Source organism: Azospirillum soli (assembly GCF_017876165.1).
Classification (GTDB): domain Bacteria; phylum Pseudomonadota; class Alphaproteobacteria; order Azospirillales; family Azospirillaceae; genus Azospirillum; species Azospirillum soli.
Genome location: NZ_JAGINQ010000015.1, coordinates 1 through 114,039, shown reverse-complemented (window position 1 = coordinate 114,039; position 114,039 = coordinate 1). Strand labels below are relative to the sequence as shown.

General features: G+C 67.0%; 103 protein-coding genes and 1 pseudogene (1 of these 104 only partly in view). 49 read left to right on the top strand and 55 right to left on the bottom strand.

Annotated features, from left to right (window positions below):
* From J2852_RS21725 to J2852_RS21710, 4 genes are all read right to left on the bottom strand, one after another.
* A protein-coding gene (locus tag J2852_RS21725) for a sodium:proton antiporter (RefSeq protein ID WP_209879622.1) crosses the window boundary here: on the bottom strand, positions 1 to 245 show its 5' end (the start). It extends 1,207 nt beyond the left edge of the window; only the first 245 of its 1,452 coding nucleotides appear in the window; its start codon is at positions 243 to 245; the stop codon falls past the left edge of the window.
* 86 nt (positions 246 to 331) lie between these two features.
* Positions 332 to 712, bottom strand: a complete 381-nt coding sequence (locus J2852_RS21720; RefSeq protein ID WP_209879619.1) for a DUF1850 domain-containing protein — start codon at positions 710 to 712, stop codon at positions 332 to 334.
* A 25-nt stretch (positions 713 to 737) separates the two neighbouring features.
* Entirely contained in the window at positions 738 to 2,834 is a 2,097-nt protein-coding gene (locus tag J2852_RS21715) for a TRAP transporter permease (protein WP_209879616.1), read from the bottom strand.
* 25 nt (positions 2,835 to 2,859) lie between these two features.
* A complete protein-coding gene (locus J2852_RS21710; protein ID WP_209879613.1) occupies positions 2,860 to 3,798 on the bottom strand; it encodes a TAXI family TRAP transporter solute-binding subunit in 939 nt (312 codons plus the stop codon).
* Between the two features lie 345 nt (positions 3,799 to 4,143).
* On the opposite strand from J2852_RS21710, the gene J2852_RS21705 reads away from it, so the two are divergent.
* The 8 genes from J2852_RS21705 (at position 4,144) to J2852_RS21670 (ending at position 12,856) form a co-directional block, all read left to right on the top strand.
* On the top strand, positions 4,144 to 4,641 hold the full coding sequence (locus J2852_RS21705; RefSeq protein ID WP_209879609.1) for a (2Fe-2S)-binding protein: 498 nt from the start codon (positions 4,144 to 4,146) through the stop codon (positions 4,639 to 4,641).
* 82 nt (positions 4,642 to 4,723) lie between these two features.
* On the top strand, positions 4,724 to 7,117 hold the full coding sequence (locus tag J2852_RS21700; protein WP_209879607.1) for a xanthine dehydrogenase family protein molybdopterin-binding subunit: 2,394 nt from the start codon (positions 4,724 to 4,726) through the stop codon (positions 7,115 to 7,117).
* A gap of 24 nt (positions 7,118 to 7,141) precedes the next feature.
* Complete coding sequence (locus J2852_RS21695) at positions 7,142 to 7,936, top strand: FAD binding domain-containing protein (RefSeq protein WP_209879604.1); 795 nt, start codon at positions 7,142 to 7,144, stop codon at positions 7,934 to 7,936.
* 161 nt (positions 7,937 to 8,097) lie between these two features.
* Positions 8,098 to 9,021 (top strand): AAA family ATPase, encoded by a 924-nt coding sequence (locus J2852_RS21690; RefSeq protein WP_209879601.1) that lies wholly within the window; start codon positions 8,098 to 8,100, stop codon positions 9,019 to 9,021.
* The gene (locus J2852_RS21685) at positions 9,018 to 10,226 is read left to right on the top strand and encodes a vWA domain-containing protein (RefSeq protein WP_209879598.1); all 1,209 of its coding nucleotides are present in this window, start codon (positions 9,018 to 9,020) and stop codon (positions 10,224 to 10,226) included. Before J2852_RS21690 ends, J2852_RS21685 begins: the two co-directional genes overlap by 4 nt.
* Positions 10,223 to 10,537, top strand: coding sequence for an XdhC family protein (locus J2852_RS21680; RefSeq protein ID WP_209879596.1), 315 nt, complete (start codon positions 10,223 to 10,225; stop codon positions 10,535 to 10,537). Before J2852_RS21685 ends, J2852_RS21680 begins: the two co-directional genes overlap by 4 nt.
* Positions 10,534 to 11,247, top strand: coding sequence for an XdhC family protein (locus J2852_RS21675; protein WP_209879593.1), 714 nt, complete (start codon positions 10,534 to 10,536; stop codon positions 11,245 to 11,247). Before J2852_RS21680 ends, J2852_RS21675 begins: the two co-directional genes overlap by 4 nt.
* Positions 11,248 to 11,257: 10 nt before the next feature.
* Positions 11,258 to 12,856: an NTP transferase domain-containing protein gene (locus J2852_RS21670; RefSeq protein WP_209879590.1), complete on the top strand. Its 1,599-nt coding sequence runs from the start codon at positions 11,258 to 11,260 to the stop codon at positions 12,854 to 12,856.
* A gap of 48 nt (positions 12,857 to 12,904) precedes the next feature.
* On the opposite strand, the gene ald is transcribed toward J2852_RS21670, so the two are convergent.
* On the bottom strand, positions 12,905 to 14,023 hold the full coding sequence (gene ald / locus J2852_RS21665; protein WP_209879587.1) for an alanine dehydrogenase: 1,119 nt from the start codon (positions 14,021 to 14,023) through the stop codon (positions 12,905 to 12,907).
* A 328-nt stretch (positions 14,024 to 14,351) separates the two neighbouring features.
* Here ald and J2852_RS21660 point away from each other — a divergent pair, with 328 nt between their 5' ends.
* Complete coding sequence (locus tag J2852_RS21660; RefSeq protein WP_209879584.1) at positions 14,352 to 14,993, top strand: phasin family protein; 642 nt, start codon at positions 14,352 to 14,354, stop codon at positions 14,991 to 14,993.
* Between the two features lie 70 nt (positions 14,994 to 15,063).
* Here the strand turns inward: J2852_RS21660 and J2852_RS21655 are convergent, their stop codons facing one another.
* Positions 15,064 to 16,581, bottom strand: a complete 1,518-nt coding sequence (locus J2852_RS21655; protein ID WP_209879581.1) for a bifunctional metallophosphatase/5'-nucleotidase — start codon at positions 16,579 to 16,581, stop codon at positions 15,064 to 15,066.
* 120 nt (positions 16,582 to 16,701) lie between these two features.
* Here J2852_RS21655 and J2852_RS21650 point away from each other — a divergent pair, with 120 nt between their 5' ends.
* Positions 16,702 to 17,415, top strand: coding sequence for a type 1 glutamine amidotransferase (locus J2852_RS21650; protein ID WP_209879578.1), 714 nt, complete (start codon positions 16,702 to 16,704; stop codon positions 17,413 to 17,415).
* A gap of 16 nt (positions 17,416 to 17,431) precedes the next feature.
* On the opposite strand, the gene J2852_RS21645 is transcribed toward J2852_RS21650, so the two are convergent.
* The 8 genes from J2852_RS21645 to J2852_RS21610 all read right to left on the bottom strand — a co-directional run bounded on the left by J2852_RS21645 (position 17,432) and on the right by J2852_RS21610 (position 25,840).
* Entirely contained in the window at positions 17,432 to 18,334 is a 903-nt protein-coding gene (locus J2852_RS21645; RefSeq protein ID WP_425514400.1) for a branched-chain amino acid ABC transporter permease, read from the bottom strand.
* Between the two features lie 78 nt (positions 18,335 to 18,412).
* Entirely contained in the window at positions 18,413 to 19,300 is an 888-nt protein-coding gene (locus J2852_RS21640) for a branched-chain amino acid ABC transporter permease (RefSeq protein ID WP_209879572.1), read from the bottom strand.
* An 87-nt stretch (positions 19,301 to 19,387) separates the two neighbouring features.
* Positions 19,388 to 20,617 (bottom strand): ABC transporter substrate-binding protein, encoded by a 1,230-nt coding sequence (locus J2852_RS21635; RefSeq protein ID WP_209879569.1) that lies wholly within the window; start codon positions 20,615 to 20,617, stop codon positions 19,388 to 19,390.
* 36 nt (positions 20,618 to 20,653) lie between these two features.
* Complete coding sequence (locus J2852_RS21630; protein WP_246499895.1) at positions 20,654 to 21,361, bottom strand: ABC transporter ATP-binding protein; 708 nt, start codon at positions 21,359 to 21,361, stop codon at positions 20,654 to 20,656.
* Positions 21,354 to 22,109 (bottom strand): ABC transporter ATP-binding protein, encoded by a 756-nt coding sequence (locus tag J2852_RS21625; RefSeq protein ID WP_209879566.1) that lies wholly within the window; start codon positions 22,107 to 22,109, stop codon positions 21,354 to 21,356. Before J2852_RS21625 ends, J2852_RS21630 begins: the two co-directional genes overlap by 8 nt.
* Before the next feature lie 105 nt (positions 22,110 to 22,214).
* The gene (locus J2852_RS21620; protein ID WP_209879562.1) at positions 22,215 to 23,492 is read right to left on the bottom strand and encodes a cation:proton antiporter; all 1,278 of its coding nucleotides are present in this window, start codon (positions 23,490 to 23,492) and stop codon (positions 22,215 to 22,217) included.
* 250 nt (positions 23,493 to 23,742) lie between these two features.
* Positions 23,743 to 24,216: a MarR family winged helix-turn-helix transcriptional regulator gene (locus J2852_RS21615; protein ID WP_014240398.1), complete on the bottom strand. Its 474-nt coding sequence runs from the start codon at positions 24,214 to 24,216 to the stop codon at positions 23,743 to 23,745.
* Between the two features lie 544 nt (positions 24,217 to 24,760).
* The gene (locus J2852_RS21610; protein WP_209879559.1) at positions 24,761 to 25,840 is read right to left on the bottom strand and encodes an enoyl-CoA hydratase/isomerase family protein; all 1,080 of its coding nucleotides are present in this window, start codon (positions 25,838 to 25,840) and stop codon (positions 24,761 to 24,763) included.
* A 222-nt stretch (positions 25,841 to 26,062) separates the two neighbouring features.
* On the opposite strand from J2852_RS21610, the gene J2852_RS21605 reads away from it, so the two are divergent.
* From J2852_RS21605 to hemB, 3 genes are all read left to right on the top strand, one after another.
* The gene (locus J2852_RS21605; protein ID WP_209879557.1) at positions 26,063 to 26,983 is read left to right on the top strand and encodes a diacylglycerol/lipid kinase family protein; all 921 of its coding nucleotides are present in this window, start codon (positions 26,063 to 26,065) and stop codon (positions 26,981 to 26,983) included.
* A 16-nt stretch (positions 26,984 to 26,999) separates the two neighbouring features.
* Positions 27,000 to 27,902 (top strand): metallophosphoesterase family protein, encoded by a 903-nt coding sequence (locus J2852_RS21600; protein WP_343206797.1) that lies wholly within the window; start codon positions 27,000 to 27,002, stop codon positions 27,900 to 27,902.
* Between the two features lie 140 nt (positions 27,903 to 28,042).
* On the top strand, positions 28,043 to 29,056 hold the full coding sequence (hemB, locus tag J2852_RS21595; RefSeq protein WP_209879554.1) for a porphobilinogen synthase: 1,014 nt from the start codon (positions 28,043 to 28,045) through the stop codon (positions 29,054 to 29,056).
* Positions 29,057 to 29,073: 17 nt separating this feature from the next.
* Here hemB and J2852_RS21590 read toward each other — a convergent pair whose 3' ends face one another.
* From J2852_RS21590 to dapA, 3 genes are all read right to left on the bottom strand, one after another.
* A complete protein-coding gene (locus J2852_RS21590) occupies positions 29,074 to 30,102 on the bottom strand; it encodes a class I SAM-dependent methyltransferase (protein WP_209879552.1) in 1,029 nt (342 codons plus the stop codon).
* A gap of 64 nt (positions 30,103 to 30,166) precedes the next feature.
* Entirely contained in the window at positions 30,167 to 30,643 is a 477-nt protein-coding gene (smpB, locus tag J2852_RS21585; RefSeq protein WP_209879550.1) for an SsrA-binding protein SmpB, read from the bottom strand.
* Positions 30,644 to 30,677: 34 nt separating this feature from the next.
* Positions 30,678 to 31,553, bottom strand: coding sequence for a 4-hydroxy-tetrahydrodipicolinate synthase (gene dapA, locus J2852_RS21580; RefSeq protein ID WP_209879548.1), 876 nt, complete (start codon positions 31,551 to 31,553; stop codon positions 30,678 to 30,680).
* Positions 31,554 to 31,583: 30 nt separating this feature from the next.
* On the opposite strand from dapA, the gene J2852_RS21575 reads away from it, so the two are divergent.
* Both J2852_RS21575 and J2852_RS21570 read left to right on the top strand, forming a co-directional pair.
* Positions 31,584 to 33,578 carry a lytic transglycosylase domain-containing protein gene (locus tag J2852_RS21575; RefSeq protein WP_209879546.1) on the top strand — a complete coding sequence of 665 codons (1,995 nt, stop codon included), beginning with the start codon at positions 31,584 to 31,586 and terminating at the stop codon, positions 33,576 to 33,578.
* A gap of 266 nt (positions 33,579 to 33,844) precedes the next feature.
* The gene (locus J2852_RS21570) at positions 33,845 to 34,072 is read left to right on the top strand and encodes a hypothetical protein (protein ID WP_209879544.1); all 228 of its coding nucleotides are present in this window, start codon (positions 33,845 to 33,847) and stop codon (positions 34,070 to 34,072) included.
* Here J2852_RS21570 and mltG read toward each other — a convergent pair.
* The 5 genes from mltG to fabD form a co-directional block, all read right to left on the bottom strand.
* Positions 34,069 to 35,055, bottom strand: a complete 987-nt coding sequence (mltG, locus tag J2852_RS21565) for an endolytic transglycosylase MltG (protein ID WP_209879539.1) — start codon at positions 35,053 to 35,055, stop codon at positions 34,069 to 34,071. The genes J2852_RS21570 and mltG overlap by 4 nt on opposite strands.
* A 27-nt stretch (positions 35,056 to 35,082) precedes the next feature.
* Positions 35,083 to 36,345 carry a beta-ketoacyl-ACP synthase II gene (gene fabF / locus J2852_RS21560; protein ID WP_209879536.1) on the bottom strand — a complete coding sequence of 421 codons (1,263 nt, stop codon included), beginning with the start codon at positions 36,343 to 36,345 and terminating at the stop codon, positions 35,083 to 35,085.
* Between the two features lie 92 nt (positions 36,346 to 36,437).
* Positions 36,438 to 36,677: an acyl carrier protein gene (locus J2852_RS21555; protein ID WP_209879533.1), complete on the bottom strand. Its 240-nt coding sequence runs from the start codon at positions 36,675 to 36,677 to the stop codon at positions 36,438 to 36,440.
* Between the two features lie 170 nt (positions 36,678 to 36,847).
* A complete protein-coding gene (fabG, locus tag J2852_RS21550) occupies positions 36,848 to 37,585 on the bottom strand; it encodes a 3-oxoacyl-[acyl-carrier-protein] reductase (RefSeq protein WP_209879530.1) in 738 nt (245 codons plus the stop codon).
* Positions 37,586 to 37,593: 8 nt separating this feature from the next.
* Positions 37,594 to 38,535 (bottom strand): ACP S-malonyltransferase, encoded by a 942-nt coding sequence (fabD, locus tag J2852_RS21545; RefSeq protein ID WP_209879528.1) that lies wholly within the window; start codon positions 38,533 to 38,535, stop codon positions 37,594 to 37,596.
* A 293-nt stretch (positions 38,536 to 38,828) separates the two neighbouring features.
* Here fabD and rpsF point away from each other — a divergent pair, with 293 nt between their 5' ends.
* The 9 genes from rpsF to J2852_RS21500 all read left to right on the top strand — a co-directional run bounded on the left by rpsF (position 38,829) and on the right by J2852_RS21500 (position 46,871).
* Positions 38,829 to 39,266, top strand: coding sequence for a 30S ribosomal protein S6 (gene rpsF, locus J2852_RS21540; protein ID WP_209879525.1), 438 nt, complete (start codon positions 38,829 to 38,831; stop codon positions 39,264 to 39,266).
* Positions 39,267 to 39,539: a 30S ribosomal protein S18 gene (gene rpsR, locus J2852_RS21535; protein WP_209879522.1), complete on the top strand. Its 273-nt coding sequence runs from the start codon at positions 39,267 to 39,269 to the stop codon at positions 39,537 to 39,539.
* Between the two features lie 38 nt (positions 39,540 to 39,577).
* Positions 39,578 to 40,534 (top strand): DUF2232 domain-containing protein, encoded by a 957-nt coding sequence (locus tag J2852_RS21530; RefSeq protein WP_209879519.1) that lies wholly within the window; start codon positions 39,578 to 39,580, stop codon positions 40,532 to 40,534.
* The gene (gene rplI, locus J2852_RS21525; RefSeq protein ID WP_209879517.1) at positions 40,534 to 41,100 is read left to right on the top strand and encodes a 50S ribosomal protein L9; all 567 of its coding nucleotides are present in this window, start codon (positions 40,534 to 40,536) and stop codon (positions 41,098 to 41,100) included. Before J2852_RS21530 ends, rplI begins: the two co-directional genes overlap by 1 nt.
* Before the next feature lie 186 nt (positions 41,101 to 41,286).
* On the top strand, positions 41,287 to 42,507 hold the full coding sequence (locus tag J2852_RS21520) for a cyclopropane fatty acid synthase (protein WP_209879514.1): 1,221 nt from the start codon (positions 41,287 to 41,289) through the stop codon (positions 42,505 to 42,507).
* Positions 42,508 to 42,655: 148 nt separating this feature from the next.
* A complete protein-coding gene (locus tag J2852_RS21515; protein ID WP_209879511.1) occupies positions 42,656 to 44,185 on the top strand; it encodes a replicative DNA helicase in 1,530 nt (509 codons plus the stop codon).
* Between the two features lie 8 nt (positions 44,186 to 44,193).
* Entirely contained in the window at positions 44,194 to 45,300 is a 1,107-nt protein-coding gene (gene alr, locus J2852_RS21510; protein ID WP_209879508.1) for an alanine racemase, read from the top strand.
* 9 nt (positions 45,301 to 45,309) lie between these two features.
* The gene (locus J2852_RS21505; protein WP_209879505.1) at positions 45,310 to 46,086 is read left to right on the top strand and encodes an MlaE family ABC transporter permease; all 777 of its coding nucleotides are present in this window, start codon (positions 45,310 to 45,312) and stop codon (positions 46,084 to 46,086) included.
* Positions 46,087 to 46,094: 8 nt separating this feature from the next.
* Positions 46,095 to 46,871, top strand: a complete 777-nt coding sequence (locus J2852_RS21500) for an ABC transporter ATP-binding protein (protein WP_209879502.1) — start codon at positions 46,095 to 46,097, stop codon at positions 46,869 to 46,871.
* 178 nt (positions 46,872 to 47,049) lie between these two features.
* On the opposite strand, the gene dmpI is transcribed toward J2852_RS21500, so the two are convergent.
* The 4 genes from dmpI to map form a co-directional block, all read right to left on the bottom strand.
* Complete coding sequence (gene dmpI / locus J2852_RS21495; RefSeq protein WP_209879499.1) at positions 47,050 to 47,259, bottom strand: 4-oxalocrotonate tautomerase DmpI; 210 nt, start codon at positions 47,257 to 47,259, stop codon at positions 47,050 to 47,052.
* A 21-nt stretch (positions 47,260 to 47,280) separates the two neighbouring features.
* Positions 47,281 to 48,195, bottom strand: a complete 915-nt coding sequence (locus tag J2852_RS21490; protein ID WP_209879496.1) for an alpha/beta fold hydrolase — start codon at positions 48,193 to 48,195, stop codon at positions 47,281 to 47,283.
* 167 nt (positions 48,196 to 48,362) lie between these two features.
* Positions 48,363 to 48,947 carry an NUDIX hydrolase gene (locus tag J2852_RS21485; protein ID WP_209879493.1) on the bottom strand — a complete coding sequence of 195 codons (585 nt, stop codon included), beginning with the start codon at positions 48,945 to 48,947 and terminating at the stop codon, positions 48,363 to 48,365.
* The gene (gene map, locus J2852_RS21480; protein ID WP_209879491.1) at positions 48,944 to 49,780 is read right to left on the bottom strand and encodes a type I methionyl aminopeptidase; all 837 of its coding nucleotides are present in this window, start codon (positions 49,778 to 49,780) and stop codon (positions 48,944 to 48,946) included. Before map ends, J2852_RS21485 begins: the two co-directional genes overlap by 4 nt.
* 173 nt (positions 49,781 to 49,953) lie before the next feature.
* Here map and radA point away from each other — a divergent pair, with 173 nt between their 5' ends.
* The 4 genes from radA to J2852_RS21460 all read left to right on the top strand — a co-directional run bounded on the left by radA (position 49,954) and on the right by J2852_RS21460 (position 54,447).
* A complete protein-coding gene (gene radA / locus J2852_RS21475) occupies positions 49,954 to 51,336 on the top strand; it encodes a DNA repair protein RadA (RefSeq protein ID WP_209879488.1) in 1,383 nt (460 codons plus the stop codon).
* Positions 51,337 to 51,370: 34 nt separating this feature from the next.
* Complete coding sequence (locus J2852_RS21470) at positions 51,371 to 52,057, top strand: CvpA family protein (protein ID WP_209879486.1); 687 nt, start codon at positions 51,371 to 51,373, stop codon at positions 52,055 to 52,057.
* Positions 52,058 to 52,116: 59 nt separating this feature from the next.
* A complete protein-coding gene (purF, locus tag J2852_RS21465) occupies positions 52,117 to 53,565 on the top strand; it encodes an amidophosphoribosyltransferase (protein WP_209879483.1) in 1,449 nt (482 codons plus the stop codon).
* A 174-nt stretch (positions 53,566 to 53,739) separates the two neighbouring features.
* On the top strand, positions 53,740 to 54,447 hold the full coding sequence (locus J2852_RS21460; protein ID WP_209879480.1) for an SDR family NAD(P)-dependent oxidoreductase: 708 nt from the start codon (positions 53,740 to 53,742) through the stop codon (positions 54,445 to 54,447).
* 8 nt (positions 54,448 to 54,455) lie between these two features.
* On the opposite strand, the gene J2852_RS21455 is transcribed toward J2852_RS21460, so the two are convergent.
* From J2852_RS21455 to J2852_RS21420, 8 genes are all read right to left on the bottom strand, one after another.
* Positions 54,456 to 54,845 (bottom strand): TadE/TadG family type IV pilus assembly protein, encoded by a 390-nt coding sequence (locus J2852_RS21455; RefSeq protein WP_209879478.1) that lies wholly within the window; start codon positions 54,843 to 54,845, stop codon positions 54,456 to 54,458.
* Positions 54,846 to 54,859: 14 nt separating this feature from the next.
* Positions 54,860 to 55,318 carry a TadE/TadG family type IV pilus assembly protein gene (locus J2852_RS21450; protein WP_209879475.1) on the bottom strand — a complete coding sequence of 153 codons (459 nt, stop codon included), beginning with the start codon at positions 55,316 to 55,318 and terminating at the stop codon, positions 54,860 to 54,862.
* Between the two features lie 8 nt (positions 55,319 to 55,326).
* A complete protein-coding gene (locus tag J2852_RS21445) occupies positions 55,327 to 56,649 on the bottom strand; it encodes a pilus assembly protein TadG-related protein (RefSeq protein ID WP_209879471.1) in 1,323 nt (440 codons plus the stop codon).
* A 333-nt stretch (positions 56,650 to 56,982) separates the two neighbouring features.
* Positions 56,983 to 58,374 carry a ribosome biogenesis GTPase Der gene (der, locus tag J2852_RS21440; RefSeq protein WP_209879468.1) on the bottom strand — a complete coding sequence of 464 codons (1,392 nt, stop codon included), beginning with the start codon at positions 58,372 to 58,374 and terminating at the stop codon, positions 56,983 to 56,985.
* 35 nt (positions 58,375 to 58,409) lie between these two features.
* Positions 58,410 to 59,771: an outer membrane protein assembly factor BamB family protein gene (locus J2852_RS21435; protein WP_209879465.1), complete on the bottom strand. Its 1,362-nt coding sequence runs from the start codon at positions 59,769 to 59,771 to the stop codon at positions 58,410 to 58,412.
* Positions 59,771 to 60,415: a tetratricopeptide repeat protein gene (locus J2852_RS21430; RefSeq protein WP_209879462.1), complete on the bottom strand. Its 645-nt coding sequence runs from the start codon at positions 60,413 to 60,415 to the stop codon at positions 59,771 to 59,773. The genes J2852_RS21435 and J2852_RS21430 overlap by 1 nt, the downstream gene beginning before the upstream one ends.
* 137 nt (positions 60,416 to 60,552) lie before the next feature.
* Complete coding sequence (locus tag J2852_RS21425) at positions 60,553 to 61,116, bottom strand: thioredoxin family protein (protein ID WP_209879459.1); 564 nt, start codon at positions 61,114 to 61,116, stop codon at positions 60,553 to 60,555.
* A 153-nt stretch (positions 61,117 to 61,269) separates the two neighbouring features.
* Positions 61,270 to 61,911, bottom strand: coding sequence for a response regulator transcription factor (locus J2852_RS21420; protein ID WP_209879456.1), 642 nt, complete (start codon positions 61,909 to 61,911; stop codon positions 61,270 to 61,272).
* A 745-nt stretch (positions 61,912 to 62,656) separates the two neighbouring features.
* Here J2852_RS21420 and J2852_RS21415 point away from each other — a divergent pair.
* Positions 62,657 to 63,397 carry a response regulator transcription factor gene (locus J2852_RS21415; protein WP_246499894.1) on the top strand — a complete coding sequence of 247 codons (741 nt, stop codon included), beginning with the start codon at positions 62,657 to 62,659 and terminating at the stop codon, positions 63,395 to 63,397.
* A 286-nt stretch (positions 63,398 to 63,683) separates the two neighbouring features.
* Here J2852_RS21415 and J2852_RS21410 read toward each other — a convergent pair whose 3' ends face one another.
* Entirely contained in the window at positions 63,684 to 64,376 is a 693-nt protein-coding gene (locus tag J2852_RS21410) for a LuxR C-terminal-related transcriptional regulator (protein WP_209879453.1), read from the bottom strand.
* A 561-nt stretch (positions 64,377 to 64,937) separates the two neighbouring features.
* Between J2852_RS21410 and J2852_RS21405 the strand changes: the two genes are divergently transcribed.
* Positions 64,938 to 65,111 carry a hypothetical protein gene (locus tag J2852_RS21405; RefSeq protein ID WP_209879450.1) on the top strand — a complete coding sequence of 58 codons (174 nt, stop codon included), beginning with the start codon at positions 64,938 to 64,940 and terminating at the stop codon, positions 65,109 to 65,111.
* A gap of 104 nt (positions 65,112 to 65,215) precedes the next feature.
* On the opposite strand, the gene J2852_RS21400 is transcribed toward J2852_RS21405, so the two are convergent.
* Entirely contained in the window at positions 65,216 to 66,595 is a 1,380-nt protein-coding gene (locus tag J2852_RS21400) for an ATP-binding protein (RefSeq protein WP_246499893.1), read from the bottom strand.
* A gap of 845 nt (positions 66,596 to 67,440) precedes the next feature.
* Between J2852_RS21400 and J2852_RS21395 the strand changes: the two genes are divergently transcribed.
* Entirely contained in the window at positions 67,441 to 69,372 is a 1,932-nt protein-coding gene (locus J2852_RS21395) for a potassium transporter Kup (RefSeq protein WP_209879444.1), read from the top strand.
* A 3-nt stretch (positions 69,373 to 69,375) separates the two neighbouring features.
* Here the strand turns inward: J2852_RS21395 and J2852_RS21390 are convergent, their stop codons facing one another.
* Complete coding sequence (locus J2852_RS21390; protein ID WP_209879441.1) at positions 69,376 to 70,185, bottom strand: substrate-binding periplasmic protein; 810 nt, start codon at positions 70,183 to 70,185, stop codon at positions 69,376 to 69,378.
* A gap of 243 nt (positions 70,186 to 70,428) precedes the next feature.
* Here J2852_RS21390 and J2852_RS21385 point away from each other — a divergent pair, with 243 nt between their 5' ends.
* Positions 70,429 to 73,731 carry a response regulator gene (locus J2852_RS21385; protein WP_209879438.1) on the top strand — a complete coding sequence of 1,101 codons (3,303 nt, stop codon included), beginning with the start codon at positions 70,429 to 70,431 and terminating at the stop codon, positions 73,729 to 73,731.
* A 47-nt stretch (positions 73,732 to 73,778) separates the two neighbouring features.
* The gene (locus J2852_RS21380; RefSeq protein WP_209879436.1) at positions 73,779 to 74,684 is read left to right on the top strand and encodes an ATP-binding response regulator; all 906 of its coding nucleotides are present in this window, start codon (positions 73,779 to 73,781) and stop codon (positions 74,682 to 74,684) included.
* Between the two features lie 3 nt (positions 74,685 to 74,687).
* Here J2852_RS21380 and J2852_RS21375 read toward each other — a convergent pair whose 3' ends face one another.
* The 4 genes from J2852_RS21375 to J2852_RS21360 all read right to left on the bottom strand — a co-directional run bounded on the left by J2852_RS21375 (position 74,688) and on the right by J2852_RS21360 (position 78,689).
* The gene (locus J2852_RS21375; protein WP_209879433.1) at positions 74,688 to 75,935 is read right to left on the bottom strand and encodes a PP2C family protein-serine/threonine phosphatase; all 1,248 of its coding nucleotides are present in this window, start codon (positions 75,933 to 75,935) and stop codon (positions 74,688 to 74,690) included.
* Between the two features lie 53 nt (positions 75,936 to 75,988).
* The gene (locus J2852_RS21370; RefSeq protein ID WP_209879430.1) at positions 75,989 to 76,294 is read right to left on the bottom strand and encodes an STAS domain-containing protein; all 306 of its coding nucleotides are present in this window, start codon (positions 76,292 to 76,294) and stop codon (positions 75,989 to 75,991) included.
* A 107-nt stretch (positions 76,295 to 76,401) separates the two neighbouring features.
* Complete coding sequence (locus J2852_RS21365) at positions 76,402 to 78,081, bottom strand: methyl-accepting chemotaxis protein (RefSeq protein ID WP_209879426.1); 1,680 nt, start codon at positions 78,079 to 78,081, stop codon at positions 76,402 to 76,404.
* A 152-nt stretch (positions 78,082 to 78,233) separates the two neighbouring features.
* Complete coding sequence (locus J2852_RS21360) at positions 78,234 to 78,689, bottom strand: winged helix-turn-helix transcriptional regulator (RefSeq protein ID WP_209879423.1); 456 nt, start codon at positions 78,687 to 78,689, stop codon at positions 78,234 to 78,236.
* Positions 78,690 to 78,773: 84 nt separating this feature from the next.
* Here J2852_RS21360 and J2852_RS21355 point away from each other — a divergent pair, with 84 nt between their 5' ends.
* A complete protein-coding gene (locus J2852_RS21355; RefSeq protein ID WP_209879420.1) occupies positions 78,774 to 78,986 on the top strand; it encodes a tautomerase family protein in 213 nt (70 codons plus the stop codon).
* A 69-nt stretch (positions 78,987 to 79,055) separates the two neighbouring features.
* On the opposite strand, the gene J2852_RS21350 is transcribed toward J2852_RS21355, so the two are convergent.
* Positions 79,056 to 80,363 carry a methyl-accepting chemotaxis protein gene (locus J2852_RS21350; protein ID WP_209879417.1) on the bottom strand — a complete coding sequence of 436 codons (1,308 nt, stop codon included), beginning with the start codon at positions 80,361 to 80,363 and terminating at the stop codon, positions 79,056 to 79,058.
* Positions 80,338 to 80,862 (bottom strand): PAS domain-containing protein, encoded by a 525-nt coding sequence (locus tag J2852_RS21345; protein WP_209879414.1) that lies wholly within the window; start codon positions 80,860 to 80,862, stop codon positions 80,338 to 80,340. The genes J2852_RS21350 and J2852_RS21345 overlap by 26 nt, the downstream gene beginning before the upstream one ends.
* Positions 80,863 to 81,161: 299 nt before the next feature.
* Here J2852_RS21345 and J2852_RS21340 point away from each other — a divergent pair, with 299 nt between their 5' ends.
* The 7 genes from J2852_RS21340 to J2852_RS21310 all read left to right on the top strand — a co-directional run bounded on the left by J2852_RS21340 (position 81,162) and on the right by J2852_RS21310 (position 89,352).
* On the top strand, positions 81,162 to 82,280 hold the full coding sequence (locus J2852_RS21340; protein WP_209879410.1) for an NAD-dependent epimerase/dehydratase family protein: 1,119 nt from the start codon (positions 81,162 to 81,164) through the stop codon (positions 82,278 to 82,280).
* Positions 82,277 to 83,347: an SDR family NAD(P)-dependent oxidoreductase gene (locus J2852_RS21335; RefSeq protein ID WP_209879407.1), complete on the top strand. Its 1,071-nt coding sequence runs from the start codon at positions 82,277 to 82,279 to the stop codon at positions 83,345 to 83,347. Before J2852_RS21340 ends, J2852_RS21335 begins: the two co-directional genes overlap by 4 nt.
* A gap of 13 nt (positions 83,348 to 83,360) precedes the next feature.
* Complete coding sequence (locus J2852_RS21330; RefSeq protein WP_209879405.1) at positions 83,361 to 84,680, top strand: TIGR04295 family B12-binding domain-containing radical SAM protein; 1,320 nt, start codon at positions 83,361 to 83,363, stop codon at positions 84,678 to 84,680.
* Between the two features lie 4 nt (positions 84,681 to 84,684).
* Positions 84,685 to 85,803: a glycosyltransferase family 4 protein gene (locus J2852_RS21325; protein ID WP_209879402.1), complete on the top strand. Its 1,119-nt coding sequence runs from the start codon at positions 84,685 to 84,687 to the stop codon at positions 85,801 to 85,803.
* A 176-nt stretch (positions 85,804 to 85,979) separates the two neighbouring features.
* Positions 85,980 to 87,149, top strand: coding sequence for a CgeB family protein (locus J2852_RS21320; protein ID WP_209879399.1), 1,170 nt, complete (start codon positions 85,980 to 85,982; stop codon positions 87,147 to 87,149).
* Positions 87,149 to 88,249 carry a CgeB family protein gene (locus J2852_RS21315; RefSeq protein WP_209879397.1) on the top strand — a complete coding sequence of 367 codons (1,101 nt, stop codon included), beginning with the start codon at positions 87,149 to 87,151 and terminating at the stop codon, positions 88,247 to 88,249. Before J2852_RS21320 ends, J2852_RS21315 begins: the two co-directional genes overlap by 1 nt.
* Complete coding sequence (locus J2852_RS21310) at positions 88,249 to 89,352, top strand: CgeB family protein (protein WP_209879394.1); 1,104 nt, start codon at positions 88,249 to 88,251, stop codon at positions 89,350 to 89,352. The genes J2852_RS21315 and J2852_RS21310 overlap by 1 nt, the downstream gene beginning before the upstream one ends.
* 189 nt (positions 89,353 to 89,541) lie before the next feature.
* On the opposite strand, the gene J2852_RS21305 is transcribed toward J2852_RS21310, so the two are convergent.
* The 4 genes from J2852_RS21305 to J2852_RS21290 form a co-directional block, all read right to left on the bottom strand.
* On the bottom strand, positions 89,542 to 90,621 hold the full coding sequence (locus J2852_RS21305; RefSeq protein WP_209879391.1) for an AI-2E family transporter: 1,080 nt from the start codon (positions 90,619 to 90,621) through the stop codon (positions 89,542 to 89,544).
* A 229-nt stretch (positions 90,622 to 90,850) separates the two neighbouring features.
* Positions 90,851 to 92,260, bottom strand: a complete 1,410-nt coding sequence (locus J2852_RS21300) for a sensor histidine kinase (RefSeq protein ID WP_343206796.1) — start codon at positions 92,258 to 92,260, stop codon at positions 90,851 to 90,853.
* 52 nt (positions 92,261 to 92,312) lie between these two features.
* Positions 92,313 to 92,990 carry a winged helix-turn-helix domain-containing protein gene (locus tag J2852_RS21295; RefSeq protein ID WP_209879385.1) on the bottom strand — a complete coding sequence of 226 codons (678 nt, stop codon included), beginning with the start codon at positions 92,988 to 92,990 and terminating at the stop codon, positions 92,313 to 92,315.
* Positions 92,991 to 93,080: 90 nt separating this feature from the next.
* Positions 93,081 to 93,653, bottom strand: coding sequence for a type 1 glutamine amidotransferase domain-containing protein (locus J2852_RS21290; RefSeq protein WP_209879382.1), 573 nt, complete (start codon positions 93,651 to 93,653; stop codon positions 93,081 to 93,083).
* A gap of 147 nt (positions 93,654 to 93,800) precedes the next feature.
* On the opposite strand from J2852_RS21290, the gene J2852_RS21285 reads away from it, so the two are divergent.
* Positions 93,801 to 94,484, top strand: a complete 684-nt coding sequence (locus J2852_RS21285; protein ID WP_209879379.1) for a PRC-barrel domain-containing protein — start codon at positions 93,801 to 93,803, stop codon at positions 94,482 to 94,484.
* 46 nt (positions 94,485 to 94,530) lie between these two features.
* Positions 94,531 to 95,151 (top strand): TIGR00725 family protein, encoded by a 621-nt coding sequence (locus J2852_RS21280; RefSeq protein ID WP_209879377.1) that lies wholly within the window; start codon positions 94,531 to 94,533, stop codon positions 95,149 to 95,151.
* 4 nt (positions 95,152 to 95,155) lie between these two features.
* Here the strand turns inward: J2852_RS21280 and nfi are convergent, their stop codons facing one another.
* Entirely contained in the window at positions 95,156 to 95,839 is a 684-nt protein-coding gene (gene nfi / locus J2852_RS21275) for a deoxyribonuclease V (RefSeq protein WP_209879374.1), read from the bottom strand.
* 32 nt (positions 95,840 to 95,871) lie between these two features.
* The gene (locus J2852_RS21270) at positions 95,872 to 97,185 is read right to left on the bottom strand and encodes a D-amino acid dehydrogenase (protein WP_209879372.1); all 1,314 of its coding nucleotides are present in this window, start codon (positions 97,183 to 97,185) and stop codon (positions 95,872 to 95,874) included.
* 270 nt (positions 97,186 to 97,455) lie between these two features.
* On the opposite strand from J2852_RS21270, the gene J2852_RS21265 reads away from it, so the two are divergent.
* Positions 97,456 to 98,994, top strand: coding sequence for a sigma 54-interacting transcriptional regulator (locus J2852_RS21265; protein WP_209879370.1), 1,539 nt, complete (start codon positions 97,456 to 97,458; stop codon positions 98,992 to 98,994).
* A 7-nt stretch (positions 98,995 to 99,001) separates the two neighbouring features.
* On the opposite strand, the gene J2852_RS21260 is transcribed toward J2852_RS21265, so the two are convergent.
* The gene (locus J2852_RS21260) at positions 99,002 to 99,232 is read right to left on the bottom strand and encodes an FmdB family zinc ribbon protein (protein ID WP_209879368.1); all 231 of its coding nucleotides are present in this window, start codon (positions 99,230 to 99,232) and stop codon (positions 99,002 to 99,004) included.
* Positions 99,233 to 99,286: 54 nt separating this feature from the next.
* Positions 99,287 to 99,634 carry a hypothetical protein gene (locus tag J2852_RS21255; RefSeq protein ID WP_209879366.1) on the bottom strand — a complete coding sequence of 116 codons (348 nt, stop codon included), beginning with the start codon at positions 99,632 to 99,634 and terminating at the stop codon, positions 99,287 to 99,289.
* A 458-nt stretch (positions 99,635 to 100,092) separates the two neighbouring features.
* Between J2852_RS21255 and J2852_RS21250 the strand changes: the two genes are divergently transcribed.
* Complete coding sequence (locus tag J2852_RS21250; RefSeq protein WP_209879364.1) at positions 100,093 to 100,446, top strand: hypothetical protein; 354 nt, start codon at positions 100,093 to 100,095, stop codon at positions 100,444 to 100,446.
* A gap of 72 nt (positions 100,447 to 100,518) precedes the next feature.
* Here the strand turns inward: J2852_RS21250 and J2852_RS21245 are convergent, their stop codons facing one another.
* On the bottom strand, positions 100,519 to 103,965 hold the full coding sequence (locus J2852_RS21245) for a bifunctional diguanylate cyclase/phosphodiesterase (protein ID WP_209879362.1): 3,447 nt from the start codon (positions 103,963 to 103,965) through the stop codon (positions 100,519 to 100,521).
* A 715-nt stretch (positions 103,966 to 104,680) separates the two neighbouring features.
* Between J2852_RS21245 and menD the strand changes: the two genes are divergently transcribed.
* Genes menD through J2852_RS21230 form a run of 3 tightly spaced genes read left to right on the top strand, consistent with a single transcriptional unit; the run spans position 104,681 to position 108,317 of the window.
* The gene (gene menD / locus J2852_RS21240) at positions 104,681 to 106,489 is read left to right on the top strand and encodes a 2-succinyl-5-enolpyruvyl-6-hydroxy-3-cyclohexene-1-carboxylic-acid synthase (protein WP_343206795.1); all 1,809 of its coding nucleotides are present in this window, start codon (positions 104,681 to 104,683) and stop codon (positions 106,487 to 106,489) included.
* Positions 106,490 to 106,507: 18 nt separating this feature from the next.
* Entirely contained in the window at positions 106,508 to 107,764 is a 1,257-nt protein-coding gene (locus J2852_RS21235) for an MFS transporter (RefSeq protein WP_209879360.1), read from the top strand.
* Between the two features lie 55 nt (positions 107,765 to 107,819).
* A complete protein-coding gene (locus tag J2852_RS21230; RefSeq protein ID WP_209879357.1) occupies positions 107,820 to 108,317 on the top strand; it encodes a cupin domain-containing protein in 498 nt (165 codons plus the stop codon).
* A gap of 161 nt (positions 108,318 to 108,478) precedes the next feature.
* Here the strand turns inward: J2852_RS21230 and J2852_RS21225 are convergent, their stop codons facing one another.
* The 3 genes and pseudogenes from J2852_RS21225 to J2852_RS21215 all read right to left on the bottom strand — a co-directional run.
* Complete coding sequence (locus tag J2852_RS21225) at positions 108,479 to 110,437, bottom strand: methyl-accepting chemotaxis protein (protein WP_246499892.1); 1,959 nt, start codon at positions 110,435 to 110,437, stop codon at positions 108,479 to 108,481.
* Positions 110,438 to 110,649: 212 nt separating this feature from the next.
* Positions 110,650 to 111,624 (bottom strand): TRAP transporter substrate-binding protein, encoded by a 975-nt coding sequence (locus J2852_RS21220; protein WP_209879351.1) that lies wholly within the window; start codon positions 111,622 to 111,624, stop codon positions 110,650 to 110,652.
* A gap of 525 nt (positions 111,625 to 112,149) precedes the next feature.
* A pseudogene (locus tag J2852_RS21215) lies at positions 112,150 to 112,554 on the bottom strand (transposase); the annotation flags it as partial.
* Positions 112,555 to 112,891: 337 nt separating this feature from the next.
* Here J2852_RS21215 and J2852_RS21210 point away from each other — a divergent pair.
* Positions 112,892 to 114,039 (top strand): IS1380 family transposase (locus J2852_RS21210; RefSeq protein WP_209879348.1); only part of this gene is annotated, 1,148 nt, incomplete at its 3' end.

Genomic DNA, 114,039 nt, shown 5'->3' with positions numbered 1-114,039 from the left:
AGCGCCCAGCCGGCGGAGATCTTGCCGAAATGATGATGCCAGACGTTCGGGGCCATCAGCGGCAACAGCGCGATGGACAGCAGGATCCCGACGAAGGGCACCACCCAGAGCGCGCTGAGCTCCCCCCCGTCGAGATGCGGCGCCCCGGCGGCCTCCGCTGCGAAGGCCAAGCCCGGCAGGACGGCGGTGGTGAGCGCCGCGAACAGGCCGGCGAGGATCGGGCGGGGCGCGCAAGCTTTTGTCATTTCGAGAAAATCAGCCAAACGGGATCGGGAATTGGTGAGGGTCCAAAGTATGCGTCGCGATGAAGCTGAAGCCAAGCCGGAAAGGTCTACGGGCAAACCATTATCGTGATGGGTCCTTCGGGGCGGGCGCCGGTCCAGTCGGACAGCGGCCGACATCGGCTTCCGGCGCAGAGCGTGTGGTCGCCGGTGAAGGAGGACGCCGCCAGAACGATTTCGGCCTGCGGCGGCAGGTCCGGGGTCCAGACCAGCCAGCCGTCGGACAGGCAGGCCTGCGGCGGCGGTTCCATGCCGGCGCCGGTGCCCTTCACGCGCGCCTCGACCGGCACGAGGCGGCCGGCTTCGGCGCGCCATTCCTCCCGCCATTCGGTCTTTTCAATGGAGTGGGTCCAGGCCAGGGTTAAGGAGGGCCCCGGCAGGGCGGCTAGGACCGCCCCGCCGAGCGCCATCAGGCAGATGCCGGCGCTCATGCCGCCGGCTTCATGCTGCTGAACTTCATGCAGCTGACTGGGCGCCGCGCATTCCCCGCAGGCGGTAGCGCTGCCACAGCACGAAAGCCGCCGCCATCGCGAAAGCGATCTCGTCGGTGAGCGGCAGGGCCAGCACAAACAGGAAGGCGCCCACCGTCGCGAAGATGCGCTCCGGCCAGTTCAGCGGCGTCCAGAAGAAGCCGATGGTGGCCGCCCCCCACAGGCCGATGGCGACGAAGGCCTTGGTGACGACATAGGCCACGGCCAGCGGATCGGAGGTTTGCAGCACCAGTGCCGGATCGTAGACCGCCATGAAGGGCACGACGTAGCCGGCCATGGCGATGCGGGTGGCGATCAAGCCGATGTCCAGGTGGTTCGCCCGGCAGATGGAGGAGGCGGCGAGCGCCGCCAGCGCCACCGGCGGCGTCAGGTCGGCCATGATGCCGAAGTAGAAGACGAACATGTGCGAAACGATCAACGGCACGCCCATCTGCAACAGGGCCGGCGCCGCGATGGCCGCCGTGATGATGTAGTTGGCCGTGGTCGGCAGTCCGGTGCCAAGCACGATGCAGGCCAGCATGGTCAGCACCAGCGCCAGCAGCAGGTTGCCGCCCGACAACTCCACGATGGTCCCGGCGAAGCTGGAGGCCAGACCGGTCAAGGTCAGCATGCCGATCAGCACGCCGACCAGCGCGCAGGCGACACCCACGCCCACGGCGTTCTTGGCGCCGTCGGCGAGGCTTTGCACCAGCAGGGCCAGCGTCTCGCGCCCGCCTTTGAAGATCAGGCAGGGCAGGATCAGCAGGCCGACGATGGCGAAGGCCACATGCTCCGTCCGCAGGCCCAGGCGCCACAGCCCGGCGGCGGCGAGGCCCAGAGCGATCCAGAAGACGACGCGCAACGCCGTCGGGCCGATGCCGCCGGCAACGCGCGTGCCGAGGATCAGCGCAACGGTCGCGGCGATGCCCATGACGCCCGCGAACAACGGCGTGAAGCCGGAAAACAGCAGGTAGACCAGCGCCGCCAGCGGCAGGAGCAGGTACCAGCCCTCCACCAGCGCGCGGGAAACGCTGGGGCATTGGTCCTTGGGCAGGCCGACGAGGTTGCGCTTGCCGGCCTCCAGATGGACCATCCAGAAGGCGCTGCCGAAATAGAGGATCGCCGGGATGGCCGCGGCGATAGCGACCTCGCTGTAGGGGACGCCGATGGTCTCCGCCATGATGAAGGCGGCTGCGCCCATGACCGGCGGCATCAGCTGCCCGCCCATGCTGGCGGTCGCCTCCACAGCACCGGCGAAGGCCGGGCGGTAGCCGAAACGCATCATCAGCGGAATGGTGAACTGGCCGGTGGTCAGCACGTTGGCGACGCCGGAGCCGTTGATGGTCCCCATGAAGCCCGACGAGATGACCGCCACTTTCGCCGGCCCGCCCTTGGCGTGGCCGACCATGCCCAGCGACACGTCGTTGAACAGCTTGATCATGCCGGCGCGTTCCAGGAAGGCGCCGAACAGGATGAACAGGAAGATGAAGGTCGCCGACACGAAGGTGGGCGTGCCGTAGATGCCCTCGGTGGACAGAAACAGGGTGTCGATCACCTGATCGATGTCGTAGCCGCGATGCGCCAGACCGAAGGGCAAGTGCCGGCCGAACAGGGCGTAGGGGATGAAGATGCCGCAGATGATCGGCAGCACGATGCCCATGATGCGCCGCGCCGCCTCGAACACCAGCGCGACCTCGATCGCGCCGACGATCAGGTCGGTGGTGCTCGGGTCGCCGGAGCGCAGGATCAGGTCGGTTTCGAAGACGTAGTGGTAGAGGCCGATGCCGAAGCCGGTCAGGCCCAGCAGCCAGTCGTACCAGGGCACGCTCCGCCGTTCCCCACGTTGGCGAAAGCCGAACAGGGCGTAGGTCATCAACAGCAGGAAGCCGACGTGGACGGAGCGGACGACGATGCTGGACAGCGGGTTGAACGCCGCCGTCCAGATCTGGAAGATCGAGAAGGCCACGGCGATGGCGAAGACGGCCTTTCCGGCCATGCCTTCGAAGGCCACCACCGTGGACGGATTCTCGCGGTCGATCGCCTGGCGGATTTTGGTGTCCGCCTCTTGAGCGGGCGCGGTCATGGAACGGGTCCGATTTGGCGCGCGCTTACATCAGGCCCTTTTCCTTGTAGAACTTCACGGCGCCGGGGTGCAGCGGAACCGGCGACTTCAGCGCCGTGGCGTCCAGCTTGATCTGCTTGGCGGCGACATGGGCGGCGGCCAGCGCGTCGAGATTCTCGAAGACCGCCTTGGTCATGGCGTAGGCCGCGTCGTCCGACACGCCGGAATGGGTAACGAGCAGGTTGCGCACCGCCGCCGTCGGCACCGGTTCGGTCTGGCCGTTGTAGGTGTTGGCCGGAACCGTCTCCGCAATGTAGGCGGAATCGCCCACCTTCTCCACCACGTCGGCCGGGATCGACACGATGGTGATGTCCTGCGAAGCCGACAGATCCTTGATCGCCGCCACGCCGAGGCCGGCGGAGATCAGCGTCGCGTCGAGCTGGCGGTTCTTGATCAGGTCCACCGATTCGGCGAAGGGCAGATACTCGGTCTTGGCGAAGTCCTTGTAGGTCAGGCCGGCGGCGCCGAAGACGGCGCGCGCGTTCAGTTCCGTCCCCGACTTCGGCGCGCCGACGGACACGCGCTTGCCCTTCAGGTCGGCCAGCGTCTTGATGCCCGACTCCTTGCTGGCGACGACCTGGATGTAGTTCGGGTAGATGGCGGCGATGGTGCGCAGCTTGTCGAGCTTGGCCTTGAAGCCGGCTTCTTCGTCGCCCTTCCAGGCTTGGCTCAGCGAATCGCCGAGCGTGAAGGCAATCTCGCCACGGCCGGCCTGAAGCAGGTTCAGGTTCTCGACCGACGCCTTGGTCGCCTGCACGGTGACCTTGGCACCCGGAATCGCCTTGCCGTAGACGTTCGACATCGCCACGCCCAGCGGGTAGTAGACGCCGCTGGTGCCGCCGGTGAGCACGGTCACGAACTGTTCCGCGTTGGCCGGAGCCGCCACGAACGCGCAGAGTCCGAGTGCTGCCAGAATACGCTTCATCGGGGAACCCTCCCTTGGGATTGCTTCTTGTTGCGCGGTGTTTTTCCGCGCGTTTGGGTGTGACTGTATCGTGATGCGGGAAACCGCGCCAGTCCGTAGGATCCGCAAAGACGACCCTGTGCCGTTGGTCCGCCTTCGCGGGTTTGCTCCATTGGCCTGCCTTTGCGGACCTGCGCCATTGGATAGGCCACTCCTTTCGGGGGGTGGGCTAAACGCCGCCTTGACCGGACGGGGGCGCAACACCCTATCCTTGTGCGGATCGGTCGTCGGGCATAATTCAAGAGACACCGAGACCGGCATATAAAACCGAGACCGGCATATAAATACGATTCGGGAGGACACCGAATGCCGTGCACCGTTTCCATGACCGTCAACGGCAAGGCGGTCTCGCGCGAGGTGGAGGAGCGTACCCTGCTCGTCACCTTCCTGCGCGAACATCTGGGGCTTACCGGCACGCATGTGGGCTGCGACACCAGCCAGTGCGGCGCCTGCGTCGTCCATGTGGACGGCCGCTCGGTCAAGGCCTGCACCATGCTGGCGGCCCAGGCCGATGGCGCGCAGATCACCACCATCGAGGGGCTGGCCGCGAGCGACGGCACACTGCACCCGATGCAGGCGGCGTTCCGCGAGCATCACGGGTTGCAGTGCGGATTCTGCACGCCGGGCATGGTGATGAGCGCCATCGATCTGGTGAAGGACAACGCCTCCCCCACCGAGCAGGAGATTCGCGAAGGGCTGGAGGGCAACATCTGTCGCTGCACCGGCTATCACAACATTGTGAAAGCGGTGAAGGCCGGGGCCGAGGCGATGCACGGCAGCGGCGCCAAGGTGGCCGCCGAATAGAAGCCGCCGGGCAAGGCGGCCTTTCGTCAGGGTTTCGAATGATCGAATAAAGAAAAACCGTTCCGATGGGAGGAGTACCGAGATGGCGAACCCCAACGGCATCGGCGCTTCCGTGCGCCGCCGCGAGGATGCCCGCTTTCTGACTGGGCGCGGCACCTACACCGACGACATCAACCGGCCGAACCAGACCCACGCGGTGCTGGTTCGGTCGCCCTACGCGCACGCACGGATCGGCGGAATCGACGCGGCCGAGGCGATGCAGGCGCCCGGCGTGATCGCCGTGCTGACCGGCGCCGACATGGAGGTCGACAAGGTCGGCAGCCTGCCCTGCGGATGGCAGATCCATTCCAAGGACGGCTCGCCCATGAAGGAGCCGCCGCACTTCCCGCTGGCCCGCGACCGCGCGCGCTACGTCGGCGACCCGGTCGCCATCGTGATCGCCGAGAGCCGCGAGCAGGCCAGGGACGCGGCCGAACTGGTGATGGTCGATTACGAGGAACTGCCGGCGGTCGCCACCTCGCGGAAGGCGCTGGCCGAGGGCGCCCCGCTGGTGCACGACGACGCGGCGGGCAACGTCTGCTACGACTGGCATCTGGGCGACCTTGCCGCGGCGGATGCGGCCTTCGCCCAGGCGGCGCATGTGACCAAGCTCGATCTGGTCAACAACCGGCTAATTCCCAACGCCATGGAGCCGCGCGCGGCCATCGGGGAATACGATCCGGCGAACGGCGACTACACGCTGACCACCACCAGCCAGAACCCGCACGTCATCCGGCTGCTGATGGGCGCCTTTGTGCTGGGCATTCCGGAACACAAGCTGCGCGTCGTGGCGCCGGACGTGGGCGGCGGCTTCGGCTCCAAGATCTTCCATTACGGGGAAGAGGCCATCGTCACCTGGGCGGCGCGCAAGGTCGGGCGGCCGGTGAAGTGGACGGCGGACCGGTCGGAAAGTTTCCTGTCCGACGCGCACGGACGCGACCACGTCAGCCACGCCGAACTGGCGCTGGACAAGGACGGGCATTTCCTGGCGCTGAAGGTCTCGACCATCGCGAACATGGGTGCCTACCTGTCCACCTTCGCGCCCTCGGTGCCGACCTACCTCTACGCCACGCTTCTGGCCGGGCAGTACAAGACGCCTGCGATCTACGCCGAGGTGAAGGCGGTCTTCACCAACACGGCACCGGTGGACGCCTATCGCGGCGCCGGGCGGCCGGAGGCCTGCTATCTGATCGAACGGCTGGTCGAGATCGCGGCGCAGGAAACCGGCATCGACAAGACGGAGATCCGGCGGCGGAACTTCATCCCGGCCGAGGCGATGCCCTACCAGACCCCGGTGGCGCTGCAATACGACACCGGCGACTTCGCCAAGAATCTGGAAATCGCCCTGCCCCTGGTCGATTACGACGGCTTCGCGGCGCGCAAGGCCGAATCGGCCCGGCGCGGCAAGCTGCGCGGCATCGGCTTCGCCACTTACATTGAGGCCTGCGGCATCGCGCCCAGCAACATCGCCGGCGCGCTCGGCGCGCGGGCCGGCCTGTACGAGTCGGCGGAGGTGCGGTTCCACCCCACGGGCTCGGTGACGGTCTTCACCGGATCGCACAGCCATGGGCAGGGTCACGAGACGACCTTCGCGCAGATCGTGGCGGAGCGCTTCGGCATCCCCATCGAGAATGTGGAGATCGTGCACGGCGACACCGCCAAGGTGCCGTTCGGCATGGGAACCTACGGGTCGCGGTCGCTGGCGGTCGGCGGGTCGGCGCTGGTCAAGGCCATGGACAAGGTGGAGCGCAAGGCGCGGAAGATCGCCGCCCACATGCTGGAGGCCGCCGAGACCGACATCGAGGTGAAGGACGGCCGCTTCGTCGTGGCGGGCACGGACAAGTCACTGTCGATCGGCGACATCGCTCTGCAAGCCTACGTCCCGCACAACTTCCCGCTGGACGAGCTGGAGCCGGGGCTGGACGAGCAGGCCTTCTACGACCCGAAGAACTTCACCTACCCCAACGGCTGCCACGTCTGCGAGGTGGAGGTCGATCCGGAGACCGGCGTGGTGGAGGTGGCGAGCTTCGCCGCCGTGGACGATTTCGGCCGGGTCATCAACCCGCTGATCGTCGAGGGGCAGGTGCACGGCGGGCTGGTCCAGGGCATCGGGCAGGCGCTGTACGAGAACTGCGTCTACGACGAGGATTCGGGCCAGCTGATCACCGGATCCTACATGGACTATTGCATGCCGCGGGCGGACGACGTGCCGTCCTTCACGGTGCGCTATCATGAGGACCAGCCCTGCACCCACAACCCGCTGGGCGTCAAGGGCTGCGGCGAGGCCGGGACCATCGGCGCGTCGGCCGCCGTCATGAACGCCGTGGTGGACGCACTGAGCGACTACGGCGTCACGCACATCGACATGCCCGCCACGCCGGAAAAGGTGTGGCAGGCCATTCGCCGGGCCACCCCGGCGCAAGCGGCCGCCGAATGATCGCCGAGTGAAGGAGAAGAACGGATGTACGAGTTCACATACCACCGTCCCAAGACACTCGCCGACGCGGCCGCCCTGCTGGGCCAGTCCGAGGACGCCAAGATCCTGGGCGGTGGCCAGACGCTGCTGCCGACGCTGAAACAGCGGCTCGCCCGGCCGTCCGACCTGATCGACCTGGGCCAGATCCCGGACATCAAGGGCATTTGCGAGGAAGCCGGTGGCATCGCCATCGGCGCCTTCACCCGGCACGCGGAGGTCGCCCATTCCGACGTGGTCCGCCGCGTCATCCCGGCGCTGGCCGATCTGGCGGAGGGCATCGGCGACCGGCAGGTGCGCAACATGGGCACGCTGGGCGGGTCGATCTGCAACGCGGACCCATCCGCCGACTATCCCGCCGCCGTGGTCGGTCTGAAGGCAACGGTGAAGACCGACCGGCGGGAGATCGCGGGCGACGACTTCTTCACCGGCATGTTCGAAACGGCGCTGGAGCCCGGCGAGATCGTGACGGCGGTGCACTTCCAAAAGCCGGACAAGGCCGCCTACGCCAAGTTCCGCAACCCCGCCAGCCGCTACGCCATCGTCGGCGTGTTCGTGGCGCGGTTCGGGAATGAGGTGCGCGTGACGGTGACCGGTGCCGGCCCGTCCGTGTTCCGCGCCACCGACATGGAGACGGCGCTGGCCCAGGACTTCCGCGCCGAGGCGCTGAACGGCATCGCCGTGGGGGCGGACGGCCTGAACGCCGACATCCACGCCAGCGCCGACTACCGCGCGCACCTCGTCACGGTGATGGCGAAACGGGCGGTCGAGGCCTGTGGGTGAGAGAACATAAGTCCCCTCTCCCGCCCGCGGCGGGAGAGGGTTAGGGTGAGGGCAAGGCTTTCCCGAGAATCCCTGCCCTCACCCTCCCACGGCTTTGCCGTGGCCCCCTCCCTCTCCCGGCGGGGCCGGGCGAGGGGTTTGTAAGAAAAGCTGTGAGTCGCATGCCCAACTCCCTCCCCACCTCCGTCGATGCCACGCTGGACCTGCTGTCGCGCGGGTCTTACGTCGCCGACCGGTCGCTGGCCACCGCGCTGTACCTCGCGCTGAAGCTGCGGCGCCCACTGTTCCTGGAGGGCGAGGCCGGCGTTGGCAAGACCGAGATCGCCAAAGTGCTGTCGGCGACGCTGGGGAGGCGGCTGGTGCGGCTGCAATGCTACGAGGGACTGGACGTCGCGGCGGCGGTCTACGAGTGGAACTACGCCCGGCAGATGATGGAAATCCGGCTGGCGGAGGCGGCGGGGGATCGCGACCGGGACACGCTGGGGGCCGACATCTTCTCCGAACGGTTCCTCATCAAGCGGCCGCTGTTGCAGGCGCTGGAGCCGGACTTGGCGGGTGCGCCGGTGCTGCTGATCGACGAGCTGGACCGCACGGACGAGCCGTTCGAGGCCTATCTGCTGGAGGTCCTGTCCGATTTCCAGGTGACCATCCCGGAATTCGGCACGATCCGCGCGCCGGAACCGCCCATCGTCATCCTGACCTCGAACCGCACCCGCGAGATCCACGACGCGCTGAAGCGGCGCTGCTTTTACCACTGGGTCGATTACCCCTCGGCGGAACGGGAGCGCGCCATTCTGAAGGTCAAGGCGCCGGGGGCGGACGCGCGGCTGGCGGCGCAGGTCGTGGGCTTCGTGCAAACCTTGCGGGGGATGGATCTCTACAAGGCGCCGGGCGTGGCGGAGACCCTGGACTGGGCGCAGGCCTTGGTCGAGCTGAACCAACTAGAACTGGACCCGACGACCATCAACGACACGTTGGGCACGCTTCTGAAGTACCAGGACGACATCGCCCGCATCCAGGGCAGCGAGGCGGCGCGCATTCTGACCCTGGTGAAGACCGAACTGGCCGCGACCACGGCACGATGACCGACAGCGAACGCGGACTTGCCGTCAACCTCATGCACTTCGCCCGCGCGCTGCGGGCGGCGGGCCTGCCGGTCGGGCCGGGGAAGGTGTTGCAGGCGGTGGAAGCGGTTGAGGCGGTCGGGGTCGGCAGCCGGACGGACTTCTATTGGGCGCTGCACGCGGTGTTCGTGAACCGGCGCGACCAGCGCGAGGTGTTCGACCAAGCCTTTCACGTCTTCTGGCGCAACCCGGACATCCTGAAGCGGATGATGGGACTGATGCTGCCGACGATCCGGACGGAGATGCCGACCGACCGGGATCAACTGTCGCGGCGTGTCGCCGAGGCGCTGAAGGGCAGCAGCCCGGAGGTCGAGGGGCCGGAGAAGACCGAAATCCAGGTGGACGCCGCCTTCACCGTCTCCGCCCAGGAGCGGTTGCAGGCCAAGGACTTCGAGAAGATGTCCACCGAGGAGTTGGCGCAGGCCAAGCAGATGCTCGCCCGCATCGCTCTGCCGGTGGCGGAGGCGGCGACACGCCGCTACCGCACCGACCCAAGGGGCGAGCGCGTGGACCCGCGCGCGACGCTGCAGCGGATGCTGCGGTCGGGGGGCGATCTGGCGGAGCTGGCGCGGCGGAAGCGGCGCACCCGGCCGCCGCCGCTGGTGGTGCTGTGCGACATTTCCGGTTCTATGACGCGCTATTCGCGGATGCTGCTGCACTTCATGCACGCAGTGACCAACGACCGCGACCGGGTCTACAGCTTCGTGTTCGGGACACGGCTGACCAACATCACGCGCTATCTGCGGCACAAGGACGTGGACGTGGCGCTGGATGCCGTGTCGGCGGCGGTGGAGGATTGGTCGGGGGGCACGCGCATCGGCTCGGCGCTGCACGCTTTCAACCGGACCTGGGCGCGGCGGGTGCTGGGACAGGGGGCGGTGGTGCTGCTGATCACCGACGGGCTGGACCGGGACGCCGGCGAAGGGCTTGCGGCGGAGGCGGATCGGCTGCACAAAAGCTGCCGGCGGCTCGTCTGGCTGAATCCCCTGTTGCGCTGGGAGGGGTTCGCACCGAAATCTTCGGGCATCCGGGCGCTGTTGCCGCATGTGGACGATTTCCGCCCGGTGCACAATCTGGACAGTCTGGCCGGGCTTGCCGACGCGCTGAACCGCGAAGGCCCCCGGCGGGCGGAGGGGCTGCGCAAGTGGCTGAGGGAGGCGGCATGACCGACGACATTCTGCAACAGGCCGCCGGCTGGCGTGCCGAGGGGCGCAAGGTGGCCGTGGCGACGGTGGTCGCCACCTGGGGCTCGTCGCCCCGGCCGGTGGGCAGCCAGATGGCCGTGGACGAGGCGGGGGCCATGGTCGGCTCCGTCTCTGGCGGCTGCATCGAGGGCGCCGTGGTGCACGAGGCGCGAAAGACCATGGAGGACGGCGAGCCGCGCCTGCTGTCCTTCGGCGTCAGCAACGAAATGGCCTGGGAAGTCGGGCTGGCCTGCGGCGGTCAGGTGCAGGTCTATGTCGAGGCGGTGGAATGAAGCAGGATATCCTCGACCGGCTGCTGGCGGCGAAAGCGGATTCGATCCCCGTGGCGCTCGTCACGGATCTGAACAGCGGCCTGCAAACCCTTGTTTTCGAAGACGCCGTGCATGGCGGATTTGGGTTGGAGGACGATCTGCTGACGAAGGTGCGCGAGCGCCTGCGCCAGGACCGTTCCGGCCTGATCACCGATCCGGAAGACGATGAGGGGTTGCGCCTGTTCGTGCACGCCCACAACCCGCCGCTGCGGCTGCTGGTGGTCGGGGCGGTGCACATCGGGCAGGCGCTGGCACCGATCGCCGCGCTGACCGGCTACGCGGTTACGGTCATCGACCCGCGCGGGTCCTTCGCCACCGAATCGCGCTTTCCCGGCGTGACGCTGAACGACGCCTGGCCGGACGAAGCGCTGACGCAATTGAAGATCGACTCGCGCACGGCGGTGGTCACGCTGACCCACGACCCGAAGCTGGACGATCCGGCGCTGCTGGTGGCGCTGCGCTCGCCGGCCTTTTACGTCGGTTCACTCGGCAGCAAAAGAACGCACGCCAAGCGATTGGAACGGTTGAAGGAAGAGGGCCTCCGTGATGCCGAACTGGCCCGCATTCACGCGCCGGTCGGGCTAGACATCGGGGCGGTGACGCCCGCCGAGATCGCCGTGTCGGTCATGGCCCAGATCACCGCTGTGCGCCGCAAGGGGAGCGCGGCATAGGGAGGTCTCCATGTTCTTCGGCCCGTTGCCGCTGGACGATGCCGAGGGCGCCATCCTGGCGCATTCGGTGCGCCGTGGCCCCGTCAGCTTCAAGAAGGGCCGGGTGCTGAGCGCCGAGGACCTGTCCGCCCTGCGCGAGGCTGGCTTCGACACGGTGGTCGCGGCGAAGCTGGGCAACGGCGACGTCGCCGAGGATGCGGCGGCAACGCGCGTCGCCAACGCATTGACCGGCGAGAACGTGAAGGCGGGGGCGGCCTTCACCGGCCGCGTCAATCTGTTCGCCGAGACGCGTGGCCTGCTGGTCCTGGATTCCACGCGCATCGATGCGATCAATTTGGTCGACGAGAGCGTGACCGTCGCCACCCTGCCGGCCTTCGCGTCGGTCGAGCCGGGGCAGATGGTCGCGACGGTGAAGATCATTCCCTTCGCCGCCCCGCACGCCTGCGTCGAGGCTGCCGAGGCGGAGGCCGAGCCCTTGCGCGTGGCAAGCTTCCGTCCACTGTCGGCCGCGTTGATCCAGACGCGCCTGCCGGGCGTGAAGGACAGCGTGCTCGACAAGACGGTGGGCGTGACGCGGGAGCGGCTGGAGGCGCTGGGCGGGCATCTGGAAACCGAGACCCGTTGCGAGCACGACGAAGCCGCGTTGTCCGATGCCATCGCGTCCGTCGGGCCGGTGGACCTGCTGTTGATCGCCGGGGCGTCGGCGATCACCGACCGGCGCGACGTGCTGCCCTCGGCCATCGAGCGGGCGGGCGGCACGGTGGAGCATTTCGGGATGCCGGTCGATCCGGGCAACCTGTTGCTGATGGCGCGGATTGGGCATAGGCCGGTGCTGGGGCTACCGGGCTGCGCACGTTCGCCCAAGCTGAACGGCTTCGATTGGGTGCTTCAGCGCGTGGCGGCCGGCGTGCCGGTGACGCGCGCCGATGTGATGCGCATGGGCGTCGGCGGCCTGCTGGCCGAGATCCCCAGCCGCCCCCTGCCCCGCGCCGGAGCCGCGCCGGTCGAGGTGCCGCGCGCGCCGCGCATCGCCGCGCTGGTGCTCGCCGCCGGACGGTCGAGCCGCATGGGCGCCACCAACAAGCTGCTGGCCGACGTGGGGGGAAAGCCGCTGGTCGTGCGGACCGTGGAAGCGGTGCTGGAATCGCAGGCGCGGCCGGTGGTCGTGGTGACCGGCCATCAGGCAGAGGCGGTGTCGGCGGCGCTGGCCGGGCGGCCTCTGACGCTGGTCCAAAATCCGGCTTTCGGCGAGGGGCTGAGCGCGTCGTTGCGGGCCGGCTTGGCCGCCCTGCCGGCGGATGTGGACGGCGTGGTGGTCTGCCTGGGCGACATGCCGCGCGTCACGCCGGCGGCCATCGACCGGCTGATCGCCGCCTACAACCCGACCGAAGGGCGTGCGGTCTGCGTTCCGGTGACTCACGGGAAGCGCGGCAATCCGGTGCTGTGGGACCGCAGCTTCTTCGCGGAGATGGCGACGCTCACCGGCGACACAGGCGCCAAGAGCCTGATCGGCCGTTATGCGGAGCAGGTCGTGGAGGTGCCGGTGGAGGACGCCGGCATCCTTTACGACGTGGACACGCCGGAACTGCTGGCCGAATTGCGGGAGTGACCGGGGTGCATGCCGGGCTGCCCCTCGGTTGGCCCAACACCCCGCCGGTCAGAGCCGCAGCGCCTCCTCCGCCGGCTGATGGGACAGGTTCTGCGCCTCGGCCACCGCCTTGCAGGTGACTGCCCCGGCGTGCACGTTCAGCCCTTCCCGCAGATGCGGGTCCTTCGCCAGCGCCGCCCGGTAGCCCTGGTCCGCCAGTGCCAGGACGAAGGGCAGTGTGGCGTTGTTCAGCGCGAAGGTCGAGGTGCGCGCGACCCCGCCCGGCATGTTGGCGACGCAGTAATGCACCACCCCGTCCACCAGATAGGTCGGCTCCGCGTGGGTGGTCGGTCGGGAGGTCTCGAAACAGCCGCCCTGGTCAATGGCGACGTCCACCACCACGGCACCCCGCCGCATGCGCGACACCATGTCCTTCGTCACCAGCTTCGGCGCTTCCGCCCCGGGCACCAGAACCGCGCCGATGACGAGATCGGCGTCGAGCACATGCTCCTCGATGGTGTCCACGGTGGAATAGAGCGTTTGCAACTTCGCGCCGAACTGCAAATCCAGTTCCTTCAGCCGGGCCAGCGATTTGTCGATGACGATGACCTTGGCCTCCAGCCCCATCGCCATGCGCGCCGCGTTGGTCCCGACCACACCACCACCCAGCACGACGACCTTGGCCGCCGGGACACCGGGCACCCCACCCAGCAGGACGCCGCGCCCGCCCTGCGCTTTTTCCAGGCAATGGGCGCCCGCCTGCACCGACATGCGCCCGGCCACCTCGCTCATCGGGGCGAGCAGGGGCAGGCCGCCGCGCGCATCGGTCACCGTCTCGTAGGCGATGGCGACGGCGCCGGACTCCATCAGCAGCTTGGTCTGCCGGGGATCGGGGGCGAGATGCAGATAGGTGAACAGCACCTGCCCGTCGCGCAGCATGGCGCATTCCTGCGGCTGCGGTTCCTTCACCTTCACGACCATTTCGGCACGGGCAAAGACGGTTGCGGCGTCCGGCGCGATCTCCGCTCCGGCGGCGGCGTAATGCTCGTTGTCGAGCCCGATGGCCGTCCCGGCCCCCGCCTGCACGATCACGGAATGCCCGTGGTGGACCAGTTCGCGGACCGAAGCCGGCGTCAGGCCGACGCGGTATTCGTGGTTCTTGATCTCCTTCGGCACACCGATGAGCATCACAACCTCCGCAAGCAAAGGCCGGAGCAGGACGATGCCTTGCGCCGCGCCGGCCGGTGAGTTGTTACCCCTGGATGTGGGAACTCCACCGCTTCCGCGCAGCCCTGTCCGATAAATAAAAATCAGGGAAATTGTCGGTCAGAAACCAAGTCAGCAAAGGTGACCAAATCGCGCAATAAAGGATAGGCAGGTAGTTTTTAGAGTTCTGGATTGGTCGTTGACTGGCGTGATATAGGGCTGGCTTGTGTCGCGGTGCACAAAAATCGCCGGCGCAAAGAAAATGGAGGGAACGTCCAGAACGGACGAAACGCAATCAGGAGCGAGGCAGATGGCAGCAGACAAGGACGCTCAGACGGCCACCCGCGATGCGGCGACCAAGGCGCGAGGAATCGCCGAGGACACCGCGAGGGCCGGAGAGGCGACCACGAGGCGTGCCGCCGACGCGGCGCGTTCAATGACCGAGGAAGGGGCGGACGCCACCCGCCGCATGGCCGAGGCCGGGGCCCAAGCCGGGGCCGAGATGACCCAGCGCGGTGCGGAAACCGCGCGCAACCTGATGGGACAGGCGAGCCAGGTCGCTGGTCAGACGACCGAACAGTTCAACCGCATGATGGGCTTCTCGGCGGAAGCGCAGGGCGAGGTCGCCCAGCAGGCCCAGCAAAACATGGACGTCATGGTCCAGTGCAGCAGCGTGCTGATGGACGGCATGCAGTCGATCTGGCGCGAATGGCTGGCCTTCGCGCAGGAAGCCATGGCCCGCAACGCGGACGGCCTCAACGCGATGATGCGCAGCCGTTCGGTCCAGGACTTCTACGCCGCCCAAAGCGAAATGGTGAAGGACGAGGTCGCGTTGCTGCTGAACCGCAGCGTCAAGGTCTCCGAACTCTCGGCGAGAACCGCGAACGACGCGGTGCGCCGCCTGAACGCCCGGACGGAGGCCGCTGCCCGGCAGACCCGCCGCAGCGCCTGATACGATCCGGCACGATCCATCCTGGCCTTGCGCCCCCGGTCTTCCCGACCGGGGGCGTCTTTTTTCCGGTCTACTTCGCGACGATGCGGCCTTCCACCTTCGGGGCCACCGTCTTTCTGGCCTCAACGTAGTTCATGACCATGGTCGCCATCAGAACGGCACCCGACGGATCGACGATGATCTTGCCGCGCGTCAGCGGCCCGTACCCGTCGCCGCCCTTCAGCATGTAATCGTTGGTCGCGACCTTGTAGGTGGCGTCCGGATCCAGCGGCTTGCCGCCGACCGTCACGTCCGTCACGCGCGAGCCGAACGGCAGCTTGGGGTCGTAGGTGAAGGTCAGGCCCGACACCTGCGGGAAGCGCCCGGCCTTCTCCTCCACCTTCGACACGCCGTGTTCCAGGGCGGAGCGCAGGTCGATGCCCTTCAGCTCGGTCAGGACGCCGACGTTGCCGAAGGGAAGCTCCGCGAAGATGTCCTTGCGCGTGATCCTCGACCCCGCCGGGTGCAGCGCGTCGGCGCGGATGCCGCCGCCGTTGGTGATGGCGACGTCGGCCTTCAGCCCGTCGCGCAGTGCGTCGGCGATCAGGTTGCCCATGCTGGCCTCCCGCGTGCGCACGACGTCCTTGCGGCTGTCCAGCTCCGTTTCCGTCGTGCCGATGGCCACCGCCATGCTGTTGTCGAGCTGGTCGGTGTAGGTCTTGACCAGCGCCGCGACCTCCGCGTCCGGGGCGACGCCCGCCGTGGTGGCGAACTTCCATTCCGTCGGGACGACCGTGGTCGCCGGCCCCTTGTCGGTCTGCTTCGTGCTGACGGAAAGGTCCACGACGCCGAGGTAATGGCCGTCGTGCCCGGCCTTCAGGATCAGGGTGGAGCCTTCGTGGAAGCTGATCGGGTCGTGGTCATGGCCACCCAGGATCAAGTCGATTCCCTTCACCTTGGACGCCAGTTCCCGGTCGTCCTCGATGGTCAGGTGGGTCAGCGCGACGACGACATGGGCGCCCTCGGCCTTCAACTGCTTGACCGCCGCCGTCGCGGTTTCCTTCACGTCGGCGAATTTTACATCCGGGCCGGCGCTGGCCAGATGCGCGGTCTCCGGCGTGAGGACGCCGAGGAAGCCGACCTTCACGTCGCCGACCGTCTTCGTCCAGGTCGCGACCGACCCGGCGAAGGGCTTGCCGTCCGTCCCCAGCACGTTGGTGCCGAGCCACGGAAACTTCGATTCACCAATCCGAGCTTTCAGCGCTTCGTTGCCGAAATCGAATTCGTGATTGCCGAAGGTGACAGCGTCCACGCCGACCGCGTTGAACAGCGCGATCATCTGCGCGCCCTGCGTCGTCCCCGACAGCAGCGAGGGCGACAGGAAATCGCCGCCGACCGTGGTGACGGCGTTCGCGCTGCGCTGGCGTTCCTGCCGCAGCAGCGTCATCAGCGGGGCGAAGCCGCCCTGGCCCTTCACCGGTGCGATCTCGTAGATGTCGTTGACGTGCAGAAAGGTCAGCGTGCCGTTCTGCGCCATGCCCGCCGCCGGAAGCAGCAGGGTTCCGGCGAGCGCCGCCGCACCGGCCAGCGCGCGAAGCCTGATGAACATCGGTTTCTTCGTCTCCCCTCGGCTTTCGGGTGGCGCGCATAGCCGCGTTGCGCCGCTTGATTTCAGGCCCGCCGCTCATCATTAAGACAGGCGGGGCTCATCACGGAACTATACACCGACATGCGCATTCTGGTCGTTCAGAACAACCGAACCGCTCCGGCGGGCATCGTCGGCGCGGCGCTGGCCGAGTACGGCGCGACCCTCGTCACCGTCGCCGCGAATGAAGGGGAAGCCTTGCCTCCGGCACCCGACGGCTACGCCGGTCTGGTGGTTCTGGGGGGTCCGCAGGACGCCTGGGACGACGCGCAGGGGCCGCATTTCCCGCAGGTGATGGACCTCATCCGTGGCTTCGCCGCCGAGGACCGGCCGGTGATGGGCATCTGCCTGGGCGCCCAGCTGGCCGCCCGCGCCTTCGGTGCCCGCGTCTATCGCCATTCTGTGGCGGAACTCGGCGTCGCCCGCGTGGACCTCACCGAAGCCGCGTCGTCGGACCCGCTGCTGGCCGGGCTGGAGCGCCAACAGCATCTCGTGCAGTGGCACTACGACACCTTCGACCTGCCGGACGGCGCCGTTCCCCTGGCCCGCAACGAGGAGTGCGAGCGGCAGGCCTTCCGCCTCGGCTCGGCGGTCTACGCCTTCCAGTTCCATCCGGAGGCCACGGCCGGAATCGTCCAGGGCTGGGCGTCCCGGTTCGGGGAAGAAGCGCGGGAGCGCAACCGCGCGGTGCTCGACGGCCTCGACGTGGCGCTGGCGACGCATCTGCCGGCGGCGGAACGCTTCGCCCGCACGGTGACCCGCCGCTGGCTCGATCTCGTGGAGGAACGGCAGCGCTGATGGTGGGCCGCCGGCATTACCCCCGGCGGGAACGCATGCGGGCGATGATCTCGCCGACGATGCCGCGGCGGAACAGCAGCACGCACACCACGAAGATCGTGCCGATCACCACGGGGACCGGCAGGTTGGTCGCGGCCAGATAGTTCTCCAGAGTCACCACAAGCGCGGCGCCGATCACCGGGCCGAACAGAGTGCCCATGCCGCCGAGAAGCGTCATCAGCACGACCTCGCCCGACATCTGCCACTGCACGTCGGTCAGCGTGGCGAGCTGGAAGACGATCGCCTTGGTGCCACCGGCCAGCCCGGTCAGCGCGGCGGAGAGAACGAAGGCCAGAAGCTTGTACTGGTCGGTGCGGTATCCCAGCGAGATCGCGCGCGGCTCGTTTTCACGGATGGCCTTCAGGACCTGACCGAAGGGCGAATGCACGGTGCGCCAGATCACGATGAAGCCGAACAGGAAGACGACCAGCACCGTGTAGTACATGGCGAGCGGCTGGGTCAGGTCGATCACGCCGAACAGCATGCCGCGCGGCACCGCCTGGATGCCGTCCTCACCATGGGTGAAGGGCAACTGCAAGGCCATGAAATAGATCATCTGGGCCAGCGCCAGCGTGATCATGGCGAAGTAGATGCCCTGGCGGCGGATCGCCAGCATGCCGAACACCAAGCCGAGCGTTGCGGAAAAGGCGGCGCCCAGCAGGATGCCGAGTTCCGGCGACAGGCCCCAGACCTTCACCGTGTGGGCGGTGATGTAGGCCGCCCCACCGAAGAAGGCGGCGTGGCCGAAGGACAGAAGGCCGGCGAAGCCGATCAGCAGGTTGAAGGCGCAGGCGAACAGCGCGAAGCACAGCACCTTCATCAGGAACACGGGATACAGAACGAAGGGTGCGGCCAGCAGAATCGCCAGACCGACCAGCATCCAGACGCCGGTCGAGGACGCCAGCGTCCCGCTGCCGACCGCTTCGCGGCTCACACCATGGGTTTCGGTTGCCATGCCTCACCTCTCCCGCCCGAACAGGCCGGCGGGCTTGATCATCAGCACCACGGCCATGATGACGAACACGACGATGTTGGACGCCTCCGGATAGAAGACCTTCGTCAAACCTTCCAACAGACCGAGGCTGTATCCCGTCAACACGGCGCCGAGAATCGAACCCATGCCGCCGATCACCACCACCGCGAACACCACGATGATGAGGTTGGAGCCCATCAAGGGGCTGACCTGATAGATGGGCGCCGCCAGCACGCCGGCCAGTCCCGCCAGCGCGACGCCGAAGCCGTAGGTCAGCGTGATCATCACCGGCACGTTGATGCCGAAGGCCTGGACGAGGACAGGATTTTCGGTCGCGGCGCGGAGATAGGCGCCGAGCCGGGTGCGCTCGATGGCGAACCAAGTGCCGAGGCACACGACCAACGATGCCACGACCACCCAGCCCCGATAGTTCGGCAGGAACATGAAGCCGAGGTTCTGGCCGCCGGTCAATTCCCTGGGAATCGGGTAGGGCTGGCCCGACACGCCGTAGAAATGGCGGAAGGCGCCTTCGACGATCAGCGCGAGGCCGAACGTCAGCAGCAGGCCGTAGAGGTGGTCCAGCTTGTAAAGCCGGCTGAGGAAGAGCTTTTCCAGCACCACGCCGAACGCCCCGACAATCAGCGGCGACAGCGCCAGCGCCCACCAGTAGCCGAGACCGAGTTGGGTCAGCAGCAGCCACGCAACGAAGGCGCCCAGCATGTAGAGGGCGCCGTGCGCGAAGTTGATGACGTTCAGCAGGCCGAAGATGACCGCCAGCCCAAGGCTGAGCATGGCGTAGAAGGACCCGTTGATCAGCCCCAGCAAAAGCTGCCCGAACAGCGCCTGGGGCGGGATGCCGAAGATGGTGGACATGTCCGTGTCCTCCTGCTGTCGCGGCCCCCTCACCCCAACCCCTCTCCCACGAGGGGGGAGGGGTTTTCCGGGCAAGGGATGCGGGACTTACTGCGTCAGCTTGCAGCCGCTCTCCGCGATGCTGGCGAAGGCCTCATCGCCGGGGATGGTGCGGATGATCTCGTAATAATCCCACGGGCCCTTGGACTCGCTGGGCTTCTTCACGCGGGCCAGATACATGTCGTGGACCATGCGGCCGTTGGCGAGGATCTTGCCGTTCTTGGCGAACATGTCGTTGACCGGCATCTCCTTCATCTTCGCGACCACCGCCGGGCCGTCATCGGTGCCGGCCGCTTCAATGGCCTTCAAGTAGTGGCGCACGGCCGAATAGCTGCCGGCCTGGACCATGGTCGGCATCTTGCCGGTCTTGGCCTTGTACTTCTCCGACCAGGCGCGCTTCTCGTTGTCCATGTCCCAATAGAAGCCGGTGGTCAGGACGAGGTCCTGCGACACCTGGAGCCCCAGCGCGTGGACGTCGGACAGGAAGATCAGCAGGCCGGCCAGCTTCTGCTTGCCGCCCTGCATCAGGCCGAATTCCGACGCCTGCTTGATGGAGGTGATGGTGTCGCCACCGGCGTTGGCAAGGCCGATGACGTCGGCGCCGGAGGATTGCGCCTGCAACAGGAAGGAGGAGAAGTCCGCCGTGTTCAGCGGGGCGCGGACGGAACCCTTGATCGTGCCGCCGGCCTTCTTCACCTCGGCCGCCGTGTCGGCTTCAAGCTGATGGCCGAAGGCGTAGTCGGCGGTCAGGAAGAACCAGGACTTGCCGCCTTCCTGCACCATGGCGCGGCCGGTGCCGACCGCCAGCGCACGGGTGTCGTAGGCCCAGTGAACGCCGGTCGGCGAGCAGGCGTCACCGGTCAGGCGTGACGTCGCCGGGCCTTCCGCCAGGAAGACCTTCTTCTTTTCGCGCGTTACCTCCTGCACGGCCAGCGCGACACCGGAGTTCGGCACGTCCACGATCACGTCCACGCCGTCGCGGTCGATCCATTCGCGCGAGATGTTGGAACCGATGTCCGGCTTGTTCTGGTGGTCGGCGGCGATGACCTCGATGGACTTGCCGAGCACCTTGCCGCCCATCTCCTCCACCGCCATGCGGACGGCGACGACCGAGCCTTCGCCGCCCAGGTCGGCGTAGAGGCCGGAGCGGTCGTTCAGAACGCCGATCTTAATGACGTCACCGGAAACCTTGCCTTGCTGGGCGTGCGCCGTGCCGACAGCCGTTGTACCGACAGCCAGTGCGGCCAGCGCGGCCCCCGTCAAAAGACGTGCAATCATTTCCATCCCTCCCCGTTCAGCTTTGTGGTTGTCAGCTCAGACACCGAGATAGGCGTGAAGCTTCTCCATGTTGGTGGCGAGCTGGTCGTTGGGAATCATGTCCACGACGTGGCCTTCCTCCATCACGTAATGGCGGTCGGCGATGGTCGAGGCGAAGCGGAAATTTTGTTCGACGAGCACGATGGTGAAGCCGCGCTGCTTGAGCTTGCGCACCGCCACGCCGATCTGCTCGATGATGACCGGGGCCAGCCCCTCGGTCGGCTCGTCCAGCAGGATCAGGGTGGCGCCGGTGCGCAGGATGCGCGCGATGGCCAGCATCTGCTGCTCGCCACCGGACAGGCGCGTGCCCTGGGTGGTGCCGCGCCCCTTCAGATTGGGGAACAGCTCGTAGATCTGCGGCACCGTCATGCCGCCGTCCTTGACCACCGGCGGCAGCACGAGGTTCTCATCGACCGACAGCGACGAGAAGATGCCGCGCTCCTCCGGGACATAGCCGATGCCCAGGCGCGGGATTTTGTGCTGGGCCATGCCGATCAGCTCGCGGCCCTGGAAGGTGATGGAGCCGGTGCGCTTGCCGACGATGCCCATGATCGAGCGCATCGTCGTGGTCTTGCCGGCGCCGTTGCGGCCGAGCAGCGTCACCACCTCGCCCTGCCGCACCTCCAGGTTGACGCCGTGCAGCACATGGCTTTCGCCGTAAAAGGCGTGCAGGTCGCGGATTTCCAGCATGGCCACGTCAGGCATGGGCACTCCCCATGTAGGCTTCCCGCACCTTCGGGTGGCGCGAGACGTCGGAATAGGCGCCCTCGGCCAGAACCTCCCCACGGGCGAGCACGGTGATCCAGTCCGACAGGTCGGAAACGACGGACAGGTTGTGTTCCACCATCAGGATGGTGCGGTTGGCCGAGACCCGCTTGATCAGCGCGGCAATGCGCCCGATGTCCTCGTGCCCCATGCCGGCCATGGGCTCGTCCAGCAGCATCATCTCCGGTTCCAGGGCCAGCGTCGTGGCGATCTCCAGCGCGCGCTTGCGGCCGTAAGGCAGTTCGGCCGCCGGAAGGTCGGCGTAGCCGGCGAGGCCGACATCCTCCAGCAACTCCATGGCCCGGCCGTTCAGCCGGTTGAGGCCCGATTCCGGGCGCCAGAAATGAAAGGAGTTGCCGAGCGGCCGTTGCAGCGACACGCGCACATTCTCCAGCACGGTCAGGTGCGGGAAGACGGCGGAGATTTGAAAGGAGCGGATGATGCCCATGCGCGCCACATCGGCCGGCTTCACCGCCGTGATGTCGCGCCCGTTGAAGAGGATCTGCCCGGCGCTGGGCTGAAGAAACTTGGTCAGAAGGTTGAAGACGGTAGTTTTTCCGGCCCCGTTGGGACCGATCAGCGCGTGGATGGACCCTCGGCGTACCCGCAGGGTGACGTCGCGCACGGCGACGAACCCACGGAACTCCTTGGTCAGGCCGCGCGTCTCAAGGATCACGTCACCTGCCATTTCCCCCCGTTCCCTTTCGCGCGGCGTTCGAAGCACCGCTTTTTGTTGGCACCGGTGCCGAACAGTTTGCCACGCGGACGGCTCACGGAAAGAACATCAAACAGCTTATCCCGATCGGCCTAGCACATGCCCCCCAGCCGCCGCTTCTCGCTGGTTACCCCGTCGGCGCGCGTGGTCGAGCGCGCGCATCACCGGCGTGACCGTGGTGCCGTGGACGACAATGGACACCAGCACGACGAAGCCGATCACCGCCCAAAGCTGGTTGGGAACGCCGAAATGCGCGTTGTTCAGCGCGAAGGCCAGGTAATAGAAGGACCCCATCCCCCGAATGCCGAAGAAGCCGATGGCGAGCTTCTCCCCCAACGGGATCGGCATGCCCCACAGCCCGGCCAGACCGGCCAGGGGCCGCACCGCGAACAGGATCAGGATCGTCGCAATCACGTCGGTCCATGTCAGCGGGATCAGCAGACCACGCGCCAGCGCGCCGCCGAACAGGACCAGCAGAAGCATCATCAGAAGACGCTCGGTCTGCTCGATGAAGTCGTGGAGTTTCTCGTGGTACTCGTGGTTGCGCTCCTCGTGGCGCAGGGACAGGGCGGCGACGAAGACGGCCAGGAAGCCATAGCCGTGCGCAAGCTCGGTCACGCCATAGGCGATCAGCGTGATCCCCAGCGACACGAAACCGTCGCCGGTGCGCGACAGCTTCGCCCGGTTCGGCAGCCGGAAGGTGGCGATGCCCAGCGCCTTGCCGACCAGCCAGCCCACGCCGACTCCCGCCGCCAGCTTCCACACCACGTCGATGCCCAGCCACTCCAGCGTCCAGAGGCCGGGCGTGGTGCTGTAGAGCGCCTTGGCGATGGCGAGGTTGGTGAAGGGAAAGGCAAGACCGTCGTTCAGCCCGGCCTCCGAGGTCAGGCTGAAGCGGATATCATCCTCCTCCCCCGACTTTGGCGGACCGACCTGAACGTCGGAGGCGAGCACGGGGTCGGTCGGCGCCAGCGCCGCGCCCAGCAGCACGGCGACGGGGACGGGCAGGCCCAGCACGCCCCAACCGATCAGCGCGATCAGCAGGATCGACAGCGGCATGGTGATGCCGAGCAGCCGCCACGTCACCATCCAGGACCGCCATCCCGGCACCCGGTCCAGCTTCAGGCCCGCGCCCATCAGGGCGACCAGCACGATCAGCTCGGTCAGCCGCTCCGTCGCCACGGGGTATTTGAGCGGGTCGGGCGTTTCAAGGCCGGCCGCCTGGAAGACGAGAAAGCCGAAAACAACGCAGACGATGGGCAGCGACAGCGGCAGTTCCTTCAACAGCATCGGCAGCCATGCCACCAGCAGAATCAGGAAGCCCACGCAGACAAGAGCGACGATGTAGGAGGACATGCGCTTCCGGCCAACTCCGTCCATTCACGGAGGATCAACGCCGAAAGGAGGAATTCGGCTCGCGGAAGCTCACCCGCCGCGGCGCGGCGGGCGTACTCGAAAACTGGATATGATTTGAGGAAATTTCACTCAAGCATACGCGGCCGGATTGGGCCGCATACCGACTCGGAGCGCGCCCGCACCGGCGAAATGCCGGGGGCGCGCCCGTTTCAAACGCAGGAGCCGGAAACCGCGGGTTGCGACCTGGAGATCAGGCCGCGGACGTCAGCGGAAAACCGCTGTAGTCCAGGGAGGCCGACCAGAAGCGTTCGAGCTTGCGCAGGGTCTCGTTCGCCTTGACCAGTTCCTCGTCGCTGAAGCCGGCCTTCTCCAACGCCGTCAGGTGGCGTTCGAACATGCGGCTGATCTTTTCGCGGAGGTCGAGGCCCTTTTCCGACAGGCGGACGCGCACCGACCGGCGGTCGTGCGGCGAACGCTCCTGCCCCAGGTAGCCGTTCTCGACCATCTTCTTCACGTTGTACGACACGTTCGAGCCGAGATAGTAACCGCGCGCCGTCAACTCGCCGACGGTCATCTCGTCTTCGCCGATGTTGTACAGAATCAGGCTCTGGACGTTGTTTATGTCCTGGATACCGAGCCGGTCCAGCTCGGTCTTAAGCACCTCAAGAAAGTGGCGGTGAAGCCGTTCAATCAAGAGGATGCTTTCGTAGTAGGGTTTGCGCACCGCGGTCTCCTTTGGCTCGTACCGGACATGGGCCGACCTGTGGCCTTTCCGGGTCCTTAAGACGAGATTAACCGATCATTCGTCGGTAATCATCTCAATAATGCCGGAAAAGTCCATTCCGGACCGTCCTGAATTGTGGAAAATGGGTGTAAGGCGTGGCGGAACGTCCCCAACCGGAGATACCGCCTGGGTTGCGCACCCGCCCGATGCATGCCGTTCGGCGGCGTGGCGGCGGTGATTTCCAGCCGGGAGTGATTTTCAGCCGGGGGTGGCGAGACGCCAGGGGGCATGGTCCCTGAAGACCAGACATGGGGCGGGGCTTGGCGCCAGCCGTGATGAACGCAGCCATTTCCATCGCCGCCCTCCCCAACCGTCAGAAACTCAATTGTCCGCGCCCCGTAGGTCCGGGGTCTTGTTCGCTCGTCCCTTGTTTGTGACTGCAACCGCCGCGTTTGAGACAAGTCCCGCAGGGATTTCCCCTTACTAACGCTCAAGGGCGCGGAAAGTGCCCGCGCCCCCGTACGTTGCAAGTGCGATTTTCCTGTCAGTCCTTGAATTCAAGATCGCCGCCGGGAGCTTCGGCGAAATGACGCTCCACATCGGCGCGGGAGACACCGGCGAGATCGGCGGGGTTCCAGCGCGGGTTCTTGTCCTTGTCCACCAGAACCGCCCGGATGCCCTCGTAGAAGTCATGGCCGCCAAGAAGGCAGGCAAGGCTGAGACGAAGCTCCTGCTTCATGCAGCCGTCGAAGTCGAGCGTGCCGCCGCGCCGGATGGCCTCCAGCGTGATCTTCAGGCTGGTCGGCGACACGCGCTTGAGCGTGGCGGCCTGGGCGGCGGCCCACTCCGTTCCTTCCGACTCCAGGGCGGCCAGAATGGCTTCGACCGTGTCGTGGGCATAGCAGCGGTCGATCGCGTCGCGGTGCGCGGCCAGGGGGGCGTCGCCGGGCTGTTCCTTGTGGCGGGCGATGGCCTCGTCGGCGGCGACGCCGTCCGCCAGGGCGGCGATGAGCGATTCGATCTTGGCGCTGGGAACGAAGGCGTCGGCCGCGCCGATGTTCAGCAGGTCCGCCGCCTTCAGACGGTCGCCGGTCAGGCCCAGCCAGGTGCCGACCTGCCCCGGAAGGCGCGGCAGGAAGTAGGTGCCGCCGACGTCCGGGTAAAGGCCGATTCCGGTTTCCGGCATGGCGAACAGCGTGCGCTCCGTCACCACGCGGTGCGAGCCGTGCTGCGACAGGCCGACGCCGCCGCCCATGGAGATGCCGTCGATCAGCGCGACATAGGGCTTCGGGTAGTTCTTGATAAGGCGGTTGAGGACATACTCCTCGCTGAAGAAGGCGCGAATGGCCGAGCCGTCGCCCTGCCCCGCGCGCGCCGCCTTGCCCGCCTCGTACAGGCTGACCACGTCGCCGCCGGCGCAGAAGGCCTTCTCGCCGGCACCCTGCACGACCACCGCCTTGACCTCCGGATCGGCCGCCCAGGCCCGCATCTGCGGGTCCATCTGGCGAATCATGCCCAGGGTCAGCGCGTTCAGCGCCTTCGGACGGTTCAGCGTGACGAGACCGATGGAGCCACGGCGTTCGAACAGGATTTCGGCGGGGAGAATTTCGGCAGCGTCATTCATGGGATTGCTTGTTCTCGTTTGTGCGTTGCGGGAGCGTTGTCCTTCCGGCCCGCGATGATACGGGCCGAACGCCGCGTGTCAAATCGCGACCCATGCGAGGCACGCGCCGCAGAGTGGCGGAACATTAGTGGCGGAAGACCAGTGGCGGAACACCGCACCCGTCTTGTCCGTTGCGCGGCAGCGCTCATGTTTCCCCAAGGCTGACGGAAAGGCACGAAACGAATGAAGGCGGCCATCGTCCTCAACCGGTCCGCGGGCACGCTGGCCGGCCGGCCCATCGACGACACGGTGGAGTCGATCCGCGCCGCCTTCGAACGGCAGGGCGCGGAGGTGAAGCTGGCCACCGTGGAACCCGCCGCCTGCACGGAGGAGATCCAGCGTGCTCTTGATTCCGATGCCGACACGGTGATCGTCGGCGGCGGCGACGGGACCATCCACACGGCGGTCAACATGCTGCTGCCGACCGGCAAGGCCATGGGGATCCTGCCGCTCGGCACGCTGAACCTGCTGGCGCGCGATCTCGGAACCCCGCTGGATCTGGACGAGGCCGTGCAGGCCCTGGCCGACGGGGAGAAGCGCGCCATCGACGTGGCGGAGGTGAACGGGGAGGTGTTCCTGAACAGCTCCGTTCTCGGCTTCTATCCCATGGTCGTGCAGGAGCGGGAGGAGAAGCGGCGCCGCCACCGCCTGCTGAAATGGCCGGCCGCCGCCGTCGCCATGGGCAAGGCGCTGTACCGGCTGCCGATGCTGGACGTGCGCATCGACTGGGGCGACGGACCGCGCCGGGTGCGCACGCCGGTGCTGGCCGTGTCCAACGACCCGTACGACGCCAGTGCCGGCAGCCTGTTGGTGCGCCGCTCGGTGCTCGATTCCGGCAAGCTGGGCGTCTATGTGGCGCGGCACCGCGACGCCTGGGCGATGCTGCGCCTGATGGGCCGCACGGTGTTGGGAACCTGGCAGCAGGATGAGGAGTTGGAAACGTTGACCGCCACCCAGTTGACCGTGCACAGCCGGCGGCGGCGGTTGAAGATGGTCAACGATGGCGAGGTGCGGCAGATGGAGCAGCCGCTGCATTACCGGATCCGGCCCAAGGCGCTGACGATCCTCGCCCCGAAGGCCAATCCATCGAGTGGAACGCCGTGAAGACGAGTGTGACGCCGTGAAGACCCTGGCCCACATCTCCGACCTGCATTTCGGCCGCATCGACCCGCATGTGGTCGAGGGGCTGCTGGCCGACCTGACCGCCGCGAAGCCGGACCTGATCGTCATCTCCGGCGACCTTGTCCAGCGCGCCAAGGCCAGGCATTTCGAAGAGGCGCGCGCCTTCCTGCAACGCCTGCCCTTCCCCTATCTGGTGGTGCCGGGCAACCACGACATCCCGGTCTACAACGTGGTGCGGCGGTTCATCGACCCGTTCGGCAACTACAAGCGCTACATCAGCCGCGACCTCAGCCCGTTCCACGTCGATTCCGAGATCGCGGTGCTGGGCATCAACACGGCGCGCTCGGTCATCATGGATTTTTCCGAAGGGCGCATGAACAAGGCGCAGATCCAGCGCGTGCGCGAAGTGTTCTGCGCCCTGCCCGAGACGGTCTTCAAGGTGCTGTTCACCCATCACCCCTTCCTGCCGCCGCCGGACGCGCCGGGGACGAAACTGGTCGGCCGGCACAAGCTGGCCCTGCCGGCGCTTGAGAGTTGCGGGGTGGATCTGCTGCTGGCCGGGCACCTGCATAAGGCCTATTCCGGCGACATCATGACCCACCACACCCAGGTCGCCCGCTCCATCCTGGTGGCGCAGGCCTCCACCGCGACCTCCACCCGCCTGCGCAACGAGGCGAACGCCTACAACCTCATCACCATCGCCCCGCCGCGCGTGACCTTCGAGGTGCGCTCGTGGGAGGGAGCGGCCTTCACCGGCGGCCTCGTCTCCACATGGCGCAAGGACTCGCACCGCTGGCTGATGGAGGCGCAGGATTCGGGATTCAGGCCTGTGCCACCGACGCCGTTCGATGGCCTTCATCAAACGACGCCGGTCCAACCCGACAGCACTTTGCGCGGCTGAGCGCGAGAGCGGCATGCGGCCGGCCGACCATGAAAACAACCATGCGCCGGCCGCATGGGTGGTGCGGCTTGAGTCGGCGCACCCAAGGGGCGTAGGATCGCGCCGCACGCTTTAAGAGCATTCGTCAGGTTCCCCGCCCCATGCCCTCTCCGACCTTTCGCTCGTCGTCCGCCTTCCCGCGCACCCGCCTGCGCCGCAACCGCGCCGACGCCTGGACCCGCCGCCTCGTCGCCGAGAACACGCTGACCGTGGACGACTTGATCTGGCCGGTCTTCGTCATCGAGGGCGAGAACCGCCGCGAGCCCGTGGCCTCCATGCCGGGCGTGGAGCGCCTGACCATCGACCTGCTGATCGAAGCGGTCGGTGAGGCCGGCAACCTGGGCATTCCCTGCGTCGCCCTGTTCCCCGTCGTCGGCGCCGAGGGCAAGTCGGAGGACGCCGCCGCCGCCTACGATCCGAACAACCTGATGAACCGCGCCATCCGCGCGCTGAAGGCCGCCGTTCCGGAGGTCGGGATCCTGGGTGATGTGGCGCTCGACCCCTACACCAGCCACGGGCACGACGGCATCGTGCGCGACGGCTACGTCCAGAACGACGAGACGGTCGAGGTGCTGGTCCGCCAAGCCCTGTCCCAGGCCGACGCCGGCGTGGACATCATCGCCCCGTCCGACATGATGGACGGCCGCATCGCCGCCGTTCGCGATGCGCTTGACGCCCAGGGGCATGAGCTGGTGCGCGTCTGCTCCTACGCCGCCAAGTACGCGTCGGCCTTCTACGGCCCGTTCCGCGACGCCGTGAACTCCGGCGGGTTCCTGAAGGGCGACAAGAAGACCTACCAGATGAACCCGGCCAACACCGACGAGGCCCTGCACGAGGTGGCGCTGGACCTTCAGGAAGGGGCCGACATGGTGATGGTCAAGCCCGGCCTGCCGTATCTGGACATCATCCGCCGCGTGAAGGACAGCTTCGCCGTGCCGACCTTCGCCTACCATGTGTCCGGCGAATACGCGATGCTGAAGGCCGCCGCGCTGAACGGCTGGATGGATTACGACAAGGCGCTGATGGAAACCCTGATGGGCTTCAAGCGCGCGGGCACCGACGCGATCCTGACCTACGGCGCCGTCGATGCGGCGCGCCTGCTGAAGCAGGGATAAGAGGAAGAAAGGGCGCGCTACTTCGGCGTGCCCTTCCACACCTGGAACTGCGGCGTTTCGAGCAGCAGGTCGGCGTGACCGAAGGCGGTCTTGAACAGCTTGCCGACGCCGGCCGTCCGCTGCGTGACGGCGACCAAGGAGCCGCGCAGTTTCAAATACTGCTTGGTGCCGGCGACCAGCGCCTCCAGCATGCCGAAATCCTCGTCCTTGCCGCGATGGAGCGGCGGGTTGGAGAGGATCAGGCCGAACCGCTCCCGCGTGCCGAGGCCGGACAGCCCGTCGCTGAGGACGTATTCGGCGTCGGGAACGTTCTGGCGGGCGGCGTGGAGCGCGACCGCGTCGATGTCCAGCAGGGTCAGGCGCGCGTCAGGCGTGCGCTCCCGCACCGCCCGCGTGATGACGCCCGCGCCACAGCCGAAATCGAGCACGGCGGTGCCCGGCGCGATCTCCGGCAGGACCTTCAGCAGACATTCGGTGCCGGCGTCCAGATGCCCGTGGGCGAACAGGCCGGGGTAGGAGACCAGCGACAGGGGATCGCCATGGCCGGGAACGGCAACCGTGACGGTCTCCCGCCAATCCTCAAGGTTGCCCTTGGCCGGCGCATCGGTGCGGCGGGTCTCCAGCACGCGGGCGCGGCGTTTGATGGTCAGCGTCTCGGCGCCGTCCACCAGCCCGTCGAACCGCTTTGGTGCCGAGGTGATGCCCTCGTCGTTGCTGCCGACGATCCACAGCGGAGCGCCGGGCGCAAGGCGGGAGGCCAGCGCGTGCAGCGCCATTTCGAACGCCGCCCAGCCGCGCGGCAAGCGCAGGACGGCCCCGTCGAACGGCCCTTGGACGGGCCAGGGCGTGGCCGGCTTGCCGTCCAGCGCCAGCCGGTTCCAGGACACGACCTGCGCACCGCCTTCGGCCAGAGCCTCTTCCATGGCCCCGTCGGAGTCGCCCGCGACGAGGATGCGGCCCTGCGGGCGGCGTTCGGACAGCGCTTCGGCGGCGACTCCGGCCACCGTGGATTCACGGTCCGTCGCGCGGTTGGACAGTCGGCTCACTGCTGGTCTCTCAATGTCCTGAATTCCCTCTCCCCAGAGGGGAGAGGGAGATAAGGGAATAGGCTCAGCCCTTGTCGCGCATCAGGCGCGCCTTGTCGCGCTGCCAGCTGCGTTCCTTCTCGGACTCGCGCTTGTCGTGCTTCTTCTTGCCGGTGGCGACGCCGACCTGAAGCTTCGCGATGCCGCGGTCGTTGAAATAGACCTGCATCGGTATCAGCGTCACACCCTTCTGCTTGATGGCGCCCATGAGCTTGTTCAGCTCGCGCTTGCGCACCAGCAGCTTGCGCGGCCGCTTGACCTCGTGCTGAAGCCAGCGGCCCGCTTGCAGATATTCGGGGATGTACGCGTTGAACAGGTACAGTTCCCCGCCCTTGAGGCCGGCGTACGCCTCGTTGATGCTGGCACGGCCGCCGCGCAACGACTTCACCTCGGTGCCGGTCAGCATCAGACCGGCCTCCAGGGTGTCTTCGATGAAGTAGTCGAAGCGCGCGCGGCGGTTCTGTGCCGCTATCCGCCTTGGTTCTGGCTCGCGCGCGGCCACGTCTTTCTCCTCCTGAAGCCTCTGGTGCCGTCGCTTACGACAACAGGCCGGCCTGCTTCATGGCCTCGCGCACGGTCGTACGCGTGGCTTCCGATGCCGGGACCAGCGGCAGGCGCACCTCGTCGGTGGACTTGCCCAGCAGGCTGGCGGCGTACTTCACCGGGGCCGGGCTGGTCTCCACGAACATCGAATCGTGCAGCGGGGTCAGCAGGTCGCGGTACTTGTACGCCGTGGCGAGGTCGCCCTGGCGCCAAGCGTCCTGCATGGCCGCGCACTGCGCCGGGGCGATGTTGGCCGTCACGGAGATGCACCCCACCCCGCCCTGCGCGTTGAAGGCCAGCGCCGTCACGTCCTCGCCCGACAGCTGGATGAAGTCGGGGCCGACCTCCTGAATCAGGCGGGCCGGGCGGGCCAGATCGGCCGTCGCGTCCTTTACGCCGATGATGTTCGGCAGCTTGGCGAGACGGGCCATCGTTGCCACCGACATATCCACGACACTGCGGCCGGGAATGTTGTAGATAACGATCGGCAAATCCGCCGCGTCATGGATCGCTTTGAAATGCTGGTACAGACCTTCTTGCGTCGGCTTGTTGTAATAGGGCGTCACCACCAGAGCCGCCGTTGCGCCGGCCTGCTTGGCGTGCTTGGTGAGCGAAATCGCCTCCTCGGTGGAGTTGGAGCCGGTGCCGGCGATGACCGGGACCTTGCCGCCGGCCGCCTCGATGCACAGCTCGACCACGCGGTTGTGCTCCTCGTGGGAGAGCGTGGGCGACTCACCGGTGGTGCCGCACGGAACGAGACCGTGGGTGCCCTGCGCAACCTGCCACTCGACGAAGGACTGGAAGGCGGCCTCGTCCACTTTCCCGTTTTTGAACGGGGTCAAAAGAGCGACGATGGAACCGTACAACATGCCTGCCACCTCCGACGGACTGCAAGAAAAGTGTCGCGCACCTTAGCCGCCCCGACCTTCCTGGGCAAGAGCGCCCGAAACGCTCTGGCCGCATCCCTGACCGCCTTTCTGCTGCTGACCACCGCGCCCGTCGCCGCGGCCAGCCTGACCGCGCAGGACGTCACCATTTATCGGCAGGCCTTTAAGACCGCCGACGACGACCGGCACGACGAGGCGTTGCGCATCGCGTCGCAGGCCAGGGAGAAGCTGCCGGCCAAGGTGATCCGCTGGATGGCGCTGGCCGCACCGGGCGGTGGCAGCTTCGACGAGATATCCTCCTTCATCCGCGAGAACGGCGACTGGCCCAACCAGGCGCAGCTGCGCCGGCAGGCCGAGAAGGCCATGCCCATCGACCTGGACGAGGACCGGGTGCTCGCCTGGTTCAAGCAGTATCCGCCGCTGACCGCCGAGGGCTTCCTACGCTACGCCGACACGCTGATGGCGACCGGCAACGCCGACCGCGCCGTGAAGCTGGTGCGCGAGCGCTGGATCGAGGCCAACATGACGCCAACGGACGAAGAGGCGTTCCTCGGCCGTTACCGCTCGCACCTGCGCCCGCAGGACCACAAGGCGCGCATCGACCGGCTGCTGTGGGAAAGGCAGGAAGCGGCGGTGCGGCGCATGCTGCCCTTCTTCGACGAGGCTTATGACCTGTTGATTGAGGCGCGGATTGCGCTGGACAGCGATTCCAAGAACGCCGACGCGGCGCTGGCCCGCGTGCCGGCATCCTTGCGCAACGACCCCGGCCTGCTGTTCGACCGCGCCCGCTACCGCCGCCGCAAGGGCGACGACGCCGGAGCCCTGGAGATCCTGACCCAGGCGCCCAAGGACATGGGCCGGCCGCAGGCTTGGTGGACCGAGCGGCACATCCTGGCCCGCCGTTCCATCGAACGGGGCGATTACAACCTCGCCTACCGGCTGGTGAAGGCGCACGGCCAGACTGAGGGCAATGGCGTCGCCGAAGCGGAGTTCCTGGCCGGTTTCCTGGCGCTGCGATACCTCGACAACCCGTCCGACGCCTTCGGGCATTTCCACAAGCTTTACCGGTCGGTGAGCGCCCCGATCAGCAAGGCGCGCGGCGCCTACTGGTGCGGGCGAGCGGCCGAGGCGCTGGGCGAGACCGCGCAGGCCAAGGACTGGTACGCCAAGGCCGCACAGTACGGCACGACCTTCTACGGCCAGCTCGCCGCCCGGCACACCGGCGGCACCGGGCGCATCGACCTGCCGGCCGAGCCCCGCGTGTCGAACGCCGACGCGACCGCCTTCGAACGCCGCGAGGTGGTCCGCGCCGCCCGCATGCTGGCGGAGATCGAAGGCAAGGAGGACGAGCGGGTGACCGCCTTCCTGCGCCGCATCAGTCTCGATTCGAAGGAGCCGGCCGACTATGTGCTGGCCGCCAAGCTGGCGCGCGAGGTCGGGCGCCGCGATCTGGCCGTAGCCGCCGCCAAGGACGCCGCGCAGAACGACGTGTTCCTGGTCGAGGCCGGCTATCCGATGATCGACGCGCGGCCGAGCGCGCCGGAAATCGCGCTGGTCCACGCCATCATCCGGCAGGAAAGCACCTTCAACACCGCCATCGTGTCGTCGGCCGGCGCGCGTGGGCTGATGCAGCTGATGCCGGGCACAGCGCAACTGGTCGCCACAAAGCTGGGGCTGAAGCACAACAACACCAAGCTGACCAGCGATCCCGACTACAACGTGAAGCTCGGATCGGCCTATCTGGCGGATATGATCGACCGCTTCAACGGGTCCTACGTCATGGCGATCGCCGCCTACAACGCGGGGCCGACGCGGGTGCGGCAGTGGATCGACACCTACGGCGACCCGCGCACCGAAGCCATCGACGTCGTGGACTGGATGGAGCTGATCCCGATTTACGAGACCCGCAACTATGTCCAGCGCGTCATGGAGGCGATGCTCGTCTATCGAGCCCGCATCCAGGGTGGCAAGGCCGACCTGAACCTGGACAAGGAATTGCGCCGGTAACGAATTCGGCATTGCGCATCGCAGGCTGGGCCGTGCTTCGGTCGGCCCAGCCTGCGGCCATTCAATACCCCAAGTGCAAACCACAAAACATCACAGCACTCACATCAAATACAGTTTCGAATTCGAGCAATTGTCAAAAGTGGTAACCCGTATTACCATCGAGCCGATACATTGCATTTAAAGTTTCATTAACCGGAACTGGCGCTAAATCCCCTCAGCACGCAGAACAGTGCCATGCCTATTCCGTGAAAGGGGAGCACCCGATTATGTCCGCACCGATGATTTCCGATGAAGTCCGCCACGCCTGCCGCATCCACGCGCGCCTTCTGGACTCCTTCATTGCCCTGACGGAACAGGAGCTGACCCAGCTCGCCCCCGGCTTCGCGGAAGAAAGCCTCCTGGAGTCCCTGGAAAAGCTGCGCGCCGCGCGCAAGTCCTATGGCAGCCTCGGCGGCGTGCTCCCGGTCGATCTGAAGGCGTCGAACGCCGCTTAATCCTGACCGGAATCGCCGTTCTGACGGCGCTGAACGTCGCGCCACTTGGCGACGTTCCTGTTGTGGTCGGGCAGCGTCTTGGCGAACACATGGCCGCCGCTGCCGTCCGCAACGAAATACAGGAAGTCATGCCGTTCCGGATGCAGCGCCGCCTGGATGGAAGCGCGCCCCGGATTGGCGATGGGGCCCGGCGGCAGCCCGGCCACATGGTAGGTGTTGTACGGCGATTCGAACTTCCAGTCGGCGCGGGTCAGGGCACGGCCCAATTCCCCGCTGCCGTCGGTCAGGGCGAAGATCACCGTCGGATCGGACTGGAGCTTCATGCCCGTTTCCAGACGATTGACGAAGACGCCGGCCACCTTGGCCCGCTCGTCCGCCACGCCGGTTTCCTTCTCGACGATGGAGGCCAGCGTCAGCGCCTGCTGCGGCGTCTCGAAGGGCAGATCCTTGGACCGCTCCTTCCACGCTTCCGCCAGGGCCTGTTCCATACCGCGCTGCATGCGCTCGATCAGCGCCGCGCGGGTATCGCCGTAGGAATAGTGATAGGTCTCGGGCAACAGGCTGCCGTTCTTCGGCACGGCCTTCACCTCGCCCGACAGAGCCGGCTCCTTGTCCAGCAGCGCCACCACCTGCGCGGAGGTCAGCCCTTCCGGCACGGTGAAGCGGCGCACCACCGTCCGCCCCTGGCGCATGATGTCGAGAACGCCGTCGATGCTGATGCCGGCCGGAAAGGCGTATTCGCCGGCCTTCAGGCCGCCGGCCAGCTTGGCGCCACCGATGAACAGAAGCGGGGAATCCACGACTCCCGCCTCGCTCAACGTCAGCGCAATCGTTTCAAGCCCGCTGCCGCGCGGGATGGCCACCGTCGTCGGGTGCTCCAGCGGTCCGGGGGCCATGATGCGCAGGGCACCCCAGAAGGCGGCGGCGATGCAGGCGGTGATCGCGGCGAGTCCGACCGCCGCGATCCGGAGGCGCCAGCCCATCCGGCCAACTCCTCAGACAGTCGTCCTTCAGGCGAATTCCTTGAACACCAGGGAGGCGTTCGTGCCACCGAAGCCGAAGGAGTTCGACAGGGCGGCCCGCACGCGGCGCTCCTGCGCAACCTTCGGAACGAGGTTGACGCCGAGGCAGCTCTCCGACGGGTTCTCAAGGTTCAGGGTCGGCGGAACCAGGCTGTGGTTGATCGCCTTGATCGAGTAGATCGCTTCGACCGCGCCGGCGGCACCCAGCAGGTGGCCGATGGCCGACTTGGTCGAGGACATCGTCAGCTTGTCCACGGCCGAACCGAACAGACGCTTCACAGCACCCAGCTCGATCTCATCGCCCAGCGGCGTCGAGGTGCCGTGCGCGTTGACGTAGTCGATGTCCTCCGGGTTCAGGCCGGCGCGCTTCAGGGCGCCGCGCATGGCGCGGAAACCACCGTTGCCATCCTCCGCCGGGGCGGAAATGTGGTAGGCGTCGCCCGACAGGCCGTAGCCAACGATCTCGGCGTAGATGTGGGCGCCGCGCTTCTTCGCGTGCTCCAGCTCTTCCAGGACGACGACGCCGGCGCCTTCGGAGATGACGAAGCCGTCGCGGTCCTTGTCATAGGGACGCGAGGCCTTCTCGGGCGTATCGTTGAAATTGGTCGACAGGGCGCGCATGGCGGCGAAGCCGCCGACGCCCAGCCGGCTGACCGCGGCTTCCGTGCCGCCGGCCACCATCACGTCCGCGTCGCCCAGCATGATCAGGCGGGAGGCGTCGCCGATGGCGTGCGCGCCGGTCGAGCAGGCCGTGACCACCGCGTGGTTCGGGCCCTTGAAGCCGTGCTGAATCGAAATGTGGCCGGACGCCAGATTGATGAGGCAGGCCGGGATGAAGAAGGGGGAAATCCGTCGCGGACCCTTCTCATGCAGCGTGACCGCACCATCGGCGATGCCCGGCAGACCACCGATGCCCGAGCCCACCATGACGCCGGTGAGTTCGCGGTCTTCCTCGGTCTGTGGGACCCAGCCGGAATCCTTGATTGCTTCATGGGCCGCAGCGATCGCGAAGATGATGAAATCATCCATCTTCCGCTGGTCCTTCGGCGGAACGAAGGTGTCCGGATTGAACAACCCATCGCCCTCACCGCGCGGGACCTGCCCGGCAACCTTCGAGGCAAGGTCCGAGGCATCGAAGCCCGAGATCGAGCGGATGCCCGACTCGCCGGCGACCAGACGCTCCCAGTTGAGCTTGTGGCCGACACCGAGCGGCGTGACCAGACCGAGGCCGGTAACGACGACACGTCTCATGGGCTTTTCCCTAACCTTTCCTCGAATGAACTCAGTGACGGCCAGGCCTTTTCAACGAAAAGGTGCCTGGCCCTCTGAGCGCCAACGCCCTATCAGGCGGCGGCGTTCGCCTTGATGAAGTCGATGGCGTCCTTGACGGTCAGGATCTTCTCGGCGGCATCGTCCGGAATCTCGCAGCCGAACTCTTCCTCGAAAGCCATGACCAGCTCGACGGTGTCGAGGCTGTCGGCGCCGAGATCGTCGATGAAGGAGGCGTTCTCCGTCACCTTCGCTTCCTCGACACCCAGGTGGTCGACCACGATCTTCTTCACGCGCTCGGCGACATCGCTCATTTTTTCAGACCTTCCAATCCTTGAGACCGCTCGGGCGAATTCGGCTGATTCGACACGCATATGCGTGCCGTCCTGCCACGAAAAGCCCAGTCCGATAACACATTTTAACAGCCTTGACCAGCGCCCGCGGGTGCCGGTCCAGGCCTGTCGTTCAGGCAGCGAAAACCGCCTCAGATCATCGCCATGCCGCCGTTGACGTGCAGCGTCTGGCCGGTGACGTAGGCGGCCTCCTCGCTCGCGAGGTACACGACCCCAGCGGCGATTTCCCCCGGCTCGCCCATGCGGCCGGCCGGGATGTTGGTGAGCAGCTTGTCCTTCTGCTCGCCATTCAGAGCGTCGGTCATCGCCGTGGTGATGAAACCCGGCGCGACGCAATTGACGGTGATTCCTCGCGACGCGACCTCGGCCGCGAGCGACTTCGACATGCCGATCATGCCGGCCTTGGAGGCGGCATAGTTCGCCTGCCCCGGATTGCCGGTGACGCCGACGATGGAGGTGATGCCGATGATTCGGCCCCAGCGGCGCTTCATCATCCCGCGCATCACGGCGCGCGACAGGCGGAAGGCGGCGGTCAGATTCACGTCGATGACGGACTGCCAGTCGTCGTCCTTCATGCGCAACGCCAGCTGGTCGCGGGTCAGGCCGGCGTTGTTGACCAGAATGTCCACCTGGCCCAGCGCCGCCTCGGCGTCCTTGGCCAGCTGCTCGGTCGCGGCGGCGTCGGCGAGGTTGCCGGGAACGACCACGGCGCGCTCGCCCAGCTCGGCGGCCAGCGCCTCCAGGGGGGCCACGCGGGTGCCCGACAGGGCGACGGTGGCGCCCTGCGCGTGCAGCGCGCGGGCGATGGACGCGCCGATACCGCCGGAAGCCCCGGTCACCAGCGCCTTCTTGCCGGTCAGATCGAACATGGAAAGCCTCACAGCGTCTTGAGGAACGACTCGACGTCGGCCGGCGTCTGCACCGAAATGCCCGCCAGCTCCTTGTCGATGCGCTTGGCCAGACCCGACAGCACCTTGCCCGAGCCCAGCTCGACCAGCGTGTCGACGCCTTGCTCCTTCATATAGAGCACGCCTTCACGCCAGCGGACCATGCCGGTGACCTGCTCGACCAGCAGACGGCGAATCGCGTTGGGGTCGGAGACGGCGGCAGCGACCACGTTGGCGACGACCGGCACCTCCGGCGCGCTGATGGTCACGTTGGCGAGCGCCTCGGCCATCGCGTCGGCGGCCGGCTGCATCAGCGGGCAATGGAAGGGAGCGGACACCGGCAGACGGACCGAACGCTTCAGCCCGCGCTCAGCGGCGAGCACGATGGCGCGGTCGATGGCCTCGGCGTGGCCGGAGATGACCACCTGACCGGACGAATTGTCGTTGGCGACCGTGCAGACGTCGCCCTGCGCCGCGTCGGCGGCGATGGACTGGGCCTGCTCCAGCTCCGCGCCCAGCAGCGCGGCCATGGCACCCTTGCCGACCGGGACGGCCTTCTGCATGGCCTGGCCGCGCAGCTTCAGCAGGCGCGCGGTGTCGCCCAGCGTGAAGGAGCCGGCGGCGCACAGCGCCGAATACTCACCCAGCGAATGGCCGGCGACGAAGGCGGCATGCTTGGCGAGATCGAGCCCGCCCTGCTCCTTCAGCACCCGCGTGACCGCAACGCTGACGGCCATCAGGGCCGGCTGGGCGTTCTCGGTCAGGGTGAGGTCGGCCTCGGGGCCTTCGAACATCAGGCGGGACAGGCGCTGGTTCAGCGCGTCGTCCACCTCTTCGAAGGTGAGCCGCGCGACCTCGAACGCCTCGGCCAGCTCGCGGCCCATGCCGACGGCTTGGCTGCCCTGGCCCGGAAAGACGAACGCCCTGGTCATGCTGTGGAAAACCCTGATCATGGCGCGCCACAGGGGCGGCGCTGCCGTGGAAATTGCGCGACAGTCATACCCGGCCTTTTGGGCAAGTCAAGCGGAGCGCATCCTGTTCTTGAAGAACGGCAACAAAAAGCCGCTTTTCGCCCCCGAAACCGCTTGCCCGCATAAGGCTTTTATGCATACTGCGCCGCTTCAAACTCCTTGCCGGCGGCATGCCGTCGGCTAGGCCCGGGCGGCTGGCCGGTCCATCGTGGATCGCGAACAGCGCCGGACCATGAACAGCCATGGGGAGTAATATGGCTCTTTACGAGTGCGTGCTGATCGCGCGCCAGGACATTTCGGCCGCCCAGGCCGAGCAGCTCAGCGAGCAGTTCGCCCAGATCATCCGCGACAACGGCGGTCAGGTCGCCAAGACCGAGTACTGGGGTCTGAAGACGCTGACCTACAAGATCAAGAAGAACCGCAAGGGTCACTACACCCTGTTCAACATCGACGCTCCGGCCGCCGCCGTGCTCGAGGCTGAGCGGAACCTGAGCATCAACGAAGACGTCCTGCGCTACCTGACGGTTCGCGTGGACGCCCACGACGCCAACCCGTCGGTGATGATGCAGAGCCGCGGCGAGCGTGGCGACCGCGGTGATCGCGGCGACCGCGGCCCGCGCCGCTTTGACGATCGTGGCCCGCGCCCGCCGCGCCGCCAGGAAGCGCCCGTTGCCGAAGGGGAGACCGCCTAAATGTCCGACAAGCAGACCACGGGCGCTCCGGCCCGCACCGGCGGCGGTCCGCGCCGTCCGTTCTTCCGCCGTCGCAAGACCTGCCCGTTCTCGGGCGCGAACGCTCCGGCGATCGACTACAAGGACGTCAAGCTCCTGTCCCGCTTCATTTCGGAGCGTGGCAAGATCGTGCCGAGCCGCATCACCGCGGTTTCCACGAAGAAGCAGCGGGAGCTCGCCCGCGCCATCAAGCGCGCCCGTTTCCTGGCCCTGCTTCCGTACATCGTGAAGTAAGGCTTTAGGATTCGGACGGCGAAGGCATAGGTGTCCCCATGGCCTCGACCCTGGTCGCCCCGCTGGCGGCTGCCATCGGAGTCGGCGTGGTCAGCGCGTTTCTCTATCTCGCCGTTCTGTTCGGCGGGGCAGGCGCGCTGATCCTGGGTTATCTGGCGCCGCTGCCACTGTTCCTCATGGGACTGTGGCTCGGCTCCACCGCGACCGTCATCGCCGGATTGGCGGGGACGGCGGCGGTGCTGGCGGTCTCGTCGAGCCTGCTCGTCGCGCTGGCCTATCTGGTGACCGGAGCCTTTCCGGTCATCCTGGTGGTCCGGCAGGCGCTGCTGGCGCGGACGGCCGCCGACGGGGGCATCGAATGGTATCCTCCGGGCCGGCTCCTGATGGGGCTGACCGGAATGGGGCTCGCGGCCCTTCTGGGTGCCGTGGTTCTGACGCTCGGACAGCCCGACGGGCTGGAGGGCGCGGTGCGCAACACGCTGGGCCGCATGGCCGAGCAGCTGTTCGCCGCACAGGGGCAACCCGCCCCGGACCCGGAAACCTTCTGGATGGCCGAGGTGTTGCCGGGCCTTGTGGTGGTCTCATGGCTGACCATGACGATCGTCAACGGGGCCTTGGCGCAGGGAGCGCTGATGCGGTTCGGCCGCAACCGGCGTCCGCCCATGCGGCTGGTCGATCTGGAACTGCCCCGGTGGTTGTCGCCGGCGTTCCTGGCCGCCGTCCTGGCGGCGTCGGTCGCACCGGATCCGGTCGGGTTCCTCGCGCTCAACACGGCGCTGATCCTGGCGCTGCCCTTCGCCTTCGCCGGACTTTCGGTGGTGCATGCGTTTGCCCGAAGCCGGTCGGCCAAGACGCCGATCCTCGTCGGGTTCTACATGTTCCTGTTTCTCTTCGGTTGGCCGATCATGCTGATGGTCGGCCTTGGCATGATCGAGCAATGGATTGGGCTGCGTCGCCGTCTCCGGCCCGCCGGCCCCGATCAGGAGGACGAGTGATGGAAGTTATTCTGCTGGAGCGGGTTGAGAAGCTCGGCCAGATGGGCCAGGTCGTGAAGGTGCGTCCTGGCTTCGCCCGCAACTATCTGCTGCCGCAGAAGAAGGCCCTGCGCGCCACCAAGGCGAACATGGCGTTCTTCGACAAGCAGAAGGCCCACCTGGAGGCCGTGAACCTGGAGCGCCGCAAGGACGCCGAGCAGGTCGCCTCCCAGATGACCGACGTGACCGTGGTGGTCATCCGTCAGGCCGGCGAGACCGGCGTTCTGTACGGTTCGGTCACCACCCGCGACGTCGCGGACGCCCTGACCGCCGCCGGCTACAAGGTCGACCGCAAGCAGGTCGCCATCGAGTCGCCGATCAAGACGCTCGGCCTGTTCAAGGTCCGTCTGGTCCTGCACCCCGAGGTGACCATCGCCGTCACGGTGAACGTCGCCCGCTCGCAGGAAGAGGCGGAGCTGCAGGCTCAGCGTGGTGGCATGGTCACCGCCGCCGATCTGCGCGACGAGGAAGAAGACGAGTACGAGGCCCCGGAGGCCGTCGAGGCCGAGGACTCCGAGCAGGCCTAACCCGCCTCTCACACGAGTTCAGTTCGCTCGTCCGGAAGCCGCCCGCCCCGCAAGGGGCGAGGCGGCTTTTCCGCTTTTTAGAGTCCGAAATCGGGGTTCCCCTTTCAGGGTGCGCCGGATGAACCCTTCGCACGCGCCGGGCTGGCTTCCCACGTGAGTCGGCATGCGTCCGTGTGGAGGGACGGTATGCTTCTCGCCCGTTTGCTGAAGCCCGCGGTGACCGCGGGTGCCCTGGACCTCGTCGATGCCGATGGCCGGGTTCATCGGCTGGGAAGCGGCACGCCGGCCCTGACACTCCGCCTGCACGACAAGGCCCTGCATCGCGACCTCGTCCTGAACCCGCGCCTGCGATTCGGGGAGGCCTTCATGGACGGGAGCCTCACCATCCAAGGCGGCTCAGTCTATGATTTCCTGACGCTGCTTTGCGAGGGGCAGGAGAACGTTCAGGGTATTCTCGGCCAGATTCGCGAGGCGTTCGCCCCTGCCCTGCGGCTGGCCCAACAGCACAACCCGCTGGAACGCGCGCGCCGGAACGTGGCGCACCATTACGACCTCTCCCGTCAGTTCTACGAACTGTTCCTCGACCGGGACCTGCAATATTCCTGCGCCTACTTCGCCAAGCCTGGAATAGGGTTGGACGAGGCGCAAGAGGCGAAGAAGCGCCACGTCGCGTCGAAGCTGCTGCTCCAGTCCGGCATGCGGGTTCTGGACATCGGTTGCGGCTGGGGCGGCATGGCGTTGTACCTCGCGCGGGCCACCGGCGCGCAGGTGACGGGAATCACGCTCTCCGCCGAGCAACTCGCCATCGCCCGCGAACGGGCGGCCAAGGCCGGGCTGGCCGACCGGGTGCGATTCGAGTTGCGCGATTACCGCGAGATGACGGGGACCTTCGACCGGATCGTCTCGGTCGGCATGTTCGAGCATGTCGGCGTACCGCAGTATAGCGCCTTCTTCCGCAAGATACGGGAACTGCTGGCCGAGGATGGGGTGGCGCTGCTGCATTCCATCGGGCGTTCCGACGGGCCAGGGGCGACCAACCCATGGCTCCGCAAGTACATTTTCCCCGGTGGTTACTCTCCGGCCTTGTCGGAGGTTCTGCCGGAGGTCGAAAGGGCCGGGCTGTGGAACACGGATACGGAGGTCCTGCGCCTGCATTACGCCCAGACCCTGCGCCATTGGCGGGAACGTTTCCTGGCCCGCAGGGACGAGGCAAAGGCCATGTACGACGAACGCTTTTGCCGAATGTGGGAATTCTATCTGGCGGGGGCGGAGATCAGCTTCCGCTACCAGGGGCACATGGTCTTTCAGATGCAGCTGGCCCGGTCGGTCGGCGCGGTGCCGATGACCCGCGACTACATGACCGAGGCTGAACGCACGTTCCTTCATACACCGGATGTAGCCGCCTGACGCTTGGGGTAGGCCGCTGGAGCGGCTTGCATTTCCGGCTTATCCCCGGAATTCTCCCCATGTGGATGAAAGTTATGCACAATATTTCGGGTAGGGTCGTCGCCGTTGGCACAGCTCCCCTCCCCTCCACTTTGATACAGTGCCGGCCATGGACGACAATACCACCCAGCTGTTCGAGCCGCGCCCCATGGACGGCGGCCAAGGCCGTGTCGGCGCCAAGGCGGCCGCCGAGTACCGCACCCCGCCCCACAACGAGGAGGCGGAACAGGCGCTGCTCGGCGCCATCCTGGTGAACAACAAGGCGTATGAGAAGGTCGGCGAGTTCCTGCGCCCGGAGCACTTCTTCGACCCGGCCCACCAGCGCATCTTCGCCGCCATCGGCAAGATGATCGAGCGCGGGCAGATCGCGAACCCGGTCACGCTGAAGGCCTATTTCGACAACGACCCGGAGCTGGCTCCGGACGGCGGCTCCAGCTATCTGGCGCAGCTCGCCGCCAGCGTGGTGACGGTGGTCAACGCCGGCGACTACGGCAAGACCATCCACGACCTGTTCCTGCGCCGCCAGCTGATCGAGGTCGGCACGGACATGGTGAACGAGGCGTACCAGCACGACCTCGACATCGACGCCATGGACCAGATCGAGGCGGCGGAAAAGCAGCTGTTCGACCTCGCCTCCACCGGCGACGTGCAGGGCGGCTTCGTCGCCTTCGCCGAATCGTTGAAGGCGGCCATCGCCACGGCGGAAACCGCCTTCCGCCGGTCGAGCCACGTCACCGGCGTGACCACGGGCCTGCGCGATCTCGACCGCAAGCTGGGCGGCATGCACCCGTCGGACCTGATCATCCTGGCGGGACGCCCGTCCATGGGTAAGACGGCGCTGGCGACCAACATCGCCTTCAACGCCGCCAAGGCCTACATGCGCTCGAACGGGGAGGAAGGCGGCTGCGTCGGCTTCTTCTCGCTGGAAATGTCCGCCGAGCAGCTAGCCACCCGTATTCTGGCGGGCGAGGCCGAGGTGTCCGGCGACAAGATCCGACGCGGCGAGATCAAGGACAGCGATTTTCCCAAATTCGTCCAGGCGAGCGTGGAGCTTGGCCGCGTCCCCTTCTTCGTGGACGACACGCCGGCGCTGTCCATCGCCGCTGTCCGCACACGCTGCCGCCGGCTGAAGCGCACGCACGGTCTGGGCATGGTGGTGGTGGACTACCTTCAGCTTCTGCGCGGCACCTCGCAGCGGGGCAACGAGAACCGCGTGCAGGAAATCTCCGAGATCACGCGCGGCCTGAAGGCCATCGCCAAGGAGCTGGAAGTCCCCGTCCTGGCCCTGTCGCAGCTCAGCCGCGCCGTCGAAATGCGCGAGGACAAGCGGCCGCAGCTGGCCGACCTGCGCGAATCGGGCTCCATTGAGCAGGACGCCGACGTTGTGATGTTCGTTTACCGCGAACAGTATTATCTTGAGCGCGCCGAGCCAGCCCGCCGGCCCGAGGAGACCGAGGACAAGTACAACGACCGCTACGAGAACTGGAAGCGCCGCTACGCGGAGGTGCACAACACCGCCGAGGCGATCATCGCCAAGCAGCGTCACGGTCCGATCGGCAGCGTCCGCCTCTACTTCGACGGCCAGTTCACCAGATTCGGCGATCTCGACACCACGCACGATTTCGGCCCCGACGAGTGATTCTGAACATGTCCGAAGCAGCGGCCCGCGCCGGCGCCATCCTGACCGTCGATCTCGACGCCGTCGTCGCTAACTGGCGCAGCCTGCGCGACCGGGTGGCGCCGGCCGAATGCGCCGCCGTGGTCAAGGCCGACGCCTACGGGCTGGGCGTGGCGCGCGTCGTTCCGGCGTTGGCGGCGGCCGGCTGCACGACCTTCGTGGTGGCGCAGCTGAACGAGGCTCTGGCGGTGCGGGCGGTGGCGCCCGACGCGCGGGTCCTGTGCCTGGGCGGGCTGCCCGCTGGCTGCGAGGACGATTTCACGGCCAACCGCATCCTGCCGGTGCTGAACCATCTGGGCGAAATCGCGGCGTGGCAAGCCTATGCCCGGACGCGCGGCGAGCGGCTGCCGGCGGTGGTGCACATCGACACCGGCATGAACCGACTCGGGCTGGGTCCGGACGAGCTGGACCGGCTGGCGGGCGATCTTTCGCTGATCGACGGCATCGACGTTCAGGTCTGGATGACCCACCTCGCCTGCGCGGACGAGGACACGGTGATGAACGCCCAGCAGCTCGGCCGTTTCCGGTCGGCGCTGGGACGGCTGCCGGCGGCCAAGGCCAGTTTCGCCAATTCGTCGGGCATTTTCATGGGGCCGGCCGCCCATTTCGACCTCGCCCGGCCGGGCTGCGCGCTGTACGGCGTCAACCCGACGCCCGCCGGGCCGAACCCGATGCGGGACACCATCCGGCTCGACGCCCGCGTGCTTCAGGTGCGCAACGTTGACAGCCCTATGACCGTTGGCTACGGTGCCACGCACCGCGTTGCGGCTAAGGGGAAAATCGCAACCATCGCAGTGGGTTATGCCGACGGATATCTTCGCTCGCTCAGCGGGCGCGGAAACGTGTTCGTCGACGGCGTGCCGGTGCCGGTGGTTGGACGGGTTTCGATGGATCTGGTGACGGTGGATGTCAGCCACCTGCCCGACGGCGCGGTGGCGCCCGGCGGGCTGGTCGAGTTGATCGGCCCCAACCGCCCGGTGGACACCGTGGCGGCCGAGGGCGGCACCATCGGGTACGAGATCCTGACCTCCCTCGGCGCGCGCTACCACAGGGTCTATCGGGACCCGTCCGCCTGAGGTCGCTTGATGGGTTTCCTTGCAGCCACCGGCCGTGCCTTCCTGGTTTTCCTGGAAGCGACCGGCAAGCTTGCGCTGTTCACCGGCATCGCTCTGTACCACTGCGTCCGACCGCCCTTCTACCTGCGGCAGATCGGGCGGCAGATGATCGACATCGGCTACTACTCCTTGCCGGTGGTCGGGCTGACCGCGCTGTTCACCGGCATGGTGCTGGCGCTTCAGAGCTATTCGGGCTTCTCCCGCTTCCAGGCTGAGGGCGCCATCGCCACGGTGGTCGCGCTGTCGGTGACGCGCGAGCTGGGACCGGTGCTGGGCGGCCTGATGGTCGCCGGCCGCATCGGCGCCGCCATGGCGGCCGAGATCGGCACCATGCGCGTGACCGAGCAGATCGACGCCCTGTCCACGCTGTCCACCAACCCGTTCAAGTATCTGGTGGCGCCGCGCCTGCTGGCCGGCCTGACCATGCTGCCGCTGCTGGTTCTGGTGGCCGACATCATCGGCGTGTTCGGCGGATTCCTGGTCGGCGTCTACCGGCTGGACTTCAACCCGTCCTCCTACATCAACCGCACCTGGGAGTTCCTGGAGCCGATCGACGTCATCTCCGGCCTGGTGAAGGCGGCGGTGTTCGGCTTCGTGGTCGCGCTGATGGGCTGCTACCACGGCTACCACTCCAAGGGCGGCGCGCAGGGCGTGGGCGCGGCGACGACCAACGCGGTGGTCTCCGCCTCGATCCTAATCCTGGTGTGGAACTACCTCATCACCGGCATCTTCTTCTCGACGAAGTGAGCGCAGTCATGACGCAGGTCCCGAAGATCGCGCTCAAGGGCGTCCACAAGCATTTCGGCCCCAAGACCGTGCTGAACGGCATCGACCTGGAGGTCGGCCGGGGCGAATCGCTGGTGGTCATCGGCGGGTCGGGCACCGGCAAGTCGGTGATGCTGAAGTGCATCCTGGGCCTGCTGACGCCGGACTCCGGCTCCATCCGCGTCGACGGCGAGGAGACCACCCGGCTGCGCCCGCGCGAGCGGGAAAAGCTGCTGCACAAGTTCGGCATGCTGTTCCAGGGCGCCGCCCTGTTCGACAGCCTGAAGGTTTGGGAGAACGTCGCCTTCGGCCTGATCCAGGGCGCCCACATGCCCCGCCCGCAGGCCAAGGAGATCGCGCTCGCCAAGCTCGCCGCCGTGGGCCTCGGGCCGGAGGTGGGCGAGCTGTCCCCGGCGGAGCTGTCGGGCGGCATGCAGAAGCGCGTCGGCCTCGCCCGCGCCATCGCCGACGAGCCGGAAATCATCTTCTTCGACGAGCCGACCACCGGCCTCGACCCGATCATGGCCGACGTGATCAACGAACTGATCGTGAAGTGCGTGAAGGATCTTGGCGCGACGGCGGTGACGATCACCCACGACATGGCCTCGGCCCGCAAGATCGCCGACCGGATCGCCATGATCTACCAGGGCCGGATCATCTGGACCGGCCACGCCAAGGACATCGACGATTCCGGCAACCCGTTCGTGGATCAGTTCGTCCACGGCAAGGCGGAAGGCCCGATCAAGATGCAGGTGCGGGCGCTGTAGCGCCAGATCCCGATACGCCAGACGCATTGGGCTCCGGGCGGACCGACCTGCGGCCGGCCCGATGCTCAAGAACCGGACGCTCAGAGACCGTTTGCACCCTTGTACCCGTCATCCCCGCCTTCGCGGCAATGACGAGACTGGGGGATATCCACGGCACAAAGCGTTTCCAAACAGGCTCTCAGGGCTTCGACTCAGCCAGCCTCCGCTTCAACTCGGTGACGGTGACGCCGCCCACGGCGATGTCATCGTCGGGCAGCTCGTGGATCGAAACGAGGAAAAGCTCCTTCGGGATGCCGGTCACTTTTGCCGAGACATCGGTCAACTGCTGGATCAGCTCCGCCTTGACCTCTTTGCTCAACTGGCCAGATTCGAAAACGATGACGGGCACGCTCCATCCTCCTCGTTCTTTTCAGTCCTTGACGTTCGCTTCGACAAACTTTTCGATCTTGGCGAGGAGCAGCGGCGGAGTTTGGAGCATCGGGTAATGCCCGGCGTTCTGGATCGTCTCCACCGTCAGGTTCTTGTAGGCGGCCTCAAACTTCGGGCGCTCGGCGGCTTCCTGGTAGAAGGGAATGTCGTCGGCGCCGGTAATAAGCAGGACCGGGACATCCAGGCCGGCGACGGCGGCGCTGACGTCGGTGCCAGTAAACATCTTCAGATAGCCAAGCATCGGTTCGCGGCTGGTGGCGTTGCGCGCGATCGCCAGTTTGTAGTCGATCCACGTGTCGGTGTAGCGCTGGGCGACGCGGGCCTTGATGGCGCCGCGCATGGCGTCGTCAGTGTCGATCACCGCCACCAGCCGCTGGAAGCCGGCATCGTCGGTCTTGAAGCCGGCGGCCGGGACCGGAGTGACGGCGATCAGGCTCTTGATGCGGGTCTTGTCCTTGGCCGCCATGGCCTGGGCGATCAGGCCCGACATGGAATGGCCGACGATGTGGAAGCGCTTGTGCCCCAGCTTGTCCATCAGGGCGAACATGTCGGACACGGCCTCGTCGGCGGTGTAGTCGCCCTTCACGTCCTTGGACCAGCCGTAGCCGCGCAGATCGGCGAACACGTAGGTAAAGGCCTTCGTGTTGAGATACGGCAGCAGCCCGGCGTAGTTGCTGTGGTCGCCCATCCACTCGTGCATGACGAGGATGGCTTCCGGCCCCGTTCCAACCGTGCCATGACCGACAATGAAGGAACCGGAAGCGGAGACGGACGGGGGACTGGCGGCGAACGCCGCCGGGCCCGCCGCCATCGCGGGCGGAGCGAAGGCCATGGCACAGAAGGCGCCGAGACAAAGGGCCGAGCGGAGAAAAGGGGCGAACATGGGCGAGCGCATGGGGGCGTTCCTTTTTTGGCTTTGGGCTTCTGCGGCTTCACAGAGCCAAAGGGTGAGGAAACGCCGCCGATTCCCATGACCTGGCTCCCCGCACCGCCGGAATTGATCGAACATTAGAATTCGTTCACGACCAACGCAACGACGCGGGGTGTCGCAGGGAGACGAAGCTACGGATTCGATGCGGAGCGGGCGAGACTTTCGCGCAGTTCGGGCAGAAGGACGGCGCCGAGCATGGCGATCATCGGCAGGAAGGCATAATCGCCCGCCGCCGCGGCTTCGATCAGTTCCGCGCGGGTGAGGAGTTCCAGGCGCATCTCCTCCAGGTCGCCGGAGTCTGCCTCGGCGACCTTGCGGGCGCCGCGCGCGTGGAACATGTGGCAGGCGCAGCCACGGTGGTTGCCCTGCATCACGTAGGAGCCGAACGCCGTCCAGTCGGCGGCCTCGTAGCCGGTTTCCTCCAGCAGTTCCCGCTTCGCGGCGGCCAGCGGGTCCTCGCCGGGGGCCATCATCCCCGCCGGAAAGGTCAGGCTGACGCGCCGGGCGCCGTGCTTGTACTGGCGCAGCATCAGGGAACGGCCGGCCTCGTCCTCCACGAACATCAGGACGAAGTCGTTTTGATCCACTTGGTAAAAGCTCTCGATCCGGCGGCCATCGGGGAGTTCGATGGTTTCCTCGTGGACGCGCAGAAATGGGCTGGCGTCCAGCAGAATGCGGCGGTCGAGCACCGTCCAGGGCTTCAGTTCCTCGGTCATGGAGCGGAAACACAATAGGGCGGCTGGGTGTAACCGGCGGGGGACAGGGTGAAGATCTCACAGCCGTCCTCGGTGATGCCGACCTGATGTTCGAACTGGGCGGACAGGGACCGGTCGCGGGTCACGGTGGTCCAGCCATCGGACAAGATCTTCACGTCCGGCTTGCCGGCGTTCAGCATCGGCTCGATGGTGAAGACCATGCCGGGCTTCAGCAGCACCCCGGTGCCGCGCTTGCCGAAATGGTCCACGTGCGGCGCGTCATGGAAGACACGGCCGATGCCGTGTCCGCCGAAGTCGCGCACCACGCCGTAACGGTGGGATTCGGCCAGAGTCTGGATGGCGTGGCCGATGTCGCCCAGCGTGTTGCCGGGCTTGGCGGCGGCGATCCCGGCCATCATCGCCTTGTAGGTGATGTCCACCAGCTTGCGCGCCTTCACGCCGATCTTCTCGCCGACGAAGTACATGCGGCTGTTGTCGCCGTACCAGCCGTCGAGGATCACCGTCACGTCGATGTTGACGATGTCGCCATCGACCAGCGTCTTGTCGTCGCTGGGAATGCCGTGGTTGACGACATGGTTGGGCGAAATGCAGCTGGCGTGCTGGTAGCCCTTGTAGCCGATGGTCGCCGGGATCGCGCCGTTGTCGCGCATGAAGGCTTCGATCAGCCGGTCGAGCTGCCCGGTGCTGACCCCCGGCACCACGTAGGGGGTGATGTAGTCCAGCGTCGCCGCGGCCAGCCGGCCGGATTTGCGCATCGCCTCGAATTCCTCAGCCCCGTGCAGCGGAATGCGCCGCCCTTCCCTATCAGCCACGTACTCACCTGTGTTCGTCATCGTCGTCACTCACGGTCTTCTCCGCCCCCAACGCCATCCTCGGCTGTCCGGGCGTAGAACCTAACACCGGAACGGTCCGAGAAAAGCCCCAGTTTTTGGGACCTAGGGCATAGGATTTGCGGCGGGGGCTTGCTATATGTGGGGCGCCTCCGCCCCTAGACGCTGCTATACCTTTGGCCAAGCCCTCAACCCGCTACGCCTGCCAGTCGTGCGGTGCGACCTTCCCGAAATGGGCGGGACGCTGCGACGCGTGCGGCGAATGGAACACGCTCGTCGAAGAAGCCGCTCCGGAAAGCGCGCCCAAGGGGTTGGGCAGCGCGCGCGGGCGCCGGCTGGACTTCGTCGGGCTGGCCGGCACCAGCGAGGCGCCGCCCCGCCGTCTGACCAACATCGCCGAGTTCGACCGCGTGTGCGGCGGCGGGCTGGTGCCCGGCTCCGCGATCCTGATCGGCGGCGATCCGGGCATCGGCAAGTCCACGCTTCTCCTCCAGGCGACGGCGCGGCTGGCGCAGGACCACCGCTGCGCCTACGTGTCGGGCGAAGAGGCGGTCGATCAGGTGCGGCTGCGCGCGCTGCGGCTGGGCTGCGTCGCGGCGCCGGTTCAGCTGGCATCGGCCACCAGTGTGCGCGACATCGTGGCGTCGATGGACGCGGCGGACGGGCCGGACATCATCGTCATCGACTCCATTCAGACGATGTATGTGGACAATCTGGACAGCGCGCCGGGCACGGTGGCGCAGGTCCGCGCCTCGGCCCAGGAGTTGATTCGCGCGGCCAAGCGCCGCGGCGTCGTGCTGCTGCTGGTCGGGCACGTCACCAAGGAAGGCATGATCGCCGGCCCCCGCGTGCTGGAGCACATGGTGGACACGGTGCTGTATTTCGAAGGCGAGCGCGGCCACCAGTTCCGCATCCTGCGCGCGGTCAAGAACCGCTTCGGCCCGACCGACGAGATCGGCGTGTTCGAGATGACCGACGGCGGCCTGGGCGAGGTCGCCAACCCCTCCGCCCTGTTCCTGGCCGAACGGCGCGGCGACGTGTCGGGTGCCGCCGTCTTCGCCGGAATGGAGGGCACGCGCCCCGTGCTGGTGGAGGTGCAGGCGCTGGTTGCGCCCTCGCCGCTCGGCACGCCGCGCCGCGCGGTGGTCGGCTGGGATTCGGCGCGGCTCGCCATGGTTCTGGCGGTGCTGGAGGCGCGCTGCGGCGTGCAGATCGGCGCCAACGACGTCTATTTGAACGTCGCGGGCGGCCTGCGGATCACGGAACCGGCGGCGGACCTCGCCGTCGCGGCGGCGTTGGTGTCGTCGCTGACCGGCGAGCCGGTGCCGGCGGACGCCGTGGTTTTCGGGGAGATCGGTCTGTCCGGCGAGGTGCGCGCGGTGGGCCAGAGCGACACCCGCCTGAAGGAAGCCGCAAAGCTGGGGTTTTCAACGGCCATCTTTCCGGCTAGACGGAACGGCCAAAGGGCCAGCCGCAACGACGGCGGCCTGAAGACGGTGGAACTGCATCACCTGGGCGAGCTGATGCCTCTGTTCCAGGCAACGCACCGGCGCGATTGAGGCAGTGAGTGGCACTGAGGGGCTGAGCGGCGTTATGGAGACTTTCCCAATCAATCCGGCGGATCTCGCCGTCATCGTCGTGCTTCTGCTGGCCGCACTTCTGGCCTTCACGCGCGGCATGGTGGCCGAGGTGCTGTCGGTCGCGGCCTGGGCCGGCGCCGCCATCGTGACGATGTACGCCCTGCCTTACGTCCTGCCGCTCGCCCAGCAGCACATCCGGATCGAGATGGCGGCCTACGCGGTGTCGGCCGTGGCGGTCTTCGTGGTCAGCCTCGTGGTCTTCACGATCCTGGGGCGCGCGGTGTCGCGCGGCGTGCAGAATTCCGGGCTGTCGGCGCTGGACCGTTCGCTGGGCTTCGTGTTCGGCCTGCTGAAGGGCGCGATTCTTGCTTCGGTCGCCTACCTGTTCTTCGCCTGGCTGGTGCCGAACCCGGCCGAGCACCCGGCCTGGCTGCAAACCGCCAAGACCCGGCCGCTGCTGGCCGCCGGCGCCGGCATGATCTACGAATTCGTGCCCGAGAACCTGCGCAAGGACGGGCTCGGCCACATGGACATGGCGCGCGACCGCGCGCGTCAGGCCATCGAGGCGAAGGAGGCGCTGGACCGGCTGTCGACTCCGGTTCCCGGCGCCTCCAAGACCGGTGGTGCGCCGCAGCCCGATACCGGCTATAAGGATCGGGACCGTGGCGATCTTGAGCGATTGATCCAGAACGCGCGCTGACGCGCCCGTTGACGACGCGACTTATTTTCATGACGCCCGAGCAGGACGAGGACCCTTCGATGCTGACGACGCATCCGTTCGACGACGACAAGCTGCGCGAGGAGTGCGGCGTGTTCGGCATCTACAGCCACGCCCAGGCCGGTGCCATCACGGCGCTTGGCCTGCACGCGCTGCAGCATCGCGGCCAGGAGGCGTGCGGCATCGTCAGCTTCGACGGCGACCGCTTCCACCAGCAGCACGCGCTGGGTCTGGTCGGCGACCATTTCTCGTCGGAAGCGATCATCGCCAAGCTGAAGGGCCCGCAGGCCATCGGCCACGTCCGCTACGCCACCACCGGCGACACCACCATCCGCAACGTCCAGCCGCTCTACGCCGACTTCGAGTTCGGCGGCTTTGCGCTGGCCCACAACGGCAACCTGACCAACGCGCAGACCCTGCGCCGCCAGCTGGTCCGCCGCGGCTGCCTGTTCCAGTCCACCACCGACACCGAGGTGATCGTCCACCTGATGGCGATCGCGCGCGGCGGTTCGCCCGTCGATCGCCTGATCGAGGCGGTGCGGCAGGTCGAGGGCGCCTTCTCGCTGGTCGCGCTGACCGCGAACAAGGTGATCGGCGTGCGCGACCCGCTGGGCGTCCGTCCGCTGGTGCTGGGCAAGCTGGGCGACACGCACATCCTGACCAGCGAGACCTGCGCGCTGGACATCGTCGGCGCCGAGTATGTCCGCGACGTCGAGCCGGGCGAGATGGTCGTGCTGGACGAGGCCGGCGTGCACAGCCTGCGTCCGTTCCAGCCGCAGGGCCGCCGCTTCTGCATCTTCGAGTACATCTACTTCGCGCGGCCGGACAGCGTGATGGAGGGCAACTCCGTCTACAACGCGCGCCAGCGCATCGGCGCGGAACTGGCCCGCGAGTCGGGCATCGAGGCCGACGTGGTCGTGCCGGTGCCGGACAGCGGCGTGCCGGCGGCCATCGGCTACGCCACCCAGAGCGGCGTGCCGTTCGAGCTGGGCATCATCCGCAACCACTATGTCGGCCGCACCTTCATCGAGCCGACCGACCAGATCCGCCATCTGGGCGTGAAGCTGAAGCACAACGCCAACCGCGCCATGATCGAGGGCAAGCGGGTGGTGCTGGTGGACGACAGCATCGTGCGCGGCACGACCTCCAAGAAGATCGTGGAGATGGTGCGCTCGGCCGGAGCCAAGGAGGTGCACATGCGCATTTCCAGCCCGCCGACCTCGCACCCCTGCTTCTACGGCATCGACACGCCGGAGCAGAGCAAGCTGCTCGCCCACCGCATGTCGGTGGAAGAGATGCGCGACTTCATCCAGGCGGACAGCCTCGCCTTCATCTCGCTGGACGGTCTCTACCGGGCCATGGGCGAGGCGAAGCGCGACCCGAACAACCTGCGCTTCTGCGACGCCTGCTTCACCGGCGAGTACCCGATCCAGCTGACCGACGCGCTGGACAGCCCGCCGACCGAGGCGAACGTCCGCATCCGCGCTTAAGGTAAGCCCTTCTCCCCCCAATCATAAGAATGGGGGGAGAAGGGTTTGGGATGAGGGGGCGGCCGACAGGCCGGCAAAAGGCCCGGCGTGGCCGACGTTTTCCCCTCACCCTGCCCCTCTCCCCAAGGGGAGAAGGGCTTCACGAACATCCCACCCCCAGATCGAGCCCGCCCCATGTCCCGTCTTTCCGGCCGCATCGCCCTCATCACCGGCGCGTCGCGCGGCATCGGCGCCGCCGTCGCCAAGCGCTTCGCCGCCGAGGGCGCCCATGTCATCCTGACCGCCCGCACGGTCGGCGGCCTGGAGGAGACCGACGACGCGATCCTAAAGGCGACGGGAAAGAACGCCACGCTGGTCCCGCTCGACCTGCGGCAGTTCGACAAGATCGACCAGCTCGGCTATTCGATCTTCGAGCGGTTCGGGAAGCTGGACATCCTGGTCGGCAACGCCGGCGTGCTGGAAGCCCTGGGCCCGGTCGCCCACTATGACCCGAAGCTGTGGCAGCGGGTTATGGACGTGAACGTCACGGCCAACTACCGCCTGATCCGCTCCTTCGACCGGCTGTTGCGCGCGTCGGACGCCGGGCGCGCGATCTTCGTGACCTCCGGCGCGGCCACCGCCCCCTATCCCTACTGGAGCCCGTACGGCGCCAGCAAGGCGGCGCTAGACATGATGGTGAAGACCTACGCGATGGAAATCGCCAAGTCGAACCTGCGCGTGAACCTGATCGACCCCGGCGTGGTCGCCACCAAGCTGCGCATGCAGGCCTTCCCTGGCGAGGATCAGAACACCCTGGCCCAGCCGGACGGTATCACGGAGCGTTTTGTCGAGCTGGCGGAGCCGGCCTGCACCCGCCACGGCGACGTCGTGGCGGCCCAGTAAGGGCGCTGTCAGTTGACCAGGGGAACGCGGGCGCGGCCGGTCGCGTATCGCAGTTCCCTTGGAAAGTAGCCGGTGAACGCGGCGGACGGCCAGTCGTAGCGGGCCTCCACCGCGACGTAGGCGACGCCGCCGGACACTTCGCGTTCCACGTCCACCGTCAGACTTGCCTGGTCGAGGGTGGAGGCGCGCTCCCGCGCGCGCTTGGTGATCGCCTCGTCGTCGCCCCCGGACACCATGGCGTAGCGCGCGGCCTCTTCCACGGCGAACTGAACCGTGCTGCGCACCCAATAGAAGCGCGCGAATTCGATGCTGGTGAAAACCAGCACGAAGAACAGCGGCAGGATGACGGCGAACTCGACGGCGGTCGAGCCATCACGCGCGCGGAAGAGCCGGATCATGGCGCCCCCTTTCCTCACGAGGCCCGCAGCACGGCCTGCTTTTGCAGCAGGATTTCGCCAGGAACACCGGGATACGGAAAGATCGGCCGGTAGGGCTGCGACACCGACACCGACACGAAGGTGAACAGCGGACCGTCCGGGCAGGAGTCGGTGCAGTCCGCCGCCTCGCCGCTTGGGCATTCGCAGAAGGTGGCGGTTTCGACCGCGGCTTCGGCGGACAGGCCGCCACCGCCCAGCGCCGTCGCCTTGGCTCCGGCAATATCGTCCGGCCGCGCGCGGGCATACTGCACCCCGGCGCGCGCCGCCGAAGCCAGCGACATGTCGTCGTAAATCGCGCGGCCGAGATCGATGGCGACGGCGAAAATGGCGATCAGGATGGGCGCGGTCAGGGCGAATTCCACCCCGGCCGCCCCCCGGCGGTCACGCCAGAAGCGGCGCGCATGGTCTTTGGCCTTTGGCGGGAACATCGGCATGGCCTGCCTCACTCGCTGAGCCGCGTCATACCCATCCGGATCGGCCGCTCGCCCCGGTCGCCGCAATGGTCGGCGCCCAGCGCCGCCGTGCCGGTGAACGTCACCGTCCGCGCCACGACCTGGATGCAACCTGCTGCGGCCGAGGCGTTGTTGCCAGCCCAGTCGATGTCCTGCACCGGGAAGTACATCGCCCCTTGGAGGCTCATCTCGGCGGTCCCGTTGAAGACGTTCCGCCCGCTCACTGGCGCGCGGCGGTCCTGATAGAAGAGAAGGCCACGGAACGGGGCGCCGGGATCGGACGGCGCCCGCAGATCGATGCTGGTGTTGCCGTTGATGCGGACGGTGCCGATGTTGTTGCCCTGCGTGCCGCGCGTCGTCAGGACGAAGGTGACGCCGTCCGTCGTCTTGTCATAGTCGCCAGTGATGGTGCCGCCGGAAATCGTCAGATCGCCATCGACGATGTAGTAGGTGCCCGGCTTCAGGGTGACCTCGGCCTTGCCGGAAATCGACAGGCCACCACAGTAGACGCCCGGTTCCAATTCCTTGTCCTTGTTGACCTTGACTTCGTTCTGGAAGGTGCAGGCGGGAACCGCGCCGACCTGGACTCCGGCGTAGGGATCGGCGAGCACCGCCCCACGGGTCGTGGGAGGCTCGGCCAGCGTGACGTTCACGCTTCCCGACTGGGACATTCCACCGGCCGTCCACAGGGATTTCGCGTTGACGCTGACGTTGCCGCTCAGGTCTATGGCGGTGGAGCTCACGGAGTTGGCCGCCAGCAAGCACCCCTTCATCTCGACATCGGCGGTGCCGCGCCCCTTGATGGCGCCCGCTGCCTGCGGGGCCAGCGCCAGCACGCAGGCTTGGCCGCCGTTAGCGATGGAGACCACCGCGCGCGCCGAAATGACCGGATCGTGGTCGAGGAACAGGCTGGCGAACAGCAGTTCCCGGCGGTCGTGAAGGATGGCTTCCACCGCGTTGGCGTTGCCGGCCATGGCGCCGAGAGTCGGCGGTATGTTGATTTCAACCGCCCCCTCGTCGAGAGCTTCGGCGAGGCCGTTTCGCAACGCCTCCCGCTGCGCCACCGGAAGCACCGAATCGGCGCTGCCGCGTGCCCGCTCAAGCGCCGCCGCCAAGGCCGCCGCGTCGGCGGCGGTCTGCAACTGCCGGCGTGCCGCGTACCAGGAGCCGTATTCGACACCCAAGCTCAGCATCCCGAGCAGCACCGACATCAACAGCGCCACCATGACGGCGATGGCGCCGCCTTCGTCGCGTTTCAGCCGATGCAGGAAACCACTGGAAACGGGAAGCGTGGGAACAGGATGCGCCGTCATGGCCCGACCTCCGCCCTCGGCCTACCGGCCATGGGCCGCCTCAGGCTTTCGGGTCAACACTCAGCCAACCGAGGCATTATGCCTCATCTTCAAAAGACTACTCCTTTCGAAGGTGAGTTGCAATGGAGAGCGTTCAATGACCTAATGAAAACACATCCTGTACAGCGTCTATTTCGGCATTTACTTGAACTCCGCCGGCAGTTCCTTCGCGAAATGGTTCGAATTTCGAAGCAATTCGGATCGGGGGCGATGGAAATGCCGGCGGTACTTTTCACGCGCACAAAAAAGCCCCTCTCCCACGCGCGGCGGGAGAGGGGCTTGCTTTGAAAAGGCTCAATCGTCGGCGTAGGGGTTTTTGCCCTTGCGCAGCAGCAGGCGCACCGGCACGCCCGGCAGTTCGAACGTATCGCGCAAATGGCTGATCAGATAGCGGTGATAGCTCTCCGGCAGGTCCAGCGGCTTGTTCACGAACAGCGCAAAGGTTGGCGGGCGGGTCTTCACCTGCGTCACGTAGCGGATCTTCACGCGCCGGCCCTCGACCAGCGGCGGCGGGTGGTGTTCCAGCACGCCCCCGATCCAGCGGTTCAGCTGGGCTGTGGGAATGCGGCGGTTCCACTGCGCGTAGGTCGCCAGAACGGAATCGAGCAGCGTGTCCAGCTTCTTGCCGTGCAGGGCGGAGATGGTCACGACCTCCACGCCCTTGATCTGGGCCAGCGCCGCCTGGAGCTTGTCCTCCACCTGGCGCAGCGCCATGGCGCGATCCTCGACCGCGTCCCACTTGTTCACGGCGAGAACGAGCGCGCGGCCCTCCTCCACCACCATGCGGGCGATGGTCAGGTCTTGCTTGTCGAGAATCTGGCTGGCGTCCACCACCAGCACGACGACGTTGGCCAGCCGGATGACGCGCAGCGCGTCGGCGACGGCCAGCTTCTCCACCTTCGCTTCGACCCGCGCGCGCTTGCGCATGCCGGCGGTGTCCACCAGCTTGAACTTGCGACCGCGCCATTCCCAATCGACGGTGATGGCGTCGCGCGTCATGCCGGCTTCGGGGCCGGTCAGCACGCGCTCCTCCCCGATCAGGCTGTTCAGCAGCGTGGACTTGCCGACGTTCGGGCGGCCGACGATGGCGATCTGGATGGGCCGGGTCTTCTCTTCCTCCGGCTCGGGCTGGTCGCCGATGGGAAGCTCCTCGCCCTCGGCAACGGCGGCGGCCTCCTCGGCCTTTTCCTCCTCTTTCGCGTAGGGCATCAGGGCCTGGACGAGGTCGGCCATGCCCTCGCCATGCTCGGCGGACAGCGGAATGGGTTCGCCAAGGCCGAGTTCGAAGGACTCGTACAGGCCGGGCGCGCCCGCCTTCCCTTCCGCCTTGTTGGCGACCAGGATGACCGGCGTCTTGCCCTTGCGCAGCAGGGCCGCGAAGTGCCGGTCGAGCGGCGTGATGCCGGCGCGGGCGTCGATGATGAACAGCGCAACGTCGGCGCGTTCCAGCGCGCGTTCGGTCTGGCGACGCATGCGCGCCTCCAGGCTGTCGTCGGTGACATCCTCCAGGCCCGCCGTGTCGATGACGGTGAAGGACAGGCCGCCCATGCGGGCAGGGGCCGAGCGCCAGTCGCGCGTCACGCCCGGCGTGTCGTCGACCAGCGCCAGCTTCTTGCCGGCCAGACGGTTGAACAGCGTCGACTTGCCGACATTCGGCCGGCCGACGAGAGCGACGGTAAAGGACATGTGGCCGGAGGCCTTCGGTTATTCAGCCGAGGCGATCAACGGTACGCGACCAGCGTGCCGTTCTCGCCCAGGACATATAGGGTGTTGTTGGCGACCACGGGAGGCAAGTAGGTGGGCGACGGCAAGGAATAGCGGTTGACCACCTGCCCGTCCGTTGGGGACAGGGCAAGCATCTGCCCGTTCGAGCCGGTGACCCACAGCTTGCCGCCGGCCAGGACCGGACCGGACCAGGTGATCGGCCCCTTGCGGTCCTCCGGATCCTTGAAGCGGTCGAGCGTCGCCACCCAGCGGACGCGGCCGGCCTGACGGGTGACCGCCACGATCTCCGAATCGTTGGTCAGGACGAACAGGAAGTCGCCGGCCAGCCAGGGGGTCTGGGTGCCGCCGATTTCCGTCTCCCACACGCGGTTGCCGATGCGCTCGTCCACCGCGACCATGCGGCCGGAATGGCCGACGGCGTAAACGGCGCCGCGATCCAGGACCGGAAGGCCGCGGATGTCGGCAAGGCTGCTCAGCGCGCCGCCACGGCGGATTGCGGCCAAGCTCTCCTGCCAGGCGACGCGGCCGTTTTCGGGACGCAGGCCGTAGAGTTCGCCCGACGAATAGGGAGCGATCACCAGAGTCTGCGTGGCGGCCGGGCTGGCGGCGCCGAGCAGGCCGGCGGTTTCCAGAATGCCCTGGTGGGTCCACTGGATCTCGCCGTCCGTTGCCGAAAGCGCGGCCAGCTGGTTGTCGAGCGTCAGGACGAAGACGCGCCCGTTCAGCACGGTCGGCGCGCCGCGTACCGGACCCGGCACGCGCTTGCGCCAGATCACGCTGCCGTTAGCGGGGTCGATCGCCAGAACCTCGGCGTAGCCGGTCGCCGCGAAGACCCGGCCATCGGCGTAGGCGACGCCGCCGCCGCTGGCGCTGCCGCGCTCATGCTCCGGCCGGGTGTCGATGCGCCACTGCTGGCGGCCGCTGCGCTCATCGAGCGCCGCGACGTGCGAATCGGCGTCCATGGCGAAGATGCGCCCGTCGGCGATCACCGGCGTCGAAAGCAGCATGCGCGAGCTGCTGGTGCCCGCGCCGACGTCGCCGCGCCACGCCTCGGCCGGGGTCGCGGACAGCGCCAGATGGCCCAGCGCGTGATCCGGCGTGCCGCCCGGCTGCGCCCAGGCCGCGTTGGTCGCGGCCGGCGGTACGGTTACCGCGACGTCGGCAAGGCGCGGATCGGCCTCGATCTTGCGTTCGCGCGTCAGAACCGCCACGCGCTGGCCCGGCAGGGGCGGATCGGGCGTCTTGCCGAACCAGCTGTTGACCGTGTCGCAGCCGCCGAGCAGGACGGCGAGCAGCGGGGCGGACAGCAGGGCGGCGCGCGACAGGGTGGCGCGGGGCTTGGTCACGGTGCGGGTCATCAGGTCTTGCCGTAGAGGGTGGCGAGGTCGGAGGCGCGCGAGCGGACGCCCGCCGGAGCCTGGGAGTCGTCCGCCAGTTGCTGGAAGAGGGTGCGCGCCTTCTCCTTGTCGCCGGCGCGGGCGGCGAGCACGGCGGTCATCTCGCGGGCCGAAAAACGCCAGGGGCTGGTGTCGGCGCTCAGCGGCTGAAGCCGCGCCTGAAGCTGGCCCGGATCGCCGCTGCCCAGCTGGTGCATGACCGAGAGCAGCGTGGCAAGGTCGCGGTAGACGGCGTTCACGCCGCCGTTGCCGGCGATCTTGTCGTAGATGGCGACGGCATCGGCCGTCTTGCCCTCGCGGGCCAGAACGGCGGCGGCGTTCAACTGGGCCAGCGCGGCCATGCCGGGATCGGCCTTGCCGGCGAAGGCGGCCAGCGCCTCCACACCCTTGTCGGCGCCCTGCCCGGTTTGGGAAATGGCGGCGACGAGGTCGACCGTTTCCTGCTGCTGCTGGTTCTGCTTCCAGCTGCGCCACGCGGTGTAACCGCCGGTGCCGGCAACGACCGCCAGCGCCCCGGCCAGCACGATGCCGCCGTAGCGCTTGAACAAGCCCTCCATGCGGTCGCGGCGCAGATCCTCGTCGACTTCGCGGAAAATATCGCTCATGGCCCTACAGCGGCGCGAGTGGAAAGGCGCCCGCGCGCGGTCGCGGCGGGCGGTTCTGGTTGTTCACAGGGCCGGATAGCATTGGCGCAAGCACGCGGTCAAGGCGCAAGCGGCGACTGGACCTGCCTGGGACCTGTTCAGGGACCCGTCAGGCGCTCACGCCATTTGATGGAGCAGCCCATGCTGGGGATCTGGTCGGCCGGCCCCTGCCCCGTGTCGGCGATGCGAACCATGGCGTGGTAAAGCTCGCGCGGGGCGTCCGCGATCAGCTCCCGCTTCGAGGAATCGAGGCGGCCACGGTATTGCAGTTCCAGGTCGGCGTTGAAGCCGAAGAAGTCCGGCGTGCACACCGCGTTGTAGGCGCGCGCTACCCCCTGAGTCTCATCGATCAGGTAGGGAAAGGTGAAGCCATGCTCCGCCGCGAAGCGCTTCATGTTGTCGAAGCTGTCCTCGGGATAGCTGTCCGTGTCGTTCGACATGATGGCGACGGCGTTGATTCCATGCTCCTTCAGCGCGTTCGCCTCGGCGACGACACGGCCGATCACCGCCTTCACGTAGGGACAGTGGTTGCAGATGAACATCACCAGCGTGCCGCGCGGGCCGCGCACGTCGGCGAGGGCGTAGGTTTTGCCGTCCACGCCCTTCAGGCTGAAGTCCACCGCCTTCCAGCCGAAATCGCACACCGGGGTTTCCGCCGCCATCGTCGCCTCCTCTCGTTCGTTTCAGCGCACTATAAGAAGTGATCCGGCGAGCGGAATCGAAAAGGCCGCCGAGCACGGGGGTCCGTGTGCTCGCGCGGCCTTTGCGCCGTTCGTGTGAAGGCCGATCAGATCGCTCCGATCACGATGGCCCGATCAGGATGCCATGGCGGCGGCAGCGATCACGGCCTGGGTGCGGTTCTTTACGCCCAGCGACTTGAAGATCGCGGTGACGTGGATCTTCACGGTGCCTTCCGACAGGCCCAGCTCATAGGCGATCTGCTTGTTGGACTTGCCGGCGCGCAGGCATTCCAGCACCTCGCGCTGGCGCTGGGTCAGGCCGTAGCCGCTGCTGCGGTCGGCGACGTCCAGGGAGCGGCGGCGCGGTGCGGCCTCCGTCGCGGCGCTGAGCGCGCCGGGCGGGACGTAGATGCCGCCGGAGAACACGAGGTTCAGCGCGCCCATCATCACCTTGACGCTGCTGGACTTCGGAATGTAGCCGGTCGCTCCATGGTCGAGCGCGCCGCGAATGTCGGCCAGCGATTCGGAGGCCGAGATCACCACCACCGGAACGCCCGGCTGGAGGCTCTGCACCTCGCGAAGGCCATCGAAACCGGGCCACGCCGGCATGTGCAGGTCCATCAGAACCACATCGAAGCTGCCGCCGGTGCGGCACTGCTCGACAACTTCCCCAAACGTCCCCGCCTCGACAAAGACGGCGTCGGAATGCAGCTGCTCCAGCAACCGACGCAGGCCTTCACGGAAAAGCAGATGGTCGTCACCGATCAGAATCTTCATGGTCCCCGTCCACCCTGGTTTGCCGGTCCTTGCGGACCCGTTCGCCTGATCTCTGGCCGGGTCACCCCGTGGTGACCGGACCATCCTCTCGCCGTAACTGGCTTGGATGACTGCTACCACATTCGGAAGAGCATCAATATATCGACAAGGGCCATAGGTCATTCGCGGCTGCAAAAACGACCTTTGACACGGCCGAACCCTGCGGAACGAAATGGAGGTTCGGCCGTTGGTCATAGAGGCTGCACCAATGGCGATTGGGAGGTGATACCTCACCGTCCGAAATACTCGCGCGCGACTCCGCGCGACAGCCCTGCCCGTGAAATTGCAGGGACATCGACATGATCGATTTTGACTTTGTGTTTGCTACCCCCATTGCGGTTCATGCAACGCCGGTCGGGGTCACCCGGTGGATATAGGGAAGCCTGCCCCCTTGCGTAGGAGCCCACCTGCCCTTCCGGGCCAATGATCACGGAGGTGTTATCGGTCGGGGGATGCCGGTCACCATTCAGATGTGCTTGACGATCTTGAATGATAATCTATCGTTTGATTTACGAGGCGCTGTCCTAATTTATAAACTCATTATCGCACTGTCAAGTTTTTTTCCAGGTTTTAAAATGATATCCGAGATATTCGATGAAGGATTTAATCGAAGTCCCAAACAACCTCCGACGAACCTCGAACGCAGGCGGCGATAATGCCCAATCAAGGGCCTGCCGTGGATGCCTCCTCCAGACAGAGCTGACCCATGCACATGCACCATGAGTACGCCCAAGAGAAAGCATCGCACTCGACCCGCAACGCGGTGACCCCCATGCACGTCTGCCTGATTCTCGACAACAATTCCCTCACCGAAACGGTGGTGCAGGCGCTGGACAAAGCCGGCCGTCACCGCGTCACCGTGTTCCACGACATCTCGGAACTGACGCAGAGCACGCTGACGCCGGACGCGATCCTGATCGGCCTTCAGCAGTTCACGGCGCTGCGCGAGAACGAGCCGATGGTGTACCTGCGCCTGTCGCGCCGGTCGCGCATCGTGGTGGTGCTGTCGTCGCGGGAACTCCTGGACGCCGCCCACATCCTCGCCTTCGCCGACGCCTGGGTGTTCGAGGACATCAACGTCGATCGGATCAACGAACTGCTCGACCTGGGGCTTGAGGGCCACTGCCTGATGCCCAAGCAGTTCCTTTCGCGCCTGGGCGTGGACGAGATCCGGCTGACGCTGCTGCCCCGCCTGTCCGAACCGGAGTTCGAAACGCTCCGCCTGCTCGGCCAGGGGCTGAACAACCGGACCATCGCCAACCAGCTCGACCTGTCGGAAGCGGTCATCAAATCGATGGTGCGCAGCGTCCTGTCGAAGCTGCATTTCCGCAACCGAACGGAAGCCGGCGTTTTCGCGGCCCGCCAGCAGGGTGCCCTGCAATCGGCCCGCGACGGCATGGTTCCGCCGCACATGCACGCCGCGCAGGCGCACCGTCCAGGGGCCTGATCGTCCACCTCCCTGCCCGTCCCTGTCGTAATCCCGGCCCCGTGCCGGGATGCTTTTGTGCCGAAATGCTTCTCACCTCGGCACCGCTGGGGCATCACTGGCGCAAGGCCCGCTTCGGCGGGCTTTTTCGTGTCCGATGGCGTGAAGAGGCTCCAACATGCAAAACGGCAACGGGCGAGACCTTGCGAGGTCCCGCCCGTTGCGGATCTTGCGTGCGGCGCTTTTCAGGAATGCCGCCGGCCGGCCGCCACGGTGACGGCCGACCCGGTTCGGCTCGACGTGTTCGCTACTGGTGCGCGGCGGCGGCCGCGACCACACCGGCGCCGGCCAACTCGCCGCCGATGCCGTTGTTCAGCGCCCAGATGGCCGCCTGGGTGCGGTTGGAGGCGTTGATCTTGCGCAGAAGGCTCTTCAGGTGAACCTTCACCGTCGCCTCGGTGATGTTCAGGTGGTTGGCGATCATCTTGTTGCTGTCGCCGTTCAGCAGGCAGCGCAGGATCTGAACCTCACGCTGCGACAGGCCCTTGCGGGACACGGGCATGTCGGTGCCGTTGCCGTTCACCCGGCCGGAGATCAGCAGGGCGGCCAGATGGGTCGGGAACACCTTCTCGCCCATCATCACCAGCCGCAGCGACTGGGCCAGCGCGTCGGACGAGAGATCCTTCATCAGGTAGCCGTCAGCCCCGGCTTCCAGCGCGTTGGCGAGGCGGCGGGTGCACAGGTCGCTGGTCAGGATCACCATGCGGGCATCGGGAAGCTGGGCGCGCAAGCGACGCATGCCTTCCGCTTCCTCATCCCCGCCGTTCACGAGGTCAAGGAGGATCAGTTGGGGACGAAGACCATTTTCAACCGCGTTCAGAGCCTCCCGCAGGTTGCCGGCCTCGGCGACGATCTGGAACGGTGAGTCGTCCAACAAACGCTTTAGTCCCTCGCGGAACAGCTTGTTGGAGTCGATCAGAAAAGCACGCACTGGTTCCATAGGTCAGCTCCCGCGATTTTCGGATAAGTTGCCAAGACTTCCTTGGGCGATCTTGTTGGCTACGAGTCACCCTAGGTTGCCCAACCTGTGCCCCTTGACGGCGTGGACGCGCCGATATTTTGGATGACCATACCCCTGTGTCGTTCAGAACGGTACCACTCTGTGGTGTTAAAAGAAGAACGCATTAGGCATATGCGCAAAGCTATTTTCGAATCAGGGGTGATGGGCTCACTTTTAAAGTACTCGTCTTACCCAATCGAAAGAGTAATTTTTGTTTTAACTAACACCAATTTGCGAAGAAGGGCCCTTTTCGGACGAATCTAGGCGAGTTTGCACACATCGGAGTTGCATCGCCCGGGACGCCTTCGGCAAAGGGGTAAGATGGAGGGGCGTTGTCTTCGCCTGGAGAACCCCTCCGCCCAGAGTCATAGCTTAGTTGGTAGCTAACCAAAGGTCATAGGCTTCATCCTCAAAGAGTAAGACCCACCCGTCCGGACTGCGGCTTGACGCCTCCATCCGGACGGTGTCCGCTCACTCCGGATGAGTTTTCGGGACCGCTCCATGACGCTTTGGCAGTTGATTGGGTTGATGATGGCCGGCTACCTGCTGCTGCTCGCGCGCAGCGCTTGGAAGCAGGGGGAGTTCAAGCAGTTCCTGCGCAGCCTTCTGATCGTCGCCACCCTGTGCGCGATCATCGCCGGTGCGGTGCTGGTGGCCATGACACTCGATTCGTGACGGGCCGAACATGAACCGGCCGAACATGAAAAAGCCCTCCCTCGCGCGCGGCGAGGGAGGGCCTTGTCGGTGACTTGCTGGACGTGGCCGCTAGATCTGGGCCGCTAGATCTGGCCGCGCTCGTGGGCCTGACGCATCAGCACGTACTGGCGCATCATCTGATTGCGGAAGCGGTAGCGGGTCAGACCAGGCTCCACGACCTGGGTCAGCACCCCGCCGTGGTCCTCGCGGGTCAGGCGCTCCAGCAAGTCCAGGGCATCGCCGGAGGGCTCGGTGCCGCCGGGGCCGGCCAATTCCCTGGGATCGAAGGTTCCGTAGGGGTCGGCCGGGCACAGGGCACTGGCAAGCAGAACGTCTTCCAGCTCCGCCCGCCGCTCGGCGGCCAGCGCACGAGCGTAGGAGTCGACGATGCCGCGTTCCGCTTCCTGCAGGCAGCGGGCGACCGCGTAGGCGAGATCCTCGCGTTCCACCGTCGTCGATCCACGGCTGACTGCGCTGCGCGCCGCATGCAGGCCGAGAAGCTGGGCGTAATAGGGCAAGCCCCGTACGAAGGAACCGATACGTTCGACCACATCCGGCGCGAAGGTGATGCCGGCGTTCTCGGCGCCAGCCTGGATCAGGCGGTTGATCTCCTGTTCGCTCATCAGCGGCAGATGGACCGGCACCAGCGACCGCTGGATCGACGGATGTTTGCCGAGCAGCTGGTCCAGATTTTCCGCCACGCCGACGACCAGAAGTGTCACGGGGATCGAGCTGTCGGTCAGGTTCTTGAACAGCTCCGCCAGCTTGTTCCGGAAATCCTCGTCGGTGACGCGGTCGTACTCGTCGAGAATTAGCAGGACGTGCGTGGCGTGAATGCCGGACAGAACCTCGTTCAGTTCCGTCACGCTGAACGTGCCTTCCGGCAGAAGCTCGTTGAAACTGCTGAAACTGCGGCGCGCGGCGAAGGGGTTGTCCACGCCGGAGCGGTAATAGGTCGAGGGAATCTTCTTCAGGAAATGCCGGAAGATGTCCTCAAAGCTCAGCTCCGCGCTGCAGGTCAGCTTCAGCGACAGGTAACCGGCCTGACCGGCGATCTTCTCGATGGCGTTGGCGACCGAGGTCTTGCCGCGCCCGCGATCGCCGAACAGGATCACGTGCGCCCGCTCCTCCTCGATGGCGGAGATGATCCGCTTCATCGTGTCGGTGCGCCCGATGAACAGGGAGTTCAGCTGCTGCTTCGGCCGCGTCGGCGTGAAGGCCTCGCGCAGAAGGCCGTTCAGCTCCGGCGTCAGCCCCTTCAGCATGGCCGGCGCGCCGACCGCGCCGGGCGAGCGCAGGCCGCCGTTCACGGTCATGGTGAAGCGCGGCAGATCCACGTCGGACGGCATCGCATCAGCCCGCGCGAGGCCGGCCCCTCGCGGACCGTTGGTGAAGCCCATGCCGGGACCGCCCCCCGACCCGCCGACCGGCCGCAGGTGCTGGCCTTGGGCCGGGCGAGCCATCTGCGGTCCGGATGGCGGCGCCCCGAAGGCTGGATTGCCTCCCCCGGCGCCCGGCCCGGTGATCCCGCCACCCGTGATTCCAGCGCCCCCAACACCGGCCGTGTTGGACATCCGGTCGTCCGCAACGGCGGCTGACCGCCGCTTCCGAAAGAAGTTCCGCATCCGTCCCGTACCCCGAACAGTCCGCGTTGCCCGTATCGACCGGAACCGGCCGATGACGACTCATTATGACGCGCCCCCTCTCCCACCACGGCAGGCGGCGGGTTCGATGACGCGCTTTCCGGATGTAGGCGGTGCGGCGCGCGATGCGGCTTGGGATTTCGGATGATTATACCGACGAAGATCAGCCCTAAAGGCGACTCCATTCGGGGGAGCTACCGGCGAAAGCGACCAATCAATATAGCAGATCGGCGCCTTGGCGAAGTAAACGCCGGAACCGGAGCGGTGTTCAGAAGCCGAAGGCGCGACCGACCAAAGTCCAAACGAACAGCGTGCCGAATAGGGCCGTCAGAGTCGCGAACTCACGCAGAAAAGCCAGGACCGACATGGTGACCTCCATCACATCGTGTGGTGTCACGAGAGGTAACAGAACAAAGAATGAACGACAAGCGGAAAGTTCTCATTTCGTTCCACCTCCGCGCACGCCCGCACGGGCGTGGCGTTTCGGCCACGGCGAAACCCGCCGGGGTTGCCGCCGGGGTTGATTGAGGCGAAGGTGGTGGCGAGGGTGCAAATGGGAACGATGACGTATGGAAAGCGTTCGCGGGATGAACAGCGCTTTCCAAAGCAATTGCGCGCCACCATAGTGGAACGGCGGAACGCGCAAGGGCACGAAAGAATCGCTCATGGACACCGCCAACCACACCAACGACGCGGGGACGGGCGGCTCGGGCGCGAGCGGCGGTGATGCCGGCGCCACGCATTCCAACCGCATGCCGGCGCTCGTGCTGGGCGCGCTGGGCGTCGTCTATGGCGACATCGGGACCAGCCCGCTCTACACGCTGCGGGAGGCCTTCACCCACACCGGGCTTCCACTGGACGAGCCCACGATCCTCGGTGTGCTGTCGCTGGCCTTCTGGGCGCTGATCATCGTCGTCACGGTGAAGTACGTGATGGTCATCATGCGCGCCGACAACCGGGGCGAAGGCGGCGTGATGGCGTTGGGCACACTGGCCCACCGGGGCTTGGGGTCGGTGGCCGGCGGCCGGGCAATCATCGCGCTGTCGATCCTCGGCATGGCGCTGTTCTACGGCGACAGCCTCATCACCCCGGCGATCTCGGTGCTGAGCGCGGTGGAGGGGCTGAAGGTCGTCACCCCGGCGCTGGAGCCCTTCGTCCTTCCGATCACCGTGCTGGTGATCACCTTTCTGTTCCTTTTCCAGCGGCAGGGCACCGGACGCGTCGGCATTTTCTTCGGTCCGATCATGGCCCTGTGGTTCGCGACGCTCGCGATTCTGGGCCTCGTGCAGGTGGTTCAGTGGCCGGACGTGCTGCGCGCGCTGAACCCGCTCTACGGGATCGGGCTGTTCGCCGTGCACGGCTGGCTGGGCTTCATTACGTTGGGCGCCGTGGTTCTGGCGGTCACGGGCGCGGAGGCTCTGTACGCCGACATGGGCCATTTCGGCCGCGCGCCGATCCGCTTCGCGTGGCTGTACCTCGTGCTGCCGGCGCTCGTGCTCAATTACTTCGGGCAGGGGGCGATGCTGCTCCACGAGCCGGAGACGCTGGAAAACCCCTTCTTCCATCTGGCCCCCGATTGGGCGCAGCTGCCGCTGGTGGTGCTGTCCACGGCGGCCACGGTCATCGCCAGCCAGGCGGTGATCTCCGGCGCCTTCTCGCTGACCCGGCAGGCGGTGCAGCTCGGCTACCTGCCCCGGCGCGAGATCCGCCACACCTCGGAGCACGAGGTCGGGCAGGTCTACATCCCACGCAACAACTGGCTGCTGCTGGCCGGTGTGGTGATCCTGGTGATCGGCTTCGGGTCGAGCAGCAACCTCGCCGCCGCCTACGGCGTGTCGGTGACCGGCGCCATGGCCATCGACACGATCCTCGCCGCCGTGGTGGCGTGGCGGCTGTGGGGCTGGAACCCGGTCTTCGTCATCGCGGCCTTCGCCTTCTTCCTGGTCATCGACCTGGCGCTGTTCGGCGCCACGCTGATGAAGGTGCCGGAGGGCGGCTGGTTCCCGCTGCTGATCGCCGCCGCGGTCTATCTGCTGATGAGCACGTGGCGCCGGGGCCGGGCGATTCTGGCCGACCGGCTCTACGCCGACGCGCTGCCGATGGACCTGTTCCTGCAACGGGTCTCGCCGCAGTCGCCGCAACGCGTCGCCGGCACCGCCGTCTTCATGACCGGCAACCCCGACGTGGTGCCGCACGCGCTGCTCCACAACATCAAGCACAACAAGGTCATCCACGAGCGCGTGGTCATCCTGACCGTGCAGATCGAGGAGGTACCGCGCGTCAATCCGGACAAGGCCGTGTATGTGGAAAAGCTGGGCAAGGGCTTCTTCCGCGTGGTCCTGCGCTACGGCTATCTGGAGCAGCCGCACATCCCCCGCGCGCTGGAACGGTGCCGCCGCTACGGCCTGCACTTGGACATGATGGAAACGTCCTTCTTCCTGGGCCGCGAGACGCTGATTCAATCGAAGACCGAGGGCCTTCCGGGATGGCGGGAACCGATGTTCATCCTGCTGTCCAAGACCGCCCTATCGGCGACGGAGTTCTTCTGCATCCCGCCGGGCCGCGTCGTGGAGTTGGGAACGCAGGTGGAGATCTGATGCTCAATCCCGGGCGACGATGGGGGTCAGCTTGTAGCGGCCGGCCAGCGTCTCCAGCCGGCCGTCGCGCTTGATCGAATCGACGAAGCGGTTCACCCGCTCCAGCCACGCCGGATCGTTCTGCGCGACCGCGTAGGCGTAGGGCGTCACCTGGACCGGAACCGCCGGTTCGATCAACTGGGCCCAGGGATGAAAGGCCAGCATGCGCTGCCCATAGGGATAGTCGGTCAGGAAGGCGTCGGCGCGGCCGGACTGCACCTCCTCTTCCCGCTCCTGGGGACGGGTGACGGCCACGATACGGGCCTGCTTGAACGTGCCGCGGGCGTAGTCGTCCATGTAGGTGTCCTTCTGCACGGCGATCACCATGCCCTCCTGGTCCAGATCCTCCCAACGCCGGATGCGCGCGTGGGTCTGGGTAGTCACGGCGTAGATGCCGCTGCGCAGGTAGGGACGGCTGAACTCCACCGTCCGCGCGCGGGCCGGGGTGGCGCCGATGGCGAACATGCCGACGTCGCAGCGATCCTCGCGCAGGTCGTCGATGAAGCGCGGGAAGCTCGTCTCCACGAAGGCGACCCGCGCGCCGAGTTCGCGCGCGAAGGCCCGCGCCAGCTCGATGTCGAGTCCCTGGAGTTCGCCGGTGCGCGGGTTGCGGTAGGAGATCGCGTAGTAGTCCGGCCACATGCACACGCGAAGAAGCCCGGTCCGCACCAGCCGTTCCAGCCGCCCCTCCGCCGCCGAATCGGACGCGCCCACTCCGGCGAACGCCAGCATGCCAACCGCCAGCACTGGCAACACCGCAAGACGCCGTCCCATGATCCGCAGCCCCCTTCCGAACAACCCGCCACGCAGGCGGCAAGGCTGCGGCACGATAACACCATGAGACAGTTACCGGCAGTGGAAGCTTGCCAATCTTCCACCCGCTGTTAAGATTTTCTTGGGCAAGATCGCCCTTACACCGCCTTTGGCCCGCCCCTCTCTTTTTTGGAGAAGGCGGCCACTCCGACACTGGGACCGCGCAACATGCTCAAGCATGGCCTCTTTCTGCACCGAGGCGGGATGCTGGCGTTCGCGGCCCTGTCCGTGGCGGCCCTGCTGTTCGACATCGGCTACCAGTTCCACGTCAACCGGGCGCTGACGCTGGAAAAGGCGGAACAGAGCCTCGACAACCTGGCGAGCGCGCTGGAAGCCTCGACCACGCGCACCGTGCAGGCGGTGGATGTCACGCTGGCCTCCATCACCGAACCACTGGGAACGACCGGCCTGCCCTCCGGCGCGCAGGAGCGGACGGAGATCATCGCCCTGCTGCAGGAACGGTTGCGCCGCTCCCCCCATCTGCGCGCGCTGGCGCTGCTGGATGCCAACGGGCAGCTGGTGGCCAGCACGGAGGACACCGCCCTGTCCGGCCAGTCGCTGGCTGAACTCGACCTGTTCCGGGGGCATGTGCCGGGACGCCCCAGAGGGCTGTTCGTCGGGCTGCCGGTCAAAGGCCGCAACATGGTGGCGGTGGGACCGGGCGAGGATCGTTCGGGCAAATGGACCCTGCCCATGAGCCGGGGGGTGTACGACGTGGACGGCGCGCTGCTGGGCGTCGTTTTCGCCTCCGTGAATCCCGAGTATTTCCAGAGCATCTTCCAAACCGTCCGGATCGGCCGCCAGGGCATGGTGGCGCTGTTCCGTTACGACGGGGTGCTGCTGACCGGCCTGCCCCTGCCGCCCGAGCGGGTCGGCGCGCAGGCGGCGGGGTCGGAGCTGTTCCGCAACCACCTTCCCAGCGCCGAACACGGCGTGTTTCGGGAAACCGGCCCGGATGGGCAAGCCCTGATCACCGCCTACCGAACAACGCCGGTGTGGCCGCTGGTCCTGTCCGTCAGCCGGGGTGAGGACGAGGAACTGGCCGGCTGGCGCGCCAGCCTCGGCAACGCCGGCCTGATCACCGCCGGCTTCATTCTGGTGATCCTCCTGTTCGCGGTGACGCTGATCCGCTCCATGGCGCTGGTCCACCGGCAGGGCGCCGATCTGGAGGAGAGCAACGCCCGCCTGAACGCCATTCTGGAAACGGCCGTCGAAGGAATCCTGACCGCCCGGCCCGACGGCACCATCGAAAGCGCCAACGCCGCCGCGCACCGCATCTTCGGCTACCCGCCGGGCGCGCTGGTCGGCCGGACGCTGCGCGAACTGGTTCCGCCCCGGCACATCGACGACCACACCCGCGCCATGGAGGAGGTGGCGCGCGGCACCCGGCGCATTGGTGTGAACTTCACACGCGAGGTGAACGCCGTCCGCCAGAATGGGGAGATTTTCCCGCTTGACCTTTCGGTGGCGGAGGTGAAGACGCGCAACGGCCCGCTGTTCGCCGCCATCGTCCGCGACCTGACCGAACGCCGCCGGGTGGAGCGCACGCTGCGCGAGGCGAAGGACAAGGCCGAGGCCGGGCAGCGCAGCAAGATGGAATTCCTCGCCACCATGAGCCACGAGATCCGCACGCCGATGAACGGCGTGATCGGCATGGCCGGTCTCCTGCTGGAGACCCGGATGGACGAGGAGCAGCGCAGCTACGCCACGACCATCCGTGAATCGGCGGAATCGCTGCTGGTCATCATCAACGACATCCTCGATTTCTCGAAGATCGACGCCGGGCGCCTCGACCTGGAGGTCAGCGAGTTCGAGCTGCTGCCGCTGGTCGAGAGCGTGGTGGAACTGCTGGCCCCGCGCGCCGTCGCAAAGGGGCTGGAACTGATCAGCTACGTCCCGCCCTCCCTGCGCGGGCCGTTGCGCGGCGATCCCGGCCGGCTGCGCCAGATCCTCATCAACCTCGCCGGCAACGCCGTGAAGTTCACCGACCGGGGCAGCGTCACCATCGTTGTTTCGGAGGAAGGCGTCGTTTCGGAGGAAGGCACTTCCGGAACCGGGGGCCGCGACGTGCGGTTCGAGGTGCGCGACACCGGCATCGGCATCGCCGCGCCCGACCGCGAGCGGCTGTTCACGATGTTCACCCAGGTGGACGCCTCCGCCGCCCGCCGCCATGGTGGAACCGGTCTGGGGCTGGCGATCTGCAAGCGATTGACCGAACTGATGGGCGGGCGCATCGGCGTGGACAGCACGCCGGACGTCGGCAGCACCTTCTGGGTGACGTTGCCGCTGGGGCGGGGACCGGACGCCGTCGCGACGACCCTGGCGCCGTCGGACTGGACCGGGCGGCGGGTGCTGCTGGTGGATGACGTGGCGGTCAACCGCGACCTGCTGGTGCGCCATCTGAAGGGCTTCGGCATCGAGGCGGAGGCCGTCGCCTCCGGCGCCGAGGCGCTGGACCGGCTGCACGCCGCGCGGGAGGCTGGGCGCGCCTTTCACGCCGCCATCATCGACCACCGCATGCCCGGCATGACCGGGCCGGAACTGGCGACCCGCATCCGCGCCACCCGCGCGCTGGACGGCCTGCGCCTCGCGCTCGCCACCTCGCACCGGACAGAGGGGAAGGAGGAAGGGGTGGCGCCCGTGGACGCGCGGATCGTCAAGCCGATCCGCACCAACGCCTTGCGCGCCTGCCTCGCCCGCCTGTTCGACCCGCAGCCGTCCGTCCTGGCCACGGGCGACCCATTTGCCGACGCGGAACCGCCGCGCCGGCGCTGCCGCATCCTGGTGGCCGAGGACAACCCGGTGAACCAGCAGCTGACCCTCGCCCTGCTGCGCCGCGCCGGCCACGTCGCCGAAGCAGTGTCGAACGGGGAGGAAGCCGTGAGCGCCGTCGCCGCCATCCCCTACGACCTCGTCCTGATGGACGTGCAGATGCCGGTGATGGACGGATTGACCGCCGCCCGGACCATTCGCCGGCGGAGCGGCCCGTCGGGGCGCGTCCCCATCGTCGCCATGACCGCCAACGCCATGCAGGGCGATGACGCGGCCTGCCTTGCCGCCGGGATGGACGATTATCTGCCCAAGCCGATCAACCCGGAACTGCTGCTGCACGCCGTGGACCGCTGGGGCACCCGCACGTCCCCGCCCCCGAACGCACCCGCGCCGGTCAACCGGCCCAAGTTCGACGAACTGCGCCAAGTCCTGGGCAAGGACGGTTTCGCCAACCTGATGGACACCTTCTTCCGCGACGTCGCCGTGCATCTCGACCGGCTGCGCGATGCCATGAAGGAGGGCGATTTGCACGCGGTGGAGCAGGAAGGGCACATCATCAAGGGTTCCGCCGGCAGCGTCGGATTCGACCGCGTGGCCGAGGCCGCCGACCGGATCGTCACCGACGCGCGGCGGCTCGGCGGAAGCGGCCCGCCGCCGGAGGCCGTCCAGGAGCTTGTCGCGGCGGTGGATGAGGTCACGCGGGAATACGGCTTGTCTCCGGGAACGGTTTATTAACCCGTGGTTGGTGGAATCCTCTTTCCACAGCAATGAAAGCGCCCGAAATGGCCGATCCCATAAGCGCTCTGGTCGTGGATGACGAGGAGATGAGCCGCGCCATTGTCGCCGGCTATCTCGGGCGCATGGGCTATCGGACGCTGGGCGCAGCCACCGCCGAGGAGGCGTGGAGGATCCTGGCCGACCGGCAAGAGACCATTCACGTCATCCTGCTCGACCGTCAGCTGCCGGGCATGGACGGGATGGAGTTCTTCAAGCGGCTGAAGGCCGATCCCGACCTCGGCGCGATCCCGGTCATCATGCAGACGGTGTCCGACAGCAGCGCGGAGATCGCCGAGGCCATCCAGGCCGGGGTGTTCTACTACCTCATCAAGCCTTACGCCGGTGACCTGCTGCGCTCCGTCGCATCGGCGGCGGTGGAGGATTACGCGCACCTGACCAAGCTTCAGGGCGACGTGCGTTCGCGCAACGACGCCATGGCGCTGATGCGCGACGGCACCTTCCATTTCCGCACCCCGCAGGAGGCGCACAACCTCGCCATCGCCGTGTCCTCGATCATCCCGAACACGCGCAAGCTCGCCTTCGGGCTGATGGAACTGCTGATGAACGCCGTCGAGCACGGCAACCTGGGCATCGGCTACGAGGCCAAGAGCGAGCTGAAGATGGGCAGCATGCTGTCCGGCGAGATCGAGCGGCGGCTGGCCCTGCCCGAGAACCTTGACAAGACTGCAACCCTGCGCGTTGCGCGCGACGACGCCCGCGTCGTCTTCACGGTGACCGACCAGGGGCGCGGCTTCGACTGGACCCGCTACCTCGCCGTGGATGCCTTCCGGTCCAGCGCCACCCACGGGCGCGGCATCGCGCTGGCCCGCATGGTCAGCTTCGACGAGCTGATCTACGAAGGCTCCGGAAACACCGTGGTCGGCGTGGTGGATTTGGCGCGGGCGGGCTGAGCCCTAACGCCCTCGCCTCGTCAGCCATAGGGCCGTCAGATCGTCCGCGAGCGGACGTGGCATGACGTCGAAATAGCGGTCGAGCAGTTTGGCGAGCGAACCTTCCCCCTGTCCGTCCAGATCCCGGTGGCTCCAGCGCACAAGGTCGAGAACGCCCTCGTAGCCGAAGGGACGGCCCTCCCAATCGCGCGATTCGAACAGCGCGTCGCTGAACAGAAACAGGAAGGCACCGGGCGGGAAGTCAATGACGCGGTTCCGATAGCTGGCCTTCAGCGACACGCCCAGCGGCAGGCCGACGCTCTCCCCCACCAGCAGGTTGTGGCCGGGAATGCCGATGATCGGCTTCGGCGCGCCGGCCGTCGCGTAGGTCAGGCGGTCCTCGACGGTGTCCACGACGGCGTAGAGCATCGCCGCGAACTGGGTTTCCGGCAGTAGCCCGACCAGCAGGCGGTTGATGGCGCCCAGCGTCTCCGCCGGGTCGTCGCCGGGCAGGTCGATCTTCGCGAGCAGCGCGTGCAGGCGGAAGGTGTTCAGCGCCGCGGCCACGCCGTGCCCGGTGAAGTCGCACAGGAAAACGGCGAAGCGCGATTCGTCGAGAACCCGCGCCCCCCAGATGTCGCCGCCCAGTTCGGAGCTGGATTCGAAATGGCTGTCCAGCCGCACGGCGTAGCGCCGTTCGATGTCCTGGCAGGCGTCGACGTCCGGCAGCAGCGCCAGTTGCATGTCGCGGGCAAGCTGCATGCGCTGAACGGCGCCGGTGTGGAAGGTCTGAAGGCTGCGGATGACCTCCCGCAGGGATCGGTTGAGCGAGCGGTTTTCCAGGTGAACGCGCAGTCTTGCGGCCAGTTCGGCACGGGAGATCGGCCGGGCGAGGATGTCGGTGGCGCCCAGTTCCATCACCGCGCGCCGGTCCGCCGCCGATCCGAAGCGACCCAGCACCAGCACGGGAAGCTCCCGCGCACCATCGGCGGCCCGCAACGACGCGATCAGGTCGGGTGCGTGGTCCAGCAGCGCGCGGTCGATTACCACGAGGTCGGGCAGCCCGGCTTCCGCCGATGCCAGAACCCCGGCGACGTCCAGCGCCACGTCCACATAGCGCACGCCGATCCCCGCCAGGCCACGGCGGAGCGCCGTCGCGATTCCCGCTCGCGGCTGGCCCACCAGCACCCGCTGGCCGCCGACCGACCGGGCCGCGGCCGGGGAAGGGGCCGGAGACGGGGCCGCTGGTTGGGCCGGGGCTTGCCTGTCCATCACCGTGTCCGCATCACCCCGTGTCCGCACCGCCCTTATCGGTTGCCGCGCGATCAAAACTCGCAGGGGATGATGGTGTGGAACTCGGAGATCTCGATCATCTCCCGCACCTGCCCCTTGGGCTGCTTCAGCTTCAGGCGCACGCGCGAGCGGTTGGCGGTGTTATTGGCCAGCACCAGGAGCCCCAGACCGGCCGAATCGATAAAATCCAGGCTGCCGAGGTTCAGCACGCAGTCGGAGATTTTGTCCTTCTCCATGCCTTCGATGATTCGGCGAAAATCGTCGTTGGCTTCAAAGGTCAGCTGCCCCCGCAGGTCGATTTCCCGGACGCCGCCCAGGTCACGGACGGTGTAGTTCATTTCCCACCCATCACTTTCCGGCTCATTGATTCCTGGCCTACCACCACTTTACGTTATAGCGCACACTACGGTTCGACCGTCAAATTTTTGGGTGTCAAACTTTCGGATCATGCGCTTCGCACTCCGTTCAGCAGTGTGGTCACTTCGGCACGCAACGCCTGCGCCGGTTCGCGCAGATCCTTCGCCGCCCACAACACCTGGAAGGCGGCGCCATAGGACGACGCACTCGCCTGCGTCAGCGACACCACGCTGCGCGCGGCGGTGGTGGTGTCCTCGCTGACCGAAACGGCGTTGCGGGAGATGTCCTCGGTCGCCGCGCTCTGCTGTTCCACGGCGGCGGCGATGGACCCGGATACCTCGCGCATGCGCTCGATGATGCCGCCGATCAATTCGATCGCGACCACGGCGTCGCCGGTCGCCTGCTGCACGGCGCCGATCTGCTGGACGATGTCCTCAGTCGCCTTGGCGGTCTGGCTGGCGAGGTTCTTCACCTCGTTGGCGACGACGGCGAAGCCCTTGCCGGCCTCCCCCGCCCGCGCCGCCTCGATGGTGGCGTTCAGCGCCAGGAGATTCGTCTGGCTGGCAATGGCGGTGATCAGCTTGACCACCTGCCCGATCCGCTCCGCCGTCTCGGCCAAGCCCTGCACCATGCCGTTGGCCCGTTGCGCCTCGCTGACCGCCTCCGACGCGATGGAGGAGGAGGAGGCGACCTGCTGGCCGATCTCGCGGATGGAGGCCGCGAGCTGCTGCGCCGCCGCCGCGACATGCTGGATGTTGGTGCGCGACCGTTCGGAGGAACGCGCGACCTCCAGCGTGCGGTGGGAGGTGCGGTTGACGCCCTTGCCCATGTCCTCCGCCGTGCTCTGGATCTTGTCGGCGCCGTTCATGACGAAGGACAGCGTCTCCTCCGCCTTGCTTTCGAAATCGCGCAGCAACGCCTCGATGCGCCGGGCGCGCTCGATCTGCGCCCGCGTGGCCGCTTCCTGCTCGGCCTTCAAGGTGGAGGCCTGCCGCATGCTGTCCTTGAAGGCGACGATGGCACGGGCGATGGAGCCGATCTCGTCCGCGCGGTCGGTGGCCGGCACGGCGACCGAATAGTCCTGCTCCGCCAGCCGGCCGAGCACGGCGTTGAGGCGCCCCACCGGCGACAGCAGACGGCGCACCAGCACGAAGGACGCCACGCACACCAGAAGCGCCACCAAGCCCGCCGTCAGCGCGATCATCGCGATCAGCGGCGTCACCATGGCGAAGAACTCGCTTTTCTTCAGGCCGACGACCAGCATGCCGACGACCTCGCCACGGGCGTTCTTGATGGGGTCGTAGGCGGTGAAGTAGGCCTCGCCCAGCACCTCCGCGTCGCCGCGATAGGGCTTTCCCGCCTTCAGGACGGAGTCGTAGACGGGCCCCGGATTGACCTTCACACCCAAAGCGCGCGTCCCGTCCGGCTTGCGCACGGTCGTGGCGATGCGCGTGTCGCCCTGGATCACGGTGGCGACGCCGCCCGCGATGCGGGCAATGCGGTCCACCAGCTCTTCATTGTCGTTCAGGACCGTCGGGCCGGCGTACAGCTTGCCGTCCTGGACCTTGAACTCCTTGCCCAGGTGGTTCAGCACCTCCCAGGCGATGGCCATGTTGGATTCCTGGCGGCGGGCGGCCTGGTCGGCCATCTCGCTCTGCACCAGATGGAGCGACATGAAGACGGTTGCGGCCGCCAGCACCAAAAGCCCGCCAAGGCTGAGGGCGACCACCTTGGCCGAGATCGACATGCGTGCGAACAGGCCGTTCATTCGTACACTCCGATAATCCGCTGCGGCGCAGTCTACCAGAGCGGTCGAAAGCCATTCAATTCTTCACGGGGCGTTGCGGCGCATTGCGGGCAATTTGTCTCAACTCCGCGATGCGCGAGCGACTTCATCCGACGTTCGCGCGAAACTTTCCTTCAGCGGCGCAGTTCCCGCGGATGGCTGAGGATATGGCCGTGTTCGCAGACAAGGGCTGCACGGACGGACGCTCCGCATTCGGCGTGCCGCAGGTCCAGCGGCGGCTCTCCATCGCCAAGGTGGCGATCGCCCCACTGCATCAGCGCTACGAGTGCCGGAAGCAGGTCCGCGCCCTGGGCGGTCAGACGGTATTCGAACCGCGTGCGCTGGCCCCGCTCCTGATAGGGCTCGCGCTCCATCAGGCCGCTTTCAACCAGGGATGCCAAGCGCTCGCTGAGCACGGTGCGGGGGGCGCCGATGTCGGCGCGCATCTCCTCGAAACGGCGAACGCCGTAAAAGGCTTCGCGCAGGATCAGGAGGGTCCAGCGGTCGCCGATCAGCGCCAGCGCGCGGGCAAGACCGCACTTGTCCAGAGGGACACGGTTGGGGGTGGGGGTGGTATCGTTCGGTTCCATGACGGGCAGAGTATCAGAGCTTGCAAAGCGGACGCAGCTTCGCCATCCTGAGTCCATAAATTGGACTCAGGATGGGAGCGCATCATGCCGCTGGTGACGTTGAAGACGATGGAAGGGAAATCCCCGGAAGCGATTCGCCGGACAATGGCGGACATCCACCGCGTGGTGGCCGAAAACCTGGGGTACGACCCCGCGCATGTCTGGGTGATGGTGGAGGAAGTGCGCGACGAACACTTCTTCACGGCCGGCCGGACCTGGGCCGAACTGAAGCCCCACCTCTACCCGACGAATGGGTGATGAGGCCTCGATAACCAATGAGCCGCGCCGGGTGCGCCGATTTCCGCGCACCCGATGCGGTGGAAAGCTTTACCGCTTCGCGCCGCAGACCTGCGTCACGAAACCGTCGATGTCGCCGTTGAGCGTCACCGCCCGGCGCGACAGCTCGCCCGCCGAGGCCAGCACCTGACTGGCGGCGGCGCTGGCTTCCTGCGTGCCGGTGGATACGTGGGTGACCGCGTCGGCCACCGTCCGCACGCCGGCCGACGCCTCGCGGATCGCGCGGCTGATCTCGTCGATGGCGGCGCTCTGCTGCTCGGCGGCACCGGCGATGCCGACGGCGATCTCGTCGATGTCGTGGATCATGGCGCCGACCAGCTGGATCACGTCGGCCGTGTCCTTGGTCACCGACTGGACCTGGGCGATCTGGGCGGTGATCTCCTCGGTCGCGCGGGCCGTCTGGTTGGCGAGGTTCTTCACCTCCGTCGCGACCACGGCAAAGCCTTTGCCGGCCTCGCCCGCGCGTGCCGCCTCGATGGTGGCGTTCAGCGCCAGGAGGTTCGTCTGGCTGGCGATGTCGTTGATGAGCTGGACGACCGCGCCGATCTGGTCCGCCGCCGCCAGCAGGGAGCGGATGGTCGCGTCGGCCTCCCTCACCTTTTCCACGGAGTTGCGGGCGAGGTCGGCGGTGCGTGCCACGCCCTGGGCGACCTCGCCGATGGCGCCGGACACTTCGCCGGTCGCCGAGGCCACGCCGTCCACGTTGGACGAGACCTGCCCGGCCGCCGAGGCGGCGGAGAAGGACTGCTCGCTGGTCACCGTCGCGACGCTGGTCATGGAGGAGGAAGCCGCCTCAAGCTGCGCGGCGCTGGCGGCGAGGCTCTGCGCCACCTCCTTGATGTTGGCGCCGATCCGGGTGGCGCTGTCCACGAACTCCCGGCTCTTGCCGTCCATCGCCTCCAGGCCGTTGTTGATCTGGCGGGAATAGGAGCCGAACTCCCCGACCATGCCGGTCATGACGATGCGGCGATAATATTGGCCCTCCGCCGCGTGCTGCATGGCGGCGTTGGCCTCCTTGCCGAAGGACTCCACGCGGTCGAGCAGGCGGTTGATGGTGCGCAGCATCTCGGCGACCGTGCTGGTGCCGTGAATGTGCAGGATGCGCGGCTGAAGGTCGCCCTTCTCGGCCGCCGCGAGAACCGCGCTGGCCTTGGCGAGCGAGCGGTTGGTCAGGCCGAGCCAGCGAATGGCACCCACGCAGGGCAGCACGGCCAGGGCGCCGATGGCACCGGCCACGGGATTGCCCCCCGCGAATCCGAGGATGGCCTGCGCCGCCGCCAGCGCCGCAACCAGCCAGACCGCGACCAGAGCCTTAGAGACTGAAGACAAATTCGTCATAGGTCGTGCCCTTGTCGCGAAGGAGGGAGCCCAGCATGGCGCCCGAGGCCGCCATGGCCGCGTTGCGGTCGGCGTGCTTGGCCTCTTCCGCGCGTAGCGCCGCGTAAAGGCCGGTGGCCGCCTGCACCGCCGTACGCGACGGCAGCCGGCGGCTGGAATGGTAGCCGGTGATGGTCTGGCCGGGACCGAAGACCGGGGTGACGTGCGCGAACACCCAGTAATGGTCGCCGTTCTTCGCCCGATTGACGACGTAGGCGAAGATCTCGTGTCCTGCCTGGATGCGTTCCCACAGCAGCTTGTAGACGCAGCGCGGCATGTCCGGATGGCGGACGATGTTGTGCGGCTTGCCCAGAATCTCGGCCTCGGAAAAACCGCTGACCCGCAAGAACACGTCGTTGGCGTAGGTGACCAGCCCTTTCAGGTCGGTCTTGGAGACGATGATCTCGTCCTCGTGGAACGTCCGCTCGCGCCCGGTCAGTGCTACGCTGGTGAACGCCATGCCCGCCTGCCTCTCCAGTACCGCTGCGCCGCCCAGAGCGACGGTGTAATGGTATTACCTTTGTAGGCAAAACATATAGCGCGATTAATATACAAATTGCTTCAAATTACGACGATCCGAGGGTGCGACAAAATGCGCCACACGCAGAGCGGGAGCGGCCCATATGCGTTTCGGCAGAAAAGCATACAACCTAAGAATTAGCTTACAACCTAAGAATCAAAGTCTTCCAAATATTTAAGGAACTTGCCTGCTTCGAAGGACGTTCACGCCGCGGAACAAGATGCGGTGGAGGACGCCAGATGACACACACAGTGCTGATTACCGGGGGTGCCGGCTTCATCGGGTCCCATCTGGCCGATGAGCTGTTGGCCCTGGGGCACCGCGTTCGTGTGTTGGACAGCCTCGAAGAACAGGTCCATGGGGAAAAGGGCCGCCGCCCCGATTATCTCAATCCCGACATCGAACTGATGGTCGGCGATGTGCGCGATCCGGACGCCGTTGCCAAGGCGCTGAAGGGCGTCGACTCCGTGGTGCATCTGGCCGCCCGCGTCGGCGTGGGGCAGAGCATGTATCAGGTCGGCGACTATGTCGGCGTGAACGACCACGGCACGGCGGTTCTGTTGCAGGCGCTGATCGAAAAGCCGGTCGAACGGCTGGTCGTTGCGTCGAGCATGAGCGTCTACGGCGAGGGCCTCTATCTCGACGACGAGGGCCGCCCGGTGGACGTGAGCGCCCGCACGGTCGAGCAGATGAAGGCCGGCCGGTGGGAGCCGGTGGCGCCGAACGGCGGCAGGCTGACCCCCGTCGCGACGCCGGAAACGCACCACCCCCGCCTCTGCTCGGTGTACGCGCTGAACAAGTACGTGCAGGAGCGGCTCTGCCTCATCATCGGCGAGGCGTACAACATCCCGACCACCGCACTCCGCTTCTGGAACGCGTACGGCACGCGGCAGGCGCTGTCCAACCCCTACACGGGCGTGCTGGCGATCTTCGCGTCGCGTCTGCTGAACGGCAAGGCGCCGATGATCTTCGAGGACGGCTTGCAGCGCCGCGACTTCATCCATGTGGATGATGTGGTGCAGTCCTGCCGCCTCGCCATGACCCACGAGAACGCGCCGGGCAAGGTCTTCAACGTCGGCAGCGGCGTCAGCCGCTCGGTGCAGGAGGTGGCGGCGGCGCTGGCCGTCGCGGTCGGACGGCCGGACATCCAGCCCGAGATCACCGGGCGCTGCCGCGTCGGCGACATCCGCCACTGCTTCCCCGACATCACGCTGATCCGCGAAACGCTGGGCTACGAGCCGCGCGTCGAGCTGTCGGACGGCCTCGCCGAGCTGTCGGAATGGCTGAGCCGGCAAGTCGCCGAAGACCGCGTCGAACAGGCGAGCCGGGAACTGGCCTGTCGGGGACTGTCGGCATGAGCGGGCGCAAGGGCACACGGGATTGCGTGCTGATCACCGGCGGCGCCGGCTTCATCGGCTGCAATCTGGCGCACCGTCTGGCCTCCGACGGGCGGAAGGTGCTGATCCTCGACAATCTGTCGCGGGCGGGGGTCGAAGAGAATCTCGCCTGGCTTCAGGCCACCCACGGCGACCGGATCGAAGCCGTCGTCGCCGACATCCGCCACAGGGAAACCGTCGAAACGGCGGTCGCCCGCGCCGAACAGGTCTACCATCTGGCGGCCCAGGTGGCGGTGACTACCAGCGTGGTCGATCCGATTCACGATTTCCAGGTGAACGCCGCCGGCACGCTGACCCTGCTGGAGGCGATCCGCGCGCAGGACCGGCCGCCGTCGCTGGTCTTCACGTCCACCAATAAGGTCTACGGCAAGCTGCCGGGCGTGAACTTCGCCAGCACGGGCAACCGCTATGGGCCGAAGGAGGCCCTGCTCGCCGGGCGCGGCGTGGGCGAGGAACAGCCGCTCGACTTCGCGAGCCCCTACGGCTGCTCCAAGGGGGCGGCGGACCAGTATGTGCTGGACTATGCCCGCACCTTCGGCATTCCGGCGACCGTGTTCCGGATGAGCTGCATCTACGGCCCGCACCAGTTCGGGACGGAGGATCAGGGCTGGGTCGCCCATTTCCTGAAGCGGGCGCTGGCCGGCGAGCCCATCACGCTCTACGGCGACGGGCGGCAGGTGCGCGACATCCTGTTCGTGGACGATCTGGTTGACGCGATGCTGCTGGCGCAGGAGCGCATCGGGTCGTTGCAGGGCGACGCCTTCAACATCGGCGGCGGCACGGCGAACACCGTCAGCCTGTTGGAGTTGCTGGACCGTTTCCCGGTCCTGATCGGCGTGAAGCCGGACGTCGCCTTCGACGAATGGCGGCCCGGCGACCAGCCCTGGTACGTGTCCAACACCGGCCGCTTCTTCGCGCGCACCGGCTGGCGCCCCCAGGTCGGCGTCGAGGAAGGCTTGATGCGGTTGGCCCGTTGGCTGAGCGACGCGCGCGCGGTCCCGGCGGACCGTCAACGCGTGGCGTCGTAAAGGGGCTGACGGCATGAAGATCGCGCTCGTAAACCCGCCCTGGAGCTTCGACGGCAGCATCTATTTCGGCTGCCGCGAACCGCACCTGCCGCTGGAGTTCGGCTACGCCAAGGCCCTGCTGGAGGCTGCCGGGCATGAGGCGGAGATCATCGACGGCCAGCTGTTCGGGCTGACGCTGGACGAGGTCCGCGCCAGGGTTGGGGCGTTCGCCCCCGACCTGACCGTGGTCACGACAGCCCCCAGCTATCTGTTCTGGCGCTGCGCCCCGCCCGAACTGCGCGTGCCCATGCAGACCGTTGCGGCGCTGAAGGACATCGGCGGGCGCATGGTCGGCGTCGGCCCGCACGGGTCCACGACGCCCAAGGCGGCTTTGCGTAAGCTGGGCGTCGAGGCCCTGGTGATGGGCGAGTGCGAGGAGGTGCTGGTCCGTCTCGCCGATTCCAACGATTGGCGTTCGGTTCAGCACGTCTGCACCTGGGCCAAGGAGGGGGACGGGGATGAGATCCGTGTCAACGGCGGGCCGGCGGCGGCGACCTTCACCGACCTGCCGGCGCTGTCCTGGCCGGACGCGTGGGTGAAGCGCCACCACCACCACCATCATCGCTTCGACGGTGCGCCGACCGGGCCGGGCGCGGAGATGGAGACCTCGCGCGGCTGCCCCTATCATTGTACCTTCTGCGCGAAGGAGAATTTCCGCGACGGCTACCGCAAGCGCCCGGTGCCGGTGGTGATGGAGGAGCTGGACCGGCTGATCGCGCAGGGCATCGAATACGTCTATTTCATCGACGAGATCTTCCTGCCCAACCAGCCGCTGCTGGAGGCGCTGGCCGAGCGCCGCATCAAGTTCGGCATTCAGACGCGGCTCGACCTGTGGAAGCCTGCGATGATCGAACTGCTGGGCAAGGCCGGCTGCGTGTCGATCGAGGCCGGCGTGGAAAGCCTGACGGTGGAGGGGCGCGCCGCGCTGGACAAAAAATGCCGGATGGGCACGGACGAGCTGTCGGAGCGGCTGATCCTGGCGAAGACGGTCGTGCCCTTCGTCCAGGCCAACCTGATCCTGTCGGAGGGCGACGACCCGGCCTTCATCGCGGCGTGGCGCGACCACATGCGCGACAATGGCGTGTGGGCCAACGACCCGGTGCCGCTGTTCCCCTACCCCGGCTCGCCCGACTACCGGCTGCGCTGGGGCCTGCCCGATGATCAGGCGTGGGAGCGGGCGGTGGACTTCTACCTCACCCATTACGGCCGCTTCTGCGACTTCCAGGACCAGACGCCGAAGCCCCTGCCGGAGCTGGAAGACATCGGCCCGATGCCCCTGAAGGCCGCGGAGTAGCGCCATGGGTCACGCATCCGCACCCCTTCGCCCCTCCCGCGTTCTGATGACCGCCGACGCGGTCGGGGGGGTGTGGGATTACGCGCTGGAACTGGCGCGCGGGCTGGCGCGGGTGGGGGTGTCCACCTCGCTGGCCGTGATGGGGCCGCCCCCGGACGCCGCGCGCGCGGCAGCCGCCGCGAAGATCGAAGGGCTGACGCTCGACCACGCGCCCTTCAAGCTGGAATGGATGGCCGACCCGGAGGAGGATCTGCACAAGGCCGGCGACTGGCTGCTGGACTTGGAAAAGCGGCTGAGGCCCGACATCGTGCACGTTAACGGCTACGCCGCCGCCGCGCTGCCGTTCCGCGCGCCGGTGCTGTGCGTCGGCCATTCCTGCGTGATGTCCTGGTGGCGCGCGGTCCACGGGGAAAATGCGCCGAAATCCTGGGACGGCTACGCGCAGCGGGTCTCGGACGGGCTGCGCCTCGCCGACATGGTGGCGGCGCCGACGCAGGCCATGCTGGACGCGCTGGAGCGGCATTACCAACACCTGCCCCGCTCCCGCGTCATCCCCAACGGACGTGACCCGCAGCAGTACCGCCCGCTGCCCAAACAGCCCATCATCCTCGCCGCTGGACGGGTGTGGGACAAGGCAAAGAACATCGGCATGCTGGACGCGGTGGCCGGCGCCCTGCCCTGGTCGGTGTTCGTCGCCGGCAGCCTGGACGGCCCGGACGGACAACCCAAGCCGCTGCGCCATTCCCGCCACCTGGGGCATCTGCCGGCGGACCAGCTGGCGCGCTGGTTCGGCCGCTCCTCCATCTTCGCCCACCCCGCCCGCTACGAGCCGTTCGGGCTTGCGCCTCTGGAGGCCGCCTTATCGGGCTGCGCGCTGGTGCTGGGCGACATCCCGAGCCTGCGGGAGCTGTGGGACGGCGCCGCCGTCTTCGTCGATCCGGACGACCGCGCAAACCTCGTCCGCACGATGACCGCGCTGGCCGACAACCCGGCGCGGGTGAAGGCGCTGGGCACGGCGGCGCGGCGCCGGGCGCACGACTACACCGCCCTCCGCATGGTGCGCGGCACACTGGACGCCTACGCGGAGCTGCGCGCCAAGGCCGCCGCGACGGCCATTCCCTAACGCCAGGACGCAGGATCACGACCGACGGACTAGGACATCCGCTCCGCACCCCTATCGATCTAGGCGAGCAAGAGTACTGCTTTTCCCGGACTTCGCAGCCGCACCAAGGCGCGGTTCAGTGTCCCCCCTGCGGCCGGTCCAGCGCCGCCAACCAGACAAGCCAACAAGCGGGTGCCATGCGCTTCGTCATTTTCTGCCATTCCCTGGTTTCCTGCTGGAACCACGGCAACGCCCATTTCCTTCGCGGAATCGTTCGGGAGCTTCAGGCGCAGGACCATTCCGTCCGCGTCCTGGAGCCGGCCGACGGGTGGAGCCGCGCCAACCTGCTGGCCGAATCGGCGGGGCCGGAAACGCTGGCCAGCTTCGGCCGGACCTTCCCCGGCTTGGTCTCGGAGACCTACGATCCCGCCACGCTGAACCTCGACGAGGCGCTGGACGGGGCCGACGTGGTGCTGGTGCATGAATGGACCGACCCGGCGCTGGTAGCATCCATCGGGCGCAAGCGCGCGGCGGGCGGGCGCTTCCGCCTGCTGTTCCACGACACCCACCACCGCGTCGTCTCCAAGCCAGAGGAGATGGCCGCCCTGGATCTCAGCGCCTACGACGGCGTGCTGGCCTTCGGCGAGGTGCTGCGCCAGCGCTATCTGGAACTGGGCTGGGCCGGCCGCGCCTGGACATGGCACGAGGCCGCCGACACCGCCCTGTTCCATCCGCTGCCCGGCCAGCCGGTCGAGGGCGATCTGGTCTGGGTCGGCAACTGGGGCGACGGCGAGCGCACCACCGAGCTTCACGAGTATCTGCTGGATCCGGTCCGCAATCTGGGCCTGACGGCGCGCATCCACGGCGTGCGCTACCCCGGCGAAGCGCTGTCGGCGCTGGCGGAGTCCGGCATCGCTTACGGCGGCTGGCTGCCGAACCACAAGGCTCCGATGGCTTTCGCGCGGCATCGCGTGACCGTCCATGTGCCGCGCCGGCCCTATGTGGAGGCCCTGCCCGGCATCCCGACCATACGCGTGTTCGAGGCGCTGGCCTGCGGCATCCCGCTGATCTGCGCACCGTGGAACGACGCGGAGGGGCTGTTCCAGCCCGGCAGCGACTATCTCGTCGCCCGCGACGGCACCGCGATGGCCGAACTGCTGCGCGTCGTGCTGAACGACCGCGACATCGCCGCCAGCCTCGCCCGCAGCGGGCTGGACACCATCCGCCGCCGCCACACCTGCGCCCACCGGGTGGAGGAGTTGCTGGACGTCTGCCGGACGCTGGGCGCGCACACTCTCCAAAACACCCCCGTTGAAAACACCCCCTTTCAAAACACCGCCGAATCCGTGAAGGAGGGCATCGCCTGATGGCTGGCCTCGACATCGCGTTCTATGGATCGAGCCTGGTCTCCGCCTATTGGAACGGAGCCGCCACCTATTACCGGGGCATCATCCGCGCCCTGGCGGCGCGCGGTCACCGCGTCACCTTCTACGAACCCGACGCCTATGAACGGCAGAAGCATCGCGACATCGCCGACCCGCCCTGGGCCAAGGTCGTCGTCTATCCGGCGACCGAGGACGGCCTGCACCGCGCCCTGGAGGCCGGACGCGGCGCCGATGTGGTGGTGAAGGCCAGCGGCGTCGGCGTCTTCGACGACGAGCTGGCCGAGGGCGTGCTGTCGATCCGCCGCCCGGACGGGCTGGCCATCTACTGGGACGTGGACGCGCCGGCCACCCTGGCCGACCTGCACGCCAACCCGGCCGCCGTCCTGCACCGGCTGATCCCGCAATACGACATGGTGCTGACCTACGGCGGCGGCCCGCCGGTGGTGAACGCCTTCGCGGCGCTGGGGGCCCGCAAGTGCGTGCCGGTCTACAACGCGCTCGATCCGGAGACGCATCATCCGGTGCCCCACGACGAGCGGTTCGACACCGACCTGACCTTCCTCGGCAACCGCCTGCCCGACCGCGAGGCGCGGGTGGAGCAATTCTTCCTGGACGCCGCGTCGCGCCTGCCGGACCGCCGCTTCCTGCTGGCCGGCAACGGCTGGCACGACAAGCCGGTGCCGCCGAACGTCCGCGTGCTGGGCCACGTCTACACCGCCGACCACAACGCGCTGAACTGTTCCGGCCTCGCGGTGCTGAACATCAGCCGGCAGAGCATGGCGGAGATGGGCTATTCCCCCGCCACCCGCGTGTTCGAGGCCGCCGGCGCCGCCGCCTGCCTGATCACCGACGCCTGGGTCGGCATCGAGGAGTTCCTGGAACCGGGCACCGAGGTTCTGGTCGCCAAGGACGGCGCCGAGGTGGCCGAGCATGTCGCCGCCCTGACCAAGGAGCGGGCGCGGGCCATCGGCCAAGCGGCCCTGCGCCGCGTTCTGGCCGACCACACCTACGACAACCGCGCGGTGCTGGTGGAACAACTCCTCACCGGCGAGGTCTTGAATTCCGTTGGGGAGGGCGTGTGATGGCGCGCAAGCTCAATGTCGTCGTTCTGGGCCTGTCCATCACCTCCTCCTGGGGGAACGGGCACGCCACCACCTACCGCGCCCTGCTGAAGGGCATGGCGGCGCGCGGCCACCGCGTCCTGTTCCTGGAGCGCGACAAGCCCTGGTACGCATCCAACCGCGATCTTCCCAAGCCGGACTTCTGCACGACCGTCCTCTACGACAGCCTGGACGAGCTGGCGGAGAAGCACGCGGCGGCGGTGCGCGACGCCGACCTCGTCGTCGTCGGCTCCTACGTGCCGGAGGGCGTTGCCGTCTCCCGCTGGGTGCAGGAAACCGCGCGGGGCGTGACCGCCTTCTACGACATCGACACGCCGGTCACCGTCGCCCGCATGGAGCGCGGTGACACCGAGTACATTGCGGCCGAGGTGGTGCCGGGCTTCGACCTTTACCTGTCCTTCACCGGCGGCCCGATCCTCGACCGGCTGGAGCGGGAGTTCGGCGCCCAGCGCGCCCGCACGCTCTACTGCTCGGTCGATCCCGACGCCTATTATCCGGAGCTGGGGCCGGTGCGCTGGGACATGGGCTATCTCGGCACCTACAGCGACGACCGCCAGCCCATGCTGAACCGCCTGCTGGTCGAACCGGCGCGGGCGTGGGAGCGCGGGACCTTCATCGTTGCGGGGCCACAGTATCCGGACACCGCGATCGGCTGGCCGGCCAACGTCACCCGCATCGACCACCTGCCGCCGGCGGAGCACCGGCGCTTCTACAACGCCCAGCGCTTCACGCTGAACGTGACCCGCGCCGACATGGTGGCGGCCGGCTGGTCGCCCAGCGTCCGCCTGTTCGAGGCGGCGGCCTGCGGCACGCCGATCATCAGCGACCCCTGGCCGGGCCTGGACACCCTGTTCAAGCCGGGCGAGGAAATCCTGATCACCGACGACAGCGAACAGGTCATGCGCTGGCTGCGCGACACGCCGGGCGACAAGGCGCGGCGTCTCGGCCGGGCGGCGCGGCGTCGGGTGCTCGCCTCCCACACCGGCATCCGCCGCGCGGCGGAGCTTGAGAACTACGTCGCCGAGGTGCGGTCGGCGCCCATGGCGTCGGCGCGGGCCCTGTAACGGCTCCCTTTTTGTTTTGGACGCATTCCGCCTTACCGTCATGCCCGGCCTTGAGCCGGGCATCCACGGCGACTTTGGCGCGTGGTCACTCCGGCGTGGATGACCGGGTCAAGCCCGGTCATGACGAATGAAAAACGTTCCAATCCAACAAGAAGCTGATCGCCGGCCGAAAAATGAAGGCGGCCGGCATCAATCCTCGCTAGGGAAATGCCGGCCCTCCCCCAGCTTGTCCTCAATGTAGAGCATGTTGACGAGCACCAGGGCCACCACGGCCAGCGGGGTCGCCAGGAACATGCCCATGAGGCCGAACAGCACCCCGCCCGCCGCGATGGCGCCGATGGTGATGACCGGCGGCAGATCGACGACGCTTTTCTGCATCAGCGGCGTGATCACGTTGCCCTCGATCTGCTGGACGATCAGATAAAGAAGCGCCACCCACATCGCGTCGGTGGGCGATTGCGCGAAGGCGATCAGGATTCCCGGCACCGCGCCCAGCACCGGCCCGATCAGCGGAATGAACTCCAGCAAGCCGGCCAAAAGCCCCAGCGCCGGGGCACTCGGGATGCCGAGCAGCAGCAGCCCGCCGGTGACCAGAACCCCGACGATCGCCATGGAGGCGAGCTGGCCGATCAGCCATTTCCACAACGACTCACCCATGACGTCCAGCACCTCGTGGGCACGCGCGTGCCCGCGCGGCGGGACCAGCAGCACGATCCCGCGCCGATAGACCTTCGGTGAAGCCGCCAGATAGATCGCGGTGAACACCACAACCACCGCATCGCCCAGGAAGAACATCACGCTGGAGGCGACCGTCCGCAGGCGGTTCATCCAGGACGTGGCGTCGCGCCCCTGCTGGGCGATTTCGTCCCGGATCGTACCCGGCAACTGCTCCACGGCGCGGTTGATCTGCTCGGTCAACTGGTCGAATTGCCCGATGACCGAATGCCCCAGCAAAAAGACGCCGCCCACCAGCGCCACGGCCATCACCGCGAGCACGATGCCCAACGCCCATCCCTGAGAGAGACGCGAGACCTTCCGCACCCCGTCGGCCATCCGTTGCAACAGGATCGCCAGCAACACGCCGGCAAAGACCAGCAGCAGCGCGTCCGCGACCTTCCAGGCGACGAACATCAGCCCGAAGATCCCGGCGGCGATCAGCACCTTCCAGGTGAACACCTTCAATTCGGTCGGGATCGAGCGCCCGCCCGGCGCGGCTTGCCCGTGTTCGATGCGGGCCGCCCCTTCCGCCGCCTGTCTGGTCGCATCCATGAGGTTTCCCCGATTGGCTCACCGGGGAAACGCCGCTCGAAGGAAAGTGTTTCACAGCCTTATGACTAGCACTTTCGTAGTAATACACATATCCGAATGCGCGGCGACCGTTCAGACCCCATATCATGGGTGACGCCAAGGAGTCATTCTCGCTGATGTCAACTTCAAGCCCGCCGGAAACGGCGGGCTTTTTCTTTGAGGCGCGCGTTGTCCCTTCTCGGTACGAGGCTCAATGGGGTGGGGTCGCGAACGTTCCGCCATTCGCCGGGAACTCAAGGCTGATCCGCAGGCCGGGCGCGTTGTCCTCCAGCACAAGCCGCGCGCCGTGCAGCCGGGCCACCGCGTCCACGAGGCTGAGGCCCAGCCCGTTGCCCGGCGAGGCCCGCGCGGTGTCCAAGCGGACGAAGCGTTGCAGCACCTTCTCGCGCATGTCCGACGGGATGCCCGGCCCGTTGTCGGCGATGGTCACGCGGGGGCCGCGCCCATGCGCCGCTCCCTCCAGCACCAGCGCGATGCGTCCGCCCTCGGGTGTGTATTTGATGGCGTTGTCGAGCAGGTTGGACACCGCCTGCGCCAGCAGTTGGCCGTTGCCGCGCACCACCGGCTCGCCCCGGATGTCGGTGACGAGCGTCTGGCCCTTGTCCTCGGCCACCGGCTCGTAAAGGTCGGCGGCGATCCGCACCGGCTCGGCGAGTTTCACCGGTTCCAACTCGGTCCGCTTAGCGCCCGATTCCGCCTCGGCGATGGAGAGCAGCGCGGTGAAGGTGGCGAGCAACCGGTCGGCCTCCGCGATGGTCTCCTGCAACACCGCACGGTAGACCTCTGGGTCCTCGGTCTCGTGGATCAGCGCCAGTTCGATGCGGGAGCGCAGGCGGGTCAGCGGGGTGCGCAGGTCGTGGGCGACGCTTTCCGTTACCTGCCGCATACCGGTCATCAGCCGTTCGATCTGGTCGAGCATGGCGTTCAGGTTGCCGGCCAGCCGGTCGATCTCATCCCCGCCGCCGGAGCGCGGCACGCGGCCCGTCAGGTCGCCGGCCATGATCTGGCGGGTCGTGCGGTTGATTGCCTCGATCCGCCGCATGGCGCCGCGCGCCACCAGCAGCCCGCCGCCCAGCCCCAGCAGGGCGGTCACCGCCAGAATCCAGCGCAGTGAGGCGATCATGCGCCCGCGCAGCTGGTCGATCTCGCTCATGTCGCGGCCGACCAGCAGGCGAAACTTGCCCGGCAAGGTGAAGGTGACGGCCATGGCGGTGGAGGGCCGGTCGCTGGTGCCGCCATACTCGGCGACCTTGAAATGGGTCCAGCCGCTGGCGTCCGGCACCGCGGTCGGCCAAGCCGACAGGTTGCCCGCCAGGATCACGCCGCCGGGGGTGGTCAGCAGATAGACGGAGTTGGTGTGCGACGTCGCGCTGCGGTCGCGCACCGCATCGACCAGCCCGCGCAGGCCCTGACCCCGGTACTGGTCTTGAAGGCCGGCGACTTCCAGCGCGATGGTCTCGCCGATTTCCGATTCCAGAAAGCCGGCGGTGGTGCGGTACACCACCGCGAGGATCAGGGCCACCGACAGCACGAACATCGCCAGATACAGCACCGCCAGCCGGAACGGCGTGGTGCGCGCCAGCCGCAGGGCAGAAATCACAAGTGCTTTCACGCGCCACCCGTCACTGGGCCACCCGTCACTGGATCACCCATCACTGGGGCGCCCGCAGGCTGTACCCCGCTCCGCGCACCGTGTGGATCAGCGGCACGGAAAAGTCCTTGTCGATCTTCTGCCGCAGGCGGGCGATGTGCACGTCGATGACGTTGGTCTGCGGGTCGAAGTGATAGTCCCAGACATTCTCCAGCATCATGGTGCGGGTCACCACGCTGCCAGCGTTGCGCATCATGAATTCCAGCAGGGCGAACTCGCGCGGCAGCAGCTCGATGGGCTTGCCGGCGCGCTTGACCGTGCGGGACAGCAGGTCCAGCTCCAGGTCCGCGACCGTCAGCTTGGTCTGCGGCTGGGCGGCGCTGCGGCGGCGCACCAGCACCTCGATCCGGGCGAGCAGTTCGGAGAAGGCGAAGGGCTTGGTCAGATAGTCGTCGCCGCCGGCCTTCAGCCCCTTCACGCGGTCGTCCACGCTGCCGAGCGCGGAGAGGAACAGCACCGGCGTGTCGTTGCCCGTGGCGCGCAGAATCTCGACCAGCGACAGCCCGTCGCGGCCGGGCAGCATGCGGTCCACGATCATCACGTCGTAATGCTCGGAGCCGGCCAGGAACAGCCCCTCCTTGCCGTCGTTGGCGACGTCCACGACGTGCCCGGCCTCCTTCAGTCCCTTGGCGAGGTAGGAGGCGGCCTGCCGGTCGTCTTCGATCACGAGAACTTTCATGAGCGGAAGAATAGCGCATCCGCCCGGCCGCCCAAAGATCGCAAACTCGTCACCCCTCCCGCCTTGGAGCGGGAGGGGCCGTGAGGGCGGCTATTCCGCCGCGTGCCGATGGCCGTGGTGCCGCCCTTCGGCGAACTCCTCGATCATCTTGCGGCAGAAGGCCGGCAGGTCGTCGGGTTTGCGCGAGGTGACGAGGCCCTTGTCGGTCACCACCTCGCTGTCCTCCCAATTCGCCCCGGCGTTGGTCAGGTCGGTCTTCAGCGACGGCCAGGAGGTCATGCGCTTGCCGCGCACGCCGCCCGCGTCGATCAGCGTCCACGGGCCGTGGCAGATCGCGGCGATGGGCTTGCCGGACTGGACGAAGCTGCGGATGAAGTCGATGGCTTTCGGTTCCAGCCGCAGGGCGTCGGGGTTGATCACCCCGCCCGGCAGGACCAGCGCGTCGAACCGGTTGGCGTCGGCTTGGTCGAGCGCTACGTCCACATCCACCCGGTCGCCCTTGTCGTGATGCTTCCAGCCCTGAATCTGGCCGGTCCGGGGCGAGACGATCCGCACCGTCGCCCCTTCGTCGCGCAGCGCCTTCACCGGTTCGGTCAGTTCGACCTGCTCGAAGCCGTCGGTGGCCAGCACGGCCACGGTCTTGTCCTTGAGCGTCTGTGCCATGGGATTTCCCTCTTCGATTGGCCTCTGCGCCAGCAACCGGAGTAAGCCCAGGGAGTTCCGGCAGGAACCGCACCCCTGCCCCCATGTTTCCCGATAGTACGGCCCCCTTGCAGCACCATCGGGAGTCACCATCGGGAGCGACGATCCATGCGGTTTTGCGTCTTCCTCACCCTGCTTACCCTTTCCACCGCGACCGCCTTCGCCCAAGCGCCGCACGGTTCCCCACAGATGTCCGCGCTGCCGGGCGGCTGGTCCTACGCGTCGCTGTACCAGGGCTGGCGCGCCGACACGATGATCGGGACCGAGGTGAACGGGCTGGTCGGCGAGGAGCTGGGCGAGGTGGTGGACCTCGTCATCAGTCCGGATGGACGGCTGCAATCGGTGGTGATCGAGGCGAGCGGCATGCTGGACGCCGGGCAGGCCCGCTTCTCCGTGCCCTGGACGCAACTGATGGCCGGCTCCATCGACGGGACCCTGACCTTTCCGGCGACCAGCGCCGACGTGCTGACGATCATCCGCAACGAGCCCCAGCCGATCAGCCGTCCCGGCGACTGGCGCGCCGCCGCCCTGCTCGGCCGACCGGTGCAGACCGAGGGCGACGACGGCTTCGGCACCGTGAGCGACCTCATCTTCGATCAGATCGGCAACCTTCAGGCCGTGGTGGTCGAACCCACCAGCGGCATCGGCGGTCCCTACGCCCAGCCCTGGGACGCGGCGAGCGTCGAGCCCGGTCTGGCGGCGGTTATCCTGTCCACCACCGCCGATCAGGTGCGATCGCTGGGCGCCTTCGACACCGCTCGGATCAACGAGAGCGTTTTCGCCCGCCGCTGACCGGCCGAGTGTGCATACTGGCGCCCGCTCAAGGAGGGGGACCGCCATGTGGATGCTCGACGCCGACCGCAGCACCTTGTGGGACAGCCGGGGCCGGCGTTTCGACCCCGTCGCCCGCGCCTGGATCGTCAGCGAGGTGCCGGGGAGCGCAACGCCCATCGGCGACGCGGCGGCCATCGGCTGGCTCCAGCGCGAGAGTGGTTCGCCCTGCCGTCCACCCATCGGCGTGATCGGCCCGCGCGAGCCGTCGCCCTTCCAATACGAACTTGCCGAGCGCATCGGCGCGGAGCTGGCGGAACTCGGCCTGACCGTGCTGTGCGGCGGGCGGGCCGGGGTGATGGAGGCCGTCTGCAAGGGCGTGGCGAGCAAGGGCGGCATCAGCATCGGCCTGCTGCCCGGCGAGGAGTGGGATAGTGCCAACGCCTACGTCACCGTTCCCATCGCCACCGGGATCGGAGTCGCCCGCAACGCGATCATCGCGCGGGCCACGCTGTGCCTGATCGCCATCGGCGGCGGCAACGGGACCCTGTCGGAAATCGCCTACGGCCTGCAATTCCGCAAGCCGGTCTTCGCCCTGGCCGGAGCTCCGAAGGTGGCCGGCACCGTGGAACTGGAAGGCTGGGACGATCTGCTGCCCCGCTTGGCGGCCGTGGTGCTGGCATCCTGACCGCTCACCCGTGCATGCGCGAGATGGCGTCGGCAAGGCGGATCGGCTCCGGCAAGCGCCACTTCGGCGAGAAGCGCAGCACGAGGTCGATGCAGGTCTCCAGACTGACCCGATGGCCGGGGGAGACGAACAGCAGGTTGGTGCCGTTGCGGGTGCGCAGCGCCGCCCCCACCACCTCCCGCCGGTGCCAGAGCAGGGCGCGTGATCCGCGCTCGTTGCCCAGATCCTCATAGCGACCGACGAGACGCGACTTGGCGACACCGATGGCCGGCAGCCCGGTCAGCACACCGACATGGCAAGCCAGCCCGAAACGGCGCGGGTGTGCGGTGCCCTGCCCGTCGATGACCAGCAGGTCGGGCGGCTCCGGCAGCAGGCCGATGGCCTCCACCATGGCCGGGGCCTCGCGGAAGGACAGCAGGCCGGGGATGTAGGGAAAGCCGGTCGGGCGGCTCAGCAGCACGCTGCGGGTCAGTTGCAGCGTGTCGGCATCGATCTCCGCGACCGCCGCCCAGGTCAGCCCGCGCTCCTCGTTGAAATGCGCGTCGACGGCGGCGAGGCGGCGCAGCGGCCCGAAGTCGTCGCGCGTCACCACCAGCCCGCGCAACCGCTCCTGCACGGCGCGGGCGTCGGCTTCGGTGACGGGCCAGGGTTCGTGGAGGGCGTCCATGCCGGCGAGAACAGCCGGCACGAACACCCCTCACACAATCACTCCTGACACAATCACGCAGTCGGGCGGGCAACGCCCACGGCCGGACGGGTGCCGGACGCGGCCAATGCCGGGCGGCCATAGCGGTCCACGGTCAGCCCTTCCATGTCGATCTCGGTGCGCCGGCCACTGACCACGTCGGCAACGACGCGGCCCGAGCCGGCGGCCATGGTCCAGCCCAGCGTGCCGTGCCCGGTGTTCAGGAACAGGTTGCGCACGGGGGTCGAGCCGACGATGGGCGTGCCGTCCGGCGTGTTGGGACGCAGGCCGGTCCAGAACTCCGCCTTGGCGAGGTCGCCGCCCGTCGGGAACAGGTCGCTGACGACATGGTCCAGCGGCCCGCGACGGCCTGGCCGCAGCGTCAGGTCGTAGCCGGTCAGCTCCGCCGTGCCGCCGACGCGGATGCGGTCGCCGAGGCGGGTCACGGCGATCTTGTAGGTTTCGTCCATGACGGTGGATTCCGGGGCGCCCGCCGCGTCCACGATGGGCAGCGTCAGCGAGTAGCCCTTCACCGGGTAAACCGGCAGGTCGAGGCCCAGCGGCTTGACCAGCATCGGCGAATAGCTGCCGAGCGCCACCACATAGGCGTCCGCCGTCAGCGTACCCGCGTCGGTCCGCACGCCGGTGACACGCCGCCCGTCGCTTTCCAGCCCCTGGATGCGGATGCCGTACCGGAACTCCACGCCCAGGCCCGCCGCCATCTCGGCCAGCACATTAGTGAAGCGGAAGCAGTCGCCCGTCTCGTCGCCCGGCAGTTGGAGGCCGCCGACGATCTTGTCCTTGACCAGCGCCAGCGCCGGTTCCGCCGCCACGCAGCCGTCACGGTCCAGCAGCGAATAGGGGACCTTGTAGCGGTCCAGCACCGCCATGTCGGTGGCCGCCGCATCGACCTGCTTCTGGGTGCGGAAAACCTGGAGCGTGCCCTTGGTCCGCTCGTCGTAGCGGATGCCGGTCTCGTCGCGCAGATCCCGCAGGCAGTCGCGGCTGTATTCGGCCAGCCGGACCATGCGGCCCTTGTTGATCTCGTAGCTGCGCTCGTTGGCGTTGGCGAGCAGCTTCAGGCACCACGCCCACATGGCCGGGTCCATCTTCGGTCGGATGACCAACGGGGAGTGCTTCATCAGCATCCACTTGATCGCCTTCCCGACCAGCCCCGGCGCGGCCCACGGCGCGGAATAACCCGGCGACACCTCGCCCGCGTTGGCGTAGCTGGTCTCCAGCGCGGCACCGTTCTGCCGGTCCACGACGGTGACCTCATGCCCGGCCTTCGCCAGATAGTAGGCGGTGGACACGCCGATGACGCCGCTGCCGAGGACGATGACGCGCATGGAAGGCTCCCGAGTTCGCAGATTGGCTTTCCAAACCATCAGCAATCCGGATGCCAACCGCCAAAACGGCGGATTTGCTAGGGTTCGGGACACGTGGCGGCGCGTAACCGTACACAAAAGTTTACAGATCGGCGTGCGGCACACCACGGGCCACGATCAAAACCGAACGATTTCAGTGCATTGGCGATTGCGTACACATATCGTTACACTGTATTTACTCGTTTACGCATCACCCGTTCGCAGCACCTCCATCGCCACCGGGATTGGCCTATGCGCATCGACGTCCTGTTCACCGACCGCGTCGGCATCGCCCACGAAATTCTGGCCGTGCTGGCGAAGCGCCGCCTGAACGTCGTCGCGGTGGAGGTCGATCCGCCGCACATCCACATCGACGCGCCGGAGCTGGACACCCAGGCGCTCGGCCCGCTGGACGCGGCGCTGCGGACCGTGGAGGGCGTGCGCTCCGTCACCCCCATCGACATCCTGCCGGGCACCCGGCGGCGGCTGCACCTCGACGCGCTGCTGGCCGCCCTGCCCGACCCGGTTCTGGCCGTGGACCGCGCCGGTCGCATCGTGGTGGCGAACGCCGCGGCGGCCGAGGTCGCCGGGCGCCCGGAAAAGGAGCTGAGCGGCGCCAATGTCGGCCGGCTGTTCGGTGACGCGGAACTGACCGACATGCTGGTAGACAGCGGCTTCCGCCTGCCGGGGCAGGAAATGATGCTGAACGGCCGCCCCTTCCTGCTGGACGCCACCCCCATCGTGGAAGACGGGCGGGCGGCCGGCGGCGTCGTGACCCTGTTCGCGCCAAGCCGCCTCGGCGAGCGCCTGCACGCCTTGCAGAACTTCGACGAGGGCGGGTTCGACCGCATCCTGGGCGACTCCCCCGCCATCCGCGCACTCAAGGCGCGTGCCGCGCGCGTGGCGGCGGTGGACGCGCCGCTGCTGATCCTGGGCGAGACCGGCACCGGCAAGGAGTTGATCGCCCACGCCTGCCACCGCGCCAGCCCGCGCCGCGACAAGCCCTTCCTGGCGCTGAACTGCGCCGCCGTGCCGGAGAGCCTCGCGGAGAGCGAGCTGTTCGGCTATGCCCCCGGCGCCTTCACCGGCGCGCAGCGCGGCGGCAAGCCGGGTCTCTTGGAACTGGCGCACGGCGGCACCGTCTTTTTGGACGAGATCGGCGAGATGTCGCCCTACCTCCAGGCCAAGCTGCTGCGCTTTCTCAACGACGGCAGCTTCCGCCGCGTCGGCGGCGAGCGGGAGCAGACGGTGGATGTCCGCGTCATCAGCGCGACTCATCGCCCGCTCAACGCCATGGTGGCGGAGCACAGCTTCCGCGAGGATCTCTACTACCGCCTGAACGTGCTGACGCTACAGGTCCCGCCGTTGCGCGAACGCGGCGAGGACATCCTGCTGCTAGCCCGCCATTTCATTGCGCGCGCTTGCGCCCAGGCGCGCCGGCCGCCCTGCCGCCTGACCGTGGCGGCCAGCGCCGCCCTGCTCGCCAACTCCTGGCAAGGCAACGTGCGCCAGTTGGAAAACGTGGTCTTCCGCGCGGTGACGATGAGCGACGGCGCCTATCTCGACGCCGCCGACCTGGAGCTGGCCGGCGCCCGCATGGGGGCGGAGGACGGCGCCGAAGCCCCGGAATCCGCCAGTTGGGAAGAGGCGCTGGAAGGATTCGAGCGCACGCTCCTGCGCCGCCTCTATCCGCGTTTTCCCTCCAGCCGCAAGCTGGCGGCACGCCTGCGCACCTCGCACACGATGATCGCGAACAAGCTGCGCAAGTACGGCATTCCGGAGGGGCGCTGATTCCCGGCTACAGCTTGGACCGCTCGGCCTTGCTGTAGTTGCTGAAGTGCCCTTCCTTCTTCGCAACGGCGCGGGTGTTCGCCAGAATGCCCTTCGACTTGGCTTCCGGTGCGACGAGCGACACGAGCTTGTCGAGATCCTGGCTGTTGCAGGACGCGCAGACGGGCACGTCGGAAGCGCGCACCAGCGTTTCGAACTCATGACCACAGGCTTTGCACCGGTAGGAATAGAGCGGCATGGTTCCTCGCACAGATCGGGGTCCGGCGCAGGCGCGACCTGGCCGTCAGCAGGGTCATAGTACCACTTTGTCGTAAAATCGGAATATTGAGACCACCGACGTTTCAGCACGTTCAGCGGAGGCAGGTTTCTGCGCCCTGTCCATTGGCGCAGCCTGCGAAACGGATCGCGATTCCGGACCGCCCCAGCCGGGTTGCTCGTCGTCCAAATCGACGGCGTCTGCCCCGGCGCGACCAAGGCGCCAGTAGTGGTGATGATCCGCGCCGGACAACACGATGGTTTCGCGGTGTGTAGCGCCGTTCTGATCGAGGGTGCCGCTGGCGCCGGTGAAGCGCAATGCGCCGCTGCCGAAGCAGTCGGCGATGGTGTCGCCGACAAGATTGTCGATGGAGCCGGCGAACATGGCGTTGCTGAAACTGAACCCCGCCGGGCTTGCCGAAGGTCATTTGACTTGAATGACTTCACCATGATGATCCCGGCACACAAATACGTGTAAAACGCCCACATCTGCGTTATGCGCAAGCCTTCAACCCCGATCAGGGCCATCCCCAGGAACCGGCACCCGCGGGCAACGCGGCTGCGCCGCCGCTTCCAGCACCACCGCCGGCATATTTCGCCCCAGTCGGCCCGACCGGCTGGCAAGACTGCCCGTATCACTCCCCCCAGCGACAGCGCACACCGCCGCACCCAGCGATGCCGCCCGTCAGCCTTTTTTAGCGCGCTGCCGACGAAGCGCCCGCGACAGCTCGCGTTCCGGCGGCACACCCGACCGTCCGCGAGCGGATATGCCGCCACCACCCGAGGTCACACATATTTCTGATTGCCGAAACTCTGGCACCCTATCTGATCGGACGCGGCACGTTGCAAGCGAGCGACATCGTCGACGGCGACTTTACGCTCGCCGCCACCAGCCGCCGCAACCGCAATTTCAAGGTGTACCAGTCCGGCTATCCGGGGCTCTTCGTCAAGCCGGTGCCGATGGCCCACCCGGAGGTCATCGGCACCCTGCGCCAAGAGGCGGCCTTCCTCCGGTTCGCGAAGGAAAACGCGTGCTTGGCCACAGTGAGGGGCTTCGTCCCGGAACTGCGGGACTACAATCCGATCCGGCACACGCTGACCACCACGCTGGTTCCCCGTTGCCAACAATGCTGCCCCCGGGTGGTCGGGACGATCTCCAGGACCTTCCGGAAGCCGAGAGCCCCCATAACGTATTGAGGCTCTTTCCTGCCGGGGCGCGATGAAGGACCGTTTCCGACCCATAGGGCCGCGCGGTTCCGACCGGACCAGCTATTGACGCCAGACGTCCGGCACCTTGAATCCGTGCACCCAGGCCGGGATCAAGTCGGCGGCCATCGGCCGCGCCACCCCGTACCCCTGCGCGACGTGGCAGCCGAGACGGAGTAGGGCCGCACCGGTCTCCGGCGTTTCCACGCCCTCGGCCACCACGGTGCGGTCGAACGCCTTGGTCAGGCCGATGATCGCCGAGACCAGTGCGAAGTCGTCGGCATCGTCCAGCATCCCGCGAACGAAGGACTGGTCGATCTTCAACGTGCTCGCCGGCAGTCGCTTGAGGTAGGCAAGCGAACAGTAGCCCGTTCCGAAGTCGTCCAGCGCGAACTCGACCCCGAACTGGCGGCAGCGCTCGATGATCGCGCAGACCTGGGCCATGTCCTCAAGCGCGCTGGTTTCCAGGATTTCCAGCTCCAGACGGTTGGCGGGCACCGTCGGGTAGCGGTCGAGCAGCGCCCCCAGCCGCTCCGGAAAATTGTCCTCCTGAAGCTGCCGCGCCGAAACGTTCACGCTGACCGGAAGATTCAGCCCGTCGCGCGACCATTCTTCCATCTGACGCAGCGCCTCCTCCAGAACCCAGTCGCCGATGGAGACGGCGAGCGGCGTCTCCTCGACCATCGGCAGGAAGGTTCCGGGAGCCAGCAAACCGCGGTCCGGATGCTGCCAGCGGATCAGCGCCTCGGCCCCCACCACCGTCCCGCGGAGCATGTCCACCTTGGGCTGGTAGTGCAGCCGGAATTCCCCCGCCCGGAGCGCGGCGTCGATTCGGCTCAGCGTCTCATGCAGGGTGCGGGCCTGCCGGTCGCGCTCCGGATCGAAGGCGGCGTATCGGTTGCGCCCGGCTTGTTTGGCGCTGAACATGGCTTGGCCGGCCTGCCGCAGCAGGACGTCCGGATCGTCGCCGTCGGTCGGGTAATAGCTGACGCCGACGCTGGCCGTGATGGTAATGGCGACGGCGCGGCCCGGCACCTCGAACGGTTCGGCGAAGAGGTCCAGCACCCGGCGCAAGGCGGTCTCGCCCTGCGCCTGATCATCAAGGTCGCCGAGGATCACGGCGAATTCGTCGCCGCCCAACCGGCCGATGCTGTCGCTGGTGCGCAGGTTGCCGGCCAGCCGGGAGGCCACGGAGATCAGAAGCGCGTCGCCGCAGCTGTTGCCGTCCGCCTCGTTGATTTCCTTGAAGCCGTCGAGGTCGAGGTAGCAGACCGCGAGCATCTTCCCGTCGCGGTCGCACTGGCGGATCGCCTGCCGCAGCCGGTCGGTGATCAGGACGCGGTTCGGCAGTTGGGTGAGCGCGTCGAAATAGGCCATGCGCTCCAACCGGGCCTGCGTCTCCTTGTGGGTGGTGATGTCGCTGAAGATACCGATGTAGTTTTCGACGTTGCCTTCGGCGTCGTAGACGGCGGTGACGCTCAGCGACTCGGTGCAGAGCGTGCCATCCTTGCGGCGGTTGACCAACTCCCCGCGCCATTGGCCAGTCCGACGCACTGTGGCCCAGAGATCGCGGTAGGGATCGACGGCCTCCTGTCCGGCGCGCAGCATGAACGGATCGCGCCCGATCGCCTCCTCGCGCGAGTAGCCGGTGATCTGGGTGAAGGCCCGGTTGACGTCCACGATGCGACTGCGGCTGTCGCAGATGATGATGCCCTCCTGGGCGTTCTGGAACACGCTGGCCGCCAGACGTTGCCGCGCCGCTTCCCGTTCCCGTTCGGTAACGTCGTAGAGGATGGCGTAGACGAGATTCCGCCCCGACAGCCGCAGTGGGCTGTAATGCACCTCGAGTTGCCGGATCTTCCCGGATCCCAGCCGGTGCGCCACGATCCGCGTGCCCTTGAAGGCGCGGTTGGGCGGTGGTTCCTTCTGGGCATCGCCGCGCGCCTCGATATCCCCCAGCGTCATGGCGAGCAGGTCGGACGGCGCGTAGCCGTAGAAAATCACCGCAGCGGGGTTGGCGTGGATCACCCGGCCGCCATCCTCCGGATCGAGGATCAGCTTGATCGCGCTGTCCGCCTCGAACATCGCCTGAAACATGGCCTGGTTTTCCGACCGTTGCTCCTCCGCTTCGGTGCGGCTGGTGATGTCGCGGGCCACCCCGGCGATGCCGGTGATCGCGCCGTCCGCGTCCTTGACCGGTACGCGGATGACCTCCAGCACGAGGCGCCGCCCCAGGGGATCGCGCGTCTCGACCTCGGAGCGGATTTCCGGGACTCCGTTCAGGACGGCGGCGTCCTCGGCGTGGAACATCGCCGCCCCGCCATTGGCCCAGGAATCCTGCACGGGCTTACCGATGATGTCGTCCACGCCCAGGGCGAACTGGGTGGCGTAGGCCTCGTTGGCCGCGATGAAGCGGAGATCCGTGCCCCGGATCCAGGCGAGGTCGGGAATGCTGTCCAGCAGCGCCCGCATGCGCGCCGCCGTGTCGGCGTAGGCCGCCGTCATGTCCTGCGCGATTTCGATGGCACGGCTGTGGCTGCGTTGCCAGACGAGGATCAGAGCCAGCAGCGCCGCCGCCAGCATCGTCGCGAACAGGCCGTAGGAAACGGCCTTGCGGTACCAGCCGGCCATCGCATCGTCGTAGGAAAGCCCCGCCAGAATCACGAAGGGAAGATCCTTGACCCGCTGGTAGCCGTAGATCCGTGTCTCGCCGTCCAGGAACGACCGCGCGACCGTCGATCCGGATTCGTGCTCCCTCAACTCGTTGGCGAGGACCTGGTTGTTGATCCGTTCGCCGAAGCGGTCGGGCAAGGCAGGATGGCGGGCGATCAGGTGCAGGTCGGCGTCGGCAATGGTGATCGAACCCTGCTCGCCGGTGTTCAGCGTCTTGAAGAATTCCTCGAAGAACTGCGCGTTTACCGCCCCCTGGACGAGTCCGGCGAAATTGCCGTCGCGGTCCTCCAGGCGCCGGCTCAGCGTGATCACCCAGTTGCTGGTGGCGCGCGCGAAGATCGGCTCGGAGATCACCAGACCGGCCTTGGGGTAGCCTTGGTTCGCCAGGAAATAGCGGCGATCCGAAATGGTGGCCGGCGGCGGGACGCTGCTCGCGTCGAACACAAAGATCCCCTTCGCATCCGCGACGCGCAGGCTCTGCGACTCCGGGATGTAGGCCAGCATCCGTGCCAGATCGGCGTTGACCTCGGCGAAAAGATCGGTGGCGACGGTCCCGGACGGCAACCCGTCGGGAAAACGCTCCTGCAGCCGGTACTGGGTCTCCAGCAGGACTTGGTCGATGCGCCGGACGGTGGCGCGCACATGGCCTTCCAGGGCAAGCACAAGGTTTTCCGCGTGACGCCGGGCGTAGGCCTGTTCGCTGGCGTGCGAACGAATCAGCTCGATGCCGAGGACGGCGCAGAAACCGGCCAGAACCGCCAGTGCCACGGCAGCATACAGCAGGGGGCGCCGTCTGCGTCCTGCGTTGGCATGGCTGGTCACCGTCTGTTTCCGCATGCGGCATGCTCCGGGCCAGCGGCCCAATCGGTGCGACAATCCTGCACGGTCAGCGGCGATCCGGCCCATCGAGGACGGGTGCGTCGGAGTGCGGTTGAGGGTCCCAAACCGGCATCGATGCCCAACTGGTGATGGAGCGATAATAAGTCACACGACAGCAGCATAACCTAACAATAGTGGTAAGCAAGCAGACGAAACGCCGCGCCTTCAAGTTCCATTCTTTAAAATGCCCGTTTTTGGTGTTTTTTGCCAAGCCGCAGAGCGCTAAACGCGCAATACGCCGAACGCCGCACCGGCACCCCTCCTTCTTGCCTGGACCAAGAAGCGACACCCCACGTTGCATAGTCACAGCCTAGACATCAACCGTAGAGCGATTCACAGCTAGACACCCTGACCAAAACCGCGAGTGCGAGCCTCAAAGATCAGAAACCGCCCATCATTCTCTTCTTGAACCGTGATTATCATAAATTGTCGATGATTTCCAAAAGTCCATATTCAAGTTGTGCTAACAACAGAAACTAACGTATTATGCGGTCATCGCGTTTGTATGGCATACGATGGCGTTCCAAAGGGGGCTATGGTGAGCAACTCGGTTGAATTGGCAGAGCGCGTTGCCGGTGATGGAGCGGCACAGGCCACGCAGCGAGTTGCAGACGCGCAACCCGTTGCAGCCAAGGCGCCCGCGGAAACCGACAACACAACCTTCCGCGGGATCGTGTCCGGCGATGCGGAGCTGAACTTTGTCTGGTCAGCCTTCCTGATTGACTCCCTGGTGGAGGCGGGCTGCACGCACGCTGTGATGTGCCCGGGCGCGCAGATGGCGCCGCTGGCGCTTGCCTGCCGCGCCAACCCGAAACTGAAAGTGTCGGTCGTCATCGACGAACGGTCGGCCGGCTTCTTCGCGCTCGGACTGTCCAGCGTGACGCAAAAGCCGACCATCCTGGTCTGCACATCCGGGTCGGCGGTGGGGCAATTCTACCCCAGCGTCATGGAAGCGAACTACGGAATGATCCCGCTGATCATCATCACCGCGGATCGCGCACCGGAAAACCAGGACCGGAGTTCCGCGCAGGCGATCGACCAGATCCGCGCCTTCGGCCAGCACGTGCGGGCATCCCACAACATCCAGCTTCCCGACGCGAGCATCGACTCGCTCTCGCCGCTCGCCTCCCGCATCTATGAGCAGGCCTCGGGCGCCACTCCGGGTCCGGTGCATGTGAACCAGGCGTTCCGCGACCCGCTGGTCGCGCAGGCCCGCAACAAGCGCCCCGTTCCCACGCCGCCGGTGGTGACCACCCCCGTCCTGACGGTCAACGAGGCCGACGCCCGGCGGCTTGCCGAGACCCTGGCCGGACGCCCCGGCGTGATCGTCTGCGGCGCCGGCGAAATCGACGAGCCGGGCTTCCCGGCCGCCATCTACGAGCTGTCGCGCCAGCTCGGCGCGCCGATCATCGCCGACCCCTTCAGCAACCTGCGTTTTGGCGCGCCGAGCGACGTTCCGGTGATCGCGCGCGCCGATTCCTTCCTGCGGGCAACGCGCTTCACCGACACCCACAAGCCGGAATGGGTGATGAACTTCGGCGGGCCGCCGATCTCGAAGCCGGTCCTGACCTACCTTCAGAACACCCACTGCACCGACTACATCGGCGTCGATCCGACCACCAAATGGCAGGACCCGATCCTGCGCCTGACCGAGATCGTGCGCGCCAGCCCCGAAGCCCTGTGCAAGGCGCTGGTCGCGTCGGGAGCCCTTCGCCCCGCCCCGGCGTCCTGGGCGCAGTCCTTCGTCGCCTGTGACACCTACATCGACGGCCTGTCGCACACCGCCTTCGACACGATGTTCTGGGAAGCGCCGATCCTGCGGCGGCTGGTCCAGGCGACGCCCGACGGGGCCGTGTTCTTCTGCGGCAACTCCATGGCCGTCCGCGACGCTGACAGCTTCTCCGGCCGGACCGAGACCCGGCTGCGTCTGTTCGCCAACCGCGGCGTGAACGGCATCGACGGCTCCATCGGCACGCTGGTCGGCGTCGCGGCGGCGCAGCGCCCGATGAAGACCCTGTCGGTCATCGGCGACATGGCCTTCTCGCACGACGTGGGCAGCCTGCAACTCGCCGGCGACCTGAACATCGTGCTGGTCGTCCTGAACAACGGCGGCGGCGCCATCTTCGAATATCTGCCGATGTCGAAGACACCGGAAGCCATGGACTTCATCGCGCCCCCGACTCTGAACATCAGCCTTGCGGCGCAGGCCGCCGGCTGGCGGACGTGGCGGGCAGCCGATCTTGCGGACTTCAACGGTGCGCTGGAGGAGGCGATGGCGGCCAGCGGCCCCTGCCTGATCGAGGCGGTCATCGACCGCAAGGAGAGCGTGCGCCAGCATAAACTCTTCTGGGGAGCCGCCGACGGCATCAACGCCATCATCCGGCTGCGCGGGCCCGAGGGCATGGCCATCACCTTCGGCGTTCCGCAGATCACCGAATCCGACAAGTCGAGCGTCGAGTTCGACCTGAACGTCAAAGACTGATCGCGCGACGCGGATCCCATGGACGGCCATCAATCCGAGAAGGCGCGCGAGGCGGAGGAGGAACATAGGTCCGAGGATGCGTCCTCCGCCCTGCCCGCTCCTCCCCCGATCCTGCTGCGGGAGCGGGTGGCGATCTTTCTCCTGGGGTTCGCGGCGTTTCTGCCCCTCTACGCGCCCCAATCGGTCCTGCCGCAGCTGGCCAGCAGCTTCTCGGCCAGCCCTGCGGAGACCGGGGCGGTGATCGGCGCGACGACGCTGGCGGTCGCCCTGTCGGCGCCGCTGGCCGGACCGCTGACCGACCGCTTCGGCCGCAAGCGCTCCATGCTGGCGGCCATCTCCATCCTGGTGCCGCTGACGCTGCTTCTGACGCTGTGCGGCACCTTGGACGAGCTTCTGGCCGTCCGCTTCACCCAGGGCATCGTGCTGCCGGCGCTGTTCACCGGCGCGGTCGCCTACATCGGTACCCGCTGGGAAGGGGCACGCGGCGCGTCGGTCACCGGCATGTTCGTGACCGGATCGGCCATCGGCGGGTTCGCAGGCCGGTTCGTCGCCGGGCTGCTCGCCGATCTCACCGGATGGCAGAGCGGATTCGCGGCCCTGGCCGGCGTCTCCGCGCTGTGCGCGGTCTTCGTCGCGCTCTGGCTGACGCCGGACGCCGCGCGCCCGACCGGGTCGATTCTGTCCAACCTCCGGGGCATGCGGGAGCATCTCCGCGATGGCCGGATCCGAGCCGTGAGCCTGTGCGGCGGCACCGTCCTGTTCTCGATGACCGCGTGCCTGTCCTACCTCGGGTTCCATCTGGCGGCCCCACCCTTCGACCTGACGGCGGCGGGAATCGGGCTCGTTTTCCTGGTCTATCCGCTCAGCGCGACCGCCCCATTCGTCAACAGCTGGCTGCTGCGCACCCTGGGGACGGGCAACGCCTATCGCGTGGCCTTCGGCGTCTGCGCGGTCGGACAGCTGCTCCTTTTGCTGCCTCATCTCGCGGCCGTAGTCGTGGGAACCGGCATTTTCCTCGGCGGCGTGTTCCTGTGTCAGTCGCTGGCGCTCGGCTATGTGGGCCGAGTGGCGACAACGAACAAAGGCGCGGCCGCCGGCCTTTACGTTTGCTGCTTTTACCTCGGCGGTAGCCTTGGCGCCATTGCGCCCGGCCTTCTGTGGAAAACCGCAGGGTGGCCCGGATGTGTGGCCTTGGTTCTTGCCGCTCTTTCAACGGGCGCCCTCATTTCCCTGGCGATGCGCGAGGGGAGTCGTACCGCTGCGGATCCGGCCTGAGTTTCAGAGCCGAAGGCGCCCTGTCCAACCCTCCCCTTCAAGTGAAGAGAGCGCCATGGTCTATTTCACGAAACAGCGGCAGAGCACCGTCGATGCCAACTTGCGCCGCAGGCTGAGCCTCTGCGGCCTCCTGCTCGCCGCCGGCCTGCTGGCGGGAGCGCCGGCACAGGCCGAGACCACGACGACCGAAGCGGTCAAGCCGCCTCCGATGCCGAAGTCCTCGGTCCTGCTGCAGTCCACGACCCACAGCAACGGGGTTCCGATCGTCTACCCGACGGGCATGCCCCAGGTCACGGTGCGCGTCACTGAAATCCCATCGGGCGCGGACACCGGCGTCCACAACCACCCCATCCCGCTGGTCACCTACATCCTGACGGGCGAGCTGAGCATCCGGAGCGTGTCGGGCACCGTCCACGTGTACAAGAAGGGCGACGCCTTCGTGGAGACGACAGAATTCCACCGCGGGGTTAACGAGGGCAAGGACCCTGTCCGGCTGCTCGCCTTCTACATCGGCGAAGTCGGGGCGCCGCTGTCCAACAAGCCGCCTCAGTAAGCATCCTCACGGAAGCACGACGACGGCGCCGGAGCGGGATATACCCCCGCTCCGGCGCCGCGATTTTTCGCAGGTGATTTTTAGCAGCTGAGCTTGGCGGGCGATCATGTTGGCGGAAAGGCCGGGGTGCCGTCGCCAGCACCCCGGCTATTCGCCCGGCATCAGGACGCCCGGATGCGGTCGGTGAAGGAGTTCACTTCGTCCTTAAGCAGCGACGTCTGGTGGGTCAGGGTGCCCGAGCTTTCCAGGAGCAGTTCGGCAGAGCTGCCGGCATCCGTCGCCTTGTGGAGCACGTGGGTGATGGTGCTGGCGACTTCTGTGGTGCCCAACGCCGCCTGACGCAGGTTGTCGCTGATCTCCGTCGTCGCCTGGAACTGTTGCTGCACCGCCCCCGAGATGCTCATGGCGATGCTGTCCATGCGATCGATGGTCTCGCCGATCCGCTTGATGGCGTTCACGGCGCTGAAGGTTGTCGATTGGATGGCGTCGATCTGGACGCTGATCTCGCCGGTCGCGACGGTGGTCTGGTTGGCAAGCGCCTTCACCTCGTTGGCGACCACGGCGAAGCCCTTGCCGAAATCGCCGGCGCGGGCGGCCTCGATCGTTGCGTTCAGCGCCAGCAGGTTGGTCTGCTTGGCGATGTTCTCGATCATATGGACCACGTCGCCAATGCGGCCGGCCGCGTCGGCGAGCGCCGAGACGACTCCGTTGGTCTCGCGCGCCTCGTTGACCGCGCCGCGGGCGATCTCGGTGGACTGGGACGCCTGATTGCTGATGGCGGCGACGGAACGGGACAGCTCCTCCACCGCCTCCGACACCATCTTGACGTTGATGCTTGCCTCCTCGGTGGCGGAGGCACCCTGGGTGGCCAGTTCGACCGTCTGTTCGGCAACGTTGGCGACGAGGCGGGCGTTGGTCTCCACCACCTCGGCTTCGCGGATGACGAGCTGGACCACATCCATGACCGTGCTTTCGAAATTCTCGGCCAGCTTGCCCATGGTCTCGCGCTTTTCCGCCTCGTTGCGCTGCCGCTGCTCTTCCTGCTCGTTGCGCATCCGCTCCATGTGGATGGCGTTTTCCTTGAACACCTGGACCGCGCGGGCCATGTCGCCGACCTCGTCCCGATTCTCGGTGGCCGGGATGTGGATCGAGGTGTCGCCCTTGGCGAGCACGCTCATGGCCGACGTCATGCTGCGGACGGGCTTGACGATCGAGTTGGCGATCAGCAGCGCAAAGACAATGCCGGCGAGCACCGCAATGACGGGCGTGATGACGGCTTGGCGCCAGCTGGCGTCGAGTGCCTCGACGGCGCGCGACTGGGTCTGCGTCTGCATGTCCGAGAAGGTCGTGACGATGCTGCGGACGACGCGCTCCAGCTCGGCCAGGATGTCGCGGATCCGGGCCTGCGATTCGATCAGCGACTGGCTGCCGACGACGGCGTCCTCCAGCCCCTTGGTGAAGGTGACGAGTTGCGGCTCCATGGAACCGAGGAAGCGTAGCAGGCGCTTGTTCGTGATGACCGGCTTGGCTTCCTGGATCGTGTCGCTCAGACGCGCCAGCTCGCCCTTGGCGGAGTCGGCGTCGTTGGGATCGAAGGTGGTGAAATAGCGGGCCGCCGCCATGCGGGTGGCTTGAAGAGCCTGCTGCAGGCGCAGCGCAGCCTGAAGCGCCGGCGCCTCGCCGCTGTTCTGCGCGCCTTCCACCAAGGCCACGGCGGTGGTGTTCAGCTGAGCACCGACCAGGAAGGATTGGCCCACGCCCTCGCGACGGCGGGTGACCGCTTCGACGGTCGTGTCGAAGGCGGCGCGGTAGTTGCTTGCGGCCTTCTGAAGCGCGCTGATGCTCGCCCGGTCCGCCGTCGATTCCGTGCGGGCGTCGGTTTCGCCGATGGCGCGCACGAACACGTCCACTTCCTTGCGCGCGCTGAACAGGTCGGCCTCGGACTGGGACGCGATGTAGGTCAGAACCGCCCGGTCCATGTGCTCGCTCATCTCGACGAGGCGAGCCGTGCTCATGGCGTTGTGACCGACGGCCATGACCCGTTCAAGTTCGTCGCGGATGGTACCGACGTTGTTCACGAACTGAACGCCCAGAAACACGATCAAGGCGATCGTGGCCATGAAGCCTACGTAGATTTTCTGCGAAATCTTCATGTGCGAGGCCAAACGAAACATACGGACACCCGTTGGAAAGACGTCGCTTGGACGTTGGGCGCGAGATCGCGTCAAGGGGGTGGGGAAGGCGCAGCAGCCCGATATGTCCGGCCCCGCGGGTTCCCCGCCGCTGTCGCGGGCGGCCGAAGCCGCCCGCCGTTGGTACCAAAGCGTGCTGATTACTTGGCGTTCTTGATCGCCAGGATCTTTTCCATCGTGAACTTCTTGGCCGCTTCCTTGTAGAAGGGCTCGAGAGCCGCTTCGAACGCCGCGCGATCAAAGTCGTTGGTGATGGTGATCGGTGTCGTCTTGAGCGTGTTCATGCCCTCACGGTCGCGGCTGCGCACGAACTCGCGCGAAGCCTTGCCGCCGGCGCGGGCCGCCTCGATGAAGGCGGTCTTCAGCTCGGGCGACAGCTCATCGAAGAACTCCTTGTTGATCAGGAAGACGCCCGGAGAATAGGTGTGCTTGCTGATCGTGATGTGGCTCTGCACCTCGTACAGCTTCGAGCCGACGATGGTGGTGACCGGGTTCTCCTGCGCTTCCGCCTGCCCGCTTTTCAGAGCAGGATAGAGCTGCGCGAAGGGCATGGAGAACGGCTCTGCCCCCAGAGTCAGGAACGCCTGCTTGTAAAGCTCGCTCTCGGCGATGCGCACCTTCATGCCCTTCAAATCGGCCGGAGTCTTGACCGGCCGGAGCGAGTTGGTGAGCTGCCGGAATCCGTTCTCGGCCCAACCCAGCGCAACCGCACCGGAATCTTTGAAGGAATCGAGGAGAGCCGCACCGATGGGGCCGTCCAGGACCAGATCCGCGTGGGCCTCGTCCCGGAACAGCAGCATCAGGTCCAGGATGCCGATGTTGGGATTGAACTGCGCCAGCGCGCCGCCCGACGACGACAGCACCATGTCGATGGTGCCGAGCTTCACGGCGTCCAGCATGGCCGGACCGGAGCCCAGCACGCTGGCCGGGTGTTCCTCCAGCACATACTTGTTGTTCGTGCGGCGCTGGAGTTCCTCGTTCATCACGCGCACGGCTTCGCTGAACTGCGAACCCTTCGGCAGCACGTGGCCAATCCGAAGCTTTTCCTGAGCCTGCACGCCAGCCGATGCCATCAGCAAGGTCGCGCCGACCACCGCACCCCAAAACGCCCTCATAACGACCCTCCGTCCGTGAACCACTGAACCGGCACAAGGAGTTATAGAACCTATACCGCTCAGCAGTTGCAAAAGGTAGAAAGTATATGCATACGAGTCAAACCTATTTTGGTGCCGCACCGGCCAACAGCCCGCTATGCGAGAGCTCTTAATAGATTTTTATCGTTGTTGATAGCGGCCTTCCAATGGCATGCGCCCATACGTCGGTGCGACATCATGTCGTAAACACGCTTCCTTAAGCTGGGCAAAACGCTAGCCTTTTTTGGGAGGATTATTGGCGCGAGTGAAACAGCTAAGCCAACGGAGCGCGGCAACTGGACGCCGAATTTATCGATATGGTTGAAAATTTTTCCACTTTTGAGTGCTACAGCAAAAGCTGGAACGGAGACAAACTATGCCCTGTATGGTTGTGCATTTCCCCGGATGCGGCTGCAGGGTTTGGCTACGGCTGAGATCCCGTCCCGGCGCGTGGCGCCAAAGGCAGAAAACCGCTCCCGATCTCCGGCGAGTTTGGCTTGGGCGCCAAGCGGCCACGGCGGGCAGGCTGACGATGGAATCATCGTCGAGCGGAGCGATGGTTTCCAGGGTCGAGGAGCGCGCCCGCTGAACCGCCCATTCATCGTTTTGCTCCGCCAGAAGGGCGCCGCCGAGGCGGATGATAGCGTCCTCGCCGGGGAAGATGCCCGCCACTTCAGTACGCCGCTTGATTGAGTTGTTCAGCCGCGCGATGGAGTTGGTCGAGGGCCGCTTAGGCCTATGCTCCTTCGGGAAGCTCAGAAAGGCCAGCGCGTCGGTTTCAGCTTCGTCCAGCAAGGATGCGAGCTTGGGCATCTTGGAGCGGAGCGGCGACTTGGCATCGTCCTGGAGAAAAGGCGGTGCCGATGCTTGCGCAGGAACGCCGTCCAAAAGATTGCGGCCTTGGACACCAGCAGGCGATTCAGGGACGCCGTGATCGGCACGTCGACGCGGTGGGTCGAGATGCCCCACACATGCTCCCCTTCAAGGATGCAGCGAGCGCCGTTTCGGCCATGCGGGGCGGCTCCCGATGGTCCTCGCGGCAACCGTTGCGCTGGGCCTGTCGGTTGGGGCGGCGTTCGCCAAAGGCGTCGGCGGTCAGGCCTCCGCCCGCCAACTCCATCGGCCACTAGCCCGGATAATTCACCGGAGCTGAAGCTGGGATGGCGGGCGCGAGGTTAAGCCGCTGAATTCGTGTATGATTTTGGTGCTGAAGCAGTCTCACCACGGATCAACGGGGTTCACGCCCGCCATGGCCGAGAGTACCGGGGTTCTGCCCGGCTTGTCACCGGTTGCCGGCAAGCCGGTTCACGCCGCCTTCGATGACGGCCGCCTCACCTCCGACGCCGGCATCCTGCTGCTGGCGGAGATCGACCGGCGGCTCGAAATCTGCGAGCGCCTAGCGGACTGCATCGAGGATACGCGCGCTCCCGAGCGCATCCAGCACACGCTGGCGGAGATGATCCGCTTCCGCGCCCTGCTGAGCGCCGTGGGCTACCCGGATGCCAACGACTGCGACACCCTGGGCAGCGATCCCGCTTTCAAAATGGCGGTCGGCCGGCTGCTGGAAAGCGGCGCCGATCTGTGCTCGCAACCGACCATCAGCCGCTTGGAAAACCTGCCCGGCCCGGTGGCGCTCAAGCGCATGATGGCCGCCATGGTGGAGCTGTTCTGCGACAGCTTCGCCACGGTGCCGCGGCGCCTCGTGCTGGACATCGACGACACTGAGGACCGCGTCCACGGCGCCCAGCAACTGTCCCTCTTCCACGCCCATTACGACGGGCGCTGCTTCCTGCCGATGCACATCTACGAGGCGACGACGGGCAAGCCGGTCGCCGTCATCCTGTGGCCCGGCAAGACGCCGGACGGTGCCGAGGTGGCGCTGGTGCTGCGCCATGTCGTTCGGGCCATCCGCGCCCGCTGGCCGCGCGTCGATATTCTGGTGCGCGGCGACAGCCGTTACGGCCGCCACGAGGCGATGAGCTGGTGCGAGCGCAACCGCGTCGGTTACGTCTTCGGCCTGGGCGGCAACACGGTCCTGCTCAGGCGCGTCACCGACTTGGCCGAGGACGCCGCCATGGGCCGGCTCGCCGGCGAGGACGACAAGGTTCGGCGTTTCCGCGAGTTCCGTTACGCCGCCCGCACCTGGAAGGTCGAGCGGCGGGTCATCGCCCGGGTCGAGGCGTCAGCCCAGGGCACTGATACCCGGTTCATCATGACCAATCTGGCGGGCACGCCCAAGGCGCCGTACGAGACCGTCTATTGCGCCCGCGGGCAAATGGAGAACCTGATCAAGGCGCACAAGGGGAGTATCCGGAATTTCGTGCTCGGTGGGGTTATCCTGAAGCGAAAGGAGCCCCTGCATGGCACGACGCAAAGAGGCCGTTATCCCGGACGCGA

Coding starts and splice junctions, on each gene's coding strand:
- J2852_RS21280 (WP_209879377.1), top strand. CDS start 94,531: ATGTGGATGCTCGACGCCGACCGCAGCACCTTGTGGGACAGCCGGGGC.
- J2852_RS21605 (WP_209879557.1), top strand. CDS start 26,063: ATGAAGGCGGCCATCGTCCTCAACCGGTCCGCGGGCACGCTGGCCGGC.
- fabG (WP_209879530.1), bottom strand. CDS start 37,585: ATGTTCGATCTGACCGGCAAGAAGGCGCTGGTGACCGGGGCTTCCGGC.
- J2852_RS21515 (WP_209879511.1), top strand. CDS start 42,656: ATGGACGACAATACCACCCAGCTGTTCGAGCCGCGCCCCATGGACGGC.
- J2852_RS21650 (WP_209879578.1), top strand. CDS start 16,702: ATGCGCATTCTGGTCGTTCAGAACAACCGAACCGCTCCGGCGGGCATC.
- der (WP_209879468.1), bottom strand. CDS start 58,374: ATGTCCTTTACCGTCGCTCTCGTCGGCCGGCCGAATGTCGGCAAGTCG.
- J2852_RS21640 (WP_209879572.1), bottom strand. CDS start 19,300: ATGTCCACCATCTTCGGCATCCCGCCCCAGGCGCTGTTCGGGCAGCTT.
- J2852_RS21235 (WP_209879360.1), top strand. CDS start 106,508: ATGGACGGCCATCAATCCGAGAAGGCGCGCGAGGCGGAGGAGGAACAT.
- J2852_RS21715 (WP_209879616.1), bottom strand. CDS start 2,834: ATGACCGCGCCCGCTCAAGAGGCGGACACCAAAATCCGCCAGGCGATC.
- J2852_RS21225 (WP_246499892.1), bottom strand. CDS start 110,437: ATGGCCACGATCGCCTTGATCGTGTTTCTGGGCGTTCAGTTCGTGAAC.
- J2852_RS21610 (WP_209879559.1), bottom strand. CDS start 25,840: ATGAATGACGCTGCCGAAATTCTCCCCGCCGAAATCCTGTTCGAACGC.
- J2852_RS21555 (WP_209879533.1), bottom strand. CDS start 36,677: ATGAGCGATGTCGCCGAGCGCGTGAAGAAGATCGTGGTCGACCACCTG.
- J2852_RS21380 (WP_209879436.1), top strand. CDS start 73,779: ATGGCCGATCCCATAAGCGCTCTGGTCGTGGATGACGAGGAGATGAGC.
- J2852_RS21505 (WP_209879505.1), top strand. CDS start 45,310: ATGGGTTTCCTTGCAGCCACCGGCCGTGCCTTCCTGGTTTTCCTGGAA.
- J2852_RS21645 (WP_425514400.1), bottom strand. CDS start 18,334: ATGCTGGTCGGTCTGGCGATTCTGCTGGCCGCACCCTTCGTTCTGTAT.
- rpsF (WP_209879525.1), top strand. CDS start 38,829: ATGGCTCTTTACGAGTGCGTGCTGATCGCGCGCCAGGACATTTCGGCC.
- J2852_RS21695 (WP_209879604.1), top strand. CDS start 7,142: ATGTACGAGTTCACATACCACCGTCCCAAGACACTCGCCGACGCGGCC.
- J2852_RS21360 (WP_209879423.1), bottom strand. CDS start 78,689: ATGGAACCGAACGATACCACCCCCACCCCCAACCGTGTCCCTCTGGAC.
- J2852_RS21310 (WP_209879394.1), top strand. CDS start 88,249: ATGGCGCGCAAGCTCAATGTCGTCGTTCTGGGCCTGTCCATCACCTCC.
- J2852_RS21500 (WP_209879502.1), top strand. CDS start 46,095: ATGACGCAGGTCCCGAAGATCGCGCTCAAGGGCGTCCACAAGCATTTC.
- J2852_RS21320 (WP_209879399.1), top strand. CDS start 85,980: ATGCGCTTCGTCATTTTCTGCCATTCCCTGGTTTCCTGCTGGAACCAC.
- J2852_RS21485 (WP_209879493.1), bottom strand. CDS start 48,947: ATGACCGAGGAACTGAAGCCCTGGACGGTGCTCGACCGCCGCATTCTG.
- J2852_RS21295 (WP_209879385.1), bottom strand. CDS start 92,990: ATGAAAGTTCTCGTGATCGAAGACGACCGGCAGGCCGCCTCCTACCTC.
- J2852_RS21230 (WP_209879357.1), top strand. CDS start 107,820: ATGGTCTATTTCACGAAACAGCGGCAGAGCACCGTCGATGCCAACTTG.
- J2852_RS21720 (WP_209879619.1), bottom strand. CDS start 712: ATGAGCGCCGGCATCTGCCTGATGGCGCTCGGCGGGGCGGTCCTAGCC.
- J2852_RS21255 (WP_209879366.1), bottom strand. CDS start 99,634: ATGTTCGCCGGCTCCATCGACAATCTTGTCGGCGACACCATCGCCGAC.
- fabD (WP_209879528.1), bottom strand. CDS start 38,535: ATGACCAGGGCGTTCGTCTTTCCGGGCCAGGGCAGCCAAGCCGTCGGC.
- rpsR (WP_209879522.1), top strand. CDS start 39,267: ATGTCCGACAAGCAGACCACGGGCGCTCCGGCCCGCACCGGCGGCGGT.
- J2852_RS21285 (WP_209879379.1), top strand. CDS start 93,801: ATGCGGTTTTGCGTCTTCCTCACCCTGCTTACCCTTTCCACCGCGACC.
- J2852_RS21340 (WP_209879410.1), top strand. CDS start 81,162: ATGACACACACAGTGCTGATTACCGGGGGTGCCGGCTTCATCGGGTCC.
- J2852_RS21330 (WP_209879405.1), top strand. CDS start 83,361: ATGAAGATCGCGCTCGTAAACCCGCCCTGGAGCTTCGACGGCAGCATC.
- dapA (WP_209879548.1), bottom strand. CDS start 31,553: ATGTTGTACGGTTCCATCGTCGCTCTTTTGACCCCGTTCAAAAACGGG.
- J2852_RS21635 (WP_209879569.1), bottom strand. CDS start 20,617: ATGATTGCACGTCTTTTGACGGGGGCCGCGCTGGCCGCACTGGCTGTC.
- J2852_RS21265 (WP_209879370.1), top strand. CDS start 97,456: ATGCGCATCGACGTCCTGTTCACCGACCGCGTCGGCATCGCCCACGAA.
- J2852_RS21675 (WP_209879593.1), top strand. CDS start 10,534: ATGAAGCAGGATATCCTCGACCGGCTGCTGGCGGCGAAAGCGGATTCG.
- J2852_RS21685 (WP_209879598.1), top strand. CDS start 9,018: ATGACCGACAGCGAACGCGGACTTGCCGTCAACCTCATGCACTTCGCC.
- J2852_RS21705 (WP_209879609.1), top strand. CDS start 4,144: ATGCCGTGCACCGTTTCCATGACCGTCAACGGCAAGGCGGTCTCGCGC.
- J2852_RS21245 (WP_209879362.1), bottom strand. CDS start 103,965: ATGCGGAAACAGACGGTGACCAGCCATGCCAACGCAGGACGCAGACGG.
- J2852_RS21490 (WP_209879496.1), bottom strand. CDS start 48,195: ATGCGCTCGCCCATGTTCGCCCCTTTTCTCCGCTCGGCCCTTTGTCTC.
- J2852_RS21420 (WP_209879456.1), bottom strand. CDS start 61,911: ATGAAGATTCTGATCGGTGACGACCATCTGCTTTTCCGTGAAGGCCTG.
- J2852_RS21400 (WP_246499893.1), bottom strand. CDS start 66,595: ATGGCTCGCCCGGCCCAAGGCCAGCACCTGCGGCCGGTCGGCGGGTCG.
- J2852_RS21410 (WP_209879453.1), bottom strand. CDS start 64,376: ATGGAACCAGTGCGTGCTTTTCTGATCGACTCCAACAAGCTGTTCCGC.
- hemB (WP_209879554.1), top strand. CDS start 28,043: ATGCCCTCTCCGACCTTTCGCTCGTCGTCCGCCTTCCCGCGCACCCGC.
- J2852_RS21530 (WP_209879519.1), top strand. CDS start 39,578: ATGGCCTCGACCCTGGTCGCCCCGCTGGCGGCTGCCATCGGAGTCGGC.
- J2852_RS21395 (WP_209879444.1), top strand. CDS start 67,441: ATGGACACCGCCAACCACACCAACGACGCGGGGACGGGCGGCTCGGGC.
- J2852_RS21335 (WP_209879407.1), top strand. CDS start 82,277: ATGAGCGGGCGCAAGGGCACACGGGATTGCGTGCTGATCACCGGCGGC.
- J2852_RS21365 (WP_209879426.1), bottom strand. CDS start 78,081: ATGAACGGCCTGTTCGCACGCATGTCGATCTCGGCCAAGGTGGTCGCC.
- J2852_RS21370 (WP_209879430.1), bottom strand. CDS start 76,294: ATGAACTACACCGTCCGTGACCTGGGCGGCGTCCGGGAAATCGACCTG.
- J2852_RS21390 (WP_209879441.1), bottom strand. CDS start 70,185: ATGGGACGGCGTCTTGCGGTGTTGCCAGTGCTGGCGGTTGGCATGCTG.
- J2852_RS21570 (WP_209879544.1), top strand. CDS start 33,845: ATGTCCGCACCGATGATTTCCGATGAAGTCCGCCACGCCTGCCGCATC.
- J2852_RS21470 (WP_209879486.1), top strand. CDS start 51,371: ATGGAGACTTTCCCAATCAATCCGGCGGATCTCGCCGTCATCGTCGTG.
- J2852_RS21425 (WP_209879459.1), bottom strand. CDS start 61,116: ATGGCGGCGGAAACCCCGGTGTGCGATTTCGGCTGGAAGGCGGTGGAC.
- J2852_RS21660 (WP_209879584.1), top strand. CDS start 14,352: ATGGCAGCAGACAAGGACGCTCAGACGGCCACCCGCGATGCGGCGACC.
- map (WP_209879491.1), bottom strand. CDS start 49,780: ATGACGAACACAGGTGAGTACGTGGCTGATAGGGAAGGGCGGCGCATT.
- J2852_RS21435 (WP_209879465.1), bottom strand. CDS start 59,771: ATGACCCGCACCGTGACCAAGCCCCGCGCCACCCTGTCGCGCGCCGCC.
- ald (WP_209879587.1), bottom strand. CDS start 14,023: ATGCTCATCGGTGTGCCGAAGGAGATCAAGAACCACGAATACCGCGTC.
- J2852_RS21220 (WP_209879351.1), bottom strand. CDS start 111,624: ATGAGGGCGTTTTGGGGTGCGGTGGTCGGCGCGACCTTGCTGATGGCA.
- J2852_RS21700 (WP_209879607.1), top strand. CDS start 4,724: ATGGCGAACCCCAACGGCATCGGCGCTTCCGTGCGCCGCCGCGAGGAT.
- J2852_RS21460 (WP_209879480.1), top strand. CDS start 53,740: ATGTCCCGTCTTTCCGGCCGCATCGCCCTCATCACCGGCGCGTCGCGC.
- J2852_RS21270 (WP_209879372.1), bottom strand. CDS start 97,185: ATGCGCGTCATCGTCCTCGGCAGCGGCGTCATCGGCGTGTCCACCGCC.
- J2852_RS21260 (WP_209879368.1), bottom strand. CDS start 99,232: ATGCCGCTCTATTCCTACCGGTGCAAAGCCTGTGGTCATGAGTTCGAA.
- J2852_RS21385 (WP_209879438.1), top strand. CDS start 70,429: ATGCTGGCGTTCGCGGCCCTGTCCGTGGCGGCCCTGCTGTTCGACATC.
- J2852_RS21655 (WP_209879581.1), bottom strand. CDS start 16,581: ATGTTCATCAGGCTTCGCGCGCTGGCCGGTGCGGCGGCGCTCGCCGGA.
- rplI (WP_209879517.1), top strand. CDS start 40,534: ATGGAAGTTATTCTGCTGGAGCGGGTTGAGAAGCTCGGCCAGATGGGC.
- J2852_RS21680 (WP_209879596.1), top strand. CDS start 10,223: ATGACCGACGACATTCTGCAACAGGCCGCCGGCTGGCGTGCCGAGGGG.
- J2852_RS21325 (WP_209879402.1), top strand. CDS start 84,685: ATGGGTCACGCATCCGCACCCCTTCGCCCCTCCCGCGTTCTGATGACC.
- J2852_RS21350 (WP_209879417.1), bottom strand. CDS start 80,363: ATGACGAATTTGTCTTCAGTCTCTAAGGCTCTGGTCGCGGTCTGGCTG.
- J2852_RS21290 (WP_209879382.1), bottom strand. CDS start 93,653: ATGGCACAGACGCTCAAGGACAAGACCGTGGCCGTGCTGGCCACCGAC.
- J2852_RS21345 (WP_209879414.1), bottom strand. CDS start 80,862: ATGGCGTTCACCAGCGTAGCACTGACCGGGCGCGAGCGGACGTTCCAC.
- J2852_RS21690 (WP_209879601.1), top strand. CDS start 8,098: ATGCCCAACTCCCTCCCCACCTCCGTCGATGCCACGCTGGACCTGCTG.
- J2852_RS21430 (WP_209879462.1), bottom strand. CDS start 60,415: ATGAGCGATATTTTCCGCGAAGTCGACGAGGATCTGCGCCGCGACCGC.
- J2852_RS21315 (WP_209879397.1), top strand. CDS start 87,149: ATGGCTGGCCTCGACATCGCGTTCTATGGATCGAGCCTGGTCTCCGCC.
- alr (WP_209879508.1), top strand. CDS start 44,194: ATGTCCGAAGCAGCGGCCCGCGCCGGCGCCATCCTGACCGTCGATCTC.
- J2852_RS21520 (WP_209879514.1), top strand. CDS start 41,287: ATGCTTCTCGCCCGTTTGCTGAAGCCCGCGGTGACCGCGGGTGCCCTG.
- J2852_RS21710 (WP_209879613.1), bottom strand. CDS start 3,798: ATGAAGCGTATTCTGGCAGCACTCGGACTCTGCGCGTTCGTGGCGGCT.
- J2852_RS21670 (WP_209879590.1), top strand. CDS start 11,258: ATGTTCTTCGGCCCGTTGCCGCTGGACGATGCCGAGGGCGCCATCCTG.
- purF (WP_209879483.1), top strand. CDS start 52,117: ATGCTGACGACGCATCCGTTCGACGACGACAAGCTGCGCGAGGAGTGC.
- J2852_RS21305 (WP_209879391.1), bottom strand. CDS start 90,621: ATGGATGCGACCAGACAGGCGGCGGAAGGGGCGGCCCGCATCGAACAC.
- J2852_RS21445 (WP_209879471.1), bottom strand. CDS start 56,649: ATGACGGCGCATCCTGTTCCCACGCTTCCCGTTTCCAGTGGTTTCCTG.
- J2852_RS21625 (WP_209879566.1), bottom strand. CDS start 22,109: ATGGCAGGTGACGTGATCCTTGAGACGCGCGGCCTGACCAAGGAGTTC.
- mltG (WP_209879539.1), bottom strand. CDS start 35,055: ATGGGCTGGCGCCTCCGGATCGCGGCGGTCGGACTCGCCGCGATCACC.
- J2852_RS21620 (WP_209879562.1), bottom strand. CDS start 23,492: ATGTCCTCCTACATCGTCGCTCTTGTCTGCGTGGGCTTCCTGATTCTG.
- J2852_RS21450 (WP_209879475.1), bottom strand. CDS start 55,318: ATGCCGATGTTCCCGCCAAAGGCCAAAGACCATGCGCGCCGCTTCTGG.
- J2852_RS21405 (WP_209879450.1), top strand. CDS start 64,938: ATGACGCTTTGGCAGTTGATTGGGTTGATGATGGCCGGCTACCTGCTG.
- J2852_RS21355 (WP_209879420.1), top strand. CDS start 78,774: ATGCCGCTGGTGACGTTGAAGACGATGGAAGGGAAATCCCCGGAAGCG.
- J2852_RS21415 (WP_246499894.1), top strand. CDS start 62,657: ATGCACATGCACCATGAGTACGCCCAAGAGAAAGCATCGCACTCGACC.
- J2852_RS21630 (WP_246499895.1), bottom strand. CDS start 21,361: ATGCCTGACGTGGCCATGCTGGAAATCCGCGACCTGCACGCCTTTTAC.
- J2852_RS21375 (WP_209879433.1), bottom strand. CDS start 75,935: ATGGACAGGCAAGCCCCGGCCCAACCAGCGGCCCCGTCTCCGGCCCCT.
- J2852_RS21455 (WP_209879478.1), bottom strand. CDS start 54,845: ATGATCCGGCTCTTCCGCGCGCGTGATGGCTCGACCGCCGTCGAGTTC.
- fabF (WP_209879536.1), bottom strand. CDS start 36,345: ATGAGACGTGTCGTCGTTACCGGCCTCGGTCTGGTCACGCCGCTCGGT.